This is a genomic window from Streptomyces sp. NPDC017056 (assembly GCF_044332485.1).
Lineage (GTDB): Bacteria > Actinomycetota > Actinomycetes > Streptomycetales > Streptomycetaceae > Streptomyces.
The window spans coordinates 1-113770 of the sequence record NZ_JBIRPD010000013.1; the positions used below are offsets into that span (position 1 = coordinate 1).

109 protein-coding genes, 1 tRNA gene and 1 pseudogene (1 of these 111 cut by a window edge) are annotated in these 113770 nt (G+C 68.6%); 26 read left to right on the forward strand and 85 right to left on the reverse strand.

Going from position 1 to position 113770, the window contains the following annotated elements:
* Positions 1-98 precede the first annotated feature (98 nt).
* Both ACH4OW_RS23765 and ACH4OW_RS23770 read right to left on the reverse strand, forming a co-directional pair.
* On the reverse strand, positions 99-1118 hold the full coding sequence (locus ACH4OW_RS23765; protein WP_398029935.1) for an LLM class flavin-dependent oxidoreductase: 1020 nt from the start codon (positions 1116-1118) through the stop codon (positions 99-101).
* 159 nt (positions 1119-1277) lie between these two features.
* Positions 1278-2729 carry an alkaline phosphatase PhoX gene (locus ACH4OW_RS23770; RefSeq protein WP_398029936.1) on the reverse strand — a complete coding sequence of 484 codons (1452 nt, stop codon included), beginning with the start codon at positions 2727-2729 and terminating at the stop codon, positions 1278-1280.
* Positions 2730-3198: 469 nt separating this feature from the next.
* On the opposite strand from ACH4OW_RS23770, the gene ACH4OW_RS23775 reads away from it, so the two are divergent.
* Both ACH4OW_RS23775 and ACH4OW_RS23780 read left to right on the forward strand, forming a co-directional pair.
* Entirely contained in the window at positions 3199-4359 is a 1161-nt protein-coding gene (locus tag ACH4OW_RS23775) for a hypothetical protein (protein WP_398029937.1), read from the forward strand.
* A gap of 23 nt (positions 4360-4382) precedes the next feature.
* On the forward strand, positions 4383-4823 hold the full coding sequence (locus ACH4OW_RS23780; RefSeq protein WP_360126494.1) for a hypothetical protein: 441 nt from the start codon (positions 4383-4385) through the stop codon (positions 4821-4823).
* A 127-nt stretch (positions 4824-4950) separates the two neighbouring features.
* Here ACH4OW_RS23780 and ACH4OW_RS23785 read toward each other — a convergent pair whose 3' ends face one another.
* Positions 4951-6441: a hypothetical protein gene (locus tag ACH4OW_RS23785; protein ID WP_398029938.1), complete on the reverse strand. Its 1491-nt coding sequence runs from the start codon at positions 6439-6441 to the stop codon at positions 4951-4953.
* A gap of 241 nt (positions 6442-6682) precedes the next feature.
* Between ACH4OW_RS23785 and ACH4OW_RS23790 the strand changes: the two genes are divergently transcribed.
* Positions 6683-8485, forward strand: a complete 1803-nt coding sequence (locus tag ACH4OW_RS23790; protein WP_398029939.1) for an endonuclease/exonuclease/phosphatase — start codon at positions 6683-6685, stop codon at positions 8483-8485.
* Here ACH4OW_RS23790 and ACH4OW_RS23795 read toward each other — a convergent pair.
* Positions 8401-8826 carry a DUF732 domain-containing protein gene (locus tag ACH4OW_RS23795; protein ID WP_398029940.1) on the reverse strand — a complete coding sequence of 142 codons (426 nt, stop codon included), beginning with the start codon at positions 8824-8826 and terminating at the stop codon, positions 8401-8403. The two genes, ACH4OW_RS23790 and ACH4OW_RS23795, sit on opposite strands and share 85 nt — an antisense overlap.
* A gap of 891 nt (positions 8827-9717) precedes the next feature.
* Between ACH4OW_RS23795 and ACH4OW_RS23800 the strand changes: the two genes are divergently transcribed.
* Positions 9718-10005, forward strand: a complete 288-nt coding sequence (locus tag ACH4OW_RS23800; RefSeq protein WP_398029941.1) for a GntR family transcriptional regulator — start codon at positions 9718-9720, stop codon at positions 10003-10005.
* A gap of 174 nt (positions 10006-10179) precedes the next feature.
* Here the strand turns inward: ACH4OW_RS23800 and ACH4OW_RS23805 are convergent, their stop codons facing one another.
* From ACH4OW_RS23805 to ACH4OW_RS23815, 3 genes are all read right to left on the reverse strand, one after another.
* Positions 10180-10641: a hypothetical protein gene (locus tag ACH4OW_RS23805; protein ID WP_398029942.1), complete on the reverse strand. Its 462-nt coding sequence runs from the start codon at positions 10639-10641 to the stop codon at positions 10180-10182.
* Between the two features lie 79 nt (positions 10642-10720).
* Positions 10721-10858, reverse strand: coding sequence for a hypothetical protein (locus tag ACH4OW_RS23810; RefSeq protein ID WP_398029943.1), 138 nt, complete (start codon positions 10856-10858; stop codon positions 10721-10723).
* 373 nt (positions 10859-11231) lie between these two features.
* Positions 11232-11636: a hypothetical protein gene (locus tag ACH4OW_RS23815; protein ID WP_398029944.1), complete on the reverse strand. Its 405-nt coding sequence runs from the start codon at positions 11634-11636 to the stop codon at positions 11232-11234.
* Between the two features lie 532 nt (positions 11637-12168).
* On the opposite strand from ACH4OW_RS23815, the gene ACH4OW_RS23820 reads away from it, so the two are divergent.
* Positions 12169-13359 carry a helix-turn-helix domain-containing protein gene (locus ACH4OW_RS23820; protein ID WP_398029945.1) on the forward strand — a complete coding sequence of 397 codons (1191 nt, stop codon included), beginning with the start codon at positions 12169-12171 and terminating at the stop codon, positions 13357-13359.
* A gap of 934 nt (positions 13360-14293) precedes the next feature.
* Here the strand turns inward: ACH4OW_RS23820 and ACH4OW_RS23825 are convergent.
* The 20 genes from ACH4OW_RS23825 to ACH4OW_RS23920 all read right to left on the reverse strand — a co-directional run bounded on the left by ACH4OW_RS23825 (position 14294) and on the right by ACH4OW_RS23920 (position 32976).
* Positions 14294-15106, reverse strand: coding sequence for a hypothetical protein (locus ACH4OW_RS23825; RefSeq protein ID WP_398029946.1), 813 nt, complete (start codon positions 15104-15106; stop codon positions 14294-14296).
* A gap of 471 nt (positions 15107-15577) precedes the next feature.
* A complete protein-coding gene (locus tag ACH4OW_RS23830) occupies positions 15578-17425 on the reverse strand; it encodes a DNA polymerase (RefSeq protein WP_398029947.1) in 1848 nt (615 codons plus the stop codon).
* 69 nt (positions 17426-17494) lie between these two features.
* The gene (locus ACH4OW_RS23835) at positions 17495-19930 is read right to left on the reverse strand and encodes a phage/plasmid primase, P4 family (protein WP_398029948.1); all 2436 of its coding nucleotides are present in this window, start codon (positions 19928-19930) and stop codon (positions 17495-17497) included.
* A complete protein-coding gene (locus tag ACH4OW_RS23840) occupies positions 19917-20435 on the reverse strand; it encodes a hypothetical protein (RefSeq protein WP_398029949.1) in 519 nt (172 codons plus the stop codon). Before ACH4OW_RS23840 ends, ACH4OW_RS23835 begins: the two co-directional genes overlap by 14 nt.
* Complete coding sequence (locus ACH4OW_RS23845) at positions 20428-20616, reverse strand: hypothetical protein (RefSeq protein WP_398029950.1); 189 nt, start codon at positions 20614-20616, stop codon at positions 20428-20430. Before ACH4OW_RS23845 ends, ACH4OW_RS23840 begins: the two co-directional genes overlap by 8 nt.
* 216 nt (positions 20617-20832) lie before the next feature.
* Entirely contained in the window at positions 20833-21117 is a 285-nt protein-coding gene (locus ACH4OW_RS23850) for a hypothetical protein (protein WP_030633396.1), read from the reverse strand.
* The gene (locus ACH4OW_RS23855) at positions 21110-21592 is read right to left on the reverse strand and encodes a DNA (cytosine-5-)-methyltransferase (protein ID WP_398029951.1); all 483 of its coding nucleotides are present in this window, start codon (positions 21590-21592) and stop codon (positions 21110-21112) included. Before ACH4OW_RS23855 ends, ACH4OW_RS23850 begins: the two co-directional genes overlap by 8 nt.
* Positions 21593-21653: 61 nt before the next feature.
* The gene (locus ACH4OW_RS23860) at positions 21654-22229 is read right to left on the reverse strand and encodes a DNA cytosine methyltransferase (RefSeq protein WP_398030077.1); all 576 of its coding nucleotides are present in this window, start codon (positions 22227-22229) and stop codon (positions 21654-21656) included.
* Positions 22222-22917: a hypothetical protein gene (locus tag ACH4OW_RS23865; RefSeq protein ID WP_398029952.1), complete on the reverse strand. Its 696-nt coding sequence runs from the start codon at positions 22915-22917 to the stop codon at positions 22222-22224. The genes ACH4OW_RS23860 and ACH4OW_RS23865 overlap by 8 nt, the downstream gene beginning before the upstream one ends.
* Before the next feature lie 80 nt (positions 22918-22997).
* Positions 22998-23834 carry a hypothetical protein gene (locus ACH4OW_RS23870; RefSeq protein WP_398029953.1) on the reverse strand — a complete coding sequence of 279 codons (837 nt, stop codon included), beginning with the start codon at positions 23832-23834 and terminating at the stop codon, positions 22998-23000.
* 136 nt (positions 23835-23970) lie between these two features.
* Positions 23971-24312 (reverse strand): hypothetical protein, encoded by a 342-nt coding sequence (locus ACH4OW_RS23875; protein WP_398029954.1) that lies wholly within the window; start codon positions 24310-24312, stop codon positions 23971-23973.
* 236 nt (positions 24313-24548) lie between these two features.
* Positions 24549-24782: a hypothetical protein gene (locus ACH4OW_RS23880; protein ID WP_398029955.1), complete on the reverse strand. Its 234-nt coding sequence runs from the start codon at positions 24780-24782 to the stop codon at positions 24549-24551.
* 155 nt (positions 24783-24937) lie between these two features.
* The gene (locus ACH4OW_RS23885; protein WP_398029956.1) at positions 24938-25894 is read right to left on the reverse strand and encodes a peptidoglycan-binding protein; all 957 of its coding nucleotides are present in this window, start codon (positions 25892-25894) and stop codon (positions 24938-24940) included.
* A gap of 76 nt (positions 25895-25970) precedes the next feature.
* The gene (locus ACH4OW_RS23890; RefSeq protein WP_398029957.1) at positions 25971-26225 is read right to left on the reverse strand and encodes a hypothetical protein; all 255 of its coding nucleotides are present in this window, start codon (positions 26223-26225) and stop codon (positions 25971-25973) included.
* Between the two features lie 19 nt (positions 26226-26244).
* Positions 26245-28488, reverse strand: coding sequence for a hypothetical protein (locus tag ACH4OW_RS23895; RefSeq protein WP_398029958.1), 2244 nt, complete (start codon positions 28486-28488; stop codon positions 26245-26247).
* A complete protein-coding gene (locus ACH4OW_RS23900; protein WP_398029959.1) occupies positions 28485-28862 on the reverse strand; it encodes a hypothetical protein in 378 nt (125 codons plus the stop codon). Before ACH4OW_RS23900 ends, ACH4OW_RS23895 begins: the two co-directional genes overlap by 4 nt.
* 459 nt (positions 28863-29321) lie before the next feature.
* Entirely contained in the window at positions 29322-31712 is a 2391-nt protein-coding gene (locus ACH4OW_RS23905; RefSeq protein ID WP_398029960.1) for a phage tail tape measure protein, read from the reverse strand.
* Positions 31713-31714: 2 nt separating this feature from the next.
* Positions 31715-31951 carry a DUF5361 domain-containing protein gene (locus ACH4OW_RS23910; RefSeq protein WP_398029961.1) on the reverse strand — a complete coding sequence of 79 codons (237 nt, stop codon included), beginning with the start codon at positions 31949-31951 and terminating at the stop codon, positions 31715-31717.
* A 149-nt stretch (positions 31952-32100) separates the two neighbouring features.
* Positions 32101-32412, reverse strand: a complete 312-nt coding sequence (locus ACH4OW_RS23915) for a hypothetical protein (RefSeq protein WP_398029962.1) — start codon at positions 32410-32412, stop codon at positions 32101-32103.
* Between the two features lie 33 nt (positions 32413-32445).
* Positions 32446-32976, reverse strand: a complete 531-nt coding sequence (locus ACH4OW_RS23920; protein WP_398029963.1) for a hypothetical protein — start codon at positions 32974-32976, stop codon at positions 32446-32448.
* A gap of 129 nt (positions 32977-33105) precedes the next feature.
* Between ACH4OW_RS23920 and ACH4OW_RS23925 the strand changes: the two genes are divergently transcribed.
* Entirely contained in the window at positions 33106-33696 is a 591-nt protein-coding gene (locus ACH4OW_RS23925) for a hypothetical protein (protein ID WP_398029964.1), read from the forward strand.
* Between the two features lie 397 nt (positions 33697-34093).
* Here the strand turns inward: ACH4OW_RS23925 and ACH4OW_RS23930 are convergent, their stop codons facing one another.
* The 9 genes from ACH4OW_RS23930 to ACH4OW_RS23970 form a co-directional block, all read right to left on the reverse strand.
* Complete coding sequence (locus ACH4OW_RS23930; RefSeq protein ID WP_398029965.1) at positions 34094-34360, reverse strand: hypothetical protein; 267 nt, start codon at positions 34358-34360, stop codon at positions 34094-34096.
* Positions 34357-34701, reverse strand: coding sequence for a hypothetical protein (locus ACH4OW_RS23935; protein ID WP_398029966.1), 345 nt, complete (start codon positions 34699-34701; stop codon positions 34357-34359). Before ACH4OW_RS23935 ends, ACH4OW_RS23930 begins: the two co-directional genes overlap by 4 nt.
* On the reverse strand, positions 34698-35252 hold the full coding sequence (locus tag ACH4OW_RS23940) for a hypothetical protein (protein WP_398029967.1): 555 nt from the start codon (positions 35250-35252) through the stop codon (positions 34698-34700). Before ACH4OW_RS23940 ends, ACH4OW_RS23935 begins: the two co-directional genes overlap by 4 nt.
* Before the next feature lie 192 nt (positions 35253-35444).
* On the reverse strand, positions 35445-36404 hold the full coding sequence (locus ACH4OW_RS23945; RefSeq protein WP_398029968.1) for a major capsid protein: 960 nt from the start codon (positions 36402-36404) through the stop codon (positions 35445-35447).
* 80 nt (positions 36405-36484) lie between these two features.
* Positions 36485-37042, reverse strand: coding sequence for a hypothetical protein (locus ACH4OW_RS23950; RefSeq protein WP_398029969.1), 558 nt, complete (start codon positions 37040-37042; stop codon positions 36485-36487).
* Between the two features lie 8 nt (positions 37043-37050).
* On the reverse strand, positions 37051-37965 hold the full coding sequence (locus ACH4OW_RS23955) for a hypothetical protein (RefSeq protein WP_398029970.1): 915 nt from the start codon (positions 37963-37965) through the stop codon (positions 37051-37053).
* A 66-nt stretch (positions 37966-38031) separates the two neighbouring features.
* Positions 38032-39453, reverse strand: a complete 1422-nt coding sequence (locus tag ACH4OW_RS23960; protein WP_398029971.1) for a phage portal protein — start codon at positions 39451-39453, stop codon at positions 38032-38034.
* Between the two features lie 11 nt (positions 39454-39464).
* Positions 39465-41168, reverse strand: a complete 1704-nt coding sequence (locus tag ACH4OW_RS23965; RefSeq protein ID WP_398029972.1) for a terminase large subunit — start codon at positions 41166-41168, stop codon at positions 39465-39467.
* Positions 41143-41625 carry a P27 family phage terminase small subunit gene (locus ACH4OW_RS23970; protein WP_398029973.1) on the reverse strand — a complete coding sequence of 161 codons (483 nt, stop codon included), beginning with the start codon at positions 41623-41625 and terminating at the stop codon, positions 41143-41145. The genes ACH4OW_RS23965 and ACH4OW_RS23970 overlap by 26 nt, the downstream gene beginning before the upstream one ends.
* A gap of 599 nt (positions 41626-42224) precedes the next feature.
* Here ACH4OW_RS23970 and ACH4OW_RS23975 point away from each other — a divergent pair.
* Positions 42225-42752, forward strand: coding sequence for a hypothetical protein (locus tag ACH4OW_RS23975; RefSeq protein WP_398029974.1), 528 nt, complete (start codon positions 42225-42227; stop codon positions 42750-42752).
* A gap of 550 nt (positions 42753-43302) precedes the next feature.
* Here ACH4OW_RS23975 and ACH4OW_RS23980 read toward each other — a convergent pair.
* Entirely contained in the window at positions 43303-43929 is a 627-nt protein-coding gene (locus ACH4OW_RS23980) for an HNH endonuclease (protein WP_398029975.1), read from the reverse strand.
* Here ACH4OW_RS23980 and ACH4OW_RS23985 point away from each other — a divergent pair.
* Entirely contained in the window at positions 43874-44188 is a 315-nt protein-coding gene (locus tag ACH4OW_RS23985) for a hypothetical protein (protein WP_398030085.1), read from the forward strand. The genes ACH4OW_RS23980 and ACH4OW_RS23985 overlap by 56 nt on opposite strands.
* Positions 44189-44203: 15 nt before the next feature.
* Here the strand turns inward: ACH4OW_RS23985 and ACH4OW_RS23990 are convergent.
* Together ACH4OW_RS23990 and ACH4OW_RS23995 are read right to left on the reverse strand one after the other, a co-directional pair.
* A tRNA-Leu gene (locus ACH4OW_RS23990) sits at positions 44204-44278 on the reverse strand.
* Between the two features lie 558 nt (positions 44279-44836).
* Positions 44837-46573, reverse strand: coding sequence for a recombinase family protein (locus tag ACH4OW_RS23995; protein WP_398029976.1), 1737 nt, complete (start codon positions 46571-46573; stop codon positions 44837-44839).
* 88 nt (positions 46574-46661) lie between these two features.
* Here ACH4OW_RS23995 and ACH4OW_RS24000 point away from each other — a divergent pair.
* Together ACH4OW_RS24000 and dapA are read left to right on the forward strand one after the other, a co-directional pair.
* Positions 46662-46922 (forward strand): annotated as a pseudogene (locus ACH4OW_RS24000) (endonuclease/exonuclease/phosphatase family protein); the annotation flags it as partial.
* Between the two features lie 69 nt (positions 46923-46991).
* Positions 46992-47906, forward strand: a complete 915-nt coding sequence (gene dapA / locus ACH4OW_RS24005) for a 4-hydroxy-tetrahydrodipicolinate synthase (RefSeq protein ID WP_398029977.1) — start codon at positions 46992-46994, stop codon at positions 47904-47906.
* Here the strand turns inward: dapA and ACH4OW_RS24010 are convergent.
* From ACH4OW_RS24010 to ACH4OW_RS24025, 4 genes are all read right to left on the reverse strand, one after another.
* Positions 47863-48681 (reverse strand): EI24 domain-containing protein, encoded by an 819-nt coding sequence (locus tag ACH4OW_RS24010; protein WP_398029978.1) that lies wholly within the window; start codon positions 48679-48681, stop codon positions 47863-47865. The genes dapA and ACH4OW_RS24010 overlap by 44 nt on opposite strands.
* Before the next feature lie 56 nt (positions 48682-48737).
* Positions 48738-49331 (reverse strand): hypothetical protein, encoded by a 594-nt coding sequence (locus ACH4OW_RS24015; RefSeq protein ID WP_360126506.1) that lies wholly within the window; start codon positions 49329-49331, stop codon positions 48738-48740.
* Positions 49328-49501: a hypothetical protein gene (locus tag ACH4OW_RS24020; RefSeq protein ID WP_360126509.1), complete on the reverse strand. Its 174-nt coding sequence runs from the start codon at positions 49499-49501 to the stop codon at positions 49328-49330. The genes ACH4OW_RS24015 and ACH4OW_RS24020 overlap by 4 nt, the downstream gene beginning before the upstream one ends.
* Before the next feature lie 622 nt (positions 49502-50123).
* Positions 50124-51443 carry a DUF6602 domain-containing protein gene (locus tag ACH4OW_RS24025; protein ID WP_398029979.1) on the reverse strand — a complete coding sequence of 440 codons (1320 nt, stop codon included), beginning with the start codon at positions 51441-51443 and terminating at the stop codon, positions 50124-50126.
* Between the two features lie 1474 nt (positions 51444-52917).
* Between ACH4OW_RS24025 and ACH4OW_RS24030 the strand changes: the two genes are divergently transcribed.
* Entirely contained in the window at positions 52918-53682 is a 765-nt protein-coding gene (locus ACH4OW_RS24030) for a GNAT family N-acetyltransferase (RefSeq protein ID WP_398030078.1), read from the forward strand.
* A 151-nt stretch (positions 53683-53833) separates the two neighbouring features.
* Here the strand turns inward: ACH4OW_RS24030 and ACH4OW_RS24035 are convergent, their stop codons facing one another.
* The 7 genes from ACH4OW_RS24035 to ACH4OW_RS24065 all read right to left on the reverse strand — a co-directional run bounded on the left by ACH4OW_RS24035 (position 53834) and on the right by ACH4OW_RS24065 (position 58179).
* The gene (locus ACH4OW_RS24035; protein WP_398029980.1) at positions 53834-54604 is read right to left on the reverse strand and encodes a transposase; all 771 of its coding nucleotides are present in this window, start codon (positions 54602-54604) and stop codon (positions 53834-53836) included.
* A gap of 206 nt (positions 54605-54810) precedes the next feature.
* A complete protein-coding gene (gene dapD / locus ACH4OW_RS24040) occupies positions 54811-55800 on the reverse strand; it encodes a 2,3,4,5-tetrahydropyridine-2,6-dicarboxylate N-succinyltransferase (protein ID WP_360126512.1) in 990 nt (329 codons plus the stop codon).
* Between the two features lie 71 nt (positions 55801-55871).
* A complete protein-coding gene (locus tag ACH4OW_RS24045; protein ID WP_360126515.1) occupies positions 55872-56411 on the reverse strand; it encodes a TetR family transcriptional regulator in 540 nt (179 codons plus the stop codon).
* A complete protein-coding gene (locus tag ACH4OW_RS24050) occupies positions 56411-56731 on the reverse strand; it encodes a multidrug efflux SMR transporter (RefSeq protein WP_360126518.1) in 321 nt (106 codons plus the stop codon). The genes ACH4OW_RS24045 and ACH4OW_RS24050 overlap by 1 nt, the downstream gene beginning before the upstream one ends.
* Before the next feature lie 66 nt (positions 56732-56797).
* The gene (locus tag ACH4OW_RS24055) at positions 56798-57163 is read right to left on the reverse strand and encodes a VOC family protein (protein WP_360126521.1); all 366 of its coding nucleotides are present in this window, start codon (positions 57161-57163) and stop codon (positions 56798-56800) included.
* Positions 57132-57368 carry a DUF397 domain-containing protein gene (locus ACH4OW_RS24060; protein WP_398029981.1) on the reverse strand — a complete coding sequence of 79 codons (237 nt, stop codon included), beginning with the start codon at positions 57366-57368 and terminating at the stop codon, positions 57132-57134. Before ACH4OW_RS24060 ends, ACH4OW_RS24055 begins: the two co-directional genes overlap by 32 nt.
* Positions 57352-58179, reverse strand: coding sequence for a Scr1 family TA system antitoxin-like transcriptional regulator (locus tag ACH4OW_RS24065; RefSeq protein WP_398029982.1), 828 nt, complete (start codon positions 58177-58179; stop codon positions 57352-57354). The genes ACH4OW_RS24060 and ACH4OW_RS24065 overlap by 17 nt, the downstream gene beginning before the upstream one ends.
* A 118-nt stretch (positions 58180-58297) precedes the next feature.
* Here ACH4OW_RS24065 and ACH4OW_RS24070 point away from each other — a divergent pair, with 118 nt between their 5' ends.
* The gene (locus ACH4OW_RS24070) at positions 58298-58522 is read left to right on the forward strand and encodes a hypothetical protein (RefSeq protein ID WP_360126530.1); all 225 of its coding nucleotides are present in this window, start codon (positions 58298-58300) and stop codon (positions 58520-58522) included.
* 70 nt (positions 58523-58592) lie between these two features.
* Here ACH4OW_RS24070 and ACH4OW_RS24075 read toward each other — a convergent pair whose 3' ends face one another.
* From ACH4OW_RS24075 to ACH4OW_RS24110, 8 genes are read right to left on the reverse strand one after another with little or no spacing between them, the layout of a single operon-like run.
* Positions 58593-58928, reverse strand: a complete 336-nt coding sequence (locus ACH4OW_RS24075) for a metal-sulfur cluster assembly factor (protein WP_030021265.1) — start codon at positions 58926-58928, stop codon at positions 58593-58595.
* Positions 58925-59383, reverse strand: coding sequence for a Fe-S cluster assembly sulfur transfer protein SufU (sufU, locus tag ACH4OW_RS24080; RefSeq protein WP_003983960.1), 459 nt, complete (start codon positions 59381-59383; stop codon positions 58925-58927). The genes ACH4OW_RS24075 and sufU overlap by 4 nt, the downstream gene beginning before the upstream one ends.
* Before the next feature lie 20 nt (positions 59384-59403).
* Complete coding sequence (locus ACH4OW_RS24085; RefSeq protein ID WP_360126536.1) at positions 59404-60660, reverse strand: cysteine desulfurase; 1257 nt, start codon at positions 60658-60660, stop codon at positions 59404-59406.
* Positions 60657-61421 carry a Fe-S cluster assembly ATPase SufC gene (sufC, locus tag ACH4OW_RS24090; RefSeq protein WP_003983958.1) on the reverse strand — a complete coding sequence of 255 codons (765 nt, stop codon included), beginning with the start codon at positions 61419-61421 and terminating at the stop codon, positions 60657-60659. The genes ACH4OW_RS24085 and sufC overlap by 4 nt, the downstream gene beginning before the upstream one ends.
* Positions 61422-61427: 6 nt before the next feature.
* On the reverse strand, positions 61428-61763 hold the full coding sequence (locus ACH4OW_RS24095) for a non-heme iron oxygenase ferredoxin subunit (protein WP_360126539.1): 336 nt from the start codon (positions 61761-61763) through the stop codon (positions 61428-61430).
* Positions 61760-62944, reverse strand: a complete 1185-nt coding sequence (gene sufD, locus ACH4OW_RS24100; protein WP_360126542.1) for a Fe-S cluster assembly protein SufD — start codon at positions 62942-62944, stop codon at positions 61760-61762. The genes ACH4OW_RS24095 and sufD overlap by 4 nt, the downstream gene beginning before the upstream one ends.
* 54 nt (positions 62945-62998) lie before the next feature.
* The gene (gene sufB / locus ACH4OW_RS24105; RefSeq protein WP_360126545.1) at positions 62999-64420 is read right to left on the reverse strand and encodes a Fe-S cluster assembly protein SufB; all 1422 of its coding nucleotides are present in this window, start codon (positions 64418-64420) and stop codon (positions 62999-63001) included.
* Positions 64417-65262 carry an ArsR family transcriptional regulator gene (locus ACH4OW_RS24110; RefSeq protein ID WP_360126548.1) on the reverse strand — a complete coding sequence of 282 codons (846 nt, stop codon included), beginning with the start codon at positions 65260-65262 and terminating at the stop codon, positions 64417-64419. Before ACH4OW_RS24110 ends, sufB begins: the two co-directional genes overlap by 4 nt.
* A gap of 314 nt (positions 65263-65576) precedes the next feature.
* Between ACH4OW_RS24110 and ACH4OW_RS24115 the strand changes: the two genes are divergently transcribed.
* The 3 genes from ACH4OW_RS24115 (at position 65577) to ACH4OW_RS24125 (ending at position 68440) form a co-directional block, all read left to right on the forward strand.
* The gene (locus ACH4OW_RS24115; RefSeq protein ID WP_398029983.1) at positions 65577-66539 is read left to right on the forward strand and encodes an ABC transporter ATP-binding protein; all 963 of its coding nucleotides are present in this window, start codon (positions 65577-65579) and stop codon (positions 66537-66539) included.
* Entirely contained in the window at positions 66536-67333 is a 798-nt protein-coding gene (locus ACH4OW_RS24120) for an ABC transporter permease (RefSeq protein ID WP_360126554.1), read from the forward strand. Before ACH4OW_RS24115 ends, ACH4OW_RS24120 begins: the two co-directional genes overlap by 4 nt.
* Positions 67334-67417: 84 nt before the next feature.
* Entirely contained in the window at positions 67418-68440 is a 1023-nt protein-coding gene (locus ACH4OW_RS24125; protein WP_398029984.1) for a heme A synthase, read from the forward strand.
* Here the strand turns inward: ACH4OW_RS24125 and ACH4OW_RS24130 are convergent.
* From ACH4OW_RS24130 to ACH4OW_RS24140, 3 genes are all read right to left on the reverse strand, one after another.
* Positions 68410-69459, reverse strand: a complete 1050-nt coding sequence (locus ACH4OW_RS24130; RefSeq protein ID WP_398029985.1) for an amidohydrolase — start codon at positions 69457-69459, stop codon at positions 68410-68412. The genes ACH4OW_RS24125 and ACH4OW_RS24130 overlap by 31 nt on opposite strands.
* Positions 69460-69613: 154 nt before the next feature.
* Positions 69614-69997: a hypothetical protein gene (locus ACH4OW_RS24135; protein ID WP_398029986.1), complete on the reverse strand. Its 384-nt coding sequence runs from the start codon at positions 69995-69997 to the stop codon at positions 69614-69616.
* A 135-nt stretch (positions 69998-70132) separates the two neighbouring features.
* The gene (locus ACH4OW_RS24140) at positions 70133-71083 is read right to left on the reverse strand and encodes a heme o synthase (RefSeq protein ID WP_360126566.1); all 951 of its coding nucleotides are present in this window, start codon (positions 71081-71083) and stop codon (positions 70133-70135) included.
* 497 nt (positions 71084-71580) lie between these two features.
* On the opposite strand from ACH4OW_RS24140, the gene tkt reads away from it, so the two are divergent.
* Genes tkt through pgl form a run of 5 tightly spaced genes read left to right on the forward strand, consistent with a single transcriptional unit; the run spans position 71581 to position 78215 of the window.
* Complete coding sequence (gene tkt, locus ACH4OW_RS24145; protein ID WP_360126568.1) at positions 71581-73659, forward strand: transketolase; 2079 nt, start codon at positions 71581-71583, stop codon at positions 73657-73659.
* A gap of 35 nt (positions 73660-73694) precedes the next feature.
* Positions 73695-74813, forward strand: coding sequence for a transaldolase (tal, locus tag ACH4OW_RS24150; RefSeq protein ID WP_398029987.1), 1119 nt, complete (start codon positions 73695-73697; stop codon positions 74811-74813).
* A gap of 5 nt (positions 74814-74818) precedes the next feature.
* Positions 74819-76342 carry a glucose-6-phosphate dehydrogenase gene (gene zwf, locus ACH4OW_RS24155; RefSeq protein ID WP_398029988.1) on the forward strand — a complete coding sequence of 508 codons (1524 nt, stop codon included), beginning with the start codon at positions 74819-74821 and terminating at the stop codon, positions 76340-76342.
* Entirely contained in the window at positions 76339-77436 is a 1098-nt protein-coding gene (gene opcA / locus ACH4OW_RS24160; protein WP_398029989.1) for a glucose-6-phosphate dehydrogenase assembly protein OpcA, read from the forward strand. The genes zwf and opcA overlap by 4 nt, the downstream gene beginning before the upstream one ends.
* On the forward strand, positions 77433-78215 hold the full coding sequence (pgl, locus tag ACH4OW_RS24165; RefSeq protein ID WP_360126577.1) for a 6-phosphogluconolactonase: 783 nt from the start codon (positions 77433-77435) through the stop codon (positions 78213-78215). Before opcA ends, pgl begins: the two co-directional genes overlap by 4 nt.
* A gap of 278 nt (positions 78216-78493) precedes the next feature.
* Here pgl and ACH4OW_RS24170 read toward each other — a convergent pair whose 3' ends face one another.
* The 15 genes from ACH4OW_RS24170 to ACH4OW_RS24240 form a co-directional block, all read right to left on the reverse strand.
* The gene (locus tag ACH4OW_RS24170) at positions 78494-78757 is read right to left on the reverse strand and encodes a hypothetical protein (RefSeq protein ID WP_360126580.1); all 264 of its coding nucleotides are present in this window, start codon (positions 78755-78757) and stop codon (positions 78494-78496) included.
* Positions 78757-80409, reverse strand: a complete 1653-nt coding sequence (pgi, locus tag ACH4OW_RS24175) for a glucose-6-phosphate isomerase (RefSeq protein WP_398030079.1) — start codon at positions 80407-80409, stop codon at positions 78757-78759. Before pgi ends, ACH4OW_RS24170 begins: the two co-directional genes overlap by 1 nt.
* Positions 80410-80624: 215 nt before the next feature.
* Positions 80625-80960, reverse strand: coding sequence for an RNA polymerase-binding protein RbpA (locus ACH4OW_RS24180; protein ID WP_003986538.1), 336 nt, complete (start codon positions 80958-80960; stop codon positions 80625-80627).
* A 161-nt stretch (positions 80961-81121) separates the two neighbouring features.
* Entirely contained in the window at positions 81122-81358 is a 237-nt protein-coding gene (secG, locus tag ACH4OW_RS24185; RefSeq protein ID WP_003986537.1) for a preprotein translocase subunit SecG, read from the reverse strand.
* A 131-nt stretch (positions 81359-81489) separates the two neighbouring features.
* Positions 81490-82266, reverse strand: coding sequence for a triose-phosphate isomerase (gene tpiA, locus ACH4OW_RS24190; protein WP_031007116.1), 777 nt, complete (start codon positions 82264-82266; stop codon positions 81490-81492).
* A gap of 6 nt (positions 82267-82272) precedes the next feature.
* Positions 82273-83484 (reverse strand): phosphoglycerate kinase, encoded by a 1212-nt coding sequence (locus ACH4OW_RS24195; RefSeq protein ID WP_398029990.1) that lies wholly within the window; start codon positions 83482-83484, stop codon positions 82273-82275.
* A gap of 114 nt (positions 83485-83598) precedes the next feature.
* Positions 83599-84603 (reverse strand): type I glyceraldehyde-3-phosphate dehydrogenase, encoded by a 1005-nt coding sequence (gene gap, locus ACH4OW_RS24200; RefSeq protein WP_398029991.1) that lies wholly within the window; start codon positions 84601-84603, stop codon positions 83599-83601.
* 171 nt (positions 84604-84774) lie between these two features.
* A complete protein-coding gene (locus ACH4OW_RS24205; RefSeq protein ID WP_398029992.1) occupies positions 84775-87738 on the reverse strand; it encodes a M14 family zinc carboxypeptidase in 2964 nt (987 codons plus the stop codon).
* A gap of 134 nt (positions 87739-87872) precedes the next feature.
* Entirely contained in the window at positions 87873-88769 is an 897-nt protein-coding gene (locus ACH4OW_RS24210; RefSeq protein WP_398029993.1) for a GNAT family N-acetyltransferase, read from the reverse strand.
* 400 nt (positions 88770-89169) lie between these two features.
* Positions 89170-90159 (reverse strand): DNA-binding protein WhiA, encoded by a 990-nt coding sequence (gene whiA, locus ACH4OW_RS24215; protein ID WP_003987139.1) that lies wholly within the window; start codon positions 90157-90159, stop codon positions 89170-89172.
* On the reverse strand, positions 90150-91214 hold the full coding sequence (yvcK, locus tag ACH4OW_RS24220; RefSeq protein WP_398029994.1) for a uridine diphosphate-N-acetylglucosamine-binding protein YvcK: 1065 nt from the start codon (positions 91212-91214) through the stop codon (positions 90150-90152). Before yvcK ends, whiA begins: the two co-directional genes overlap by 10 nt.
* Positions 91211-92173: an RNase adapter RapZ gene (rapZ, locus tag ACH4OW_RS24225; RefSeq protein ID WP_398030080.1), complete on the reverse strand. Its 963-nt coding sequence runs from the start codon at positions 92171-92173 to the stop codon at positions 91211-91213. The genes yvcK and rapZ overlap by 4 nt, the downstream gene beginning before the upstream one ends.
* 29 nt (positions 92174-92202) lie before the next feature.
* Positions 92203-94296, reverse strand: coding sequence for an excinuclease ABC subunit UvrC (uvrC, locus tag ACH4OW_RS24230; protein ID WP_360126602.1), 2094 nt, complete (start codon positions 94294-94296; stop codon positions 92203-92205).
* A gap of 83 nt (positions 94297-94379) precedes the next feature.
* A complete protein-coding gene (locus ACH4OW_RS24235; RefSeq protein ID WP_360126807.1) occupies positions 94380-95207 on the reverse strand; it encodes a hypothetical protein in 828 nt (275 codons plus the stop codon).
* A 46-nt stretch (positions 95208-95253) separates the two neighbouring features.
* Positions 95254-95898, reverse strand: a complete 645-nt coding sequence (locus ACH4OW_RS24240; RefSeq protein WP_398029995.1) for a papain-like cysteine protease family protein — start codon at positions 95896-95898, stop codon at positions 95254-95256.
* Positions 95899-96201: 303 nt separating this feature from the next.
* On the opposite strand from ACH4OW_RS24240, the gene ACH4OW_RS24245 reads away from it, so the two are divergent.
* The gene (locus tag ACH4OW_RS24245) at positions 96202-97173 is read left to right on the forward strand and encodes a hypothetical protein (RefSeq protein ID WP_398030081.1); all 972 of its coding nucleotides are present in this window, start codon (positions 96202-96204) and stop codon (positions 97171-97173) included.
* 22 nt (positions 97174-97195) lie between these two features.
* Here the strand turns inward: ACH4OW_RS24245 and ACH4OW_RS24250 are convergent, their stop codons facing one another.
* The 6 genes from ACH4OW_RS24250 to ACH4OW_RS24275 all read right to left on the reverse strand — a co-directional run bounded on the left by ACH4OW_RS24250 (position 97196) and on the right by ACH4OW_RS24275 (position 102516).
* Positions 97196-97579: an MTH1187 family thiamine-binding protein gene (locus tag ACH4OW_RS24250; protein ID WP_398029996.1), complete on the reverse strand. Its 384-nt coding sequence runs from the start codon at positions 97577-97579 to the stop codon at positions 97196-97198.
* A 33-nt stretch (positions 97580-97612) separates the two neighbouring features.
* On the reverse strand, positions 97613-98770 hold the full coding sequence (locus ACH4OW_RS24255; RefSeq protein ID WP_360126614.1) for an MAB_1171c family putative transporter: 1158 nt from the start codon (positions 98768-98770) through the stop codon (positions 97613-97615).
* Positions 98755-99252, reverse strand: a complete 498-nt coding sequence (locus tag ACH4OW_RS24260) for a hypothetical protein (protein WP_360126617.1) — start codon at positions 99250-99252, stop codon at positions 98755-98757. Before ACH4OW_RS24260 ends, ACH4OW_RS24255 begins: the two co-directional genes overlap by 16 nt.
* A gap of 329 nt (positions 99253-99581) precedes the next feature.
* Positions 99582-99992, reverse strand: coding sequence for a Rieske 2Fe-2S domain-containing protein (locus ACH4OW_RS24265; RefSeq protein ID WP_360126620.1), 411 nt, complete (start codon positions 99990-99992; stop codon positions 99582-99584).
* Between the two features lie 34 nt (positions 99993-100026).
* On the reverse strand, positions 100027-101475 hold the full coding sequence (locus ACH4OW_RS24270) for a sugar porter family MFS transporter (RefSeq protein ID WP_360126623.1): 1449 nt from the start codon (positions 101473-101475) through the stop codon (positions 100027-100029).
* Positions 101476-101481: 6 nt separating this feature from the next.
* Entirely contained in the window at positions 101482-102516 is a 1035-nt protein-coding gene (locus ACH4OW_RS24275) for a zinc-dependent alcohol dehydrogenase family protein (protein WP_398029997.1), read from the reverse strand.
* A 166-nt stretch (positions 102517-102682) separates the two neighbouring features.
* Between ACH4OW_RS24275 and ACH4OW_RS24280 the strand changes: the two genes are divergently transcribed.
* Both ACH4OW_RS24280 and ACH4OW_RS24285 read left to right on the forward strand, forming a co-directional pair.
* A complete protein-coding gene (locus tag ACH4OW_RS24280) occupies positions 102683-103690 on the forward strand; it encodes a LacI family DNA-binding transcriptional regulator (protein ID WP_398029998.1) in 1008 nt (335 codons plus the stop codon).
* Between the two features lie 37 nt (positions 103691-103727).
* Positions 103728-104672: a carbohydrate kinase gene (locus ACH4OW_RS24285; protein WP_398029999.1), complete on the forward strand. Its 945-nt coding sequence runs from the start codon at positions 103728-103730 to the stop codon at positions 104670-104672.
* Positions 104673-104742: 70 nt separating this feature from the next.
* On the opposite strand, the gene uvrA is transcribed toward ACH4OW_RS24285, so the two are convergent.
* Positions 104743-107811 carry an excinuclease ABC subunit UvrA gene (uvrA, locus tag ACH4OW_RS24290; protein ID WP_398030000.1) on the reverse strand — a complete coding sequence of 1023 codons (3069 nt, stop codon included), beginning with the start codon at positions 107809-107811 and terminating at the stop codon, positions 104743-104745.
* Between the two features lie 407 nt (positions 107812-108218).
* Here uvrA and ACH4OW_RS24295 point away from each other — a divergent pair, with 407 nt between their 5' ends.
* From ACH4OW_RS24295 to ACH4OW_RS24305, 3 genes are all read left to right on the forward strand, one after another.
* Entirely contained in the window at positions 108219-110018 is a 1800-nt protein-coding gene (locus tag ACH4OW_RS24295) for an FAD-dependent monooxygenase (RefSeq protein ID WP_398030001.1), read from the forward strand.
* 179 nt (positions 110019-110197) lie between these two features.
* Entirely contained in the window at positions 110198-110968 is a 771-nt protein-coding gene (locus tag ACH4OW_RS24300) for a maleylpyruvate isomerase family mycothiol-dependent enzyme (protein WP_360126640.1), read from the forward strand.
* Positions 110969-110977: 9 nt separating this feature from the next.
* Positions 110978-111634 (forward strand): MBL fold metallo-hydrolase, encoded by a 657-nt coding sequence (locus ACH4OW_RS24305; RefSeq protein WP_360126643.1) that lies wholly within the window; start codon positions 110978-110980, stop codon positions 111632-111634.
* Between the two features lie 96 nt (positions 111635-111730).
* Here ACH4OW_RS24305 and ACH4OW_RS24310 read toward each other — a convergent pair whose 3' ends face one another.
* Together ACH4OW_RS24310 and ACH4OW_RS24315 are read right to left on the reverse strand one after the other, a co-directional pair.
* Positions 111731-112729 (reverse strand): TerC family protein, encoded by a 999-nt coding sequence (locus tag ACH4OW_RS24310; protein ID WP_398030002.1) that lies wholly within the window; start codon positions 112727-112729, stop codon positions 111731-111733.
* A 302-nt stretch (positions 112730-113031) separates the two neighbouring features.
* On the reverse strand, positions 113032-113770 hold the 3' portion of the coding sequence (locus ACH4OW_RS24315) for a TerD family protein (protein ID WP_398030003.1). It continues 1319 nt past the right edge of the window; the window shows 739 of its 2058 coding nt (coding positions 1320-2058); its start codon lies off the right edge, out of view; it ends in the stop codon at positions 113032-113034.

The window sequence follows — 113770 nt, forward strand, 5'->3', positions numbered from 1 at the left end:
GGTCAGCACCAACTCGGCCTTCGGCCGCCCCGTCCTCGCCATCCGTCCAGAATGCCGAACCGACAGCAACATCCGCAGCGAAATCCCGACTCAGGACACTAGCCCTCCAGCCCCGCTACCCGTGCCAGTCGCTCGTACGACTCCAGCAGCGCCGTCCGGTCGTACGTGCTGGTCGTCACCAGGAATTCGTCGGCGGCGGTGGAGGTGAGCAGGGCGTCGAGTTCGGCGGCGACCTCTGTCTCCGTGCCGTAGATGTGGCCGCTGAGGGCGGACTCGTAGTAGGCGCGGGTCTTCGGGGGGAGGGAGGGCTCGCGGGCGGTGATCGTTTCGGCCGGCTCCAGGGGCGGGAAGACGCCGTGGGTGCGGGAGTAGGCCATCGACCAGGCTTCGGGGAGCAGGAGGTCGCGGGCCTGGGCGCGGGTTTCGGCCACGGCGACGGTGCCGGAGACGATGACGTACGGGCGGGGCCAGAGGGGGGAGGGTGTGAAGGCGGCGCGGTAGCGGTCGATGGCTTCCCGCATGGCTTCGCGGCCGCGCAGGTCGGCGATGACCAGGGCCAGGCCCGCGCGGGCGGCGATGTCCGCGCCCGCGCCGGTGGCCAGGACGAAGGCGGGGACGCGCAGGCCCTCTGCCGGGCGGGCGTGCACCTGGGGGTGGGGGCGTGGGCCGTCGGTGAAGTAGGCGGTGAGTTCGGCCAGTTGGGCGGCGAAGGAGTCGGCTGCTTCCTTGTCGGTGCCGAGGGCGCGGCGGATGCCGTCGGTGAAGCCGACGGACCGGCCGAGGCCCATGTCGATGCGGCCGGGGAAGAGGGATTCGAGGACGCCGAACTGTTCGGCGACGACCAGCGGGCGGTGGTTGGGCAGCATGACGCCGCCGGTGCCGACCCGGATGCGGGTGGTCGCGGCGGCCACCGCGGCGGCGAGCACGGTCGGTGCCGAGCCGGCGACGCCCGGCACGCTGTGGTGTTCGGACACCCAGAAGCGGTGGTAGCCGAGTGCTTCGGCGTGCCGGGCGAGGTCCACCGTGTCGCGGAGCGCCTCGGCCTCCGGGTGGCCCTGGCGGGTCCGGGAACGGTCGAGGAGGGAGAAGGGGGTGGTGTTGGTCGTCCGCGTGCTCACACCTGGTGCAACGGTGCGGGGAGGGGCGCGATTCCCCGCGGGGCGCGGGCGCGCACGCAGGCACGGGCGCGCACGCAAGCGCGGGCGCGCACGCAGGCGCGGGTGCATACGGCAGGCGCGGGCGCGTACGCAGGCGCCTGCGCCCCGGCTACCGCACGGTCACCGCTGGCGCCGCCACGGCCCCGTGATCGCGAGCATGATCCCGGGTTCCTGGATGTTGGCGAACAGCGTGCGGCCGTCGAGCGAGAAGACCGGGCCGGTGAACTCGCTGTACGCGGGTTCGCCGGGCGTGCCGATGTTGAGGTCGTTGCGGGCGATGGGGTACGTACGGCCGTCGTCCGTGGCGCCGAAGAGGTGCTGGACGCCCTCGCCGTCCTCGGCGATGATCAGGCCGCCGTACGGCGAGACGGTGATGTTGTCGGGGCCGTCGAAGGCGCCGTCCTTGCCGGGGTCGGTGTTGACGCCGAGCAGCACCTTGAGGGTGAGGGTGCGGCGGCGGGGGTCGTAGAACCAGACCTGGCCGTCGTGTTGGACCGGGCTCTCCTCGCGGGCGAAGGAGGCGACGATGTACGCGCCGCCGTCGGCCCACCACATGCCTTCCAGCTTGCGTGCCCGGGTGACCGCGCCGTCGTGGAACTGCTTGCGGACCGGGGTGGTACGGGCGTCGCGGTCCGGGACCTCGGTCCAGTCGACGCCGTAGACCGTGCCGGTCTTGGTGGCGCGGGACAGGTCGTCGACGAACCGGCCGCCGGAGTCGTAGCAGCGGGGCGCGGCGAGGACGCCCGCGTCGTCGGCGAGGGTGCGCAGCCGTCCGCGGCCGTGCTTGAAGCCGTGCGGCGGAGTCCAGCGGTAGAAGAGGCCGTTGGGGCGGTCGGCGTCCTCGGTGAGGTAGAGGTGGCCGCGCTTGGGGTCGACGACGACGGCTTCGTGCGCGTAGCGGCCCAGCGCCTTGATCGGACGCGGGTTGCGGGCGCCGCGGGCGTCGTGGGGGTCGACCTCGAAGACGTAGCCGTGGTCCTTGGTCATGCCGTTCTGGCCGGCCCTGTCCTCGGTCTCCTCGCAGGTCAGCCAGGTTCCCCAAGGGGTGCGCCCGCCGGCGCAGTTGGTGGAGGTGCCTGCGATGCCGACCCGTTCGGAGACGTGCGAGCCGTCGTGGGAGACCTCGACGACGGTGCAGCCGCCGGCTGCCGCCGGGTCGTAGACCAGGCCCTCGGCGAGCGGTACGGGGTGCGGCCACTTCGCGCGGGGGCCTTTCAGCTCGTGGTTGTTGACGAGCAGGGTGCTGCCGCGCGGGCCTTCGAAGGTGGCGGTGCCGTCGTGGTTGGAGGGGGTGGATTCGCCGCTCTCCAGCTTGGTGACGCCGGTCCGGGTGATGATCTTGTACGTGAATCCGGCGGGCAGGGCCAGGATGCCCGCCGGGTCCGGGACCAGCGGCCCGTACCCCGGCCCGCACTTGCGCGCGGCGGCGGCCGGGGCCGGCTCCTGCGCGTCGGGGACCCCCTGCCCGATGGCGCCGGGCGCGGTGGCGAGTACGCCCACGCTGCCGGTGAGCGCGACGCCCGCGCCGGCGGCGGCGGAGCGCACGGCGAAGTCTCTGCGGGTGAGCGGCATGTCGTCTCCAAGATGGCCGGTTCGTGCCCCAGTTCCTTGCGGGCACACCCTGGCGCGTCCCGCGGAACTGCGGTTGAACCCTCCACAACGCCGCGATGTCCGGGAAGCGATACCCTCCACCCCGGAAAACCATGGCAAACAAGGTCATCAGCGGCATCTGCGCAGTAAGCGCAAGATTTATCGCGTACCTCCTTGACCGCCGACCGGCCCGGCAATAGACAGTCCCTTACCTGCATCACCCGTTGGGAGAGCGGAGTGGCCCGCGGCCGCACGGGACTGCCCGGGGACCGTTCCGTGCCGGGTTCCCGCCCTCCCCTGAGAGCCCCGCCGTCGCGACGGCCAGGGCTCGTCAAGCGAACGCGGTCCCGCCCCGCAGCCGTCACCGCCGATGCGCCCGAGCTGTGCGCGCACCGCGCGGCGCACGGCTGAGAGCCGCGCGGGACGCCTACCGGGGAAGAGGTGGTCTGGTGTGAACCAGCCCGAGATGATGCGCGGACCCACCGGCGGTCAGGTCAGTGACACCTCCCGCCAACAGGCACTTTCCGACTTCATGCACCCGCAGAACCCGACCGCGAACGTGGTCGGCTTCGGACACGGCGTGAAGTGGACCAACGGCGAGCCCACCGGCGAGGAAGCCGTCCTGGTCTTCGTCACGCAGAAGGTCCCGGAGTCGATGCTGCCCGAACGGGACCTGATCCCCCGGGAGATGGACGACGGCACCCCGACCGACGTCCTGGCCGTCGGCCACATCTCCGCCCAGGCCCAGCAGCGCATGCCGCGCGGCCAGGGCCGGTCGCCGATGGGCGAGGAGCAGGCCCTCGCGAGCGACGGCGGCCGGCTCGGCTCGCTGTCCCAGCCGATGCTCGAAGAGCTGAGCCAGCTCGGCAGCGCCCTGGAGCCGCAGCTCCTCAAGCGCCGGATGCGGCCCTGCCCGGCCGGCTTCTCGGTCGGCAACGTGCAGGTCACCGCGGGCACGCTGGGCAGCGTGGTGTACGACTTCCTGCCGGGCGCCGCGACCAACCCGCCCGCGCCGGGACTCGGCGTACCGGGCAAGTTCTACATCCTCAGCAACAACCACGTGCTCGCGGACTCCAACCGCGCGCCGCTGGGCAGCTCCGTGCTGCAGCCGGGCAAGTTCGACGGCGGGACGGACCCCGCGGACCGGATCGGCACGCTGGACCGCTTCATCTCGATCCAGTTCGCCCCGCAGATCCCGCTGACCCAGCACAACAACGTGGTGGACGCGGCGCTCGCGAAGATCGAGTTCGAGGACGCGACGCGGCAGCAGTACTTCAGCGGCGCGCCGCGCGCGTGGCGCCGCAAGTCGTCGGTCGCGGTGGGCGACCTGGTGAAGAAGACCGGCCGGACCACCAACATCAGCTTCGGGCGGATCGTCTCCACCGACGCCACGGTCGACGTCAACTACGGCACGGCCGGCACGGCGCGCTTCAAGGACCAGATCATGACCACGAACATCTCGGCGGGCGGCGACTCCGGTTCGCTGGTCACCTCGCTCGACAACGTCGCGGTCGGACTGCTCTTCGCGGGCTCGTCGACGGTCACCATCGTCAACCACATCGAGACCGTCCGCACGCTGCTGCGCGTCGAGATCGCCGAGCAGCTGGCCTGACCCACCGAGCCCGAGGGAGAGCCATGACAAGCGCAGCGCAGAAGAGGAAGGGGCCGGGCCGCGAGCACCAGTTCGTCAACGCCCAGGGCTCCGAGGTCAAGACCCGCGACGAGGCGTTCGCCGTACAGCGTGACGTCTCGGCGGAGGCCCTCCAGGTCACCCAGAAGATGGCGCTCCACAACCAGGCGCTCACCTTCGACATGGAGGTCACCTACAACCCGAACACCAACGTCATCACGGGCGGCCGGATCACCACCGGCATTTGCGGTGCCCCGTGGGACATCACCGGCGGCTCGATCGGTTCGTCGCTGCGCATCGACGCCAAGCGGCCGGGCAGCGGCGGCAACTGTGCCGCGACCGTCACCATCATCGGCCAGTTCCAGGTTCCGCTGTCCTACCGCGGCACCTACGGCTTCAACGGCCAGTCCACGTCGTTCAACTGCGTGACCCAGCTGGTGTGCTGACGGCGCGTTGCCGCAGGACCAGGCCGGTGGGCGGCGGGAGCGCCACGGTGTTCCCGCCGCCCGCCGGCCGCGGCTCCCGGGGGCGCGGCGGTACGGCCGTACCCCCGGGAGTCTCGTACGTGCGTGCTCAACCCGACCGGCGGGAGCGCGCCTTGAAGGCGGCCTTGCGGGCTTCCTTGGCGGCCTTCTTGTCCGGGTGCAGCCGGCCCATGGCCTCCAGGACGTCGGCGGTCGCCGGGTGGTCCACCCGCCAGGCCGCGTCGAAGAACCCGTTGTGCTGCCCGACCAGCCCCTCGACGAGGCCGCGCAGTTCGGCGGCGCTCTCCTCGCCCGCCTCGGCCGCGTCGAGCTGGGCCGCGATGGTGTCCACGGTGAGCCAGAAGATCATGTCCTGGGACGGCTCGGGGATGTCCGCGGCGCCGCGCTCGGCGAGCCACACCCGGGCCAGCCCGCCCAGCTGCCGGTCGTCGAGCACCTCGCGCAGCGCGGGCTCGGCCTCGGGGCCGGCCAGCGACAGCGTCTGCTGGCAGGCGAGCCGGCGCAGCGGCGCGTTCTCGTCGTCGCCGCGGGCGGCCGCGAGCAGGTCGCGGGCGGCGTCGGCGGGCGCGCGGGCCGCGAGCCACTGCTCGGACTCGGCCTGCGCGAGGGTTTCCGGGTAGCCGGGCAGCGCGTCCAGCAGCACGTCGGCGCCCTTGTCGGTGAGGTCGCCGACGGCCGGTGCCTCGATGCCGGCGTCCAGCATCCGGGCGCGTACGGCGTAGACGCCCAGCGGGGTGAGGCGGACCATGCCGTAGCGGGAGACGTCCTCGTCCTCCAGGGGCTCGGCGGGCCGCGTGGTCACGCCGTCCTCGTCCAGCTCCTCGATGAGCGCCTCGTCCACCGGCCGGAAGTCGACCAGGCCGATCGGCTCCAGGACCCGGAACTGGTCGTCGAGCCGCATCATCGCCTCGGACACCTCTTCGAGGATGTCGTCGGTCGGCTCGTCCATGTCGTCCGGCACGATCATGGAGGCGGCGAGCGCGGGCAGCGGTACGGCCTGCTCGGGGTCCTCGTTCAGGGCGGTCAGCAGGTAGAGGTTGCCGAGGATGCCGTCCAGCAGCTCGGCCTCCTCCTCCGGGTTCCAGTCGATCGCGTCCAGGTCCAGTTCGCCGCCCTCGGCGATCTGGTCGGCGATGTCGGAGAGGTCGGGCGCCACGGCGTCGGCGAGCACGGTCTCCATGCCGCCGAGCCAGATGTCGAGGATGTCCTGCGGGCTGCCCGAGGTCAGCAGCGACAGCTCCTCGCCGGGGGTGGCGGTGCCGACGGCGGCGTCGCCGGGCCGGTCGTCGTCCTCCTCGGCGGTCTCCTCGATCTCCACCAGGCCGGTGTCGACCGCCAGCTGCCACGCCTCGGCGGCATACCCGGCGCCGTCCTCGTCGTCCTGGAGGCCGAGGTGGGCGACGGCTGCGGCCAGCTGCTCCTGGAGGATCTCGCCGCCCACGCCGACGGGCACCCCGGGTTCGGCCCAGCGGGCCAGCTTCGCGGCCCGGGCGAGCAGCGGTGCGCTCAGCGCGTCCCGCGCCAGCTCCGCGTCGGAGTGCAGCCGCACCGGCGGCAGGGTGGGGCGGTCTGCGGACATCTCGGGTTCAGCTCCTCGTGCGGACTACGGCTCGTGCGAAGCCCCAGCGTAGACGGAATTCCGCGCATCTCGGGCGGTTCACCTTGGTTTCCGTACCCGTACACCCGGCGAACCTTGACAACTGCCGGGAGCACACAAGAGATTGACGCGCGTAGAGACGGCCGGACCGTTTCCGCTCCGCCGCATCTCCGCCTTCTTCCACGCCGTACCCCACCCCTCACCCGCCTTCCGGAGGCCCGCCGTGTCCGCGCACATACCGCCGCACGAACCGTCCCGTCCGCCCTACCGCCGCACGCTGCGCAGATCGGCCGCGCTGACCGCGGTGACCGCCGCCGCGCTGACCGGCGGGCTGCTCGCCGTCCCCCAGTACGCGTCGGCCGCGGGCACCCGCATCCACGACATCCAGGGCACGACCCGCGTCTCGCCGTTCGCGGGCAAGCAGGTCGCCGACGTCCCCGGCACGGTCACGGCGGTACGGGCCTTCGGCTCGGCCCGCGGCTTCTGGGTCCAGGACCCGCAGCCGGACCGCGACGCGGCCACCAGCGAGGCGGTCTTCGTCTTCACCGGCAAGGAGACGCCCAAGGTCGCCGTCGGCGATTCCGTACGGGTCTCCGGCACGGTCAGCGAGTACTACCCGGGCGGCGAGCAGGCGGGCGGGCAGTCCGTCACCGAGATCACCGCCGCCGCCTGGACCGTGGCCTCCTCCGGCAACCCGCTGCCGACCGCCTTCAAGCTCAACGCCGCTTCCGTGCCGGACCGTTACGCCCCGTCGGCGGGTGGCAAGAGCATCGAGGGCCTGCCGCTGCGCCCGAACTCGTACGCGCTGGACCGCTACGAGTCGCTGGAAGGCATGCGGGTCTCGCTCACGGACGCGTCCGTCGTCGGCCCGACCAACTCGCACAACGAACTGTGGGCGACCGCCGAGCCCCGCCACAACCGCACCGTGCGCGGCGGCGTGCTCTACGGCTCGTACCAGGACCCCAACTCCGGCCGCATCAAGATCACGTCGCTCGTCCCCTTCGCCCAGCGCCCCTTCCCCGTCGCGGACACCGGCGACGAGCTGACCGGCACCACGGCGGGCCCGCTGGACTACGACAACTTCGGCGGGTACGGCATCGCGGCCACCGAGCTGGGCACGCTCACCGACCGCGGCCCGGCCCGCGAGACCACGCGCAAGCAGGCCGCCGACGAGCTGGCCGTGGCCACGTACAACGTCGAGAACCTCTCCCCGAAGACGCCGCCGGCCAAGTTCGCGCGGCTGGCCGAGGCGCTGGTGAAGAACCTCGCGTCGCCGGACATCGTGGCACTGGAGGAAGTGCAGGACGACAACGGCCCCACCAACGACGGCACCGTCTCGGCGAACGCGACGCTCAAGCAGCTCACCGAGGCCGTCAAGGCGGCCGGCGGCCCGTCCTACGAGTGGCGCCAGATCGACCCGGTCAACAACCAGGACGGCGGCCAGCCCGGCGGCAACATCCGCACCGCGTTCCTCTTCAACCCGGCGCGCGTCTCGTTCACGGACGTCGCAGGGGGCGACGCCACCACCCCGGTCAAGGTGACCGGCTCCCACGGCAAGCCGCGCCTGACCGCCTCCCCCGGCCGCATCGACCCCGGCAACGCCGCCTGGGCCAACAGCCGCAAGCCGCTGGCCGGCCAGTTCTGCTTCCGGGGCCGCCCGGTCTTCGTCGTCGCCAACCACTTCAACTCCAAGGGCGGCGACCAGGGCCTCGACAGCCGCTTCCAGCCCCCGGCCCGTACGTCGGAGACCCAGCGCGTCCAGCAGGCGCAAGCCGTCAACGCCTTCGTGAAAGACGTCCTCGCCGTGGACCCGAAGGCCGACGTGGTGGTGGTCGGCGACCCCAACACCTCTAACTACCAGTTCTACGATACCGCCCCACCAGGACCCGGAACAGCAGCGAGCCCCGTCCGAGGGTCCGGACGGGGCTTACTTGTTGCTGGTCAGCCGCAGAACGACGACTTCACCGCGGTCACGATGTCGGCGGCCTGGTCGTCCGTGAGGTTCGGGACACTGCCGCCCTCATAGCGGCTCTTGGTGTTGCGCTGCACGGTTGCGGCATCCTTGCCGCCCTTGATGTCTGCGCACACGTCGCGGGCTCGACTCACGGCCCGCTCTTCCTTGGCCACCAGACCGGGGTCGATGGTCCGAAGCGCCCGTGTCAGCGCCGCTTGCTGCCCCGCATCGGGCGAGGGGATGCCGCTTTCTGTAGCGGACTCTGCCGCTTCCGCGGCGGGCTTCGCTGGTGCTGTCGCGGATGGCTTCGGGGCTGCCGTAGCTGTGTCCTCCTGGTCGTCCTGAAAGAGGCTGAGCACCCCACCGAACGCGAGGATGCCCGCCCCCACTAAGACCCAAGTTTTCCGCTTCACTGCGGCCCCTCCCTGACGGCATAAAAAGATCACCAATGCCTACCACGGGACGTACGCCGTGATGACCACACTTGACACACGAAAAGCCCCGTCCGGCACGTGGCCGAACGGGGCTGTTGGATACCTACGGGCTTACTCGGGAAGCGGTCCCCAGACGGGGGGCGCCAACTCGTCCAGCGTCGGACCCGGGACGATGTATGGGGCGCAGGTCGGGCACGCGTACAGGATGTGATCGGGACCGCTGGTGCGGGGGATATGCCGGACCGGAATCCGGATGCACGTGTGGTGACCGCACTTGCAGCACTTGGCCGCGTGGGCTGCCGGAACGCGCGGGAAGTAGCGCGCTATGTTGCTGCTCATGCCGACACCGCCCCGGCGAGCGGCGCGCCCGGGTAGCTGTACGGGTAGTCATAGCCCGCAGCGGCGAACGCTGCTGCCCGACGACGCTCTAACTGCCACTCGGTTTCGGTCTGCGGTGCTCGAAAGCCTGCGTAGTAGGGGCGGACGAGTTGCACATCCTCACCCCGCAGTGGGGCGCACCGCTCGGCTACATGGGGCGGTGTCGGCGTGGTCCAGGGCTTGCCCCATGGGCTGGGCGCGCTGGGGGCGGGCTGGTCGGCGAGGTATGCCGCGCTGTGGCGTCCGGGATTGGGCCGGCGGGCGGACGGGATGAATAAGGCGAGCACCCATGTGAGGGCACGGGCGATAGAGTCGCGCATAAGTCGGTCAGCTCCTCGAAAGCTGTCTCGGCGAGCCCCGGCGGACCGCGTAGGACCGGTCCCCGGGGTGTTTTCGTTGCGCAAATGACGGTAGACCGGCACGTCTAACCTGTCTACCTGTCTAACTCGTCTGAGTCGCTGGAGATCAGTCGTCCTGTCTACGCTCTCCCTCATGCCTGAGACGCCGACTGACCCGCACCGCCCGCGCGCCCCGTACATGCGGGTACTGGAGGCGCTTACCGCTGCGATCACGGCAGGAACATACGGCCCCGGCGAGGCCATCCCGTCAGAGGCAGAGCTTTGCCGCGAGTACGGGGTAGCCCGCGAGACCGCCCGACGCGCAGTGCGGATGCTGCGGGAACGTGGGCTTGTCGAAACCGAATGGGGCAAGGGCAGCCGAGTTCGCACGGACGTGCAGCTTTCCGTGCGCGACCAGGACGAGCCCGCCGGCGAGCAGTAGGACGCCGAATAGCCCACCGCAGTCACTTAGGGTTGTCGGGCGGGTCTCGCTGCTCGCCCCGCTGCGGATCACATACGTGGTTATGGGGAGACGGAACGGGCGGTGAGGCCCGCGCCGAAGGCCCCGCCCGGCGCCACGGGGGGAAGCGCACGAACGGGGCCGCATGTGGGGCGGTCAACGCCGCCTTGCCTGTAGGGCTGCAAGGGCGTGTTTTGTGATCGCTTTGCCTTCATCGCCCAAAGACAAGATCCCCACATGCACGCCGTACCACCCGTAAACCGTCTCTCCGTACTGGTGAGGCTTGAAGCGATCAACGGTCCTCTGTAGATCAAGGTCCCACCTCTGGCCAGAGACCCGGATTGCGTCTGGGGGTGTGAGGAGTCGGAGGGCGGAAGCGCAGTTCAGAAGCCACCGCCCGTACTCCTCCGCTTCGGAGGTTGGCAGAATGTTTCGGGGCAGGTTCCGACCCGCCATGTCCCACAGGGAAGGTGTATCGCCCTTCTCATCTGGTAGCACTCCCACCACGCCGCGCAGCTCGTACGAGGAGTAGGCGAGTAGGCAGAATTCCGCTGGGTCGAACCTGTGTCGGAACGGCGAAATGATCAGTGGTGCAGTACCGCTGAGGGTCTTGGGCATGGGCAGCAGAGTATCCATCCGTGCGGCTGCCCCCAGCCGCAACACGGGGCCGACTGGGGGCAGTTCGCTCACTCACTGATCAGCAGACGTGACCGGGGGAGCCGCTGCCCCCCTGGCCGTCGCCTTCCTCGATGTCGGTGTTGTCTTCGCCGTGGCCGCCGGTGTCATCTTCACCGCCGCCGTTCCCGTTGGCTTGCAGTGCTTCCTTGAGTTCCACAGGCTTTCGCCTCCTCAAGATCCGGAATGGGGTCAGTCCCCATTGCCGTCGTGCACTTGCCGACCCGCCCGGCCGCCTGCCTTCTGCCGGAAGTTAAGCGACCGGACGGGCGCCTGTGGGATGGGGCACCGGTTGCCACCCGCTGGTCAACCGGCGCCCCGCCCCGGCCCGCCTACACGGACAGGAGTCCAGACGGGCGTTTGCGGCCCGCCCCCTGCCGACCACGGGTCAGGGGAACCGTGGCTGGACCGGAACGACAGGGGACGGGGGTCTGTTGCTTATCTGTCGCGGGTGATCGCGTAGAGGATGCACGCGGCCACACCGCTGATGACCAGTGCCGAGCAGGTGAGGGTCTGTAACACGTCGCGGCCTCTCACACCATCTCTTCAATGGGCCGGACTACTTGGAAGTCAGAATCCTCGTGCCGGACGAACTTCGTGTGCCCGGTCTTCACCGAGTGCCCGCGCGCCCAGTCCTGCGGGGGCACAATGCTCATCCACTTGCCGGACTTAGCGCCGCACGGCTTGCCATCCACCGGTGTCACGCATTCGGCGGTGACTGTTTTGGTGCCAGTGATCTGTACCGCCAAGCGTTCGGATTCGCGCAAAGGTACGGGCGTTGCCATGGGCTGGCCTTCGGGTCGGGGGATTTGGGGACGGTTGAGGGTGGCGTCACTGCCGCCACTGGTGCGCATACGGAGCACGCCATCGTGCCCGTGTGAGTGCATGAGTCGGGTGAGGATTTCCCGGCTGGGGCTGGGGTTGGGGGGCTTGGTCACTTGTGGTCACCGTTCTTGGGGGTGCGTCTGAACACGACCAGGCCGCGCATTCCGTCAACGGGGAGGCGAGGAGGCGCGAACTGAGTCGTGTCGTCGGCGGTCTTGTCTCGTTCGGCGGCACGGATGTACGGCCGGACAAGGGGGCCGTCCAGCTCCACGGGGTCCGGCAGCCGAGTCACGTTCCGCTCTGGTGCGGGTGGTCGCGGATGATCTGGTTGAACGAGTCGAGTGTTACTCCGCGCCCGTCCAGCCGGGCCAGCGCCCGCCCCCGTCCCGCCGCGCGGCACGTTCGGCACTCGGGGTACACAACAGGTTCCAGCTCCGGACGAGTCGGTGTGCGAGGCAACTGCGAATCATCTTTCGAGTGCCGCTTCTCTGCCGGGTGCGTCATCTAGCCGTTCCTCCCTTGCAGGCGTCTACTCTTTGAGTCAACCCCTCAGAACCAAGATCAGTTGACACAAAAGTGACTCAGGCGCCGTACGCCAGAGGCCAGTTGGGAGCGCCCGTGCGCCCCCGTGGGAAGGTTGGCTGTATGAGCACCACGACACCCAGCGCGGGCGCGAACATCGAAATCCTTCGGAAGGCTCGGGGCTGGTCACGCGACTACCTAGCCCGGCAGGCTCACATCTCTTCGTCGTTGCTGCGGCAGGTGGAGCACGGCACCCGAACCGCTACTCCCACCACTGTCGCAGCCGTCGCAAAGGCGCTCCGCGTCTCGACTGCACGTGTGTACGGCGACCCCTTCACCGATCCCTCAGAGCACACCGACTTGTTGGATGATCTTCGGGGGGCAGTGCGTCGGCACACGCTTCCACGCGAAGACATTCCGCCGCTTGACGGGTTGGCCGCCAACCTCAAGGAAGCGGCCCAGCTCCGGGCAGATACGAAGTACCTAGAGCTGTTGAGGGTGCTACCCCAGCTCCTGGGGCAGGCGACAGCAGTCGCCATTCAGGCAAGGGGCGACGCGACAGCGTGGGGGCAACTCGCCGATCTGTATGGGTGCGCGTACGCCGTCGCCCATCGGCTGGCCCAGCCGGACCTGGCGGACATGATCGTGAGTCGCCAGCAGTGGGCAGCCAACCAGACGTGGAACCCGAACGCGGAAGTCGCGGCCGCATGGAACGAAGCAGGGACGTACCAGTCCGCCGGGTACTACGGGGATGGGTTGACGATAATTGACCGGGCCATTGTCAAGTACGAATCAGCGCTCATTGACGACTCAGTGGAGTCGGCCGTCTCCCTTGGCTCCCTTCACCTGCGGGGGGTTGTTTTGGCGTCCCGCGCGAAGGACCGGAACGCGTGGGCTGCACACAACGAGAAGGCCAAAGAGCTTGCCGCACGCCTGCCGAAAGACTTGCTGCGGCACAACCTGACCTTTGGCCCCGGAAACCAAGCCCTGTACGAACTTGCCGCCCATGTTGAACTGGGGCGCCCCGACACTGCATCGGAGATTGCCCAACCGTTGATAGAAGCCCCACCACAAGGGTTGCGGCCGTCGAGGATCGGCCGTCTGTGCATTGACGCTGCCCGCGCACGGCTTGACCTGAACGAGTACGCGGGCGCAGAACAGGCGCTATCCCGTGCGTTCGCGGTAGCACCTCAGATGGCGGAAGTGCACCCAATGAGCCGCGAGGTGTTGCGGGTGCTCTTCAAAGTTCACCAACGGTCCCGACCCGGCCTCCTAGAGATGGCGAAACGGTCAGGGCTCATGCCTGAACTGTGAGTCCTCCGCCACCTTCGAGCGCCCAGCCGCACGGCCCCGCCGCTCCACCCACGGAGCGGCGGGGCTTTTTCATGTCTTACGCGGCCCGCTGATACCCGCATGAGGCGGGGCCGGCAGGCGCCCGCTTGTCCGTAAGGTTCCGCAGCGCCCCCCGACGCTGCCTCGGAATCGCGGGCGGGACGTGTTGCCCGTAGTCGCACGCACTCCAGGGCACATCATGCTGACGCCACAGCCCAAAGTGTGGGTCCCGTACCCATTCGACCGAGCCGGCGAGGGTGTGCGTCTCAGGCTCTCGGGCGACCAGCCGGAAACCGGGCACGTCGAGCCGTAGCCGCTCCATCAACTTCGCCACCACTCCCCCTTGCGACTGCACCACGAGCACCAGATCACGGCACGACCCGATCTGGTCCTCACCAAACACTCCCGGAACCTCCGGGCACTCCCCCCACGTCACGCGCTCGCCCCCCACAGGCACGGGCACGAGCACAGACGTGTGAACGCTGAACTCATTGCTGTGCGTAACCATGAGGACAGATTAGAACGCCTGTTCCCGCAAGGGAAGCACCTACGGAGCGTGTTGTTCCGGTCGCTGCAACTTAGGCAAGATCATCCACTGTGCCCAAGTTGGGGTCGCATGTCCAGGCTTTTTACCGCTCAACGCATCCTCGCGCAGCTCACCGCAGACCCGTTTTTCGCCAGGTGAAAAAGCCCCTGCCGAAGCAGGGGCCTTGTCACGGACAGTCACTGCGGAAGGGGTGGGGTCACTGTATGGCGCGAGGGCGCGTCTCCCCTCGTCCGACCCGCCAAGGGATCGCCTCGCCGGCGCGGCGGACGACGGTGGCAACGGTCCGTCCGGCCCGGTCCCGGACATGGATGTCCACCAGGGCGCCGCCCGGGGTGATCTCGACTGTCCCACCGTCGCGGGTCGGCAGCCTCACCATGCGCGTGCACCAGCTCGGTACAGCTCAGAGAAACGTTTCATTCCCTTGGTGCGCGCCTGTTGCACTTGATAGGGGGTCACGTCCAGCTCGTTGGCCAGCTCGGCGTCGTCCTCGCCGGCTCGGTAGTACGGAACGGGCGTGATGCCATGCGTAGCCTTGAGTACGTGACGCTGCCGATCGCTCAACAGCCCTAGCGTGCGGTGTACTTGCCCGCAGATCACGCGGCGGCGGTGGCTCGCAATATCCGTCGCTTCAATCAGGTCCGCGGGCATACCAGTCTCTTGCGCCACAACGTCCCCGAGCGTGATATGCGCACCAGTTATGTCGATATTGAACGGCCGGTCTAGCGAGTCGAGTCCGAGCCAAGACCAACGGGCAGCACGTGCGAGTTCGGGGGACAATCTCTCGTCACCCATTTCTTCCGACGCGGCGACTCGTTCGGCTTCGTACGGGTCGCCCGACGCAAGGCAGATTGCCTTTTCGAACCGCTTGGCGGTGTACGCGCTTATACCGGGGCGAGTTGCCTCGCGCCGCGCATCGGACATAGCTCGGGTAATGCTGCGATCAACGTGTGCGATGAACTGCGCGGGATCCTCGCCGGCGAACTCGCCGATTGCTTCCCAAACCGCTATTCGTCCCACCTGGGAAAGGTCTTCTACTAGGTCCGTGTCGGTGTGGCCGCCAGTGCATGCGAACTTGCGGGCTCTACCGGCTACGAGTTCTTCCGTTTCCCTGATTACCGATGACACCGCGTCAAGGTCGTTGTTTTTGGCATCGGAAATCTGGGCACGCGTGAGCTGAGTCAAGGGACACCGTTCCGGGTGGGAGTTGTTGCCCCCGGTAGGGACCGAGGGATTCCCGGAACGGCACAGAGAAGCCCTTATGGGCTTCTGTAGCACTCAACCGATGCGCATGGATAAGGGCACAAAAAAGGCCCCGCCCCGGGTTAGCAGGACGGGGCTTGCGCATTGCCTGATCTCTGCGTGATCCCAGAATTGGGCTCGGGCACGCAAGCGGCAATGTGGATGAACTGGACTATCTACTTGAAAGTATTGCTAACCCTCTGGAATGGCCTATAAGGCGAGACCTTCCGTCACGCTTGGCCATGTTGTTACCTGCGATCGCTACGCAGGGTTTGGAACTGGGCGGATGGTGGCCCGTTTCGTGGCCGTGCCGTGATGATTGAGGATGCAACCATTAGAAAACCAACGCATCCAGAGTTGGTTTATCCGGTGACTCTCCGATGCTGAAATGACAGCAGCACTAACGAGCTGTGACTAGTAGTCCGCGCCGTACAGCGAGCCCCACGAGCGTCCGCCGATCTCTGCTTCGGCCACGATGGGCACACCGTATAGGTCCATGGTCATGCATCGCTCAAATTCGCGGGCTATCTCGGCAGCATCCTCGCGGGGCACTGACGCCAACAGCTCGTCATGAATAGGCAGGCGGCAAAACTCCAACAGGCCGGCGCTCTCGGCATTCAGCATGGCTTGCCCGAGGAGATCCCGTGCCGCGGACTGGCACGCGTAGTTGACGACGCTGTATGTCCGATCCCGATCGAGCGGCAGTCGGCGACCGGTCGCGGAGATAAACACCATGCCGTTCTGGAAAGCCTGCCGCTGCCACCGCGACGACGCGCGTTTGATCTCCGGGAAAGCTCGGTCATAAGCGGCAACCGCGTGCGCGATCTCGGTCTCTGTCGCTCCGGTCTGTTTAGATATGGTGGTGATTCCGCCGCCGTAGACTTTCCCGAAACCCGCACCCTTGAAAACCTTGCGGTCCCTCACGGTAGCCTTGTCGCCCTTGATGAGCCACGCGGTATAGGCGTGGATATCGAACTCGTCTCCGCCGCTGGTGAAACCTTCCTTCATCCGTCTGACGTTCGCGAGGGCGGCCAACACTCGCATTTCCACGGCTTGGAAATCCGTGGACACCATGACGTGTCCCGGCTCGGCGAGGATTGCGCGGCGGATGACGTGATCGGAACTCGGCAACTGGTGCAACCCCGCCGTGACCGACATGCGGCCCGTCCGCGCGGCGAGCGGCGAAATCGTGGGGTGGATACGCCCCGCCACAGACGCGTTCGACAGGAAGGCTTGCGCGTAGGTCGTGCCCCACTTCGCGGCGCGCTTCGACCGGAGCACCGCATCCGCGAGGGGGTTCGGCTCTCGGGCTCCGATGCGTCGCCAGTCCCGGTCAAGGTCGGCGAGCGGGAGTAGGACTGTCTTGTCTGTCGAGAGCGCTCCACTTTTTGTCCGCTCGGTCAGCCGCTCGCCCATGCCCAACAGCGCTTCGGCCACCTGAATGGGGCTGCCAACCGACGTGACCCCGTATCGCGCTGCCACGGTGGCGAACTGGTCGGCTTCCTCGGCGAGCCGGCGGGCGAGCGGGGCCGCGTATTCCTGGTCCACCAAGAGCCCCCGGCGCTGCATGACCGCGCACATGCGGGCTATCTCATGCTCGTACGTCACCAGCTCGGCGCGCACGGACAGCCGTTCCAGCTCTCGCCGAAGCACGGGGTAGAGGCGGGCGGTCAGGATGACGTCAAGTCCCGCATAGAGCAGATACGTTGGGTGTGTAAGCGGGATGTTTGCCCACCCGGTTTCCTTGGTGAAACCCAAGCTGTTGAACACCTTGGTAAGCCCGTTTTGCGTGTCCGGGGCCGCGGGGTCAATCCAGCGGGCAGACAACGGCTTGAGCGCGGATCCGGCTCCGCCCTCGGACGGCTGCCGCGGGTCGATAAGGGCCGCTAGCACGCGGGTGTCTGTGGTCCACGGCGCGAGGACTTCCAGGGGCGTTTCCGCGTGCTCGTCCAAGACGAGCCAATCGAAAATGGCGTTGTGGATCAGCACTTGGCGGCAGCGGCGGAGCGCTTCACGGGCATACTGCGCGTGCCACCCGCCTCTCTCGTACAGGATCACCCACGCGTCATGCGTGTCGCCGAATTGCACAGTCCGGAGCCGATCCGAGTAGATATCGAGCCCGGTCGTTTCGGTGTCCAGCGCAATCGGTCCCCGCTCCCGCGCCCGGTACAGCCATTTCCAGAATTCCCCGAGATCGTCTGTGGTCTCGGGCACGTGCACCGTGACCGTCTCGCCGGCTATCTCATGCCGGTAAACCCTCATGAGCCCCCCTGAAAGCAAAAAGAGGGCCGCCCACCTGGTCTAGGTGAACGGCCCCGCGTGTGCTGCGTTCTACTTGCCGAAAATCCCCGGGCCGACCGCATCGGGGCTCTCGTCAGCGAGCCGGAGCCCGCCCAGCGCGATTCCCTTGTTCGTCCGCTTCTTTACGGCCCCTCGTTCTTCCATCGCTTCGTAAAAGGCGCGGCGGGTCCACTGTTCTTTAGCGGGCAGGTTCTCGGCCTCGCACCACTCGCGGTAATGGTTGAACGCATCGTTGCCGGTCATGACAATGGACTCGTCGGCCCACTCCAGGACGCCCGGGATGAAGCCGGCTAGCGGGTCGCTCGTCTCGCGGTACTCCCTGCTGGCACCCGTGATGAGCTGCGGGTCTTGTAGCCCGCTCCGGTACCACTCAACCGCTCCGCGCACCGCCCATGCGGCGATACCCTCGGACTCAGCGAGTAGCTTCCGGTCCAGATCAGGGTCGCGTTCGTCGGGAGCAAACCACCTCTTGAAAGGCAGTAGCTTGACCCGCCGCCAAAGCCCCTCATCCTGCGACCTGAATTTCGGCCGGTGGTTCGTGGCGAGCAGGATCAAAAACGTCGGCTTGAACTCGAAGAATTCCTGTCTCAGGAACCGCGCCGTGATCATGTCTTTGCCGGTCACCCGCTTGAGGATGGATTCCGACATGGCTTTGCCCGCTTCGCCCTCGGATGCCATGACGAGACGCGCGCCACGAAGCGCAGCAACATCATTCGGAATAGCGCCGCTCTTCCGCTCTTCGAACGTACTGAAAGCTGTGGTTCGGGCTATTGCGCGAAACACGGTTGTCAAGGTGTCAATGAGTACGGATTTGCCATTCGCACCATTTCCCCAAAGCACTCCGAAACTTTGCTCTGTGGTGTGCCCCGTGATCCCGTAGCCTACTAGGCGCTGAACGTACGCAGGCATCTCCGGGGCATTGGGGAAGATCTCATGTAGGAATGATTCCCACCGAGGGCATTGTGCATCGGGGTTGTAGTCGAGATCGAGCCCGTACGTCAATAGGTCTGTCTGGTCGTGCGGGCGGAGTCGGCCCGTGCGAAGATCTACCGTGCCATTCTTGAAGTTCAGCAGATCGGGCCGGTCGTCAAAGTCGGTCGCCGAGATACTGACGTTGGGAACGGAACACAATTCGGTCAGTAGCGCGTCAATACGACTCGTCATCGTGAACCCGCGCGCCAACTGGTTCTGCCCGGCGAGGACGAGAGCGGCCCCCATCCGGTGGATTTCCTGCCGGACCCGCATGTCACTGCGCACCCATATGCGTCCGTTCCACGTGTAGAAACCGAGCCCCGCGGCGTAACGGATCCGGCCGCCGCTCCACGCGACCAGAGCATGGGCATTCATCGCGTCGGACTCGCCGTACTGTGACACCAGCTTGGCCAGGATTTCGGCCGCTTCGGCGCCCTGGTCGCGAGACACGATGTCGGCCCCGGTACGGGTCGCCAACTCCGCTGTACGGGCAGCGTCTTGAACTTGAGCACTGCCCGGAGCGGGACGGGCTGACTTCACGGCGCGGTGCAGCTCGGCAGGAAACCTGTCTGGGTCGCGCTCGCGCCAGTCGGTCAGGTCGTCGCCCTGGTGCGGAATGTCGAGAACATGCGCGGTAACCCCGTGCTTGGCGAGCCCCGCGGCGAGTCGCTGCGTGAAACCCGAGCCCGCAGTGTCGTCATCCCCCGCGAGGATGACGAGCGAGCCTCGCAACCCCTCGACAAGTTCGGCAACCAGTTCAGGCGAGCCGGCGAGAGACGCACCGCGGACCGCTACGGCGTCATAGCCGCACGCAACGGCTGTGAGTGCGTCGCCCGGCCCCTCGCAGACCAGGACCGTCCCGTAACCGCCGGCACCGCGGAACACGCCATATGCTGACCACCGGAGTCCGCGGGGGTTGGCTAGGGACACCCATCGTGCGGAGCACTGCCCGCCGATATCGCGCCCCTGTAGTCCTCGGGCCACCCCGTCGAACCCGTACAGCGGCACCGTCAGCCGGGGGTGCTCGCGGTACAGGCGCGACAGGTAGGGGAACCCTTCGCCCTGGTCGCCCTGGTCCACGCCGATACGCAGTTCGGCGGCGGTGTCCACATCGAGGCCGAAGCGGCGGGCAAGGTAGCCCCGAGCCCGCTCGGGCCACTCGCCACCGTAGTTCCCGAGGGCGAGCCCGGTGCGGTCGATGTACGCGGCGAGTGCCGCTGTCTGCGCAACGGGCACCAGCTCGGGCCGACCGGCCGCAACCGTGGCACCGGGTCCGGACGCCTCGAACAGGTCCGTCCAGGACAACCGAGCCGCGCGGATCACGTCCGCGGTCTCACAGCCCGCGCGACACGTCAGCCGTACTTTCAGGTCCTCGCCCCGCCAGATACGCAGGCTCGGCCGGCTGTCGTCATGCGCGGGGCACAGAGCCGCGTAGCCCCCGTCCGGCTGGTCCGTGACCCCGGAGAACCGCCCGAGCAGATCAGCGAACAGCACGGGCCACCCCCGCCCGTATGTCGGACAGCAGCGTGGCGAACCCTGCAACATCGGTGGTCAGGTACCAACGGCCGGTGTCCAGCCCGCGCAGCGAAGCGGCGAACCCGTAACGCTCGAACATGGCTCGTGTGGACAGCCCGAGAGCGGTACGTGTCCGGGTCCACGTACGTACGTCAAAGTGCACACGTCCCGCGGCGACGCCATACCCCCGTCGCTTGTGCACGACCACGCCGTACGGAAAACCGGCGTTGACCGCTTCCACCCGTGCTTGCCGGAGCCACGTAGGGACCGCAGCGTTCCGCACGTCTTTGCATTCCAGAATGAACGGGGCCGCGTGCACGTCGCCAACGTCCGCGGAGCCTTCCTGAGCGGGTCGCCGGACGTTCATCCCGTCGAACGGGTTGCGGAACGCGCCGCGCTCGTCCACCAGCCCGAGGAACGCATTCAGGAAGTTCCGCACGGCGCTTTCCCATGCCGTCCCACGGGTCTTGTTCGGGTTAGCCACGGTCGCGCCACCGCCGCCCCAACAGCCAAACAACAAGGAAGATCAGGGCGCCCCAGCCAACCAGCATCGACGCCACCAGGGCGATAGCGAAAGGCTCGCCGGACATTACTCCACCTGCCATCAGCGCTACCGAAAGCGGCAGTTCATCAATCATCGTCATCCCCCCGTCGAACCACGGCACCGCGGGCCATTGCCTGAGCAACGGCCACGAGATACCGCGTCCAGTCCTCGCGGCGCTGCCATCCATCGCGGAGCCACACCACGTCACCACGGCCCATTTCGCGTACGTCCCCGAGCGCGGGTGCAGCGTCCGCGCTGATCTCTCGAATCACAGTCCCCCCATACGAAAGGGCCGGACAGCACATGCAGCGCTGCCCGGCCCTTTCGGTGTTGCGTCTTACAGGTCTCGTTCTCCGGTCACGTCCGGGATGATCAGCCGGACGTGCTCGGCGGAGATCCATTCCTTCCGGAGAGAGCGCCGCTTAGCGAACCCGGATTCGGTGCCCGTCGGCGCAATACGCAGCATGGCCCGTAGCCGGCCGTCTACGAGCCTTGTGGTCACCTTGTCGATAATGGCGTCCGCCATACGCACGCGGTTGCCTTGTCGTGCCGCATACGCCACCAGATCACCCCGATACAGCTCCTCGCCGCCGTAGTCGGCAACAACCCCCCGCTTACCCATGGTTGGGCTCCTCGTTGTAGTTCAGTAGATGCAGGTATGCCGTGAACGCCTGCTGCGACACGACCCCGTTACCGGCTGCCTTTAGTTGCCGCGCACGGTTGAGCCCCGGAATATGGGTGACCCAGCCCCGCGGCAGACCCATAAGCCACTCGGCGAAGACGGATGCAAGCCGACGACCACCGCGCGGACCGAACTCCACGGGAATCGGAGCCGGCGAGCCCATGAGCGTTTCCCAACGGCGCACAGCGGGCGCAAACTCAGCCCACCATTCCGGTGGAGAGTGGAACGCGCCCGGGGTCTCTTCCGCGGTGTCCGGGTCCACGGGCAACAGAAACGAAACCTCGTCGTCAAGGTTGGGTCCGTGCCTGCCCGCACGGCGCTTGTCCGGGTGCTGCGGAGCGCCGTTACTGCCCAGGTTCGCGGTCGGGGTTTTGAACAGCTTGTGCGCGCGTTCCTTGTCGAACAGCCGAGCCACCGCGGTAACGAGATCCTGCCCGCCGCTTCCCTGTCTTGCCTCTCGCGCGAAATCCGGGCCCTTAGACGCGTCGGATGCCAGCGGAGTTGGTAGCAGGGGTGGCGACGAGGAACCACCTATCTCGGTGGTGGGCGGCTCCAACTGCGGACGCTCGAAAGCAAGCCCATCGCGTGTCATACCCGCACGAGGCCAGCCCCGCGAGTACGTGCGCGAGGCCCCTGTTTCTGATGGCGGATACGTTCTCCAGGAAAATGATCCGTGGTCGAAGAATGCGAACGGCCCCGAGGACGCTTTCCCAGATGCCCGAACGCGCCCCATGAATACCTGCCCTCTTACCCGCATTGCTGATGTCTTGGCAGGGGAATCCCGCCGTGATGATGTCCACAACTCCCGCGAGGGTGGACCAATCGAATTCGGTAATGTCTCCGATGTTGCGCGCGTGGGGGTAGCGGGTTGCCAGAATCAGCGATGCGTACGGGTCGATCTCCGCCACGATCTTGATTCTGTCGCCGGTCAGAGCCTCGACAGCCCGACCGATCCCGCCGTACCCGGCGCACAGTTCCAGAATGGGTATGTGCGTAACTCCCCGATAGCGGGGCCCCGAAGTCGCCCCGGAGCCCCGGAGCCGGCTAGGCAGTCGGCTCGGCGATAGCGTCGTTCCAGGACTTCAGGACGCGGATTACGGGCTTGCGGTAGGACACGTCCCGGCCCTTCTTCGTGGTGAATTCGACCAGCTCTAGCGACAGTTCGGCCAGCGCCTCGCTGCCCACCCGGTCTAGAGCGTTCTCAACTTCGTGCAGAACTTCGGCGAGCTTCCAAGAGCCGGTCTGGAGTCGGAAAAGGCCAAGGTCGTAATCCTCAGCAAGGCGGAACGCTACTGCGATGGAAGGCGACGGGCCGCGCTTCGACTTAGCAGCATTCTTCCGGTCTTCCATGAGTTCCGGGCACCGGCACGGCTTGCCGCGGTCCTCATCCGGAGAAAGGAACTCCACGCCATCACAGTGGTGAATAAGCGCCGAGCCGTTCCACAGCTTGAGATCGGACGTGATGGCGTCCGGACCGGAAAGTACGATCTTGACCTTGTCCTGTTCCGTCAGAATCTCAATGAAGTTTTCGGAAGTGGAATCGGTCTCCTCGGGCGTACCGCCCATGAGCTGAGCAACAGCCGCGGCAACCTCCGGGTCGCCGGTCGTCACGCGCCAACGGTCAAGGGCAACAGGAATACCGTTCTCCTGCTTACCGCCGTGGAACCGCCCAACGGTGTCGTCAGAGAACGTAGCCTTGGGCTTGGCGTTCGGGTCGGTCTCGAAAATGCGCAGTGCCATACTGTGGTCCCCCTGTTTTTGGGCATGAAAAAAGGCGGGCCGTTTTCGGCTCGCCTGATGCTGGTGTGTGCGATCGGTGGCTAGCTTGCGCGGCGCTGCGTTCCCGTGATGAGCCGGCGGACGCTCTCCGCGATCGGCCGACCAAACACCGTCTTACTGATCTCGCGGTCCCACTGGAACACGTGCCGCAGCGTCAGAAACACGTTGAAAATCTCTTCATCGATCCGAACTGGCTTGAACACCCATCCCTCGGGCGTGATGTGCAGAACCGCCGCGCCGTCCACCTTCGGCATGGGCTCTGACGTCCCGTCGGGCGAAATGATCCGGTCCGCATGGGCGTACGCGGAGAGCTGTAGGGCCACGTCCGGGTACGCGCTCTTACTGGTCTTCCAGTCCACCACCAGCGTGTGCCACTCGCCGTTTTCGTGGTCGGGCGTTCCGTCCTCGCCGAGCCGCACGCGCACGATCGCGTCAAAGCTGCCCGCGTAACCGTGCTCGTCGCTCCATGCGACATCTTCGGCGCGAACGAGCTGCGGACGCACAGCGGTAAGGAACTCCGCGAACCCGAGTCGGTACGGCTCTAGGTCCGGGTGCACACGGCCGATCTCTTCCAGCCGGATCATGCGTTCAAAAAGGTCGTGCGCATCCGAGCCAACTCGGGCCCGCAGCTTGGTGTACCGAGTATGGGCGTTGCGGAGGTAGTCAACGGCTCCGGTCTCGTCCCGCTCGGCAATCGATGCCACGGCGGGAAGGTTGGACACGGCCGTTTCCGCGGTCATCCGGGCCGCCCAGAACGTCAGGTAGGGCTTAGGCAGCATCCCGACAATGGACGTGACTCCGGGCACCTTCTCGGCGGTCTCAGGGCTGATGTAGAAGCGCGAGCCGCCGCGCTTGATAGTCCGGACGGGTCCGGGCATAGGTGTCCCCTCGGGTTGATGGGTGGGCTGTAGAGGGGTGGCGGAGTGACGGTTCAGACCGGTTTTTTAGGAACGCAAGAAAAAAACCAAGAGAGAAAGGAAGTCGGGTCACTCTCGCCACCCCGTCACGCTGGAGTCAGCGCGGGACTGCGAGCCGATCAGCGAGCGTGTGCAGCTCGGCGACCGTTCCGCCGTTGGTCAGCACCGCATCCGGCTCGACGCCGTCCAGCTCGGTTTCGCTGATGTGCTCGCGCTGGTCGGCGCTCGCCGGCCCGTGCTCGCCTGGTCGCTCCACACGGACGAGCAGGAACCCGCGCGCTCGGAGTGCGTCCGCCTCATTGCGGTATCGCAGATCGGTGATCACTACGGGCACCGACCACCGGTCGGCCACGTCCACCTTCGCGAGGGCGAGCCGGAGCCATAGGCGCTCGTCCTGGTCGCGTACGGACTGCCCGAGTCGCTGTAGCGTCCGCCGCACCTCCGAACGCCGCTTCGCTCGGTCCCAGCCCTCGCGGCGCACCACGTCAGACAGACGGACAGGGAGCGTCCCGGCCCCCGTCGGCTCGTACGTGGTGATCGGGTCCAGACCGAGCGCGACATCCCGCAGCGGGTCAGCGAACGCTACGCGAACGAAAGAGTGGGCCCCAGTGAGCCGAGCCCCCACGGTGTCCTTACCAGAGCCCGCTCGGCCCATCAGTGCGATGTGCCGGTACGTCACGCGGACAGCTCGTCGCCGTCGGCCTGGTCCTGGTGCTCGTCGGTGTCGCCGGCCGCGAGGGTCTTACCGTCCTCGGTGCGCTGCACCGCCTCGCCGGTACCGAGCACCGCAGCGACCAGGCCGAGCACGAGCGCGGACGGCAGCGACGGAACGAAGTGTGCGACCAGGGCGAGCGCAGCGACCGCAACGGCGTAGATACGGGCGGGGTGCGTACGAATGAAGGTGATCAAAAGTCCCCCTATTGGTGACTGTCTGTTGATGAACTGAGCAGCTGCACGACCGGGCGAAAACCGCGCATGACGGGCACCCGTCGGCACGCTGCGTAATGGGGCGGACTCGTCGGCCCCGAGCTGGTCCCCGCGGAGCGCGAGGCCGTGACGGCCGGCTACGGCAGCTTGAGCGTCTGCCCCGGGACGATGCGGTTGGGGTTCGCGAGGCCGTTGATCTTCGCGAGCGTCTGCCACGTCGTCCCGTAACGGCGGGCAATGGCCGTCAGCGTCTCGCCGCGGGCAACGGTGTGCGTGCGACTATCTCCGAACTCCCGTAGCAGTCGCGCTAGTTGGAGGGGCCCGGGGATGCCGTCGCAGTTTTCGGGATAGTCGCCTAGCTTCTGCTGCCAGACCCGGAAACTCTCGGTGTCGGCGCTCGTCCACTCGGGACCAGGGCCGACCTTGTACCGACTGCACCCTGCCCGGACGAGCGCACGCCCCATGGCCGTGATGTGCGGGCCGGATGCCCCCGGACCGTATGCCTTGCCGTCGATGACCACGGCACCGCCGCTACCCGGATTCGGCTTCGGGTTGGGCATGGGCTTTCCACCGGCTGCCGCCACGATGCCGGGGAAAACCACGCGGCGGAACTGGTCGGCTCGCGCGTCACCGGGGCATCCGGTACCGCCGTCCGACCACGCCGCGAACATGCGGTGCACGCCGAAACCGGGGTCAGCGTGCGAGCGGCAGATACGCAGCGGGACGCCGTGGTGCTGGTGCATCCACACGCCAATCCGGATCAATGCGGCTACCTGCGCGTCGGTCCACGGGTCCGTGTGCTCCAAGTTGCTCGCGCTCTCGACGGACACCGCGCCGGTACCGTCGCCGCGCTTGTTCGCGTGCATGTTGGAGTCGGCGCGCGTCTCGGTACCGATGTACTGCGCAATGCTGCCGTCGAACCCCACCCCGAAATGCGATTCGAGATTGGTGCTGTCCCGCCAGTACTCGTACGTACGGCGCGGTGTCCACGGCGCGGCAATGCTGTGGAAGATCACCTGCGTGGGTCGGATAGCGGGCTGGGCGTCGCTCTCCGGCTGGAGTTCCATCTTCTGTGCGCCCGGAAACCAGGCCATAAAGTCCCCCTGTGAGCATAAGAAAACCCCGCCCAGGTACGCCCGGACGGGGAGGGTATTCGGTGTGTGGCGGGCTCTAGCCAGCCACCTTCGCCACGGTGAGCCCTGCGGCAACCACCGTGGCTACGGCGGTAATCAGCGCGACGGGCAGAACGAAGCGCCCTCGCTCACCCTCCAGGCTCCGTATGCGCGTCTCGTGATCCTCTAGCGTCTCGTCCACGGATTCCCCCTGCTGCCCGAGCCGCTGAACGTCGCCCCGGAGTCCCACCACTTCGTCATAGATTTCGCGGGCCCCGATGCGCACGCCGGGCGGCTCGTCGGTCTCGTCCATTCGTCCCCCTCGGTCAGTGTCACGGCGGCGGGGGTGCATTCGGGCGCGTCGGCGGATCGGGGGTCAGCCCCGCGTCGCTCGGGATCCCGTTGGGCTGTGTGCCGCGCAGCGTCAGTGTCTGTGTGACCTTTCCGCCGCTCGCCGACACCCTGTTTCCGATCACCCACGCAAGTGTGTCCAGTTTCGCGCCGGTCGTGTCCACCACCCGTACCAGGTCACCGAGTTCGATTCGCGGGTCCGGCAAGATTTCCACGGATTGCAGCAATGGGATAGGCCACGCACCCGCGTTCCGCAATGCTTCGGCGAGCAATTGCCCCGAGGCGTTGTCTTGCACCCAGCCACGTACGTCGTGCTCGTACGTCTGAACACCGTGATACTTCTGACTGTCCGTGTTCCATGCGTTCCATTGCGCTGGGACCGGCCGGGCGTATTCCGCTGGCTCCATGCACAGCAGTACAGCGCCGTGGTAATACACGGTGGAGTCTGAGTAGTTGGTGGCGGTCAGTGTCACGACGCCACCGCTGCGGGACACGCCGACCTCTACCACCCCCGCCGCCGGTGCCGACGAGCCAGCCGAGCCGACGCGGAGAGAGATGCGGTTCCACTGCTTTGCGTCGTCAAGGTCCGCGGTGCGCGGGGCTCGCGGATCCAGCATGGTTTCCGACACGGTGAAAGTCCGCTGCAACGTGGCCTTGGGCGCAATCGTGATGGGTGCCGGCTCGTCCCGCAGGTCGATCGGAACGGCTTTTACGGGCGCCCAGTCCTCCCATTTGACCGTGCAGTAATTACGGCACGCGTCGATTTCCTCGGTAACGGTCAGCTTGGCTATGTCGCGTGCTGTCGTAACTGTGATATCCGGGGCGCTCGCGGGCGTCGCCCATCTCGTGTAATTGCGCCACCGAAAATAGCCGTCGCTGTCGAATTCGGCCGTAGACAGGGTGGCTCGGGCTATTTCCGTGATGACACCCCATGCGGACCCGCTGACAGCCGGGATCGTGCGCAGTGGAAATTGCGGCATATCGAGCGACGCCGTGCGCTTCCAGGTCCCTTCCTGTGTCACCTCCGCAAGACTCGTCGGCCGCCTGCCTGGCTGACTTACTTGAAAAGCCTCGGCTAACAGGTTCTGGGCACTCAGAGACACGTTGACCATGGCGCCAGGCAGCACACGCGCCCGATTGAAAATGCCCGGAGTGAATACTTCGGGAACCATGCTCCGTGTCGTAACGATCGGAGTGAACGTTGCCGCGCCGTAATCGGATATCTCCAGCCACAGACCAATATGGAACTTTCCGGGAACCCGCAGCGCCGACCACGTCCACCCCACTGACGCGTTCTTCGTCGGGTCGGGATCCATGCCGTTATGGGCCGTGATGGCCCCCTTGAGGAAGTTGACTCGCAGTGTCAGGTAGTTTTTCGGAGCGGACGGGCTCACCTCCCAGACAGTTTGAAACTCCAGGAGGCTATCCCATTCGTTGAACGATTCAGAGGTATTGACCCAACACTCGAAATACAATCCTCTAACACTGTTCGTGACGGGCAGCCTTTTCGGCACGTAGGTACCCGTGGCGGGGGTGGGGTAATTGGCCCATAGCGCAGTATCGAAAGGCGCCGCACGTTTGCCCCAGAGAGACCATTTTCCGGTCATCCTCTCCAGGTAGCCGATTCCCGCAGCAGCACCGCCATGCAACGGCACGTACAGGATGCTGGTCGGCCGTGGGGGCGGCGCCGTATGGATGCCGGCTGTGCGTAGAAGATGGTCCACCACCCATTCCGGGGACGCTGCCCAGGGCGTCCACGACTCAGCGGGCGACGTGAACGACCCGTCCGGTCGGGGTAGTTCGGCCGGCTGCCGCAGACGTTCGGCCCCGTCCAGAGCAGTGATACGCACTAGGTCCGTTCCGGACTCCGCGGAGCGGGACCGGACCGAGCCGCGGAATGCATCCGCAGCCCGACCGGTCACCCCCCATTCGTGCGTCACGGACTGACCAGGGCGCGCGACATCCGCCGTCTCTCTTGGCGCCCACGGGCCGTACAGCGCGGGCGCAGACTGGCCCCCGGCTCCGGTCACCGACACGTCAAGTTGTGCGCTGGAGACGCCGGAGAATGCACGCATGGTGTCAGGCAGGTCGGATCCGTACGACCGGTCCAGCGACCAGGACTCAACCTGCGGGCTCATGTCCCGACCGCCAAGACGCGTCACGTGATGCGCTGATCTCTCACCGGCAGCCAAAGCATCGTCAAGTGGCCCGTTGCCAGTCTTCATGCGGTCACCTCCACCAGGTCCAGCCCGATATCCCGGTACGCGCCATCCCCGGTCATGGCAGCGTGCGAATACCCCGTGACGCTGTACGCGGGGCTGCCCTCGCCTACCGGCCGCTCGCCGGCCAGCAGAGCGGCAGACACGTCCCCGAGGGCGAGCACCGAGGAGCCGAGAGGCCACACGCCTTTCGCGGTGAACCCGACTGCGGGCGCGGCGAATGCCGCACGTGCGGGTGCCTTGGCGACCAGGGGGACCGCGGTAGTCGCCGAGCTGGAGACGGTCAGCGCCTTACCGGCCGCGTCGTACCAGCCGATGACGAGCTGCCCGAGGGCCGCGCCGCTGGCGACCAGGCCCGGAGCCCACCACGTCAGCGTCATACCAGGGGCGACCGGACACCCCGTCCAGTACGGGTGGCGCCACGCAAGCGCCGCCATGCCCCCACTCGGCACTGTCTCGACAGAGACCGAGTTCTCTACGTGAGCGCCGAACTGTCCGCCATACATCGCAAGTTCGGTGGGCTTCCACGCCCATTTGGCGGGGTCTCCGCGTCCCGCGGCCTGGTGCCCGCCGAGCACATTCCGCGTCAGCGGATCCAGCACCGCCACGGGCCCCGGGGCATCGATACGCCGCGCGAGGCGGTCAAGGTGTTCCACGTCGCCCCGCTGCATGGCCGACCATTTGAGTTTTAGCCGGCGGGGCTGCACCGGGGGCGCCCACGTGGTGACACCCCCAGCAAGCGACCGGAACTCGGTTACGCCGAGATCAGGCGACCGGTCGAACGAAGTAGCCCCGTCAACGATTTCCCGGAGATTCCCGGGCCGCCCTACCCACATACCTCACCTCCTAGCTAGCTGACGCTGTCCGTAGGCAGTGGCGCGGGCTATCTCTTGTTCGCCGACCCGCAAGACGATGTCCTGCCGCCGATCCTCGACTATCTGCCGCATGAGCGCAGCAATCTCCGGGTCCATCTGGTGCTGCGGGTTGGCGGCGACCACGGGCCCCGGAGCACGTGAGATTCCGATATCGGGCACAGTCACCATGGACCGTAGGCGCGCGTCTAGCGTGTGCTGCTCGGCGTCAATACCCTCGACAATTCCGGGCGGGATCCAACGACCTATCTCGTCTCGCATGAGACGCGAGGGCGAATGGATACCCAGCGCACTTGCAATCGGCCCAGGAATGATGCTCTTAGCCCAACCGACCAGCTTATTAGCCAGCCAACGGCCCATGCTCTGGAGCCCTTCCCAGATGCCACGCGCAAGATCCTTGCCTTTGTCTACGAGCAGTCGCCCGAAATCACCTAGCGCATTCTTGATCCGGCCCGGAAGCCCGCCTGCCCAATCTAGAAACTCGCGGAATTCCTCAATCGCCCCACGCGCAAAATCGGCGACAGACCGGCCCGCATCACGCAAACTGGTCGCAATGTCACCAAGCCACCCGATGAAATTCCCAAGCCAATCGATCGCAGTACCTAGCGCCGAGAACAGCCCCGTGAAAATGGGGCCAGCCAATTTGACGAGAATCGGTACGACAAACCCGACGATGTCGGCGACCAGGCGCGCGAACCACGACACGACGGATGACACAACGTCGATAACGGGGCGCGCTTTCTCAACCAGTGCGCTTAGCTTTTCCCCGATGGATTGCACTGCGGGCACGACACGTGTCGTCACAAAGTCAGCCACAGCCGCGAAGATCGGTTGCAGATTCTCGGTAATCCCCGACCAGATTTTCACCAGCGCGGGCCAAATGAAGTCGAGCAAAATGCGCGCAAGCCCCGTGAAGATCGGAGCCACAGCGCTCGACACGGTGGACCACAGCGACATGAAAGCGGGCGCGAGTTGCGTGGATACAACGCCCCAAAGCCCTTGCAGAGCGGGAAACAGCGTCGTCTGGCAGAGCGACACGAGCCCCGAAAAGCTCGGCCCAAGAGTGTCTCGCACAGTGCTGCCGATCGATACGAGCGACTGCCCGAAAGACGCGATAGCAGACCCGCCGGCTCCGCTGGAGAACGTCGAAAAGAAGCCCGTTACGAGGTTCTTACCGGCGCTAATCGCGGGGCCGAACGTGGTGGACAGAAAGCCGCCCATCCGCGTCAGCGCTGGAATCACGTAGTTGCCGACGGCATTCGACAGCCCGACTTCCAGCCCTCGTTTGAACTGCTCGATACGGGCACCCGCATTGTCGTGCAGCGCCGAGCCCATTTGTTCGGCGGCCCCCGCGGTATCTCCGAGAGCCTTAACGGCGGTCTCCGGATTCAAAGCCCAAAGGGCTTGACCCAAATCCTCCGCCTTGGTTCCGAATAGCCCGACAGCAGCCTGTGATCTTTCCGCGGGGTCCTGGACCGCCTTTAGTGCGTCGATAACCTGTTGGAGTCCCGCACGTGCGCCGGGGCCGCCCTTGGCTATTTGCGCTGTCATCTTCTCGGCATTGAGGCCGATAGCCTCGTATGCCTCCGTGCTCGCTTTACTGCCATCCGTCGCGCGAATCTGGAACTCTTTCAACGCGTCGGCGACGGTATCCGTGTCCCGCGCGCCCGCCTGCATTCCCTGGAACATCAGCCCCATGGCATCCGCGGCGGACAGCCCAAGGTCCCGGAATTTCGTGGAATACTCGTTCATGGTGTCCGCCATGTCGTCGGCACGCGGACCCATCTTTTGCATTCCGGCAGTCAGAATATCGAGCGCTTCTGTCCCATCCTTAGCCAGCCCATTCTTGAGCATCTGCCCAACGGCATTACTGGTCTGACCTAGGTCCAGCTCGAAGGTCTTACTTAGATCAGTGATCCTTCCGGCTATAGATTCGATCTGAGCGTTTGTCGCATCCGGTGGCAGGATGCCCGACCGCATGACACCGGAAATTGCATCTGCGGCTTCCTCTACGCTCTCCGTGACACCGCCTGCATAGAGCTGCCCTGCGGCGGTGCCGTAACGTTTCGCCTCTTCCGGAGTCGCGCCTAGTTGCGCTTGGATCTTGCCGTTAATGGCGGTCTGGTCCAGCGCGTCAGAAAACCCCTTGACGAGTAGAGCTGCCGCGGCGAGCCCGACCCCGACTAGAGTCCCCTTGAGGACCCCGCCCATTTTCGAACTGAATCCCTCGCCGGCCGCCTGCCCGCCGCTCTGTCCCGCCTGCTGTGACGGGCCGGTGATTTCCCGCTGTAGCTGACTGGCAAAACCTTGGACTTCGGGAACGATGGACACATAGCCCATGCCGACTTCCACGGCCACGCCTAATCACCTCCCCCCGTCGGCGCGAACTGGACGAGGTAACGCGCCACTTCGGCCGGCGCACGCCTCGTTCCTCCTACCCGACCACCACGGACACCAGGGCGAGGAATGGGTTTTGGTCTCGCGCGTGGGCTCTTTGAACCCGCGTTGCCCCGCTGCCAATTCGCCTCAGCTAGCCGGTCATGGATGCCCGCGAGCAGCTGCGCGTCCAGCGTCCACGCGGAATCCGGCCCAGCCATCGAGCGTCCTAGCGCGGACTCCGGCGGCAGGTTCACCACTAGAGCCCGCAAGCGGCGCCATGTCAGCCCTGACTCGGGCCGGAACAGGTCCCGAAGGTCGGTCCCGTAGTAGCGCTGTAGGTCCGCCTCTATCGCCTCTCCGTGCTCGCCTAGGAGCCGGCAGAGGCTCGCGATTCCCCCAGCGTCGCCCCCTCGTGTCGCTGCCACTGGCGGAACAGTTCACCCAACGCGGCGAGCGGGACGGGTATCTCGTCAAAGCGCTGCCACTGGTCGCCGAGCCCCGCACGGAGCAGGTTTTCAATATCCGTGGCTGACGGACTGTCGATATTCACAGTCTTGAGCACGGACTTATCCAGCTCGCCCGCAGCGGGCATTGTGAAGATGCCCCCGGCGAGAGTAAATCGGAAAGGTTCCTTGCGGGCTTCCTTGACCCAAACATCAAGATCAAAAGCGTTGCTCATGGTGCACCCTTACGGCGTAGGCGGGACGTTTCTTCAAACCTGCTTTTCGGGCTGTCCGGCAGGCGCGGCCCCCCATGCGGGGTCATTGCTGTACTTGTAGGCAACCGTGCCGTCCGGCCCCGGATACGCCGTAATGGTCAGCTCGTAGGCAATCGCCTCGTCACCCTTGTAGGTGATATCGCCGGTCTCGGTGACCTCACCGTCCGGCACCCAAATGCGGACGTGCGATTCCCCGTCAATCACGTCGAAACCGAACCACCTGCGGTCACTTCCCGGAGCCTTGACGGCAAGGACAGACGCGCCATTCTGCGTAACCACCTTCGAGCCCTTGTGGTACAGCTCTAGAACGGCCTTGCTGGTTTCGATGGCCGTAAACTTAAACGCCATCTCGCTAGAAGAGATGACCTTTCGAACGGTCTGGCCGCCCTGCCAGCCCTTGATTTCTGTGGTGTCCGCACTATTGGACTCGGTAATGCCGTCCTCGGAGATCCAGCCGATATCGGTAGCGGGCGGCGGCCACGGACTTACGGCATCCTTCGGGCCGTCCGTGCCCTTCGGTGCCACATAGGCAGCACCGCTTAGAGCCACGCGTACCGCATTTGCGTTTAGAGGCATAGGTGTCCCTTCGCTGGAATGGGTGTATGGGGCCACGGCTCTTGACCGTGGCGGGGAAGCGCGGAAGGATCACGCGCTATGGATGCAGGATTAGCGGCCGTGCTCGGAGCACTCGCAGGATCTGTGGCGACTATTGGGGCCGCGTTAGCAACAGGATGGTCACAGCGTGAGGCGGCACGTATCGCAGCACGTGCCGAACACCGGAGACAGCAACGCGACAAGCGTCATGACGTCTACCGCGAATTCATTACCGCGGCTGCCAAGTTCACGAGAGGGGAACCGACCTGCGGTCTCTGGTTTTACGACAATGCCGTAATAGTCTCTGATGGCCTGCTCATGGGTTCTGAATCTCGCGCCGAGTTCGAGGAATCTCTATCGCAACTCCGAGCACAATCCGTAGAGATTGCTCTAGTCGGGCCAAAAAAGACGCATGTGGCGGCCCGTGAGATGGTCCGCCTAGCTGCCACTATCGCTGAAAAAGTGGATGTTCTGAGGATGGATATCGAAGGCGTCGCTCGGTGGGCGATTCCTGAGCAGCAGGAGCGAGTCCCCAAGCGCTACAGTGCCTTGACGGACACTGTGATCAAATTCCATGAGGCCCGCAACGACTTTTTGCTGGTGGCTCAAACTGTGCTCGATGACGACGGCAGCGACACGGAAACCCTCTAGCTACAGGGCTACGCCTCGCATGTGGATTTCCACCGCGAGCGCATAGCGAGGCTGGCTCGATTCGGAGTCAGGTAGCCACTGCGGGCCGCCTACCTCGGTCACCCGGTAGACCGTCACCCCGCCGCGCACACCGGGCATTACGCCGAGCAGTGCCCGCGTGAGCGCCACCAGGTCATACGCTGCGGATTCGGTTTCGGCCCAGCAGTGGACATCGAGGCGGGGGCGGTCCGATACCGGGGTCTGCTGGAGTCCTCCAACGCGCTGCACCCGAACGAACCTTGCTGGGCGCGGGGTTGGGACGCGGGACACCGCGGGGACCGGTTCGCCGGCCCCCGCAAGCGCCTCCCAGAGGTACCCCGTCACGACTGCCACAGCGTCCGGCATGACGATCACGGGTCTACTCACCGTGGGCACCGTCCAGCCCCCGCAGCAAATCGCGACGTGCGCCCGCGTGCCCGCCCGATTTCGGGAAGTTGTAGTTGCCCATTACGGCGGCCCGCCACCGCATACGGCCCAGCGCCGAGTCCGTACGGAAATCCCCCTCGGTCCCCGCGGCAGCCGCAGCGATACGACCCGCGATGCGCTTCACTTCCTCGCCGACTTGCGGAGTCTTCATCAGGCTGTTGATGCCTGCCTTGTTCGGTCTGAACCGTCGAACCGTCACCCACTCACCTCCTTGAGACGTGCTTCGGTGTGGTGGATCTGACCCCCGACGGACCAGCGGGCAACGTCGCCATCCACGTCCAGGACCCGGCCCGCGTGCTCGATGCGGTCCCCGGCGGACAGCTCGATATCGACTCCGCGTCGCGTGATCAGGCGCCATCCGGAGATAACAACGGGCCGGTCGCCGGCGCCCTCGGTGCTGGTGTCGGGCTGAACGCTCACGCGGCGGACCGTGGTCCTGGTCGCGCGGGTCCAATCCCTCTCGGCCGTGGTGTTGCCGTACCGGTCGGTGACGTACGGAGCCCGCAGGATCACGACCGTCTGTCCGTAGAGCAGCGTCACCGGGGCCGCCCCTTGCCGAGCTGCACCACGGCAGCGCGAGGGCGGTACCGAGCCAGCTGGTCACGCTCGATCGGGGCGAGAGACGCACCGATCGTCTCGGCCGCGTAGGTCACCGACACGGAACCGACGCTTTCTTGTCTGATGTCCGCGGGGTTGTTCAGCACTCGGCTGGCGAGTGTCAGCACGATGGCGCGGACATCCGCCGGAACGGCGTCGTAGCCATGCGTGTACGTCACGACCACGGGCCCGGTCACAGCGGCCGGTAGCGTTAACTCGTCCCGCCATAGTTGGTACTCGTCCGGGCGGAGCACGCGCCCGCCCGCACGCACCAACTCAGCTGCCATTACCGGTCGTTGGGGCAGTGTCACCACGCGATCCCGCGGGCGGAGCGCCACGGTCGTTGTCCCCCTGGTGAAACGCTGCCGAGCCTCCGCCCGCACGATGGCGGACGCGGTATCGAGCACCAGCGGAGCCGACACGGGCAGCCCGGCCGGCTCGCGCTGCATCCACGCGGCTAGCTCTTCCACGGTGGCGAGGGCAGGCAATGCCATGGTGTCCCGCCCCCTTTACTTCACTGTCTGTGCGCCGCACGCCAGACACCGCGTCACCGTGCGCGCGGCCCCGTCCGAATCGAGAATTGGGAAACTCTCGATTCGGTCCGGGGCCGTGCACGCATCGGTATGCGGAATCTTCGGGGCGGACGACGCTGCGCGCTTACGCGGCGGCATTCCAATCCCCTCCGGTTACTTGGCGAGGACGCCGTTAAGGCGAGCGGCTGCCTTGCCGCCGAAGACCGCCACCCCGCAATAAAATTCGATGCGAGTCCTGTAGGCGGGCTTTTCCTGGAGCTGCCCGAGATCATCGACCATCACGCCACCATTGGTGAGACCAGTTACGGCCTGGTCATCCTCAGACTGGCCGAAACGCACTGCGTAAATGCTGGACGCATCCTTAGCCGTGCCGGCAGTCTCCGTCTGCGGAAGGATGTCCGCGCCCGTGGCGTTCTGGCCCGGATCCAGCAACGGAATACCCTGGTACGTAGAAATCAGCTTGCCGGTAAGGGCCTCGTTGACCATCTGGTACCCACCGATTCGGCGAGCCGCAGACTGGATCTTAGAGATAACCGCGCGGTTTGCGTAAATGGCGCCGTTAGATGCGTTGAGTCCACGCACCCGGGCAATCAGCGCGTCCAGCAGGTCGAAGAAGTCGTGCGATTCCTCGCCCTTGCCAGTGCCGACGATCGGGACGCCATTCGCCCCCGCGCTGATCACCTGAGCGCCAGTGAGTCGCTTACGAAGACCGTCGAAACCCTTCGGCTCCGTTTCTACGTCACCATTAAAAAAGGTGTCCTGAAACTTGTAAGCAGCGGCCTTAACCTTCATGCGGGTCTGAATAGCGCGCTGATCATTAAGGTTACCCCGGGTCTTAACGACAAAGTTATCAACGTCCGCGTCGCCACCGAGGATCACAAGCCCCTCGGACTTCTGGTTTACCGTACCGGTGGACTCGGTGTACGCCTCATTCACGCCACGGAACGCGACACCGGGGAGAGTGGCTTCCTCGTTGTAGGCATACGAATTGCCCTCAATGGGCATCAGCGGAATACGGTCCAGGATAGAAGACTCCTGAACGAAAGTCTCAACAACACCGCGCTGGAGATTGGTCGTGCTCAGCTTGGCAGACTCGGCGAGCGAAAGCGCCATGAATTACCCTCCATTTGTGCATGAAAAAAGGACGGCGCTCGGGTGAGCGCGTCCCTGAATTGGGTGATGAAACGTTTCCGCTAGTCGCCGTACGCCTGCCGCAGACGATCCAGCGGGGTAGCCGGCTCGGGCTCGCCCGCGTCCTCTCGCGGACCCGCGCCCACGTCGCCCCACGCGGGGGCGGCGCTCGTCTCCGCCGCTAGATACGGCTTGTCCTTGACGAGCTGGTCCACGGCAGCCACAACCGCCGCGGTGTCGATGTCGCCTCCCTTGCCGGCGAGGGCGGCAGCATCCACCAGGGCGAGCGCGTCCGCGGGATCACGGAGCCGACCAGCGGCAGCCGCTCGCAGTTCCGCGCGAACGAGCTGTGCCGTGAACTCGTCGCGGATTTCCGCCCGCAGCGCCTCTAGGTCATCGGGCTTCTGTGCAGCGTTCGACCGGCGGAGCCGCGCTACCTCCCGCTCGGCAGCCTCTCGGGCTGTCCGCTCCCGAGTCAGCTCGTCGGCCTGGTCGCCAGTCGTGGCGCCTTGATCCTGGTGCTGGCCGTCGCGGTTCGGCTCGCCCTGGTCCTGGTGCTCGTCCTGCTTCGCGTCCTGGTCATTCGGCTCGTCAGTCGTGCCGGTCGTGGTGTCAGCCACGGTTCCCCCTATGTGATGTAGCCGTGTTTCCGGAGCATCGCTATTTGGTGCTCGCGGTTGTCTCCGGCGAGTTTGAAAATGGTCTCGGGCATGAGCCGCGCTTCTTTGGCACGCTCGTACCGTTGCCCTGTGGTCTTCTGAAATCCCGCGTCCAGCGCCTTACCGCCGATCCCGCGCCGCGTGGTGCCCTCACTCGTAACCACCATCGGACCCCGCCCGGTCGTGGCCGTAGCCATGCCGCGGCGGGCATTGACGAGCTGCGACAAGTCGGCTCCGCGGTCAAAAGCCTTGACCCCCGCGGTACCAAGCCGCTGCGCCTGCTCAGCGGGGCTCATTTCCCCGAACAGTTCTTCCGGAGATTTGGTCGCCTTCCACTCCGCATCACCCATCGGTTGCATACCGCAGTCACAGCGCGGATGGCGTTTGAAACCCGTGCTGTGGCTGTACTGCCGACCGGACAGGATGATGCACCGGACGCACGCCGGTAGCCGCACCACACGGACGTACGCCACGCACGAAGGTTCGGCAGCCATAGCGACCGACGTAGCCGCACGCGCGGTGTCAGCGATTTGCGTGCCGACCATCATGGACATTTGATTGAGGCCGCGGAGCGCTGCCAGTTCGGCGCTCTCGCCGGCCGCAAGACTCTGCGCCGTGGTGACTGCGGGCAGTTGTAGAAGCGTCGCGAGCGGGCGAGCATCCGACGCCACACCTACGAATGCCGAAGCATCCACCATTCCGGCGGGCGCAACAGCCGCACCCTGGGCCAGCATTGAGGCCGTGACGAAAGTCTGCGCGCCTTGTGCTGCTGTGAGCTGTCCGGCCATCACCGCATTGAGGATCGCGCGCCCAGCCTCTCCCTGCATGGCCGACAGGATCCGGTCGGCGGGCACGTCGCGCCAAATGCCCTGTACGGCCTCCACAACGCCTCGCGATACGGACTGCACGTGTGTGTACCGATCGGCCGCTAGCTCGTCGCTACGGCCCATCTACGCGGCGTCCGGGCGGTCGTCGGCGGGCTCGTCCTCGGCCGGTTCAGGTTTGGGGCCGAAAAGGCTCGCCATGTCCCCGCCGAGAATCGCCCCCGCGGCATCCGTGCGCATCTGCTTCCAACGCTCGATCTCGTCCGGAGTGACACCCGGAATACGCTCCCAAAGGGCTTCATCCGGAATTCCGATTGACTTCAACTTAACCAGCGCATCGGAGTACTGGGAGTCCGAACGAAACTGGGGGTCTCGCCAGACTACAGACCCGAGCGCGAGCGATTCCGCCCGGCCCGCCTCGCCGTTCGCCAGAGCCTCAAGCCGCATGATCTCGCGGAGCCCCGCGCCGAAATGGCGCTGCATTTCGGTGACTTTGGCGACTAGCCCCAGCTCGGATGCGGCCATACCGTCGGGCGAGACGTTGACCAACTTGCCGTTTAGGTAGGTGGCCGGAGTGCGCGTCTGCGCGGCGATGTGTTCGACCACCTGATTAATCACGTCCAAGAATTGCCGCAAGTCCCCCGCGGAAAACTCGGCGATCGACGCCCCTTGACGCTCCAGCCACAGCAGACGGTCTTTCCGAAACGGGTCTAGCGGTAGGTCCTCTTCGCCAACCACTTCCCCCGTATCGTCCACAATTTCACGCACGGGCCGGTCCATGCCGAGCACCACGCGGGCAGGAAGCGCACGTTCATCGCTCGCGGTCATCAAGTGCGCCCACAAGGTGTTCGCCGCGTTCTGTAGCGGCACCACTGTCCGCAGCTCGGACCGGGGCGAGGAGTTGAGACGCGACCGGTTCGGCAGTTCCACCAGCGGCACAACGCCGAGCGGATTCGGAATGTGACTCGGCTCGCCACGGGACAGCCCCGCAGTGCGCCCGGTCCACTGCCCGCCCCCACGCTTCGGACGCTGCCACCGATAGACCGTGGTCGGAGTGAAAAGGATCGCGAACTCAAAGTCCCAGTCTCGCCATACCTTCAGACCAGCAGCACGAACACGGCGCCGCCCAGGTACATACTCGACCAGCGCGTTAGCCGTGTGCTCAAACGTGATCTCTGAGTTGACCCCATCGGGTTTCCACACGAGCGCGTACGAGCGTCCCGTGATCAACGCCTCTAGTAGGGCTAGCCCAATCTCTACGTCGCACTCGGAGCGCTCCCATGCTCGGCTGGCCGCTGTGTCTAGCGTCCCGTCCTCAAGGCGAAAACCCAATGGCCGGAGCCGTTCAACGGTGGCGTCCGGAACCGTCGCACACCAGTTGTCGGAGAAATCATCGAACAGCCCGCCCGCCTGAGTGCTGAACTCCGGCGAGGCAAACAACAACGGGTGCTCACCGTCGTAATACCGCGACCACTTTTTAGCCGCTGGTCGTCTGCGCTGTAGCTTGCGGTACAGGCGCTCTGTCATCTGTAGCGGAGTCTCCGCCATGCAATCCCCCCTTACGCGCTCGCCGCGCGAGGCCGTTTCAACGGCCGGCGGACATACCCATCAAGCGCCATCACCGCAGCGGCTATCCCGTCGATTCGAGCACTCGACTTTCCGCGGTCGGGCTTGACGGGCCTCAAGTTGTCGTTCCCGTCCCGGTATACCTCGACCACGCTTGCATTCCAGCGGAGAACCGGATTACCGCCGTGGTGAATGCGTCCCTCGCGGAGTAGGCGTTCCAGCTCCTTGCACCCGGGTGACATACCCAAATAAGTCTGCGCGACGGGCACCACGTCTACCCCGCGGGTTTTCTGTTCAACGCGCTGTACGAGCTGCCCCGCGAACATCCGGTCATACGAGACCCGTTGCACGTCCAGCCGGCGACAGTCTGCGATGATCTGACGCTCAATGGCGCCATAGTCGATGGCGTCACCCTCGGTCAGCGTCAGCAGACCGTCAGCCACCCACTGACGCAGCGGCACCTGTAGCTGTTGCTCCAGTTCGTCAACTCGTTCTTCCGGCAGCCAGAACCGCGCCACCAGTTCGAGTTCCACGCCCGGTTTCCGCGACTCGACAGCGAGCACCCACGCGGAAAGGTCCGACACCGCAGAAAGGTCCACACCGCCCCACGCGCGCCGGTAACGGAACGACCGGTCATTGACCGCCCCGTTGTTCTCGTCCCACAGTGTGAGCGGCAGCCAACGGCTAGAGGCACGCATACGGCGGTTGAGCGACAGACGGCAGAACGTAGGGAAGTAAGAAGGCGTGCTCTTGGCCTTGTTTGCCTCACGCCGCATGTAAGCGAGGGAGGGCGACACACCCAAGCCCGGATTCGCCTTGCGCCACGTCGCGGGGTCGAAAGGATCGTCCGCTTCCTCAGCGGCCCAGATGACACCGTAATGGCCCGGGTCGGAAACTACGTCGTCCGCACAGCGGCGGGTGTACGTGTGTTTCTCGTCGTAGATGCTGCCCTCGGTGCCCTCATCCGCCGTCGTGATGAATAGGCAAAGAGGCTGATCTCTGGCACCAGTCCCAGTCTCGATCGCGTCAATGAGGTCACGCCGTTTGTGAACGTGAACCTCATCAATAATCGCCGCGGAGACATTGAGCCCGTGGGCAGTCTCCGCAATTTTGGACAGCGCGCGGAAGACACCGCCGGTCCGGGGCACGCGGATCACGCCCCGCAGAACCTCCACACGGCCCCGTACGGCGCGCGACGTGAGGGCCATGCGTTTAGCGTCATCAAAAACCCGCTCGGCCTGCGGGAGCGAGCCAGCAGCCGCGTAGACCTCAGCGCCAATCTCGCGGTCGGCGAGTAGCAACACCAGCCCGACGCCACTGGACAGCGTAGACTTCCCGTTCTTCCGCGGGACTTCCACCCATGCCGACCGGACCACCCGAACCGCACGGCCTAGCTCGGCGTCATACACGAGCCATCCGAATATCGGCGCGATCACCCACACCACTTGCCACGGCGCGAGTCTGAGCCGAGCGTTACCCCACCGGCCCTTCGTGTGCTTGAAACTCTGGATCGCGTCCAACGCACGCCGCGCGGCCGCCACATCGAAATACGCGCCCGTCGCATCCTTGGCCTGCGCTGCCACCACCAGCGGACGCGACCGGCACGCGTCGGCTACCTCGTCCTCGGTGAGCCCAAGTTCGTACAGTGCGTCAAGCGGTACCGGCAGATCGTCAGTCGAATACGTCTCCATCATCATCCCCACCAAAATCAGGCGGGGTGATCCGGGTAGCCGACGCGGGCGACAGCCCGAGTTCTCCGACCAGCGACCGGAAATGCGACCGGTACTGACCAGCGATGGTCACCCAAGGGGATTTCACGTTCCCGCGTTCCGTCTCGACAACCAGACCGGTCCGAGATAGTTCACGCTCCGCCTGCCACAGACGAGCGACCGTCACGCAATACTCGATCGCGGTTTCCCGCTGCGAGTCGGTCAGGCCGGCTGCCACCACCAGAGCGGGAATCGTCCTCGCCCAAACGTCAGCAGCCTTGCCGCGCACGTCCTCGGCCGAGTCGCCCGGCAGGAGTTCCGCCCAATCAGGTTCGACCGGATCGGCAGGGGCGAAGCGCGCACCTTCGGAATTGCGATCAGGGCGGAAGGTCCCTTCCCTGACTGCCTGAATATGAGGCTTGGGCTTTTGCCCAGGGGTAGCCACGGAAAGTCACCTCCACAGAAACGGCCTAATCAGCCATGAGAGTTTTTTGCCTCCCTGCCGATCAGCGTGGGGAGGGGAGGGGAGTACCCCCCTGGTAAAGAGATCAAAAACGCTGCGAATTCGAGCGCTTTTCGGCAGCCCAACCACCAGGTTGCCTCTGTGCCGTCTCGCGGTTGTGACACTGCGTGCACAGCGGACGCAGACGCGACCACGCGTCAGGCTCGGCGACACCTTGAGCTACCAACTCCCGTCTCGACAACGGGAAATGGTCAGCAACCGTCGCGACGCGCGAGCACAGCACGCACCACGGATGGTGGTACAGGTAGCGGCGCCGGACCCGCTGCCACCAAGTCCCGTAGCCACGCTCCGCAGACGAGCCACGCAAACGATTCGCCTCACGCTCGTGAGCCTCACAGCGGCCACCACGGGTCAGCTCGGGGCACCCGGGGATCGGGCAGGGGGTACGGGGCTTTCGGGGCAGGGGGGATCACCTCCAGGGGTGGGGGTATGACGCGCACGACACGTCTTCTGGTCCTACGGCGCAGACGAGAGCGCGCGAGTCGGCAAGCCTGGGACCAAGCCGCAGGAGAGGGGCAGGAATGACAGCAGCGGACTACACGCCGTCAGATGTGACAGCGCTGGTGAAGCAATGGGTTAAGCAAGCCCGAGCGGACGCCAAGGCGGCCGGCGACCGCCCCATGTACTACTCGGGGCTGTCGGATACCAAGCGGAGCAAGCTGTACCGAGAATCGGAGTACTGGCACGCACTCGCGTCCGGCGGGCTCCTGGAACTGTGCGTCCAGCCCCGTCCCACGGCGGCGAACCTCGCGGCTATGCGCACGCACCTAGCGGAGAGCTGCGAGCGGCTGCACGCGATGATGAACACTCGCGGAGACATGCTTCCCGAGGGGACTCGCGATCAAGTCGCAGTGATTGAACAGCGCATCGGTATGAGCCTGGACGTGGTCGAGCGAGCCGGCGAGGGATGGGGCCGTGAAGCTGACGCGGCCTGGTTGGAACTCATGCGGTGGGCTACATGCATAAGCCCTGCCCGCTACGACCGTTTCCGGGGACCTCGCGGGGAGTGGGAGCCGGACGGGTGGCGCGCGTTCAGCAACCTCATCTAGCAGCAAGGAGACCGAGCCCATGAGCCCAAAACCCAACCCACACCCGCGGAACCTAACCCGCATCACCCACACGCCACGGCACACCGTCCGTCTGTATGGGCAGTCCGAGGACGGGGAGCCGTCCAACTTGGAGCTGACCGCAACCGACGTGGCAGACCTGATCACGTCACTAGAGCAGGTACGAGCCCGATGGCGCGGCACTGGCTCCGGGCCCGAATGGTGGGAGCGATGACCGCCCGCGGAGGTCCGTTCGTGCGATCAGCGGTGACCTACCGCGCCGACCATCGTTCGTAGGGCATGATCACCCGTAGGACTGTCACGGTGCTCGCCGTCACCGCAGCAGCGATCGGAACTGGGCTCGCCACTGCCACACCCGCGTCCGCTGGAGGGATCGGTGTCCTCTTGTCACCAGCATTCAGCACGCTGTGCGCTAACAAGACAGGCGCTCACGCGACCGGTGCCACCACGGCCGGAAGCGGTGCCGCCAGCAACAATCTTGGGAAGCTGCCGATCCTGGGAGCGATGAACCAGTGCGGCGGGGCTGACGACGCTATTCGGCGCAACCACCATCACAGCCGCCGTCACCGTCCGGTCCTCGACCTGGATACGGGTCTGGGTTCGCCCTGACGACCCCTACCCCAGGTCGCCCGGATGCCGACGCTCCGGCCTCCGCCGAGATGGGCGCCGCCGACGTGCCGCCCCGATCAAACTCCGTCTCCGTCTTGAGCTGGTGACAGCCGACGCACAAGACCTGAACGTTCCCGTCCGTGTCGGTCCCTCCCATCGCGAGGGGCCGCACGTGATCGATCTCCACCACGTCCGCGGGGAAGTCGTTCAGGCACCAGTCGCACCAGCCCGACCCGCGCTCATCCACCCGCCGGCGGAGCCTCGCAGCAGCGTCGTACCGGGCCGCTCGGCGCCTACCACGTGATCGGCGAGCACGGACACCCGTACGCCCCTCATACGCCCCGTGGTGAGTCCCGCAACGTCCCCGGTGGGTCGCTGGCTCCGGGCAGTCGATACAGCGCATGTGCGCCCCCTTGATGTGAGTTCTGGTCACTGCCCCGTGCGGGGCGGCAAGTGCGATGCGGGTGCTGCCCGCGGTCAGTAGCGTTGACGCCATGACCAGAGATGAACGGCCCACCGTCAGCGGGGGCATGGACCCGCTTGACGACATCGTGTTGACCGTGCGCGGCGACAAGAACAGCAACACTCCCGACTACGAGCTACCGCCCACGGTCCCCTTGGACATGGCAGCCCGAATCCTCGACATGGACCCCGCAGACGCGTTGGTCCAAGCCCGCGAGGGGCTGTTTCCGGAACGGATCATCGACGTTGGCGACGACCCCGGAAGGAAGTTCAGCGTTCCCGTTGCGCCGCTGATTCGGCGCGTCGGGCTAGATCGTGTGCGCGAGGTATTGCGCGTCCAGGGCTAGCCCCAGACGAGTACGTGCCCGCCCCCGGACTCGAACCGGGAACACCGCGGGTCTAAACCGCGTGCCTCTTGCCAATTGGGCTAGGCGGGCTCACCCCCGCGCAACCTGCGTAGAGCCGGTCCGGCGGGGTGGGGACTGCACGCGCTTACGACCCCTTTCGGCGCACCCCGGAGGGTGGGTTACTCGTGGGCGGTGCAGTCCCCGCAGCGTCGCCACACGACCCCAGCGGCCACCCCCGAGTAACGCGGGGGTGCGTGGTGCACGGGCAACGCCGTTTCCGAGAGAGCGGGCACTCAGACCGCCTGAGTCCCCCATGGGGTGGGTGCGCGGTAATCCCGCTCTCTGTGGGAGTAGTAGGGACCAGCGAATTCCTGCCCACCGTGGTGGACGAGGTGACGCGGAACCTCTCCCGGGATGAGTAGGGACCAGTAGATTCCCGCGCCCTACCCGCTCGCGCGGTGGGTCGTCCGGACTCGCTGTGTCCCTGGTTCGCGAGTAGTAGGGACCGACGGATTCCCGCACTCCAAGTGATGCGGTGCCGGACAAGACACCGTTCTCTCTTCTCTCTTATTTTTTCTACGTGTTCCTAAAAAGTGGTGTAAACCGTCACTCCATCACCTCTCGTCGCTGTCGGTCTGGCTGAGCCTGCTATGCGGCTTGCACCAGCTCGGGGGCGGGCTCAGCAAGCCGAGCCTTGCTGCCCGGTGCTGGGGGTGCATCGTTGCGGGCCTCAGCTTCGGCATCCGCAGCGGCAACGGCAACGGCTTCCGCGGCGGGGTCGAGTTCTCCGGTCATGGTGAAGTCCACGCGTCGCGTGTCCAGCTTCCGCCATCCGCCACGGGTACCGCGCCGTACGTCGAGCCGGACCCCTGCCTCAATGAGCATGGCGCGGCGGCCCGCGGTGTCCTTCTCCGCCCACTCGTCGGCGAACGTCTTGCCCGTCGGCGTGACGATGCGCTGGGGCTCGCGCTTCTCGCGGGTCTCCAGATCGGCAATGCGCGCGTCTAGTGCGTCTGCGCGTTCCTGCCATGCCCGAGCGGCGTGCTTGGACTTCTGCCGACCCTTCTGCTCTTGGTGTTCCTCGAACTCCGTGAGGGTGGCGCGTAGCTCGGGCTCGGGGTCGTATCCGGGGATCTCGACTACATGTGTCGTCTGGATGGAGCCGGCCCGCCGAAGGAACTCGGTTTCAACGTATTCGTCGGTCCAATCGCCCCTGATGTTCGCGGGCTTCTCGCACCTGTCACCCCGCGCATGTGCGTTGCACTTGTAGATGGGACGTTGCCCCTTCTTGCTGCTGGTCATCTTGTCTAGGTACATGCGTCCGCCGCAGTTTTCGCAGTGGATGACGCGCAACAGAAAGGCGTCGGTGTCCGACCGTTCCCGGTTTTCCACACCCCGCTCATCCAACAGAGCCCCAATTTGGTCGAACTCGGCGCGCTCCATCACAGGCTGTTCGGTAGTCATGACGGGGTTACCCTCTGCATCCCGAACCGGCTTACCCTTGTGCATCTTCCAGCCAATAAGTGTGGGATTCTTGAGCATTCGAGCAATGACAGAACCAGTCCAGTTGAACACATCCTTAACAAGTCCCTTTTCTCCGCCAGTCTTACCGCCCTTCTTGCGGCCGTTCTTCACAGCCCAGTGATCGCGCGGAGTCGGCACCTTGTCCTCATTGAGGCCAATCGCCACAACAGCGGCAGTCTTCCCTTCCAAGAGTTCCCGGACAACACGCTCAATGACCTTGACTGCGTCCGGGTCAGGGACCAACGTCCAGCCGATTCCGCCGTGCTCCTTGGGCATGGGGGCGGGCATGTAACCGTAGGGCGGGCGACCACCGCCACGCCACCGAAGCGGCATCTTGCGCATTGCCGCCATGGCGCCGGTAACCCGGTCACTGATGCTCTGTGACTCCACCTGAGCGGCGAAAGCGAGCATCATCATCATGAGTTCACTTATGGGGTTTTGGGGCTGGCGAAAGTCGAAGACGAGTTCACCCCCGCCAATTCCCTCAGCAAAGATGAGCATCTTCCGGTGTTGCTTCGCCCATTTCGCCAGATCGTGCATGTCGGCCATGGACCGAATAGCGCGGTCGAAACGCCACCAGACAAGTACGTCGAACTCGTCCGGCCGGGCGAGCCATCCGCCGAGTTCGGGGCGGTCGAATGGGGAAACCTTGCTCGCGGACACGTCTAGGTCTACGGCTTCCCGTAGTGCGTCGCCCTCGCCGAAGTCGATGTTGTGTGCTGCGGCGGCTTTGTCGTCCGCTTCGCGCTGCCGCTCGGGGCTGGTGGTCTCGTCAGTGAGTACGGACAGCCGGACGCACCGCACGCCCCGAAGAGTCTCGGTGAAGACCGTGCCGGCGAGGGGGTTGGGTGTGCTGGTCATGCCCTCCGTGGGGACCAGCGAATTCCCGTTACCAGGCTTGACCAGCGTGGATGCCACCACGGCAACACTCCAGAACGTCTAGTTCCGTGTGTTGGGAGACCTCAACGACTACCAGTTCTCCCCCGCGCTCAAGGCCCTGACCGCCGGCGGCGTCCTCACCGACCTCGTCGACCGGCTGCCGCGCGGCGAGCGGTACGGCTACGTCTACCAGGGCAACTCACAGGTGCTCGACCACATGCTCACCAGCCGCCACCTGCGCCGCGTGGACTACGACATCGTCCACATCAACGCGGAGTACGCCGACCAGTCGAGCGACCACGACCCGCAGGTGCTGCGCCTAAAGCCGTAGTGCCCCTTAAATATCGCCTCAGCACATCTAAGTAGACCTGAACAGTGCGGTGGGGACAGACTCCGCTCCATGACCACCACGGACACGGACAGCGCGACCCCACCGCCTTTCGGCCGCACGGCCGCCGCCATGATCACCCCGTTCACCGCCGACGGCGCCCTGGACCTCGACGGCGCGCAGCGCCTCGCCGTCCACCTCGTCGGCGAGGGCTGTGACGGCCTCGTCCTCAGCGGCACCACCGGCGAGTCGCCGACGACCACCGACGCCGAGAAGGAAGCCCTGGTCCGGGCCGTCGCCGAGGCGGTCGGCGACCGGGCGCTGATCACCGCCGGGGTCGGCACCAGCGACACCCGGCACAGCGTGGCCCTGGCCCGCGCCGCCGAACGCGCCGGCGCCCACGGCCTGCTCGTCGCCGCGCCCGCCTACTCCTGCCCCGGCCAGGGAGCCGTCGCCCACCACCTGCGTACGGTCGCCGACGCCACCGGCCTGCCGGTCATGCTCTACGACATCCCCGGGCGCACCGGCACCGGCACCGCGCTGGCCGCCGACACCCTCCTGCGCCTCGCGGAACACCCACGTATACGCGGCGTCAAGGACTGTGCATACGACCTCATGAAGACCGCGAAGGTGCTGGCCACGACCGGGCTCGCGTACTACGCGGGCTGCGACGAGCAGGCCCTCCCGCTGCGGGCCGCCGGCGCCGTCGGGTGCGTCAGCACGGTGGCCAACGCGGCGCCGCGCGAGGTACGGGCCGTCCTCGACGCGTACGACGCGGGCGACCCGGCCGGGGCCACGCGCCGCTACCTCCGCCTGGTACCGCTCATCGCGGCGATGATGGGAACGGAACACCCCGGCGCGGTCACCGCCAAGGCGCTCCTCACCATGCTCGGCCTGCCCGCCGGACCGGTCCGCGCACCGCTCCTGGCAGCAGGCCCCGAGGTCACCAGCGCGCTGGCGGCGGCCCTGAAGACTGCACAGCAGTAACTCCGTCCCTCTCGGCCCCTTCCTCGGCCGCTTCCTCGCCATCCGCCGTGAGGTCGCGGACGAGCAGCGTCGCGCCGGCCACCGCCCCCGGCATCAGGAACACCGCCACGAACGGCACGAGGAACAGCAGCACCAGCGGGGTACCGAAACCGACGGCGAGCCCCTTGCGGCCGCGCAGCATCCGCAGCCGCTCCCGCACGGGGATGCCGCGCCGCTGCATCGCCACCGACGTCAGCTCCACCGTCAGGAAGAAGCCCGAGACGCAGAAGCCGATCGCGGGCACCACGGTCTGTCCGACCACCGGGATGAACCCCAGCGCGAAGAAGAGCAGCCCAAAACCGGCCGCCCGCACCAGCACATGCACACTGTCCCTCAGCGAGACCCACAACTCCCGCCACAGCGGCAGTCCCGGACCCGGCGGGCAGCCGCCCTCGCTCTCCTCCACCTTCTCCGACAGCGACTCGTAGAAGGGGTCGCCGATCAGCAGCGTGACAGCGGTGAAGGTCAGTACGGACAGCAGCAGCCCGCCCGCGAAGAGCAGCGCGACGAACAGCCCGCGCAGCACCCCCTGCCAGGGCGATCCCCAGGTGTCCGCGAACGGCGTCGTCCAGGCCGCGAGGTCACCCGCGAAGAAGGCCAGCGCGACCAGCGCCCCCGCGTACAGCACGAGGGCGATGAGCGCGGGAATCATCCCGAACCCCCACCACCGGCCGTGCCGGGCAACCCATCGCTGCCCCTTCCCCAGATACCCCGTTCCCGCCACAAGATCGCGCATGCGGTCAGCGTAGCGGGCTCATGACATGCACCCGTCTCCGTACCGTACGGATACCGTTACGGGCCGCCGTCCGGTTCGCCGCCGTCCGGTTCGCCGCCCGCCACGATCCGCAGCGGCCCGCCCCCGCGCCGTACGAACTCCGCGAAGCCGACCGCCGTCCAGGAAGCGAACGCCGTCCGCCCGCGCAGCGCAGCGCACTGCGCGCAGACGGCGGTCAGCACCCGCCAGCCCGTACGCCCCCACCCCGCGTCCGCGAACGCGCACGGCTCCATGCCGCACGCGCACGCGCCGACCCGCGCCACCCGCACCCGCTGCCGCGCGTACCGCATCCCGCGCTCGAAGCGGATGTACGACCCGAGGACGGTCACCTCCAGCAACACCGCCCGGTGGTACTCGCTCGCACACGCCAGGGCCAGGGCCTGGTCGAACGTGTGCAGGCAGTAGAAGCCGCAGTCACAGCGCAGCGCCGGGCAGCGGTGGCGCCTCCCGTACACACAGCGGGCCTCATCCACGAATCCGTACGGCAGCGCGCCGCCGAGAGAGATCCCGGCGAACCCGACCCGGCTGCCGTCGTGGGAGATGACCGGATGCGCGAGCTTGTACCCCAGGGGCGGCGTCGCGGGACGCTCCTCGGGCAGCCGCAGTTTCATCGCCCGGTCAGCACGCGTTCCCGTCGCGTCTCATCGGCGCCCGACGCCTCCGCGCTTCCACCGGAAACCGGCACCCCGGCCTCCTCCGTCACCACCAGAGACCCTGCCGCCCTCTCCTCGACCTCCACGTCCTCCGCGATACCGACAGCGAGCGGTTTACCCAGCCTCATGACGCCTCCCGGTCCGGTCGGTCCGTTGGACACCGTCCCGCCATGGTGCCCAGGAACGGCCCTTTTGGCACCGTCCGATACCGGCCAGGACACGACGGCGGCCCGGCGGGGAGATCCCACCGGGCCGCCGTGCGTGCCGGGTGCGCCGCCCGTTGCGGGAGCGGCGCCGAGGCTCAGTTGTGGCTGTTCTGATGGCGCAGCAGGTCAAACACTCTCCCGCGCACTGCGCGGGCGCGGGCCGCCTCAGCGACCCGGCCTGCCTCCTGTCTGCGCCCCGACTGGCCGGGCCCGGCGGCCCGCTACGTGCATGCGGGCGAGGTCAGGAAACACCCTCTATGGCTGGGGCGGTCGGCTCCACGGCTGCAGGCAGCCACTCTAGGGCGAGCCTCTGAGATCATGGCCCAACGTTGTGCTTCAACGGGTAGTCCACAAACTGCCCGACTCGTCATCAGCTTAACGGCCATGATCGCTCGCCCCAAAGCAGCTCTAGCCCAAAGCCGCTCCTCCGACCTAGTGTATTTGCGCCGTGCCGCGCCACAAAGAAGCATGATTGCCCACGTCGGCCCGATTTATCGATTTCAGCTCGCCTGCCTGCAGGGCGGGGCCGGATTTTCGATATCATTCATACTAGCCCCTCACCCGAAACGCCATTGCGCTGTGCTGCAATCCGACGAGAGATCCAACGATCCAACCGCCCAGTGCTATTTTCTGCGGCAACATACTCCCCCGTTGGCAAAATCACCAACTGACATTTCTTCGTAATGAGCTTCAAACTTTTCCCAGCAGAGGCAACAAGACGGGTTTCCAGCAGACGGGCGCGCACGTCGTTAAATTCAACGCCATGGGACTCTAGCCATGAGATCATTTTGGGGTCATCACAACGAACCTCTTCCCCTTGGCAGAGGCGAGAGAGTAGAACGAACTCTACTTTTCCGAGGAACTCCGGGCTCCACTGCTCCACCACCGGAATCGCACTCAGCGCTTCATCGCCAGCTTCATGCGCTCGAACTTCCCAGCCTTTCCTTCCGTCGACACATGCAGCACGGAAGCTCAACAGAGCCCTCCCTACCTCAATATCAAGATCTTCCCCCCAAGCCGCGTGGCCAAATCCGTACATTTCATCTAGTCGCGTCCAAATGAACTCCAGTAGCAGCCTTAGTGGATTCTCGGGTGTCGAAAAATAGAAAGGCCACCACCCATCAAGCAGCGCCGCCATGAATGGTCGCCCATTGGCTTTCACGAGAGAGTAGCCACCAGAAATGATCAGTTGAGGGAAATACGTCGGGCCGAACCCATTGTCTCCGATATTTCGCTCAAGATAGTCGACCATTGCCGATCTAAACGCGCGCTCACTCTTGAATCCATGCATCCCAAGAATCACTCGAATCGCAGACACTTGCTCCAAGAGAAGCGCACCAAACAACGCCTCCTCTTCATATGGGAGCGCAACGGGGCCTTCCGCATTCCAAGCAACCCGACCCGTCATCTCGGCAAACGTCCTAGCTGACGGAGCCATGCTGCGATCAGGGTCGTCCAGCTCCTCGTCATCACCTTGATAATAAGAGTGCTCGATCACACTTACGCTCTTAAGCTGAGCGAACGCGTCACGAAGCTCGGCCGAGTGGAGATTTTTCTTGACTTCGACCACGGCAATAATGTCTTTGACATGCCATACATACGATTCAGCGTATGGCAGTTTTTCCCCCTCACCCCGAACCACCATGCAGTCCAGTTGACCGGATAGGCGCCCTTGACCATCGCGAGCAAATCCGGATACCACCCGCAGCCCCAAGCCATCAGGAAGAGCGCGATTCAGTAGGTCGGAAGACAACCCCTCATACATATCCCCAATGGTTGGGGCGTGCTTGACAGGAGCATTGTCGAGTTTCGGCAACTCGTCTCGGAGAATGCCTGAAATAAGCTCCGCAACCGTGCGAATCACTTGACCTCACTCACAATTTGACCTGCTTATCGCCAGCGGCGTGGTCTTGAGGAGTCATGATCACCGACTCTATTTCAGCTCCGAACAGGACCGCTCCCCCGACTTCTAACTTAGCCGCTTCACTTTGAAGTGATCAGCGACAGGGCATTTCCTCTCGCCCACTGCACGATCGCGACGGCCAAGTGAACCGCAGCTTGGGCCTCATCCAAGGTTGGTTTTCGATTTACCCCATTAGCATGTCGATCAGGATTTGGCCAGAGCGCATCAAGCATCGACACTAGGGGCTCAACGCTATGGTCCAATTTTGCGCCGGGGAGAATTAGCCTCCATCGGCTTCTTTGGCTGCGAAGGGAACCTACGACGTGGCCAAGTTGAGATTTTTCTTGCTTCGGAACCACCACTGGAATTAGCACAGCCTCGACAGCCTTGATGGCGTGGTCCCAAGCATCCGAAGCATCTGGCTCGCGAGAGAACGCACGACCCCATGCCTGCTTCAGCTCGTCACTGGCCTGGTCGGCGGGCGCCACTGCTGACTCGTAACTAGCTTGGGCGGTCCCGTCGATCCGACGTTGCAGGCTCCTGCAGTCCGCTGAAAGCATCCACGCAGATCCACCTACCGCAAGCGCGTCTTCCAAGCTAGAAGCCGTGGAGTCCCCACTCCCTGTGCTCAACAAGTAATCGACGAGATCAAGGAATTGATCCTCGTTCTGCGCAGCTTGAAGAATAAGGCTCTGCATCATTTATGTGTCGTAAGTATTTGGAATGGGAATGCGAATCGCCATCGCGGCACGCTGAATCAGAGGCGTATTCATGCCATGCCTGGATCGGTAGCCGAGAACACCTTGAATCCAGTATTCCAAGGAAGGTGCCAGGTGAGCAGGAACACCCTCTTCGATCTGGGGTGGCGCACTCAGCCCTCTACGTACAGACAACGGAACCCAGTTGGACATGGCGGGATCGTACAGCCGGACCAACGCGCCTTGTACTCGTTTTGAGTCACTGGGCTAGGACGAGAACTCTTCAGTTCGGCAAGCCACGGTTAGCTAGTGCCACCAGTGTCCGTCACACCTCAGTCTCAGTTCCCAGACTGGCGGGATGTCTAAGAGTTGTCCCGAAACCGTGCCCGGCATGTCAGAGCTGATCCGACGGGCAGCAGGGAACTGGCTGGGTGGCTGGAAAGAACGGGATGTCGCTGTCTGCCGTCCCTGCTCCCGGAACGGGTTGTGTGGTCACGGTGGCGTCCTGGGCGAGGGCTGCGTCCGAGGCGTGAGCCACGAGGCTCGCGCACTGACCGCGCGACCCGTCACACCGTGCCTTCGCTGCCAGAATCCCCTGATCCAGCGGACAGCTCCTGGACGGCCCGTTCACAGGTACGGAAAAAGGACCTGCGAGCACCCCAGACGGCATGCTGGGATGGGTCATCATGAGCCCCATGCACATCCCGTCCGTCAATGAATTGGACCTTCCGCTCGCGATGGAGCAGAATCTCGCCGAGCACGCCTGCCACCTGCACCGAACCCTAAAGGGCGCGTCCGTCACTGAGACCGGGGACCTGCTGATCGCCGACAGCGGTCTCGACGATGACACCTTCAACATCGTCGCGACGGCCCGCTTCACCCCGGGCACCGCCCCGGCGCGCGCCGCGGAGACGGCCCGGACCCTGGCCGCCACCGGCCGCCCCTTCTCCTGGTGGGTGGGTCCCGCCTCCACGCCGGACAATCTCGCCGAGCATCTTCAGTCCGCCGGCCTGGAGGCGTCGGAATCGGAGGCGGGCATGTGGAAGGACCTGCGCGACTCCCTCCCCGACGCGCACGTCGACGGCCTGGAGATCCGCCCGGCCACCACCCCGGAACAGCTCGCCGACTACGCCACGATCCTCGCCGCGAACTGGAACCCGCCCGCCGCCACGGTGCGCCAGTTCTTCGCCGACACCGCCGACTGGGCGCTCGCCGACGACTGCTCCGCCCGCTACCTGGTCGGCTACGTCGACGGCCGTCCCGTCTGCTCGGCCGAGGTCTTCCTGCACGCAGGCGTCGCCGGCATCTACAACATCGCCACACTCGCCGCCGACCGCCGCCGAGGTTACGGCGGCGCCATCACCGCGGCCACCCTGCACACCGCCCGGGACGCGGGCTACGAGACCGCGGTGCTGCAGGCATCCGCCGACGGAGAACCCGTCTACCGCCGCCTCGGTTTCACCGCCTGCGGCCACTTCACCGAGTACGCCCTCACCCCCTGACCTGTCACCACGACCGCTCCGCTCCTCACCAACGCCTGGTAGTCCATCGGCAACGCTTCACGCCCGGGGCATCGCCCCGATGGGCCTCCAGCTTCGACCTCATGTCTGACCAGCGAAAACCACACATGGGGATCGGAGAGAGAACGCCCTCTCAGCCCACAAGGGCCAGGTTGTGCAGGCGCGCGATGCCGAGCATCGCGTGGTGCACGCCGTCGCCCTTGAGGCGGCAGTCGCGCAGGATCTTCCACCCCTTCATGCGGGCGAAGGCGTGCTCGACACGGGCCCTGACCTGTTTGTGGGAGCGATTGTGCTCTTGCTTCCAGCCCGGCAGTTCGGCTTGGCCTTTCGCGCGGCGGTGGGGAATCACCAGGCCGGTACCCGGATAGCCGCCGTCTGCGATGGTCATCGTGGCACCGACGGCGCCCTTCGCTCCGGATTCTGCCCACGCTCGGCAGTCGTTGCGGTTGCCGGGCAGCGGTCGGCCGACCACCACGACGAGGCGGGTGTCGGCATCGATGACGACCTGGTGGTTGGTCGAGTAACGGTAGTTCTTCGACTGCTCGGCCACTGTGTAGTCGCGTGTGGGCACGAGCGTGCCGTCCACGATGAGCACAGTGGCCTGGCGGAACCGCCTACGCGGCTGGAAGGCGAGCTTGGGGCCGAGGTGGTCGATGATCCGGTCGGCCGCCGATTTGGAGACGCCGAAGAGCGGACCGAGCTGGCGCAGCGTCAAATTCGTGCGCCAGTACCCGGCAACCAGCAACACTCGATCCTCCAGAGGAAGGCTCCACGGCCGCCCACGCTGCGAGTCGCCCGCGGTCCCGCGGCGCACGTGGGTGACCAACTTGCCGAAGCAGCGTGGGCTCAGCCCGGTGAACGGGACTATCCAGGACGGCTCCGACGCCGTGATCACACCAGCCACATCAAGAGCATCCCACTGTGATCAGCAGTAACGGGACAGCCCTTAGTCCTGGCCAGCCGACCTCATGAACTAGAAGCGCCCTCCCGGGGCCGTCCTGGGGCCATGGAAGGGCGCTCGTTGGTGACCAGCGCTGAAAACTGGCGACGAGTGCCGCGCAGTTCAGGGCGTTGATCCAGTAGACGGCCGCAGGTCGCGGCCGCCGTTGATCAGTTGTGGCTGTGCAGCACGTCGTTCAGGCCGCCCCAGTTGGCCTTGTTGGGGCGGGCCTCGACGGTGCCGGTGGTGGAGTTGCGGCGGAAGAGGATGTTGTCGGCGCCGGAGAGTTCGGCGGCCTTGACGACCTGGCCGTCGGGCATGGTGACGCGGGTGCCCGCGGTCACGTACAGGCCGGCCTCGACCACGCACTCGTCGCCCAGCGCGATGCCGATGCCCGACTCCGCGCCGAGCAGGCAGCGCTCGCCGATCGAGATGATCTGCTTGCCGCCGCCGGACAGCGTGCCCATGGTGGAGGCGCCGCCGCCGATGTCCGAACCGTCGCCGATGACGACGCCCGCGGAGATGCGGCCCTCGACCATCGAGGTGCCGAGCGTGCCCGCGTTGAAGTTGACGAAGCCCTCGTGCATGACGGTGGTGCCGGCGGCGAGGTGCGCGCCGAGCCGCACCCGGTCGGCGTCGGCGATCCGTACGCCCGCCGGGGTGACGTAGTCCGTCATCCGGGGGAACTTGTCGACGCTGGTGACCTGGAGGTGCAGGCCCTCGGCGCGCGCGTTCAGGCGCGCGGTCTCCACCTGGTCGACGGGCACCGGGCCCAGCGAGGTCCAGGCGACGTTGGCCAGCAGGCCGAACATGCCCTCCAGGCTCTGGCCGTGCGGCTTGACCAGCCGGTGGCTGAGCAGGTGCAGGCGCAGGTACACGTCGTGCGCGTCCAGCGGCTTGTCGTCCAGCGACGAGATGACCGTACGGACGGCCACGACCTCGACGCCACGGCGCGCGTCGGTGCCGACCGCCTTCGGCGCGGCCTCGCCGAGCAGCTCGACGGCGCGCTCGTCGCTCAGCCGCTCGGTCCCGGCGGGACCGGGGTCGGCCACCAGCTCCGGCGCGGGAAACCAGGTGTCGAGGACGGTGCCGTCGGTGGTGACGGTGGCGAGGCCGGCGGCGACGGCGCCGGTCGTACGGGGAGAAGCAGCTTCGGTCATGTCGAAAACCTAACCGGAGGGGGGCCACGGAGGCGAACCGGTCCGGAGGCCGGGACGACCAGGCAACCGCCTCACCCCAGCACCCGCGCCACCGCGTCCCGCACCTCCGCCCGGTCGAACTCCCGCCCGGTCAGCAAATGTTGCAACGTCAGCCCGTCGATCAGCCCGACCAGCGCCCGCGCGGTCCCCGTATCGCCGGTCCGCCGCGCCAGCAGCCCGACCATCGCGTCCAGACACTCGGCCGCGAGCGGCCGCACCGCCGTATGCCGCAGCGCGGCGAGGTACAGCTCGTACTCCAGCTCCGCCCGCGCCCGGTCGCCGGTCAGCGACTCCTCGACCAGCCGCGTCAGCTCGTCCGCGAGGGGGACGGCGGCGTCCACCCCTCGCTCCCACTCCTCGATCCCGGCCAGCCACGCCCCGTTGACCTGCCGCAACGCCGCCACCAGCAGATCGTCCAACGAGGCGAAGTGGTACGTCGTGGACCCCAGCGGTACGTCCGCCTCGGCCGCCACCGCCCGGTGGCTGAGCCCGGCGATGCCCCGCTCGCCCACCACGCGGATCGCCGCGTCGATGATCCGCTGCGGCCGTTCCGGGTCGTAACGGCGCGGCATCAGTGCGCCCCGCCCAGATTCAGCACGACGACCCCCGCGATCACGAGCACCACCCCGATGATCCGCGCGGCGGTCGCCGCCTCCCCCAGGAACACCATCCCGATCGCCGCGACAACGGCCGTCCCGGCCCCCGACCAGATCGCGTACGCCGTACCGACGTCCATCGTCTTCAAGGTCTTCGCGAGCAGCACGAACGCGACGACATACCCCAGCACGGTCCCCAGCGAGGGCCACAGCTTGCTGAAACCGTCGCTGTACTTCATCGCGGTCGTCGCGAGGATCTCGGAGGCAATAGCTCCGGCAAGCGTCAGGTACACCATACGTACGAGCGTACACAACGTTGCGTACGCCCGTACGTAACGCTGCGCTCGGCGATCACCCCGACCTCAATCCAGCAACGACTTCTTCGGTCGCAGCACGCAGAACTCGTTCCCCTCGGGGTCCGCCAGCACCACCCACGACACGTCGTCCCCCTGACCCACATCCGCCCGACGCGCCCCGAGCCCGATGATCCGCTCGACCTCGGCGGCCTGATCGTCGGGCGAGAGCTCGATGTGCAGCCGGTTCTTCCCCGCCTTGGCCTCCGGTACGGCGAGGAAGCCGATGCCCGGCAGCGCGTGCTCGTCGACCGCGATGATCACCTCCTCCTCGTCCTCGTACACGATGCGCCAGTCCAGCACCTGGGCCCAGAAGGAGGCGAGCCCCTTCAAGTCGTGCGCATCAATGGACAGTTGATACAGAGAAACGGCCATGCCCACCAGTGTGCCGGACAGCCCCGACGAACGACGCGAAGGCCGCGTCGGAGAAGACGAGCGCCGGGCCGTCCGGGATCTTCGAGTCCCGCACCAGGACTATCCCTGTCGCGCCATCCGCCACTTCAAGGCAGTTGCCCCCAGCGCCTCCGCTGTAGCTGGACTTGCGCCACCCCGCTGAGGAGCCGTCACCGTGGCCGTTCATGTTCGTAGTCCTCCGCAACTGCCCTGAGCAGGCCCAGCGACTCCTCGTGCGACCGCGCGTCGCCCAAGGCCCGATAGTAGGCCGCCTGACTGTCCAGAACTACTGTCGGTTCGTCGTGCAGCGTGCCGGAGTGCAGACCCTCCACGTAGGCGATGGGGGGCGCGTCGTCGAACCACATGAGCGTCACGCTGCTCTCCAACAGCGAGTGAGCACCAGCCGAGAACGGAAGAACGTGGAGACGAATGCGCTCTCGCTCCGCCAATTCGACAATGTGCCGCAACTGCGCGGCCATGACTTCGGGACCGCCGACTGGCCGCCGCACCACTGCCTCATCGAGAAGCACCCACAGCACGGGGGACACCTGGTCAGCCAGAATGCTGGCCCGTTCCAGGCGCGTGACAAGAAAGCCGTCACATTCCTCGGCGCTCTTCGGAGGGTAGTACGCCCGGAACACCGCCCGCGCGTACGCCTCCGTCTGCAACAAGCCCGGCACCAACGTAGCCCCGTACTCACGGATCACCGTGGCCTGTTGCTCGAACTCTGCCACCTGCTCGAAATACTCAGCCAGAGACCGGGCGTCCAACGTGGGCAAGAACCGCCCAAATACGCCCCCGGTGTTTAGCACCCGATCGAGGCGCCGCGCATCGTCCGGAGCCGGTTTCCGCCTGCCCGCCTCGATATGGGCGATGTGGGTGCGCGACATCACGGCGAGTTCACTGAGCTGTTCCTGAGTGAGGCCCGCTGCCTCGCGGCGCTCTCTCAGCTCTTGCCCATAAGCCGTACGGGATTTCGAGATGCGCTTACCGGCCATACGGGCAACTCCTCTGTGTGACCCGCTTTTTGTCACTCCTTGCCTACTGGCGAGCGTACTCGCGCGACTCCACTCTGTAAGCGGAAAATCCACCCCACCCCCTACGGAGGTACAGCGCGTGAGCAGCCGCTTCGAGAACATGTCTCCCGCCGAAACCGCCCGCGAAATCATGTGCGATCTCGGCGAGGCCGCGCGGGCCGTCGGCGTTCAGTTCCCCAGCCTGCGGCTGGACCCGCATCCGGTTGCCGGGCTCGGTTCGCCTATGCATCTCATCGACACCGGCCGTATCAACCTCACTACCGCCATGCAGATGACCGAGGTGTTCCGCGCGGCGCGCAAGTAGACAAGAAAAACGGCTGCGCCCGCCGGGAGAACCCGGCGGGCGCAGCCGAAACAGACGGGGAGAGTCCCGATCAGACGTTGAACCCCAGTGCCCGGAGCTGCTCACGTCCGTCGTCCGTGATCTTGTCCGGGCCCCACGGCGGCATCCAGACCCAGTTGATCTTCAACTCGTTGACGATGCCGTCCGTGGCGGACTTCGCCTGGTCCTCGATGACGTCGGTCAGCGGGCAGGCCGCCGAGGTGAGCGTCATGTCGATGGTGGCGATGTTCGCGTCGTCCACGTGGATGCCGTAGATCAGGCCCAGGTTGACGACGTCGATGCCCAGCTCGGGGTCGACGACGTCGTAGAGGGCCTCGCGGACCTCTTCCTCCGAGGCCGGCTTGGTGGTCACTGCGTTGTCGGTCATGCGGTTTTCGCCTCCTCGGAGAGGGCCTTGGCGGTGGCGTCCTTCCAAGCCATCCAGCTCAGCAGGGCGCACTTGACGCGGGCCGGGTACTTCGAGACGCCGGCGAACGCGACCGCGTCCTCCAGCACCTCTTCCATCGCGTCGTCCGGCTCCAGCTGGCCGCGGGACTGCATCAGCTCCAGGAAGGTTTCCTGGATCTTCTGCGCCTCGCCCAGCTCCTTGCCGACCAGCAGGTCGTTGAGCACGGACGCGCTGGCCTGGCTGATGGAGCAGCCCTGGCCCTCGTACGACACGTCTTCCACGGTCGCACCGTTGAGCCGTACGCGCAGCGTGATCTCGTCACCGCAGGTCGGGTTGACGTGGTGCACCTCGGCGTCGCCGTCCCGAAGACCGCGCCCGTGGGGGTGCTTGTAGTGGTCCAGGATGACGTCCTGGTACATGGAATCCAGCTTCACGGCTCAGTCAGTCCTCGTCCTCATCCGAAGAAGTTGCGGACGTGCTCCAGCCCCTCGACGAGGGCGTCGACCTCGGCCGGAGTGGAGTACAGATAGAAAGACGCTCGCGTGGTCGCGGGAATTCCGTAGCGCAGGCAGACCGGCCGCGCGCAGTGGTGGCCGACCCGGACCGCGATGCCCTGCTCGTCGAGCACCTGGCCCACGTCGTGGGGGTGGATGTCGCCGAGCGTGAAGGAGATCGTCGCGCCGCGGTCCTCGGCCGTGGAGGGGCCGATGATGCGCAGGTCGGGGACCTCCAGCAGCCGCTTGACGGCGTACTCGGTCATCGCGTGCTCGTGCGCGGCGATGTTCTCCATGCCGATCGAGGTGAGGTAGTCCACGGCCGCGCCGAGGCCGACGGCCTGCGCGATCGGGGGCGTGCCCGCCTCGAACTTGTGCGGCGCGGGGGCGTAGGTCGAGGAGTGCATGGACACCGTCTCGATCATTTCGCCGCCGCCGAGGAACGGGGGCAGGTCCTCCAGGAGTTCCTGGCGGCCCCACAGGACGCCGATACCCGTCGGGCCGCACATCTTGTGGCCGGTGAAGGCCACGAAGTCCGCCTGGAGCGCCTGGACGTCCAGCGGCATGTGCGGGGCTGCCTGCGAGGCGTCGATGCAGACCAGCGCGCCGACCTCCTGGGCGCGGCGGATGATCGCCTCGACCGGGTTGACGGTGCCCATGAGGTTGGAGACGAGCGTGAAGGAGACGATCTTCGTGCGGTCGGTGATGACCTCGTCGATCGTGTCCAGGTCGAGCCGGCCGTCGTCGGTCAGCCCGAACCACTTGAGCTTCGCGCCGGTGCGCTGCGAGAGCAGCTGCCACGGGACGATGTTGGAGTGGTGCTCCATCTCCGTGATGACGATCTCGGTGTCCTGGTCGACGCGGTACGGCTCGTCGGCCCAGCCGAGCATGTTCGCCACGAGGTTGAGCGACTCGGAGGCGTTCTTGGTGAAGATCACCTCGTCGCGGCTCGGCGCGTTGACGAACGCGGCGACCTTGTCGCGCGCGCCCTCGTACAGCGCCGTGGCCTCCTCGGCGAGCACGTGCACGCCGCGGTGGACGTTGGCGTTGTAGCGCTCGTAGTACCCGTTCAGTGCGTCGAGCACCTGGCGGGGCTTCTGGGAGGTCGCCGCGTTGTCCAGATACACGACCTTCTTCCCGTCGTGGATCCGTCGGTCCAGGATGGGGAAGTCCTTGCGGATCGCCTCTGTGTCGAGGAGGCCCGGCAGCTTTGTCACGCGGTTGCGCCACCCTTCACGTACGCCTCGTAGCCCTCGGCCTCCAGCTTGTCCGCCAGCTCCGGGCCGCCGGACTCGGCGATCCGGCCGTTGGCGAAGACGTGCACGTGGTCGGGCTTGATGTAGCGGAGGATCCGGGTGTAGTGGGTGATCAGCAGGGTGCCCACGTCACCGGACTCGCGGACGCGGTTGACGCCCTCGGAGACGATCCGCAGCGCGTCGACGTCCAGGCCGGAGTCGGTCTCGTCGAGGATCGCGATCTTCGGCTTGAGCAGCTCCAGCTGGAGGATCTCGTGGCGCTTCTTCTCACCGCCGGAGAAGCCCTCGTTGACGTTGCGCTCGGCGAAGGCCGGGTCCATGGACAGCCGCTCCATGGCCTCCTTGACCTCCTTGACCCACGTACGCAGCTTGGGGGCCTCGCCGCGGATGGCGGTGGCCGAGGTGCGCAGGAAGTTGGAGACCGAGACGCCGGGGACCTCGACCGGGTACTGCATGGCGAGGAAGACGCCGGCGCGGGCGCGCTCGTCGACGGACATCTCCAGGACGTCCTCGCCGTCGAGGGTGACGGTGCCGCCGGTGATCGTGTACTTGGGGTGACCCGCCAGCGAGTAGGCGAGGGTGGACTTGCCGGAGCCGTTGGGGCCCATGATGGCGTGCGTCTCGCCCTGCTTCACGGTCAGGTCGACGCCCTTCAGGATCTCGCGCGAGCCGTTCTCGGCTTCGACGGAGACGTGCAGGTCGTGGATCTCAAGCGTTGCCATGGGGACTCAGGACTCCTGGGTGACGGAGACGAGCACGGAAGCGTCCGGGCCCTCTCCTTCGATCTTTACGGGGTATACGGGGACGGGCTGCGTCGCGGGGAGGCCGGACGGCTTGCCGGTGCGCAGGTCGAAGCTGGAGCCGTGCAGCCAGCACTCGATCGCACAGTCCTCCACCTCGCCCTCGGACAGGGAGACGTTCGCGTGCGAGCAGATGTCGTTGATCGCGAACACCTCGCCCTCGGTACGGACGAGCGAGACCGGTACGCCGTCGAGTTCGACCCGCTTGGGGCTGTCCTCCTCCAGCTCGGACAGCCCGCAGGCACGTACGTAGGCCGGGCTCATGCCACGGACGCTTCCAGCTCGGCCTCGATCTTGGTGATCAGGCGCTCTTCCACGTCCGGCAGGCCGATCTGCTGGACGAGCTCGGCGAAGAAGCCGCGGACGACCAGGCGGCGGGCCTCGTCGGCCGGGATGCCGCGGGCCATCAGGTAGAACAGCTGCTCGTCGTCGAAGCGGCCGGTCGCCGAGGCGTGGCCGGCGCCGACGATCTCGCCGGTCTCGATCTCCAGGTTGGGCACCGAGTCGACCCGCGCGCCGTCGGTCAGCACGAGGTTGCGGTTCAGCTCGTAGGTGTCCGTGCCGGTGGCGGCGGCGCGGATGAGGACGTCGCCGATCCAGACGGCGTGCGCGTCCTGGCCCTGGAGGGCGCCCTTGTAGACGACGTTGGAGCGGCAGTTTGCCGCCTCGTGGTCGACGAAGAGACGGTGCTCCTGGTGCTGGCCGTTGTCGGTGAAGTACAGGCCGTAGAACTCGGCCTCGCCGCCGGTGGCGGCGTACGTCACGCGCGGGTGCAGCCGGACCAGGTCGCCGCCGAAGGTGACGACCACGGACTTGAACGAGGCGTCCCGGCCGACCAGCGCGTTGTGCTGGCCGACGTGGACGGCGGTGTCGTCCCAGTCCTGCACCGAGACGACGGTCAGCTTGGCGCCGTCGCCGATCAGGTAGTCGACGTTGGCGGCGAGCGTGGCGTCACCGGTGTGGTCGATGACGACGACGGCCTCGGCGAACGCGCCCAGCTCGACGACCTGGTGGCCGAAGGCCGTACCGCCCTCGCCGTGCACGGCGATGCGGATCGGCTCGGTCAGCACCGTGTCCTTGGGCACCGAGACGACCGATGCCTTCTCGAAGGAGCTGTACGCCTGGGCGGCGACCCGGTCGACCGGCTTGCCGGCCTTGCCGACGCGGGGGTCGGCGCGGTCGACGAGCTCGTGGGTGACGCCCTCGGGCGCCTTGATGTCGATCTTCAAGTCGGCGCCGGACGCGACGGCGGTGCCGTCGTGCAGGCCCTTCAAGCGCGCGAGGGGCGTGAAGCGCCACTCCTCCTCGCGGCCGTGCGGTACCGGGAAGTCGGCCACGTCGTAGGACGGCGGGGCGCTCATCCGGGTGGCGACGGTGGACTCGGCGGCCACCGCGATCGAACCGGTGGTCGTGGACCCCGCCGGGATTGTCTGAGCCTCAGCCATGGCTGTCGTCGTGCTCTCTTCCTCGTGAGAATTCAGTCGCTGCGTGCGGTGGCGTCAGCCGACCGCGCCTTCCATCTGCAGCTCGATCAGCCGGTTCAGCTCCAGCGCGTACTCCATCGGCAGCTCGCGGGCGATCGGCTCGACGAAGCCGCGCACGATCATCGCCATGGCCTCGTCCTCGGACAGGCCGCGCGCCATCAGGTAGAAGAGCTGGTCGTCGCTGACCTTGGAGACGGTCGCCTCGTGGCCCATGGACACGTCGTCCTCGCGGACGTCCACGTAGGGGTAGGTGTCCGAGCGGGAGATGGTGTCCACCAGCAGGGCGTCGCAGAGCACGTTGGACTTGGCGCCCTCGGCGCCCTCGCCGATCTCGATGAGACCGCGGTAGGACGTCCGGCCGCCGGCCCGCGCCACCGACTTGGAGACGATGTTGGACGAGGTGTGCGGGGCCATGTGGACCATCTTGGCGCCCGCGTCCTGGTGCTGGCCCTCGCCCGCGAAGGCGATGGACAGGGTCTCGCCCTTGGCGTGCTCGCCCATCAGGTAGACGGCCGGGTACTTCATCGTCACCTTGGAGCCGATGTTGCCGTCGACCCACTCCATGGTCGCGCCCTCGTAGGCGACGGCGCGCTTGGTGACCAGGTTGTAGACGTTGTTCGACCAGTTCTGGATCGTCGTGTAGCGGCAGCGGCCGCCCTTCTTGACGACGATCTCGACGACCGCGGAGTGCAGCGAGTCGGACTTGTAGATCGGGGCGGTGCAGCCCTCGACGTAGTGGACGTAGGCGTCCTCGTCGACGATGATCAGCGTCCGCTCGAACTGGCCCATGTTCTCGGTGTTGATCCGGAAGTAGGCCTGCAGCGGGATGTCCACGTGGACGCCCTTGGGCACGTAGATGAACGAGCCGCCGGACCACACCGCGCTGTTCAGCGAGGCGAACTTGTTGTCGCCGACCGGGATGACCGTGCCGAAGTACTCCTGGAACAGCTCCGGGTGCTCCTTGAGCGCCGTGTCGGTGTCCAGGAAGATCACGCCCTGCGCCTCCAGGTCCTCGCGGATCTGGTGGTAGACGACCTCGGACTCGTACTGCGCGGCGACACCGGCGACCAGGCGCTGCTTCTCCGCCTCCGGGATGCCGAGCTTGTCGTACGTGTTCTTGATGTCCTCGGGCAGGTCCTCCCAGGAGGCGGCCTGCTGCTCCGTGGAGCGCACGAAGTACTTGATGTTGTCGAAGTCGATGCCCGACAGGTCCGAGCCCCAGTTCGGCATGGGCTTCTTGCCGAAGAGCTTGAGGCCCTTGAGGCGGAGCTTGAGCATCCACTCGGGCTCGTTCTTCTTCGCCGAGATGTCGCGGACGACGTCCTCGGACAGGCCGCGCTTGGCGGAAGCGCCGGCCACGTCGGAGTCGGCCCAGCCGTATTCGTACGTGCCCAGGCCCTCAAGCTCAGGGTGAGCAGTCTCCGTGGGGAGAGTCATGCGGGGTTCCTCCCGGCCGTGCTTGCAGAAGCGTTGGTGGTCTTGGTGGTGCTGTGGGCGGTCTTGCCGGCCTCGCGGCCCTTGGGGACGAAGGTCGTGCAGACACCGTCGCCGTGGGCGATGGTGGCAAGACGTTGCACGTGGGTCCCCAGCAGGCGGGAGAAGACCTCGGTCTCCGCCTCGCACAGCTGCGGGAACTGCTCGGCGACGTGGGCGACCGGGCAGTGGTGCTGGCAGAGCTGCTCACCTAGCTGATGACTGGGCGCGCTGCGCGCCGTAGCAGCGTACCCGTCCGCGGTCAATGCCTCGGCAAGCGCCTGTGTGCGGCCCTCGGGGCGGGCGGCCTGGACGGCCGCGCGGTAGCTCTCGGCCAGCGCCGCGAACCGGGCGCGGGCGAACGCCGCGACCGCCGCCTCGCCCAGCTCGCCGCCGCCGGCGCTCTCCGCGATCCAGCGCAGCGCGTCGGCGGCGAGCTGGTCGTAGGACTGGTCGAAGGCGTCCCGGCCGCAGTCGGTGAGCGCGAAGACCTTGGCCGGGCGGCCGCGGGTGCGCGCGCCGTAGACGCGCTTCTCGCGGGGCTCGACGACGTTCTCCGCGACGAGGGTGTCGAGGTGGCGGCGGACGGCCGCCTGGGTGAGCTCCAGCCGCAGGGCCAGCTCGGCCGCGGTGGACGGACCGTGGTCGAGGATGGAGCGCGCGACGCGGTTGCGCGTGCCCTGCTGCTCGTCGTGGGCCGGGGCGGCGCCGGAGACGGCCCGCGCGGCCCTCGCGGGCGCGGGGCGGTCCGGCCCGCCGGCCGGGCGGGCCGCGGTGCCTTCCTGGTCCTCGCTCGCGTATTTCACAACGCCATTGTTGCGTAATTCCTCAAGCCGAGACAACCCTCGACCGGATCACGGACTGGTGGCCTCGATCACTTAGGGTCACCTAATTGGTGCGCCGCCCAGGGGGCGCGGGAAAGCGGCCACACCCTAACCGACCTGCGGTTTTTGGGGCGGCTGGCGTGTCCGACCGGTCCGGCGTGCGCCCGAAGCCGGAGCGGCGGAGATCCACGTCCCGCACGGAATCCCCGGACCACCGCGGTCCCCCCAGCCGAGGGAGTCCGTCCCTTTTCGCCCCCGCGCCCGCCGTACCCCGCGCGCTTCGTAGACTGCCGGTCATGCGCAGCGCCTCCTCCGGGGACACCCCCCGGGCCCCCGGCCGTCCGCCTGCCGTCGAAGTCACCGGCCTGGTCAAGCGGTACGGGACCAAGACCGCGGTCGACGGCCTCGACCTCAGGGTCGCGGCGGGCTCGGTGACCGCCGTCCTCGGCCCCAACGGCGCCGGGAAGACCACCACCGTCGAGATCTGCGAGGGCTACCGCCGCCCCGACGCGGGCACCGTCCGCGTCCTGGGCCTGGACCCGGTGGCCGACGCGGCGGCGCTACGCCCCCGTATCGGCGTCATGCTCCAGTCAGGGGGCGTCTACGCGGGCGCCCGTGCGGAGGAGATGCTGCGGCACACCGCGAGCCTGCACGCGCACCCCGTGGACGTGGACCTGCTCATCGACCGGCTGGGCCTGGGCAGCTGCGGCCGGACGAGCTACCGGCGGCTGTCCGGCGGGCAGCAGCAGCGGCTCGCGCTCGCCATGGCCGTCGTGGGCCGCCCAGAGCTGGTCTTCCTGGACGAGCCGACGGCCGGTCTCGACCCGCAGGCCCGGCACGCCACCTGGGACCTCGTGAGGGAACTGCGCGCCGACGGCGTCAGCACCGTACTGACCACCCACTTCATGGACGAGGCCGAGCAGCTCGCCGACGACGTCGCGATCGTCGACGGCGGCCGGGTGATCGCCCAGGGCAGCCCCGAGGAGCTGTGCAAGGGCGGCGCCGAGAACACCCTGCGCTTCACCGGCCGCCCCGGCCTCGACCTAGGCGCGCTCCTCAAGGCGCTGCCGGCGGAGAGCGCCGCGGCCGAGCTGACGCCCGGCACGTACCGGGTGACCGGGAAGATCGACCCGCAGCTGCTGGCGACCGTCGCCTCCTGGTGCGCGCAGCACGGCGTACTGCCGGACGCCATCGCGGTCGAGCGGCACACCCTGGAGGACGTCTTCCTCGAACTGACCGGCAAGGAGCTGCGTTCATGACCGCCACCGGCACGACGGACCGGGCCGGCGCCGCCGGCACCTTCGCCCCGCGGCCCGGCGCGGCGCCGCTCCCCCGGATGATCCGCGCGCAGGCCCTCCTCGAAACCAAGATGCTGCTGCGCAACGGCGAGCAGCTGCTGCTGACCGTCGTCATCCCGACGCTGCTGCTGGTGCTGTTCTCCGCCGTCGACATCGTCGACACGGGCGCGGGCAAGGCGGTCGACTTCCTCACCCCGGGCATCCTGGCGCTCGCCGTGATGTCCACCGCCTTCACCGGGCAGGCCATCGCCACCGGCTTCGAACGCCGCTACGGGGTCCTCAAGCGGCTGGCCGCCTCCCCGCTGCCCCGCTGGGCGCTGATGACGGCCAAGACCTGTTCGGTGCTGGTCACCGAGGTCCTCCAGATCGTGCTGCTGACGGTGATCGCGTTCGTGCTGGGCTGGTCCCCGCACGGCAACCCGCTGTCGGTGGTGCTGCTGCTGGTCCTGGGTACGGCGGCGTTCTCGGGCCTCGGCCTGCTGATGGCGGGCACGCTCAAGGCGGAGGCGACGCTGGCGGGGGCCAACCTCGTCTTCCTGCTGCTGCTGGTGGGCGGCGGGGTGATCGTGCCGCTCGACAAGTTCCCGGACGCGGCGCAGTCGGTGCTCGGGCTGCTGCCGATCTCCGCGCTCTCGGACGGCCTGCGGGACGTCCTCCAGCACGGCGCCGGCATGCCCTGGGGCGACCTCGGCATCCTCGCCGTGTGGGCGGTGCTCGGGCTGGGCGCCGCTGCCAAGTTCTTCCGCTGGGAGTAGCCGTGACCTGCGGTGACGCAAACGGCCCGCGCGTTGCCCACCCCCTCGTGAAACTTTGCACAAGCCGCCGCCTACGATGGCTGCGTGCCGAACACGTGGAACCCCTTTGAGCTGATCGCGCGCCGCTGGCAGCCGACCGCCGCCTTCGTACGGCGGGCCGCGCTGGCCACCGTCGTGATGTCCGTCGTCATCGTCGTGACCGGCGGCGCCGTCCGGCTCACCCAGTCCGGCCTGGGCTGCTCGACCTGGCCCAAGTGCACCCCGGACAGCCTGACGCCGACCTCCGCGATGGGCATCAACGGCCTCATCGAGTTCGGCAACCGGCTGCTGACGTACGTGCTGTGCGCGTTCATCGGCGTGTTCATCATCGCGGCCCGGGCGCGCGCGCCCCGGCGCCGCTCGCTCACCCGCCTCGGCTGGGCGATGTTCTGGATCGTCATGGGCAACGCCGTCTGGGGCGGCATCGTCGTCCTGACCGGCCTGAACCCGTACCTGGTCGCCGCGCACTTCCTCCTCACCACCGCCCTGCTCACGGTCTCCGTGCTGGCCTGGCGGCGCGCCGCCGAGGGCGACGAGGAGCCGCGCGACCTGGTCGCCCGGCCGGTGCGCCAGCTCGCCGGGCTGCTGGTCCTGGCGACCGGCGTGCTCACCGTCATCGGCACGGTCGTCACCGGCGCCGGCCCGCACGCGGGCGACGCCAAGAAGGTCCACCGCATCCCGGTGGACTGGCACGAGATCACCCAGCTGCACGTCGACTTCGTCTACATCGTCGTCGGCCTGTCCGTCGCCCTGTGGTTCACGCTGCGCGCCGTCAAGGCTCCGGCCGCGCCGCGCCGCATGATGCTGGAGCTGTTCGGCTGCATCGTGCTCCAGGGCGTCATCGGCTACATCCAGTACTTCGCGGGCCTGCCGGAGATCGTCGTCGGCCTGCACATGCTGGTCTCGACGCTGGTGTGGATCTGCGTGCTGCGGATCTACCTGGCGCTGCGCGACCGGGGTCCCGCGCCGGCCGGTGCGGGCGAGACGCCCGCTCCCGGGGCCGAGGTGCCCGCCCCCGCCGCGGAAGCCGCCGAGTCTCAGCCGGCCGCCGGCGCCTCCAGCCGGTAGACGCGGCGCGCGGTCCCGGACGTGATCATCTCGGTGATCCGCCGCGCGTCCGCCGCCGTGCACAGGCCCTCCTCGGCCCACTCCCCCACGACCCGCCCCACGGCCCGTACGAAGAACCGCGCACCGGTCACGTACAGCTCGGGCAGCGCCCGCGCCCCCGTGGAGAACAGCAGCTTGCCGAAGGGGGCCTGGGCGAGCGTCTCCTCGGGGCACGGCCCGGCGTCCGTGTAGACGTGCGGGTGGACCGCGGCCAGCTGCGCCGCGCGCCGGTGGTGCGGTGACCCGGTCAGCAGCACCAGGTCCGTACCGATCCCGGTGGTGGCCCGCAGGAAGCCCGCCAGCGGCCGGGGGTCGGCGCAGTGCAGCTGTACGGGCACGCCGGTGGCCACCGCGCTCCACAGCAGATGCCGCAGCAGCGCCGGGTCCGCCAGCCGCTCCCCGGGCCTGCGGCCGCCGAGCCACCGGTCGGCCGCGCGCCGCACCTCGCCGGCCTCGGGGGCGCGCCCCTCGCAGAAGGGGGCGCCGGAGGCGAAGGCGGTGGCCTCCTGGGCGGCCGCGTACACGGCCTCGGCCGTGTAGCCGATGAAGGAGTCGACGCTGCCGGAGGTGTCGGCGATCTGTTCGGCGAGCGGTTCGAGCCGTACGACCTCGTGGGCCCGGCCCCCGGCGGCGGCGGCCAGTTCACCGGCCGACGTCAGCTCGCTGGGCGCGCCGGTGTCCAGCAGGAACGTGCCGATGCCGGTGCCGCGCAGCAGCAGGCGGCTCGCGCGGTAGGCGCCCAGCTCCCGCCTGCGGGCCAGGTAGCGGGCGGGCGGGCAGTGCGCTTCCAGGCCCAGGAGCGGCGGGCACCAGCGGCGTACGCCGAGGCCGGTCCAGCTGTCGAAGAAGGTGGTGCCGGCGGGCGCCGGGCCGTGTCCGCCGGAGGCGGCGGCGAGGTGGGCCTCGAAGGCGCCGAGGCCCAGGTCACCGTGGAGCGCGCCGTGGCTGTACTGGTCCACGAGCGGCGGCAGCCCGTCCATCCGCTCCTCCTCGCCCGGGCGCCCGCGACGCCGAAAGCCCACCCGGCGCGGCACGGACGCCGCCCCTGATGGGCTCAACGGATGACGGGGCCGTCAGGTAGCGGGCCCGGCCGGGCATCGCGGGCCGTTCGAACGGACCGCTCCGGCCGCGGCCTCAGGTGTTGGCCGGGCCACCCACCTGGATGCCCGCCATCCGCGACCATTCGTACGGACCGGTGCGCACCTTGGCCGCCAGGTCGCCGTCGAACTCGTCGTGCAGTGCGACGCCCGCCCGCTCGGCCGCGGCCCGCGCGATGTCCCGTGTCTCGGCGACGAGGTTGCCCCACTGGCCGTCGGCGCCGACCAGCGCGATCCGGATGCTGCCGCGGGCGATGTGGGCGAGCTGGCCCTCGGCGCTGCCGCCGTGCGATGCGGCGAAGGCCGCGATCTCCTTGGCCAGCCGGGCGGTGCGCCGCTCGGCCCGCTTGTCCGCGCGGCCCCGGCCGGCCTGCTCCTCGACCTGCTCGTCCGCCGCGTCCGCCTGCTGAGTGTCTGCCATGGACAGGATGCTACCCGCCGGTAATCAGCGGGGGAAGAGCCGCCCTGGCGAGCCGTACGGGACGCCGCACACACGCCGCGGGCCCGCCACGAACGGATCGTGACGGGCCCGGCGCAAGCCTCGGCGAACGCGCGCCTACCGCAGGAACGGGTCCACGGCGACGGCGACGAACAGCAGCGACACATAGGAGATCGACCAGTGGAACAGCCGCATCTCCTTGAGCTTGGGGCCGGTGATCCCGGCCTTGGCGCGGGCCTGGAGGCCGTGCGCCTCCTTGAGCCAGAAGGCGCCGCAGAGCACCGCCACCACTGTGTAGAACCAGCCGGTGTAGCCCAGCGGCTGGAGCAGCAGCGAGACCAGCACCATCACCCAGCTGTAGGCGACGATCTGCCGCGCGACCGCCTTGTTGCCCGCGATGACCGGCAGCATCGGCACGCCGACCCGCTCGTAGTCGTCCTTGGCCTTCATCGACAGCGGCCAGTAGTGCGGCGGCGTCCAGAAGAAGATGACGAGGAAGAGGACGGCCGAGGCCCAGGAGACGGTGTTGGTGACCGCGGACCAGCCGATGAAGACCGGCATGCAGCCCGCGATGCCGCCCCAGACGATGTTCTGGGCGGTGCGCCGCTTGAGGATCATCGTGTAGACGACGACGTAGAAGAGCAGCGCGCCGAGCGAGAGCATCGCCGAGAGCGGGTTGACCAGGAACCAGAACCACGCGGTGGAGCCGACGGCCAGCGCGGTCGCGAAGACCAGGCACTCGCGGGGCGAGACCATGCCGGTCACCAGCGGCCGCTGCGAGGTGCGGTCCATCAGGGCGTCGATGTCGCGGTCGATGTACATGTTGTAGGCGGCGGCGCCGCCCGCGGAGAGGTAACCGCCGACGCAGGTGGCCAGCACCAGCCAGAGGTCGGGGACACCGCCGGCCGCCAGGAACATCACCGGGATCGTCGTCATCAGCAGCAGCTCGATGACGCGCGGCTTGGTGAGCGCCACGAACGCCTTGACACGGGCCCCGAACGGACGGTGACCTGAACCCTGCGGGCTCGCAGGGAGCACCCCGGCAGGACGGGATTCGACGGCCGTCACGCACACCCCTGGAAGTAACATCAGCGGCTTGCGCCGCGAAGATAAGGCCAGCAAGCGTTCCCGGCCGTGAAGACCCGGTTAAGGCTTGCGCGTACCACGCCACTTTAGACGTTGGCCATACGACGGCCTTCGCGGGGGTGGGGTCGTGTTGAGGAGGACCCCGGGGCTCTTCGTACGGTCCGGGCGCGCGCCGCGCCCTCGTCTTCCCGCGCGTCGCACCCCCGCCTTCCCGCGCGTCGCTCCCGCCGCTCCGCGCGCCGTTCACGCCGTTCGAGAGGCGAAGGCGGGCACCGCCCGGCAGTCTGGAGAGGTGGCCGTCCCGTCCGGGGCGGAATACCCGGCGCCCGGATTTGGTTGCCTAAGGCGTCGAGTTTCATCCAGGCGAGCCGTCGACGCTCCGTCGAAAAGACGCACGTACTTGCAGGGGTAGGCTCGACAACGCCCGGCGGACATACCGTCCCCGGCATTCGACATGTGGAGAGGAGCCCTGACTCAGGGTGAGCACCAAGCCGACCACCACAGATTTCGAGTGGACTGATCTGGACCAGCGGGCCGTCGATACCGTTCGCGTTCTGGCCATGGATTCCGTGCAGAAGGTCGGTAACGGCCATCCGGGTACCGCCATGAGCCTCGCGCCGGCCGCGTACGTCCTCTTCCAGAAGCTGATGCGGCACGACCCCGCCGACGCGAAGTGGACCGGCCGCGACCGGTTCGTCCTTTCCGCGGGCCACTCCAGCCTGACCCTCTACATCCAGCTCTACCTGGCCGGCTACGGCCTGGAGCTGGACGACCTCAAGTCCTTCCGCACCTGGGGCTCCAAGACCCCCGGCCACCCGGAGTACGGGCACACGGTCGGCGTGGAGACCACCACGGGACCGCTCGGCCAGGGTGTCGCCAACGCCGTGGGCATGGCCATGGCCGCCCGCTACGAGCGCGGCCTGTTCGACCCGGACGCGGCACCCGGCACCTCGCCGTTCGACCACACCATCTGGGTCATCGCCGGCGACGGCTGCCTCCAGGAGGGCGTGTCGGCCGAGGCGTCCTCGCTCGCCGGCCACCAGAAGCTCGGCAACCTCGTGATGCTGTGGGACGACAACCACATCTCCATCGAGGGCGACACCGAGACCGCGATCTCCGAAGACACCATCAAGCGCTACGAGGCGTACGGCTGGCACGTCCAGCGCGTCGAGCAGCTGCCCAGCGGCGACCTCGACCCGGTCGGCCTGGCCAAGGCCCTCAAGGCCGCCCAGGAGGAGACCGAGCGCCCCTCCTTCATCGCGGCCCGCTCGATCATCGCCTGGCCCGCCCCGAACGCCCAGAACACCGAGGCCGCGCACGGCTCCGCGCTGGGCGACGAAGAGGTCGCGGCCACCAAGAAGGTGCTGGGCTTCGACCCGGAGAAGTCCTTCGAGGTCTCCGACGAGGTGCTCGCGCACACCCGCGCCGCCTGGGAGCGCGGCAGCCAGGAGCACGCGAAGTGGGAGAAGTCCTTCGCCGCCTGGCGCTCCGCCAACCCCGAGCGCGCCGCCGACTTCGACCGCATCCAGGCGGGCGAGCTGCCGGACGGCTGGGAGAAGGCGCTGCCCGCCTTCGAGACCGGCAAGGGCGTCGCCACCCGCGCCGCCTCCGGCAAGATCCTCCAGGCGCTGGGCGCGGTCGTGCCCGAGCTGTGGGGCGGCTCCGCCGACCTCGCCGGCTCGAACAACACCACGATCGACAAGACCTCGTCGTTCCTGCCCGAGGGCAACCCGCTGCCCGAGGCCAGCCCGTACGGCCGCACGGTCCACTACGGCATCCGCGAGCACGCCATGGGCTCGACCATGAACGGCATCGCGCTGCACGGCAACACCCGCATCTACGGCGGCACCTTCCTGGTGTTCTCCGACTACATGCGCCCCGCCGTCCGCCTCGCCGCGCTCATGCAGCTGCCGGTGACCTACGTGTGGACGCACGACTCCATCGGCCTCGGCGAGGACGGCCCGACCCACCAGCCGGTCGAGCACCTGTCCGCGCTGCGCGCCATCCCGGGCCTGAACATCGTGCGCCCGGCCGACGCCAACGAGACCGCCACCGCCTGGGCCGAGATCCTGCGCCGCCACCAGAGCAAGCCGGCGCCGCACGGCCTCGCGCTCACCCGCCAGGGCGTGCCGACGTACGAGGCGAACCCGGCCGCGGCCAAGGGCGGCTACGTGCTGTTCGAGGCCGAGGGCGGCGAGCCCCAGGTCATCCTGATCGGCACTGGCTCCGAGGTGCAGCTCGCCGTGGAGGCCCGCGAGGCGCTCCAGGCCGAGGGCATCCCGACGCGCGTCGTCTCGATGCCGTCCGTCGAGTGGTTCGAAGAGCAGGACCAGGGGTACCGCGACAGCGTGCTGCTGCCGACGGTCAAGGCCCGGGTCGCGGTCGAGGCCGGCATCGGCCTGACCTGGCACCGCTACGTGGGCACGCAGGGCCGGATCGTCTCGCTGGAGCACTTCGGCGCCTCGGCGGACGCCAAGGTCCTCTTCCACGAGTTCGGCTTCACCGCCGACGCGGTCGCCACGGCGGCCAGGGAATCCCTCGCAGCGGCCACGCGCTGACGCCCGTACACCATCTAGTAGGAGATGCAATCCCCATGACAGACGCACTCAAGCGCCTCTCCGACGAAGGCGTCGCGATCTGGCTGGACGACCTGTCCCGCAAGCGGATCACGTCCGGCAACCTGGCCGAGCTGATCGACCAGCAGCACGTCGTCGGCGTCACCACCAACCCGTCGATCTTCCAGAAGGCGATCTCGCAGGGTGACGGTTACGACACCCAGCTCGCCGACCTGGCGGCCCGCGGGGTCACCGTCGAGGAAGCCATCCGCATGATCACGACGGCGGACGTCCGCGACGCCGCCGACATCCTGCGCCCGGTCTTCGACGCCACCGAAGGGCAGGACGGCCGGGTCTCCATCGAGGTCGACCCGCGCCTGGCGCACAACACCCGCGCCACCGTGGCCGAGGCCAAGCAGCTGGCCTGGCTGGTGGACCGCCCCAACGCGCTGATCAAGATCCCGGCCTCCAAGGCGGGCCTGCCGGCGATCACCGAGACGATCGCCCGCGGCATCAGCGTCAACGTCACGCTGATCTTCTCGCTGGAGCGCTACCGCGAGGTGATGGCCGCCTACCTGGAGGGCCTGGAGAAGGCCAAGGCCGCCGGCCTGGACCTGTCCAAGATCCACTCGGTGGCGTCCTTCTTCGTGTCCCGCGTGGACACCGAGATCGACAAGCGCCTGGACGGCATCGGCACCGACGAGGCCAAGGCCCTCAAGGGCAAGGCCGCGCTCGCCAACGCCCGGCTGGCCTACCAGGCGTACGAGGAGGTCTTCTCCTCGGACCGCTGGGCCGCCCTGGAGAAGGCGCACGCCAACAAGCAGCGCCCGCTGTGGGCCTCCACCGGCGTCAAGGACCCGGCGTACAAGGACACCCTGTACGTCGACGAGCTGGTCGCGCCGAACACGGTCAACACCATGCCGGAGGCCACCCTGGAGGCCACCGCCGACCACGGTGAGATCACCGGCGACACGGTGCGCGGCACCTACGAGCAGGCGCAGGCCGACATGGACGCGCTCGCCAAGATCGGGATCTCGTACGACGACGTCGTGCAGCTCCTGGAGGACGAGGGCGTCGAGAAGTTCGAGGCGTCCTGGAACGACCTGCTCAAGTCCACTGAGGCGGAGCTCAAGCGCCTCGCTCCTTCGGAGGGCTGACCAACTTGTCCAGCAGCAATCCGCTGCGTGACGCTGCAGACCGACGGCTCCCGCGTATCGCGGGGCCGTCGGGCCTGGTCATCTTCGGCGTCACGGGCGATTTGTCCCGTAAAAAGCTGATGCCCGCCGTTTACGACCTGGCCAACCGCGGCCTGCTGCCGCCGGGCTTCTCCCTCATCGGCTTCGCCCGCCGCGAGTGGGAACACCAGGACTTCGCACAGGAGGTGTACGAGGCAGTCAAGCAGCACTCCCGTACGCCGTTCCGCGAGGAGGTCTGGCAGCAGCTCGTGCAGGGCTGCCGGTTCGTCCAGGGCAACTTCGACGACGACGAAGCCTTCGAGACCCTCAAGACCACCATCGAGGAACTCGACAAGGCACAGGGCACCGGAGGCAACTTCGCCTTCTACCTGTCCGTACCGCCCAAGTTCTTCCCCAAGGTCGTCCAGCAGCTCAAGAAGCACGGGCTGGCCGACCAGAGCAAGGAATCCTGGCGCCGCGCGGTCATCGAGAAGCCCTTCGGCCACGACCTGGCGAGCGCCCAAGAGCTCAACCGGATCGTCCACGAGGTCTTCCCGCCGGAAGAGGTCTTCCGGATCGACCACTACCTCGGCAAGGAGACAGTCCAGAACATCCTGGCACTGCGCTTCGCCAACACCCTCTTCGAGCCGCTCTGGAACCGGTCCTACGTCGACCACATCCAGATCACCATGGCCGAGGACATCGGCATCGGCGGCCGCGCCGGCTACTACGACGGCATCGGCGCCGCCCGCGACGTCATCCAGAACCACCTGCTCCAGCTGCTCGCGCTGACCGCCATGGAGGAGCCCGCCTCCTTCGACGCGGACGCCCTGGTCGCCGAGAAGACCAAGGTGCTGGGCGCCGTACGGCTCCCCGCCGACCTCGGCAAGGAGACGGTCCGCGCCCAGTACACCGCCGGCTGGCAGGGCGGCGAGAAGGCCGTCGGCTACCTCGACGAAGAGGGCATCGACCCCCAGTCGAAGACCGACACCTACGCCGCGATCAAGCTGGAGGTGGACAACCGCCGCTGGGCGGGCGTCCCCTTCTACCTGCGGACCGGCAAGCGCCTGGGCCGCCGCGTCACGGAGATCGCGGTCGTCTTCCAGCGCGCGCCGCACTCCCCCTTCGACCACACCGCAACCGAGGAACTGGGGCAGAACGCCCTGGTCATCCGCGTCCAGCCGGACGAGGGCGTCACCATGCGGTTCGGCTCGAAGGTGCCCGGCACCTCCATGGAGGTCCGGGACGTCTCGATGGACTTCGCGTACGGCGAGTCCTTCACCGAGTCCAGCCCGGAGGCGTACGAGCGCCTGATCCTGGACGTACTGCTCGGTGACGCCAACCTCTTCCCGCGCGTCGAGGAGGTCGAGCAGTCCTGGCGGATCCTCGACCCGATCGAGGAGTACTGGGACAAGCACGGCAAGCCCGCGCAGTACCCGGCCGGGACCTGGGGGCCGGTCGAGGCGGACGAAATGCTCGCACGAGACGGACGGAGCTGGCGTCGGCCATGAAGATCGATCTGACGGAGACCACGGCCAGCAAGATCAACAAGGCGCTGGTCCAGGGCCGTCGTACCATCGGCACCCCCGCCATCGGCATGGTGCTCACCCTCGTCATCGTCACCGACGAGGAAAACGCCTACGACGCCCTCAAGGCCGCCAACGAAGCGTCCCGCGAACACCCCTCGCGCACCCTCGTCGTCATCAAGCGCGTCAGCCGGTCGCCCCGCGACCGCGCCAAGGCCCGCCTGGACGCCGAGGTCCGCGTCGGCGCGGACGCCGGCACCGGCGAGACCGTCGTCCTGCGGCTCTACGGCGAAGCCATCAACCACGCCCAGTCCGTGGTACTGCCGCTGCTGCTGCCGGACGCCCCGGTCGTCGTGTGGTGGCCGGTGAACGCCCCCTTGGACGCGGCCGGCGACCCACTCGGCGCGCTCGCCCAGCGGCGCGTCACCGACATGTACACCGCCGAGAACCCCATCAGGGAACTCGCCGAGCGCGCCGACGCGTACTCGCCCGGCGACACCGACCTCTCCTGGGCCCGCATCACGCCCTGGCGCTCCATGCTGGCCGCGGCACTGGACCAGCTCCCGTGCAAGGTCGCCGAGGTCGAGGTCGAGGGCGAGGAGTTCAACCCCAGCGTCGAACTCCTCGGCATGTGGCTCGCCGACCGGCTGAACGTACCGGTCCGGCGCCTGCTCTCGGCCGGCCCCGGCCTCACCGCCGTCCGCATGGAAACGGACTGCGGCCCCGTCGCACTGGACCGCGCGGACGGCTCGCTGGCCACGCTCTCCATGCAGGGCCAGCCCGACCGCAACGTCGCGCTCAAGCGGCGCGAGACCGCCGAACTGCTCGCCGAGGAACTGCGCCGGCTCGACCCGGACGACATCTACGCCTCCGCGCTCAAGTACGGCGTGGACCGGCTCGGCGAGCCGGAACGGGCACAGACGCCGCTGGCCGCGAAGGCGGCCGAGTCCTCCGACGAACCGGTGGCCGCGGAAGCGGGTGCCGCTGACGCGGCGGAGGCCAAGTCCGACGCCAAGCCCAAGGCCCCCGCCAAGAAGTCCGCCTCCAAGAAGGCGGCCTCGAAGGCGGCCTCCGAATGAGCGCGCCGCAGGTCGTCGTCCACCGCGACAAGGACCTGATGGCCAAGGCCGCGGCAGCCCGGCTGATCACGAAGATCGTGGACGCCCAGGCCGCCCGCGGCTCCGCCTCCGTCGTCCTGACGGGCGGCCGCAACGGCAACGGGCTGCTCGCGGCCCTCGCCGAGGCGCCCGCCCGGGACGCGGTGGACTGGGGCCGTCTGGACCTGTGGTGGGGCGACGAACGGTTCCTGCCGGACGGCGACCCGGAACGCAACTACACGCAGGCCCGCGAGGCCCTGCTCGACAGCGTTCCGGTGGACCCGGCCCGGGTACACGCGATGGCCCCGTCCAACGGCCCGTACGGCAACGACGCGGACGCCGCGGCGGAAGCGTACGCGGTCGAACTGGCCGCGGCCGCGGGACCCGAGGACCACGCTCCCGTCCCGTCCTTCGACGTCCTCCTGCTGGGTGTCGGCCCGGACACGCATGTCGCGTCGCTCTTCCCCGAGCTGCCGGCCGTCCGCGAGACGGAACGCCCGGTCGTCGCCGTCCACGGCGCGCCCAAGCCCCCGCCCACCCGCATCTCCCTGACCCTCCCCGCGATCCGCGCGGCACGGGAGGTCTGGCTGCTCGCGGCGGGCGAGGACAAGGCGAAGGCCGCGGCGATGGCGCTCTCCGGCGCCGGCGAGATCCAGGCCCCGGCAGCGGGCGCGTACGGCCGCAGCCGCACGCTGTGGCTGTTGGACGAGGCGGCTGCGTCGCAGCTGCCGCGGGGGTTGTATCCCCCGGCGTCGGCCTGACGCCGCCGTACAACGATCGGCCCCGTTCCCTACTGGGAGCGGGGCCGCTGTCGTATCTCATCCAGCCGCCGGAGCCCTTCCGCCGCCGGGTACGGGCCCGGCCCTACGGACTCCGTCCTACGGCCCGCCCCCTCCCGCCGGAATGACAGCCGACGGTCGGTGGGGCAGATGTCCCCCGCCACCGGCGCGACAGCCGAACACGTACGGGAAGGGCCGGGACCGTAGGACGGAGTCCGTAGGGCCCGGCCCTGCACCGACCACCACCGGGCCTCAGCCGGTCACGGCCTCCGCTCGCGCTCCTGGCGGACCATCGCGTTGGCGAGGTGGCCTGGGTCCTGGAGGTCGCCCACTGCCACACCCGACACGTCGGTGTCGTGCGTGTCGTACGTACCCAGGCCGTGTTCCTTGTCGCCCTGTACGACGGCAAGGTGACGGGCTGCCACCTCTCGCTGCTCGGCCTCCGGCCGGGCCTGGAGCCACTGGCGGTTGTCCGGGGTCAGCAGGTCCAGGAAGGCCCCGAGAGCGCCTTCCTCCGTCGCCATCAGCGGCCTCGCAGCGAACGGTACGTGGCGACCAGGGACCGCGTCGAGGCGTCCAGGCCCTCGACCTCCGAGCCCGCGGTCAGCGCGGGCTCGACCCGCTTGGCCAGGACCTTGCCCAGTTCCACGCCCCACTGGTCGAAGGAGTCGATGTTCCAGATCGCGCCCTGGACGAACACCTTGTGCTCGTACAGCGCGATCAGCTGGCCCAGTACGGACGGGCTCAGTTCCTTGGCCAGGATGGTGGTGCTGGGGCGGTTGCCCTTGAAGGTCTTGTGGGGGACCAGGTCCTCGGAGACGCCTTCGGCGCGTACCTCGTCGGGGGTCTTGCCGAAGGCCAGGGCCTGGCCCTGGGCGAAGAGGTTGGCCATGAGCAGGTCGTGCTGGGCCACCAGGCCGGGCTGGAGGTCTTCCACCGGGTTGGCGAAGCCGATGAAGTCCGCCGGGATCATCTTCGTGCCCTGGTGGAGCAGCTGGTAGTACGCGTGCTGGCCGTTCGTGCCGGGGGTGCCCCAGACGACGGGGCCGGTCTGCCAGTGGACCGGGTCGCCGTCGCGGGTCACGGACTTGCCGTTGGACTCCATGTCGAGCTGCTGGAGGTACGCCGTGAACTTGGACAGGTAGTGGCTGTACGGGAGCACCGCGTGCGACTGGGCGTCCCAGAAGTTGCCGTACCAGATGCCGAGCAGGCCGAGCAGGAGCGGGACGTTCTCTTCGGCGGGCGCGCAGCGGAAGTGCTCGTCGACGAGGTGGAAGCCGGCCAGCATCTCGCGGAACCGCTCCGGGCCGATCGCGATCATGAGCGAGAGGCCGATCGCGGAGTCGTAGGAGTAGCGGCCGCCGACCCAGTCCCAGAACTCGAACATGTTGTCGGTGTCGATGCCGAAGTCGGCGACCTTCTCGGCGTTGGTCGACAGTGCGACGAAGTGCTTGGCCACGGCCTCTTCGCCGGCGCGCAGGCCGGTCAGGAGCCAGTTGCGGGCGGAGGTGGCGTTGGTGATCGTCTCGATGGTGGTGAAGGTCTTCGAGGCGACGATGAAGAGGGTTTCCGCGGGGTCGAGGTCGCGGACGGCCTCGTGCAGGTCCGCGCCGTCCACGTTGGAGACGAAGCGGAACTGCATGTCGCGGTCGGTGTAGGCGCGCAGCGCCTCGTACGCCATCGCCGGGCCGAGGTCGGAGCCGCCGATACCGATGTTGACGACCGTTTTGATGCGCTTTCCGGTGTGGCCCTTCCACTCGCCCGAGCGCACCCGGTCGGTGAAGATCTGCATCTTGCGCAGTACGGAGTGCACGGCGGGGGCGACGTTCTCGCCGTCGACCTCGATGGTGGCGGATTCGGGGGCGCGCAGCGCGGTGTGCAGCACGGCCCGGTTCTCGGTGACGTTGATCTTTTCGCCGCGGAACATCGCGTCCCGCAGTTCCGCCACGCCGGTCGCCGCGGCGAGGTCGCGCAGCAGGCGCAGTGTCTCGTCGGTGACCAGGTGCTTGGAGTAGTCCAGGTGCAGGTCGCCGACCTGGAGGGTGTAGCGGTCGGCGCGGCCCGGGTCCTGGTCGAACAGTTCGCGCAGGTGCACCTCCCCGAGCTGCTCCCGGTGCTTGTTCAGCGCGGTCCACTCAGGCATCTGGTCGAGCCTGCTGCGGCCTTCTGCGTTCATCTCGGACATCAGCCTTCTTCTTCTCGTACCGGCCCCGCCATCCTCCAACCTAATTGATCAGGGTGCGGGATGAGGTGTCCCCCCGCTGTCGGCCGCCCCGGCGAACCGTTTCAGCACCTCTCGCCGGTACCCGGCCGGCAGGCCGGATACGCGGACGGCCCGGCCGGGAGGGCGGTTTCCCTCCGGCCGGGCCGGTCGTCACATGTGCTGGTCCGTCAGATCTCTCCGCGCAGCTTGGCGAGCGCCTCCGCGAGGATCGCCTCGCCGTCGGCGTCGCTGCGGCGCTCCCGGACGTACGCGAGGTGTGTCTTGTACGGTTCGGTGCGCGGCGGGTCCGGCGGGTTGTCCCGGTCCTTGCCTGCCGGGAAGCCGCAGCGCGGGCAGTCCCAGGTGTCCGGAATCTGCGCGTCGCCGGCGAAGCTGGGCTGAGTCTCGTGCCCGTTCGAGCACCAGAAGGAGATGCGGATGCGCGGCGCGGACTCGCCTCGCTCGGCCTCCCCCATCGGCCCCGCCCCGACCCGACTTCCTCGGATCGCGTTGCCACTTGCCACGGTTGTAACTCCCTGCGTAATGGTGCTGCGAAGCATCGAACAGCAGCTGCGCTGCGAGGCGCCCCAGTCTACGTAAGGCCCAACGCGCGTCCAGTGACAGGAGTTACTACACCCCCGCCGAGGACGCCGCCCTCATGATAGGCCGCGTCCTCGACAGTGCGTCAGCTGTCCAGCTTCATCAGGACGCCGAGTACGACGATGCAGGCGAACCAGAGCAGGGCGATCACGATGGTGATGCGGTCCAGGTTCCGCTCGGCGACGGAGGATCCGCCGACCGAGGACTGCATGCCGCCACCGAACATGTCGGACAGGCCGCCGCCCTTCCCCTTGTGCATGAGCACCAGCATCATCAGCAGCAGGCTGAACACGATGAGGGCTACCGAGAACCCGATGACCACGGCTGGACCAACTCTCTAGGACTGGCGGACGGGACGTACCGAAGAAGATCGAATGGTACGGGGCCGGGCGGTGCGCGGCACCGGGCCCGGCCCCGACAGGGTACGACGGGCCGGGCCCGTCGTCATAGCTGCTACTGGTCGCGGAAGCGGACGATCTTGACGAACTCGTCCACGTCCAGCGCCGCACCGCCGACCAGGGCGCCGTCCACGTCCGGCTGCGCCATGATCGCGGCGACGTTGCCGGACTTGACCGAGCCGCCGTACTGGATGCGGACCTTGTCGGCCAGCTCCTGGCTGTACAGCTCGGCGAGGCGGCCGCGGATCGCGCCGCAGACCTCCTGCGCGTCCTCGGGCGTGGCGACCTCGCCGGTGCCGATGGCCCACACCGGCTCGTAGGCGATGACGATCGTCTCGGCCTGCTCGGCCGGTACGTCCTTGAGGCCGCCGTCGACCTGGGCGAGGGTGTGCGCGACCTGGTTGCCGGCCTTGCGGACGTCCAGGCCCTCGCCGACGCACAGGATCGGCGTGATGCCGTGCTTGAAGGCGGCCTTGACCTTGGCGTTGCAGATCTCTTCGTTCTCGCCGTGGTACTGGCGGCGCTCGCTGTGGCCGACGGCCACGTAGCTGCACTTGAGCTTGGCGAGCATGCCGCCGGAGATCTCGCCGGTGTACGCGCCGGAGTCGTGCGCCGAGAGGTCCTGGGCGCCGTACTTGATCTTGAGCTTGTCGCCGTCGACCAGCGTCTGCACCGAGCGGAGGTCGGTGAAGGGCGGCAGGACCGCGACCTCGGTGGCCTCGTAGTCCTTGTCGGCGAGCGCGAAGGCGAGCTTCTGGACGTGCGCGATGGCCTCAAGGTGGTTGAGGTTCATCTTCCAGTTGCCCGCCATCAGCGGGGTACGGTCAGTCACGGTTCTTCAGTCCTCCAGAGCGGCGAGGCCGGGGAGCGTCTTGCCTTCGAGGTATTCGAGGCTGGCGCCGCCACCGGTCGAAATGTGGCCGAAAGCATTCTCGTCGAAGCCGAGCGAGCGCACGGCGGCGGCCGAGTCGCCGCCGCCGACGACGGTGAAGCCGTCGCAGTTCAGCAGGGCCCGCGCGATGGCGGTGGTGCCACCGGCGAAGTCCGGGTGCTCGGCGACGCCGACCGGGCCGTTCCAGAAGACGGTCTCGGCGTCGGCGATCTTCGAGGCGAACAGCTCGCGGGTCTTCGGGCCGATGTCCAGACCCTCCTTGTCGGAGGGGATGCTGTCGGCGTCGACCGTGACGAAGTCGGCCGGGGCCTTCGTCTTGAGGTCGGGGAAGTCGGCCGAGGCCAGGATGTCGACCGGCAGGACCAGCTCGACGCCGTTCTTCTCGGCCCGCTCCATGTACTCGGTGACGGTCGGGATCTGGTCCTCCTGGAGGAGGGAGATGCCGACCTCGTAGCCCTTGGCCTTCAAGAAGGTGTACGCCATACCGCCACCGATCAGCAGACGGTCGGCCTTGCCGAGCAGCTCGTCGATGACGGCGAGCTTGTCGGAGACCTTGGCGCCGCCGAGCACCACCACGTAGGGGCGCTTGACGTCCTCGGTGAGCTTCTTGAGGACGGTGACCTCGGCGGCGATCAGGTCGCCAGCGGCGTGCGGCAGGCGGGCCGGCAGGTCGTAGACGGAGGCGTGCTTGCGGTGCACGGCGCCGAAGCCGTCGCCGACGTACACGTCCGCCAGGGCCGCGAGCCGGTCCGCGAAGGCGCCGCGCTCGGCGTCGTCCTTGCTGGTCTCGCCCGGGTTGAAGCGCAGGTTCTCCAGGACGGCGACCTCGCCCTCGCCGAGCCCGTCGACCACCGAGCGGGCGGACTCGCCGACCGTGTCGGTGGCGAACGCGACGTCGCGGCCGATCAGCTCACCCAGCCGCTCGGCGGCGGGGCGCAGCGAGAAGGCCGGGTCCGGGGCGCCCTTGGGGCGGCCCAGGTGGGAGGCGACGATCACCTTGGCGCCGAGCTGGGCCAGCTTGGCGATCGTCGGCTGGACGGCGCGGATGCGGCCGTCGTCGGTGATGGTGGTGCCGTCCAGCGGCACATTGAGGTCGGCGCGGACGAAGACCCGCTTGCCGGACAGCCCGTCCCGGGCGAGATCGTCGATCGTCTTCATGCGAAGTGACTCCGTTGCGTAGGTCGGTCATGGGAGGGGGCCCGTACGGCGCTTCGGTGCGCCCTACGAGCCCCTTCCGCACATCTACGTGCCCTGGCCTTGGTGAGGCAGGTGTCAGAGCTGGCCACCGACGAAGGTGGTCAGGTCAACCAGACGGTTGGAGTAGCCCCACTCGTTGTCGTACCAGCCGATGACCTTGACGCTCTTGCCCTGCGCCATCGTCAGGGAGGAGTCGAAGGTGCAGGAGGCCGGCCAGTTGACGATGTCCGAGGAGACGATCGGGTCCTCGGTGTACTCCAGGATGCCCTTGAGCTGGCCCTCGGACGCCTTCTGGAACGCGGCGTTGATCTCGTCCTTGGTGACCTCGCGCTCCAGCTCGATGACCAGGTCGGTCACGGAGCCGGTGGGGACCGGGACGCGCATGGCGATGCCGTCCAGCTTGCCCTCCAGCTGCGGGAGGACCAGCGCGGTGGCCTTGGCGGCACCGGTCGTGGTCGGGATGATGTTCTCCGCGGCGGCGCGGGCACGGCGCAGGTCCGAGTGCGGGAAGTCCAGGATGCGCTGGTCGTTGGTGTACGCGTGCACCGTGGTCATCAGGCCCTTGACGATGCCGAAGTTCTCGTCGAGAACCTTGGCCATCGGCGCCACGCAGTTGGTGGTGCAGGAGGCGTTGGAGATGACGTGGTGGTTGGCCGCGTCGTACTTGTCCTGGTTGACGCCCATCACGATGGTGATGTCCTCGCCCTTGGCGGGCGCGGAGATCAGGACCTTCTTGGCACCGGCCTGGATGTGCTTCTCGGCGTCGGCCTTCTTGGTGAAGATGCCGGTCGACTCGATGACGATGTCGGCGCCCAGCTCGCCCCAGGGGAGGGCCGCCGGGTCGCGCTCGGCCATCGTCTTGAAGGTCTGGTTACCGACCGTGATGGTGTCGTCGGTGTGGCTGACGTCGTGCTTCAGGCGACCCAGGATGGTGTCGTACTTCAGCAGGTGAACCAGGGTGGCGTTGTCGGTCAGGTCGTTGACACCGACGATCTCGATGTCCGCGCCCTGCTCCAGGAGCGCGCGGAAGTAGTTGCGACCAATGCGGCCGAATCCGTTGATGCCTACGCGGATCGTCACGAACCGATCTCCTCGTTGGTGCGCCGGTGCAGTACCGGCGAGCTGTATGGGATGTCCCCGACCGCCTCCGACCCTACCCCCAATACGAGACGTACGTGACATTGACAGGGGCGCCCCACGCCCACTCGCGGGGGCATGGGACGCCTGTTCGCCGAGAGAGGACGCGGTGGATCAGCCGTCGAGGGCGCGGAGCGCCGCCCCGGCCAGTTCGGACCGTTGTGCGGCGTTCTGTACGTGCTCCAGGCCGAAGCCCAGCAGGACGGTGTTACGGGTGGTCACCGCGGCCGCGGCCCGGAACAGCTCCTTGGAGCGGGCCCAGTCGGCGGTGGCGGCGGGGCTGCCGGCGGGCGGTCCGGGGACCGCCCAGGGGCCGAGGGAGGTCTCGAAGCCCTCCACGGGCTCGCCGCCGGTGGCGGTGGCGAGCCGGGCGTTGTCCACGAAGACGCCGCGGCCGCCGGTGCTCGGGTCGGTGACGTAGGAGAGGGCCAGCTCGACCCGCTGCCCGGCGTAGGCGGACAGGTCGACGGAGACGGCACGCCACCCGTCCGAGGAGCCCGTGAAGCGGTTCCAGGAACCCGTGGTGCCGGTGTTGCGGCACTCGGTGCCGGTGCGGGTCAGGTAGTGCCGGAGGAAGGGGTGGGCCGTCATGTAGTAGCCCTGGCCGCACTCGGCGGGTACGTCGGTGCCGGTGCCGCCGTTGGCGTCGGGCAGCGTCGTCCAGTCGTCCTTGCCCACGGTGTGCGCCTCGATGACGGCGTTGTCGAAGCCCGCCTCGGTGTCGTGGCTGAGCATGAACTGCAGGGCGGGCCTGTCACCCGCCGTCACGCCGGTCAGGTCGATGGTGCGGGCCAGCCGCATCCAGGAGTTGTCCTGGTGCTTGGCGGCGGCGAACCAGTCGCCCTCGTACGGCTGGAAGGGGGTCCGCGCGCCCGGGTACTCGCCGGCCGCGGCGCTGGCGAACTGGGGGAAGGTGGCCGGCGGCAGTTCGTCCGAGGTGACCGTGTGGACGCCGGCGGCGTTCAGCGGGTTGCCCGCCGCGTCACCCAGCTTGGCTTCCGTGTCGGCCAGCTTGCCGGCGCCCTTGAAGGCGGGCGGGGACTTGAGGGAGATCCGGCTGCCGGCGCCCAGGTAGTACTGGCTGAAGTCGTCGGTCAGGGCGCGGCCGACCACGGAGCTGCCGCCCGCCTGCTCACCGGCGGTGAGCAGCTTGCCGCCCTCGTTGAGGTAGTCGCGTACGGCCAGCAGGGTGGCGCCGCCCGGCCGGCCCGCCCCGGTGTACCAGACGACGTTCTCGAAGTGGCTCAGCACGCCGAGCGCGTCCGGGGCACCCAGCTTGGCGACGTCCCAGACCGCGGCGCGGTGGCCGTTGTCGGCGAGCGCCTCGGTGTACGCGGCGGTGTGCTGCGCGGGCGCGGTGCCGCCCTCCTCGGCGAGCACGAGGGTGTCGGCGCGCGGCCGCTCGGCGACGGTGTAGGTGAAGGGTTCGCTGCGGGTGGCCTTGCCGTCGCGGGTGCGGCCGGAGAACCAGACCTCGACCTTGTCGCCCGGATCGGCGCCCTCGACGGAGGCGCGGTACTGGTCGAAGTGGATGTTGTCCTCGCCGCCGTACGTCTCGCCGCCCTTCCAGGCCGCCAGTTCCTCGGTGTGCCTGCGGCCGCCGTTGACGCGGTAGTTGAGCTCCTTGTCGCGTACGGACTTGCGTGCGGTGACGGCGACTTCCTGGTCCTCGCCGCGGGCGTAGGAGGTGGCGAAGGCGTGCGGGGTGAAGTCGGGCGCCTTCAAACCCACGGCCGAGACGGGCTGGTCGGGGCGCTTGGCGCTCTCGGCGACGGAGAGCGCGAAGGGGATGTTCTTCTCGAACTCCGCCTGGATCAGCTTCTCGGAGTCGGGGAAGGTGAAGATGGACTGGCAGTCGGCGGCGTTCCACTCGTCGTTCGGGTCGGCGTTGGAGGCCGTCTGACAGGTCGACATCTCCGGGGTGAACATGGGGATGCCGTTGACGTTGCCCGCGTGGCCGTCCGCCTCGCCGTTGGTCGTGTACAGCTCGGAGGAGACCTGCGGGCGGTAGCCGGGGACCGCCGGCTTCTCGGGCGTGCCGGCCAGCGCCCGGTAGAGGACGTCGTCCGGGGTGGGCGTGGCCACCTGCCAGCCGACGCCGTACAGGATCAACTCGGCGGCGGAGTGGTAGTTGATGGCGTACCGGAAGCCGATGCGCTTCTCGAAGGCGTCCAGCGCCTTGGTCTCCGGTTCGGAGGCGGCGGACGGGCCGCGGTAGGTCTCGCTCGCCGGGCTGGGGGACGAACCCTCGTTGTCGTAGCCCCACTTGTAGGGGAAGTTGCGGTTGAGGTCGACGCCGTCGCCGGGAGTGATCTTGCCGTCGCCGTTGTTGTCGCGCAGGTTCTTGCGCCACAGCCGGTTCTTCGGGTCCTCGAAGGTGTAGTCGTAGCCGTCCGGGTTGGCGGAGAGCACGAACCACAGCTCGGTGGTGTCGAGGATCTTGGTCAGGCGCGGGTCCTTGCCGTACCCCGCCAGGTAGTACTGCATCAGCCGGCGGGTCATCTCCGGAGTGATCCACTCCCGCGCGTGCTGGTTGGACAGGTACAGCACCGCGGGCTTGGCGCCGTCCTCGGTGGTGTCGGCGTTCTTGGTGAGTTTCAGGGCCATGATGTCGCGGCCCTTGACGGTCTTGCCGATGCTGACGACCTTCGCGAGGTTCCGGTGGAACCGCGCGGTGTCGATCATCTCCTTCATCAGCCCGTTGGCACCCAGGTACGGGCGGAACACCCGGTCGCCCTGGGCCTTGAGCTTGCGCTGCGTCTCCGCCGAGACCGTCTTGCGGGCCAGCTCGACCCCCTGCTTGCGCAGCCCGGCCGCCTGCTCGCCGGAGAGGTACAGCTCGACCTCCGCCTTGCCGGTCTTCGGCACCTGCGCGCTCAGCTCGTGGCCGTCCGCTCCCGCTTTGAGCAGCAGCGGCACCTGCGCCTGGGTGACCTCGGCGGTCCAGGTCCCGATGGCGTCCCGCCCGCCGCCGTCGTCCGCCTGGGCCTGTGCCTGTGCCTGTGCGGCGGGCACCGCGGCCAGCCCTCCCAGCAGCAACGATGCCGCCGCGAGTAAGGATCTTGCCTTGCGTCTCATGAGCCCCCCTTGCCGTCGTCCATCTCGTGAATGGGCAGACGCCAGACTCGTCACGCTGCATGATCATGTCAATACAGACTGTGGCCAAAAGCGGGTGCGGGTGGGACGCGAGTGCGGGCGGGCTTGCGTACGGCTCACAGGAAGTGGCCGTTCGCCAGGTACGGCGCCGGGGCCGGCATCCCGCGGACGGCGATGTAACCCTCCTGGCCGATGGCGAGCCCGGCGGCGAGGCCGACGTCGATCGCCCATTCGTTGGGTGTGGTGATGCAGTTGACGCGGGTGTCCCCGTACGACGCGGCCAGGGCTTCCCACAACAGCCGCTTCGCGGTGTCGGCCCGCCCGGCGGCCAGCAGCACGGCGCGCCCCCGGTCGTCGATGTACACGTACCCCGGCCGGAACCGGTCGCGGGTGACGACCAGCCGGTGGCCGCCGAGCAGGAAACCGTGGTCGGGGCCGTGTCCGGCGCCGCGCAGGTCCCGGTCCAGCCGGTCCATCCACGCGAAATCGTCCGCCCCGCCCTCCCGCAGGCCGTCCACCGCGGGGAGGGCGGAGCGGTCCACGGTGCCCACCATCTGCATCTGCGGGTGGAGCGAGAAGCCGGCGAGGCGGTACCGGCGGGTGGCGCCGGGGTGGACGCTGGAGGAGAAGATGCCGGGACGCCCGTCGGCGTGCGCGAGGACGGCGTCCAGCAGGCGCTTGCCGATGCCCCGGCCCTGGTGGCCGGGCAGCACGCCGTACGTGGCGAGGTACCAGAGGCTGTCGCGGTTCTGGGAGACCGCGAAGCCCGCCACCCGGTCCGCGCCCGTCTCCGTATCGGCATCCACCGCGACCCAGCAGCCGCCCGGATCGACGTCCCGGTAGTAGCGCATCCGCTCGATCCAGCGCTCGGCGTCGGCGGCGGGCCGCAGCTCGGGCTCCGGGTCGCAGGCCCTGCGGGCGAGCTGATCCGCGTCGAGGAACGTCAGCGCCGAGGCCCGCTCCGCCGACGCGAGATCGTCCGCCCCCATCGGTCTGATCCGCAATGCGTCCATTTGCCAGAGGCTAGGGGGCGGCCGGGGTGGGCCGCACATGGCTTTCCGGCCCCTGGACGCCTGGTCCCCTCGGGGCGTCCGGTACTGGGCGCGGGTGGGGGGACGCCTGCCCCACCGGCCGTCGAAACCCCCGGTACGGCGATGGCGCGGGACCGGCCCCTACGGACTTCGTCCTACGGTCCCGATCCCTCCCGTACGTGTTCGGCTTGCGCGGCGCGGGCGGGAAGGCGCCTACCCCCATCGGCCGTACGTCGCCGTACGGCGGGAGGGGGTGGGCCGCAGGACGGAGTCCGGAGTTCCGGCCCCGTGTGCGGGTACAGCGAGCGCCGCCCGCACGGGCAGTAAGTCGGCCACGGCGGACGGCCCACCACCGGCCGCCGAAACCCCGCGGCGCGAGCCTTTAGCCGACCATCCCGTCCGCCATCTCCTCCGACAGGTTCGACTCCGTGCCGGGGATGCCCAGGTCCTGGGCGCGCTTGTCGGCCATGGCCAGCAGGCGGCGGATGCGGCCGGCGACCGCGTCCTTGGTCAGGGGCGGGTCGGCGAGGGCGCCCAGCTCTTCGAGGGACGCCTGCTTGTGGTCCATGCGCAGGCGGCCCGCGGCCGCCAGGTGCTCGGGGACCTCCTCGCCGAGGATCTCCAAGGCGCGCTGGACCCGGGCGCCCGCGGCGACCGCGGCACGCGCCGAGCGGCGCAGGTTGGCGTCGTCGAAGTTGGCGAGGCGGTTGGCCGTGGCGCGGACCTCGCGGCGCATCCGCCGCTCCTCCCAGGCCAGTACGGATTCGTGGGCACCCAGGCGCGTCAACAGCGCGCCGATCGCATCACCGTCACGGACGACGACGCGGTCCACACCGCGCACCTCGCGGGCCTTGGCGCCGATGCCGAGCCGGCGGGCGGCGCCCACCAGCGCGAGGGCCGCCTCGGGCCCCGGGCAGGTGACCTCCAGGGAAGAGGAGCGGCCGGGCTCGGTGAGCGAGCCGTGGGCGAGGAAGGCCCCGCGCCAGGCCGCCTCGGCGTCGCAGGTGGCCCCGGAGACGACCTGCGGGGGCAGGCCGCGGATGGGCCGGCCGCGGCCGTCGACCAGGCCGGTCTGGCGGGCGAGCTGGTCGCCGCCGGCGACGACCCGTACGACGTAGCGGCTGCCGCGCCGCAGCCCGCCGGGGGCCATCACCACCAGGTCCGAGGAGTGGCCGAAAATCTCCAGGATGTCCTTGCGCAGCCGCCGGGCCGCGATGCCCGTGTCCAGCTCCGCCTCGATCACGATGCGTCCGCTGACCAGGTGCAGACCACCCGCGAACCGCAGGATCGACGAGACCTCCGACTTCCGGCAGCAGGTCCGGGTGACGGGGAGCCGGGAGATTTCGTCCTTCACCGCTGCCGTCATCGCCATGGGCCGATCCTTCCATGCATCCGAAAAATACGGTCGTACGCGGCGGCCAGCAGCTCCGGGTCGTGCCGGGCGGCACCCTTGTGGGGCTCCGCCATGCCGCAGGGGCTGCCGGGCGCGGCGACCGCCGCCAGCTCGACCTCGCTGCCGACGAGCTGCTTGGCAGCGACGGTCAGGCTTTCGGTGTCGGGCACGGCGGCCTTGTCGGCCAGCACCACGTCGAAGGCGAGTTTAGGGGCGTGTCGGGCCAAAACCTCCAAATGACGCTGCGGGGAAAAGCCGTCGGTTTCCCCCGGCTGGGGTGCCAGGTTCAGCGAGAGGACCTTGCGGGCCTTGGTCTCCTCCAGCGCCTCGCGCAGCTCGGGCACGAGCAGGTGCGGGATGACGGAGGAGAACCAGGAGCCGGGTCCGAGCACCACCCAGTCGGCGTCGCGCACCGCGGCGACGACCTCGGGCACCGCGGGCGGGTCCTCCGGGACGACGTGCACGGACTGCACCTCGCCGGGGGTGAGCGCGACCGTGGCCTGGCCGCGGACCGTGGAGATCTCGTCGGGGCGGCTCTCGTCGTGGCCCTTGACCAGGGCCTGGAGCTCCAGCGGCACGGCGGACATGGGCAGCACCCGGCCGTGTGCGCCGAGCAGCTTGCCGACCAGGTCCAGGGCCTTCACGTGGTCGCCGAGCTGTTCCCACAGGGCGACGATGAGGAGGTTGCCGACGGCGTGGTCGTGCAGTTCGCCCTCGCTGGTGAAGCGGTGCTGGATGACCCGGGACCAGGTCTGGCCCCAGTCGTCGTCCCCGCACAGCGCGGCGAGCGCCTTGCGCAGGTCGCCGGGCGGCAGGACGCCCAGCTCGTCGCGCAGCCGCCCGCTGGAGCCGCCGTCGTCGGCGACCGTGACCACGGCGGTCAGGTCGCCGGTGATCCGGCGCAGCGCGGCCAGCGAGGCGGACAGGCCCATGCCGCCGCCGAGCGCCACGACCTTGGGCGTGGCGCCCCTGCCGGAGCGGCTGCCCGGGACCAGCTTGCGGACCCGGCGCAGCCGCAGGGGACGGGCGGTCATTCGCGCCCCATGTCCCGGTGGACGACGACGGTCTCGACACCTTCGGAGACCAGGCGGTGGGCGAGCTTCTCGGACATGGCGACGCTGCGGTGCTTGCCGCCGGTACAGCCGACCGCGATGGTGACGTACCGCTTGCCCTCGCGGCGGTAGCCCTCGGCGACGATGCGCAGCAGCTCCGCGTAGCCGTCCAGGAACTCCTTGGCGCCGGGCTGGCCGAAGACGTAGCCGGAGACCTCGTCGTTCAGGCCGGTGTAGGGGCGCAGCTCCGGGACCCAGTGCGGGTTGGGGATGAAGCGGCAGTCGACGACCATGTCGGCGTCGACGGGCAGGCCGTACTTGAAGCCGAAGGACATGACCGTGGCGCGCAGCTCGGGCACCTCTTCGCCGGCGAACTGGGCGTCCATCTTGGCGCGCAGCTCGTGGACGTTCAGGCTGGAGGTGTCGATGACCAGGTCGGCGTCGCCGCGCAGCTCGCGCAGCAGGTCGCGTTCGGCGGCGATGCCGTCGACGATGCGGCCGTCGCCCTGGAGGGGGTGCGGGCGGCGCACGGACTCGAAGCGGCGCACCAGGGCCTCGTCGGAGGACTCCAGGAAGACGATGCGGCGCTTGACGTTCTGTGCGTCGAGCGTGGCCAGGGATTCCTTGAGGTTGTCGAAGAAGCGCCGGCCGCGGACGTCCACGACGACCGCGATGCGCGCGACGTTGCCCTGCGAGCGGGCGCCCAGCTCGACCATGGGCGGGATCAGCTCGGGCGGGATGTTGTCGACGACGAACCAGCCGAGGTCCTCCAGGCACTTGGCCGCGGTGCTGCGGCCGGCTCCCGACATGCCGGAGATGATGACCAGCTCGGGGATGGCGGCGCTCTCGCCCGTGTCGGCTTCGCGCATCGTGCCCGTACTCACCTGTGCACCGTCTCTCTCGGTCGCGCGGGAGCGCTGTGTGTCCTGGGCTTCCCGCATGTCGTGCTTGTCCTGCGCTGTGCTGCTGCTCATCGTTCCTGCCCCCGTTCTGACGACAACACGGCCGGTGGGGTCGCGTCATCCTCAATGATCTCTCCTGTGGCGGTGTTCACCGCCGGGGCGGCCGGGGCCGTGCCGGCCAGGGCCGCCGCGATGGTCTCGGCCGTCTTGCGGCCGATGCCCGGGACCTCGCAGATGTCCTCGATCCGCGCGGCCCGCAGCTTCTTCACCGAGCCGAAGTGCTTCAGCAGGGCTTGGCGGCGACTCTCGCCGAGGCCCGGGACGCTGTCCAGGGGCCCGGCCTTGAGGCGCTTGCCGCGCTTGTTGCGCTGGTAGGCGATGGCAAAGCGGTGGGCTTCGTCACGGACGCGCTGGAGCAGGTAGAGGCCCTCGCTGCTGCGGGGCAGCACGATGGGGTCGTCCTCGTCCGGCACCCAGACCTCTTCGAGGCGCTTGGCGAGGCCGCAGACGGCGACGTCGTCGACGCCCAGCTCGGCCAGGGCGCGCTGCGCGGCGGCGACCTGCGGCTGCCCGCCGTCGACGACCACCAGCTGCGGCGGGTACGCGAAGCGCTTGGGGCGCCCCTCCTCGTCGGTGGGGCCGGTGGCCACGGGCCCGTCCTCGTCGGCGGGCGGCGCGCCGGCGCCGGGCAGGGGGCCCGCGACGGCACCCGCCGGGTCGCCGTCGCCGGCCGGCGTCTGTTCGTCCCACTCCCCCGTCTGCTGCTTCTCCTGGAGGTAGCGCTTGAAGCGGCGCCCGACGACCTCGTGCATGGAGCGGACGTCGTCCTGGCCCTCGAAGGTCTTGATCTGGAAGCGGCGGTACTCGCTCTTGCGGGCCAGGCCGTCCTCGAAGACGACCATCGAGGCCACCACGTCGTCGCCCTGGAGGTGGGAGATGTCGAAGCACTCGATGCGCAGCGGCACCGAGTCCAGGCCGAGGGCCTGGGCGATCTCCTCCAGGGCGCGGGAGCGGGTGGTCAGGTCGGAGGCGCGCTTGGTCTTGTGCAGGGCCAGGGCCTGCTGGGCGTTGCGCTGGACCGTGGCCATCAGGTCCTTCTTGTCGCCGCGCTGCGGGATGCGCAGCGAGACGCCGGCGCCGCGGCGCTCCGCGAGCCACTGCTGGACCGGCTCGACCGGGTCGGGCAGGGCGGGGACCAGCACTTCCTTCGGTACGGCGTCGCCGCTCTCCTCGCCGTACAGCTGCTGGAGTGCGTGCTCGACGAGGGCGGCGCTGTCCACGTTCTCGACCTTGTCGGTGACCCAGCCGCGCTGGCCGCGCACCCGGCCGCCGCGGACGTGGAAGATCTGCACGGCCGCTTCGAGCTCGTCCTCGGCGAGCGCGATCAGGTCGGCGTCGGTGGCGTCGGCGAGCACCACGGCGCTCTTCTCCATCGCCTTCCTGAGCGCCTCTATGTCGTCGCGCAGCCGGGCGGCCCGTTCGTACTCCATCTCCTCGGCGGCCTCCTGCATGCCCTTCTCCAGGCGGCGGAGGTAGGCGCCGGTGCGCCCGGCCATGAAGTCGCAGAACTCCTCGGCCAGTTCGCGGTGCTCCTCGGCGGAGACGCGGCCGACGCAGGGGGCCGAGCACTTGCCGATGTAGCCGAGCAGGCAGGGGCGGCCGATCTGGGCGGAGCGCTTGAAGACCCCGGCGGAGCAGGTGCGCACGGGGAAGACGCGCAGCATCAGGTCGACGGTCTCGCGGATGGCCCATGCCTGGCCGTACGGGCCGAAGTAGCGCACGCCCTTCTTCTTGGCGCCGCGCATGACCCGGACCCGGGGGAATTCCTCGTTGAGGGTGACGGCCAGGTACGGGTAGCTCTTGTCGTCGCGGTACTTGACGTTGAACCGCGGGTCGTACTCCTTGATCCAGGTGTATTCGAGCTGGAGCGCCTCGACCTCGGTGCTGACCACCGTCCACTCGACGGAGGCCGCGGTGGTGACCATCGTGCGGGTGCGGGGGTGGAGGTTGGCCAGGTCCTGGAAGTAGCTGGACAGGCGCTGGCGCAGGCTCTTGGCCTTGCCGACGTAGATGACGCGGCGGTACTCGTCACGGAATCTGTAGACCCCGGGCGAGTCGGGGATCTGTCCCGGCTTGGGTCGGTAACTGCTGGGGTCTGCCATGCCGCCCACCCTACTTGGGGGTGGTGACAGCGGGCGGACCGCGCCCGGGCGGGTGTGGGGCCCGCCCGGGCGCGGTCCGGGTCTCAGCGGCCGCGGCGGCGGCGCAGCGCGGCGGCGCCGGAGAGGCCGAGGGCGAACAGGGCCGCGGTGCCCGCCACGGCCGAGGCGGCGGTCACCGGGCCGCTGCCGCCCGCCGTCGGGCCGGCCGCCGCCGCGACGGGCCGCGCGGGCGGGCCCGCCTGCGGCCCGTACCCGCCCGCTGCGCCGCGCCGGTCGTAGGCGGAGCCGGGCAGCTTGTCGCCGTACGCCTCCGCCACCCGCTTCCGGTACGCGGCGACGGTGGTGCCGCCCGCGCCGACGGCCTTGCGCGCCGCCGCGTCCAGCGGCCGGACGCGGTCGCCGCGCTGTTCGTACCAGGCGTCGATCTGCGGTTCGTGGAAGACCGTGCCGCCGTCCGCCGCCGCGCTGTAGCGGGCCTCGTCGTCGCCGGTGGCGATGTTGACGACCTTCCAGGCGCCGCGGGTCCGGGCGGTCCACACGGACGCCTTCTGCCCGTCGGCGGAGACCGCCGTGCTGGCCAGGAACTCCAGCCGGGAGACCGGCGCCCCTGCCGTACCGCGTACGAAGTCGGGCGAGAGCACGTACACGGGCACGGTCCGCCCTTCGATGCGCGGCCGCGCCGTCGCCGCGGCGACCGCGCCGTCGCGGGCGAAGAACCGGGAGAGCGTCGCGAGGGTGCCCGGTGCGGCGGCGGCCGCGCGGGCGGCGGCGACGGCCGACGCGGCGGGCGCGGGCGGCGGTGCCGGGGCGGCGGCCAGCGCGCTCTGCGGCGCGAGGCCGAGGAGGGCGGCGGCGAGCGTCCCGGTGGCGGCGGTCCGTGCGGCGGTGCGCCGGGCCGGGGCGCGACGCATGCGCCCGGTGGCGGATGCGGCCTGAGTACTGCGCTGCGTCATGGCCTCAGGCTCCGATCCGGTAGAGGGAGTGGGTCCAGGAGAAGGAGTTGCCGTTGACGTAGTAGTCGTAGTCGCCCCAGTTGTAGCGGCTGTTGGAGCCCCACGGGTCACCCCAGTACACCCAGTTGTCGGCGGTGTCGAAACCGTAGATCACGTGCATGTGGCCGCCGCCCGAGGACCACTGGATGCGGGTCTCGACGGGGCGGCTCGCGTTGATCTCGGTCTGTACGGTGCCGTAGCGCAGATAGCCCGTGACGTACGAGCCGGGGTTGATGCCGATCCGGTCGAGCGCGTTCTGGACGTTGCCGAGGGTTGCCTGGTTGTTGGGGCAGGTGGTGTTCTGCTGGCGGTTGAAGGCCGCGTTGCAGAACTGGTTCTGGCTGTACCTCGCTCCGTAGAACGTCGCGATGGTGTTGCCGGATGCGGCCCAGCACCAATTGGTCTTCTCCTGGGCCTGCATGGAGATGTCGAGCCGGTTGGCGGCGAGCGCGGCGCGCGGGGCGTCCGCCGCCGGTGCGGTGGGGGCGGCCGTGCCGGTGGGGGCGGCGGCGGCCGGTGCTGCGGGTACGGCGGTCAGCGCGGCGGCCGACAGGGCCGCGGCCGACAGCCATCTGCGGCGCGTACCGCGGGTGCGCGGTGCACGGGTCATGGCGTTCCTCCCGAACGAGGGGGTGGGTACGGAGGAGCGCATCCGGATGCTGTCCAGGAGCATCGGGTGTTGTCCTGAGCAGGTCAACAGGCTTCAATGCGGGGTGACATGGGGGTGTGGACGTCCGGTGCCGGGTGTGAACGGCCCGCGCCCGGCGTACTGCAGCGGACAGGCAGGGGCAGCGCACGGTGTGAGGTCCGGTTGTGAACGTTCACCGCGCGCGCCGGAGGGTTGGCGATGACACAGCACATGGCACAACAGGCGTCTCTTGCACCTCGTGAACACCAAGGAACCCACCGACAAATTCCGCACCAAGAGCCCCGGGAACACCCGGAAGGCGCCCCGGACTCCCCCGGATCGGCCGAGCTGACGCGGATCTTGCGGACCGGGCCGTTCCACTTGGCTCTGCGGGCCGCCCTGGCCGCCCGCGGCCTCGCCCTGCACCGCGTCCAGCACAAACTGGCGCAGCGCGGCATCAAGGTCGGGGTGACGAGCCTGAGTTACTGGCAGCAGGGGGCCCGGCGCCCGCAGCGCCCCGAATCACTGCGCGCCGTACGGGCCCTGGAGGAAGTCCTCGACCTGCCCGCGCAGTCCCTGCACCGCCTGCTGGTCCCCGAGGGCGGCCGGCGGACGGACACCGAGCGCCCCGCCGCCCGCTCCTACCGCGCGCTCGTCGACCCCTCCGACGCCCTGCACCGGCTCCTCGCCGACCTCCAGGCCCCCACGGACGGCGGGCTGCACACGGTCGGCCACCACGAATGGGTACGCATCGGCCCCCGCCGCGAGCTGAGCGGGCGCCGGTCGCTGCACGTCGTGCGCGCCCACCGGGACGGCGTCGACCGTTACGTCGCCATCCACCAGGGCGACGCGGGCTGCGATCCGTCCCGGGTGACGGTCACGGCCGGCGAGAACTGCCGCCTGGGGCGGGTGCGCTGGGACGGGGCCACCGCCGTGGTGGTCGCCGAGCTGCTCTTCGACACCCGGCTGCGCGCGGGCGACACGCACGTCTTCGGCTACGGCTTCGAGGACGGCAGCGGCGGCCAGAGCGCGGAGTACGTACGCGGCTTCCGCTTCGCCGGCGGCCAGTACGTCCTCCAGGTGCGCTTCGACGAGGCGGCGCTGCCGGTGGGCTGCCGCAGCTTCACCCAGGCGAAGGCGGGCGCGCCGCGCACCGGCCGGCAGGAACTGACGCTCGGCGGCCGGCACCGGACCGTACACCTGGTGGAGCAGGGCGTACGGCCCGGGATCGTGGGGATCGGGTGGGACTGGGGGTGAGAGCCCGTGCCGCCGCGCCTGCCTAGGGGGTGTCCGGCGCCGTCGCCGGCACGCCCGACGCGTCGGCCTCCGCGGCCGCGGCGCTGCCCTCCAGGGCGCCCGCGGCCGCCGCGTTGTCCGCGACGCGCTGCTCCAACATGGCGATCTTCCCGTCGAGCGGGCGGTCCATCCCCGGCCACACGTCGGCCCTGATGCTGACCTGGACGCGCGGCACCCGTGCCGCGACGGCCTCGGTCGCGCGCTTGACGACGTCCATGACCTCGTCCCAGTCCCCCTCGATCATCGTGTACATGGAGTCCGAGCGGCTGGGCAGCCCGGACTCCCGGATGATTTTGATGGCGTCGGCGACGTACGCCGCGCCGTTCTCCTCCACGCCCATGGGCGTCAGGGCGAAGGCGATGAGCACGGTTCTCCTCTCGTCGTACGGAAAGCGGCGGCGTCACACCGTGTCGACGTGCGCCACCCGGTAGGCGCGTACCACGGGTGACCGGTAGGCATCCGCGATCCGCAGCAAATGGCGGACCTCCTCGCCGAGATCGCCCGCGCCGGGCCCGGCCAGGTTCGCCGTCTGCGCCTGCGGCTGCTGCCCGTTGCGCCGGGCGTGCAGGGCGGCGGCGAGCCAGCAGGCGGTGACGTGCGCGTCGGCCAGGTGGCCGGGGACGGACTGCTCCCCGACGTGCCGGCGGACCCGGTCGAGCGTGTCCGGGGTGACGTAGTCGCGCAGCACGATCATCGCGTCGCGGATCTCGATGACCCGGCGGTACAGGCGCAGCTGGAGCGGGAGCGCGGCGTCGCGCAGCCGGCTGCCGGGGCCGAGGACCACGTCGGGGGTGACCGCGGTCAGCTCCCGCCACAACGCGGCCAGTCCCCGGTAGGACGCGCGGTCGAGCCACAGCTGCCGGATCCCGGCCAGTACGGGCAGCGCCACGCCCGCCGCGATGAACAGCGCCTCGACGCCGGTGACCGGCGAGAACAGTGGCCCGAAGACCGGCGAACGGGTCCCCAGGTAACAGAGCTTGAGCACCCACAGCAGGGACGCCAGCAGGATGCCGGTGCCGAACAGCCGCAGCCCGTACCGCAGCAGCCGGGGCGCGCCGGTACGGCCCTGGGACCAGCAGACGAACCCGCAGGTGGTGTCGGCCGTCAGGTGGAAGGCGAAGAAGACCCACCAGTAGGCGTCCGGCACGCTCGGGATGTCGGGCGACGGGGTGATCTGGTTGCGCGCGTGCGGCGGCCCGGTCAGGTCCAGTACGACGAGCGCCGCCATGACGGCGAGGGCCGCGCCGAACACCAGGGCCGTACGCCGCTGCCGCCCGGCGGCCTGGAAGATGAACCAGAGCACCGCGGCGGCGTCCACGATGCTGAACAGGTGCGTACTCAGGTCGACCCAGTGCGCGCCGGGCACCAGCCGCGCCAGGACGGCGGTGACGGGTTCCAGGTGCATCGACATGGCCAGCGCGATCATCAGGATCGCGAACCACAGGGGCCGCTGGGCCCGGTCCGTCAGCCCGCGCGGCGCCCGGGCGATCACCACGGCCCACAGGGCGACGATCCCGGCGTCCTCCAGCCAGGCGAGATCGGCTAGCGAGGCGAGCACGGCGCTCCCGGGTGCCGGGCGTCCCGCAGGCCCATGCCGGACTCCAGACCGCCGAGCATGCCGGACAGCAGCGTCGGCGCGGGCACCCGCCCGACGTCCTCCAGGATCATGCCCGCGATCATCTCCGCCTCCTGTTCCTGGCGGTCGGAGTAGCGGGTGCGGCCCAGGGCCCGCCGGATGGAGTGCGGGTCCTCGATGTCGATGTGCCGGAAGAGCCCCTGGTCCTCGACGGACATCCGGTGGTCGCAGACCAGGTGGCCGATCTCGTGGAGGATGATGTGCTCCTGGTGGAGCGGGCTGGTCTGCGCGTCGTAGAAGACGTAGTCGCCTTCCCCGGTCGCCAGCCACATGCCCGTCGGCATGCCCAGTCCGGTCGGCGTGGGCAGGGTCATCAGCCGCAGCGGGCGGTTCCGGTCGGCGGCGAGCCGGGCGCACAGCGCCTGGGCGGAGAACGGCTGGGGCAGGGGTATCCCGTCGATCACGCGCCGACAGCGGCGGCGTAGTCGCCTCCAGTGCATCGCGGGTGCTTCTCCATGGCTTGTGGGGACAGGAGGGCAGACGACCCGGTAGCGGCGCTCGGTCATGCTGCCGCCACGGGGGTGTGACACGAGGAATCCGGCACGACGAGTCCCCCTCGCGCGCTATCCGTGCATCGCGTCGTGCGATCGTAGATCGTCACCCGGGCCCCTGTCAGGCCCCTGTCACCAAGCAGTCCGTTTCCGGCCAATCGCGCTGCGTTACGGCCACCCGCGGCGGTGCGTAACGGTACCGGTGTCCCCACCCGAAGCCCTCCGTCCCCCGTCTGCCCTTCTCAGCCCGCGACCAGCTTGCCGCCCTCGGCCTTGACCGGGACCTCCGGCAGCGGCTTGGCCGCAGGACCCTGGATGACCTTGCCGGTCGTCACGTCGAACCGGCTGCCGTGGCAGGGGCAGTTGCCCTGGTTGCGCTCGACCTTGTCCAGCACGCACCCCGCGTGGGTGCACTTGGCGCTGAAGCACTTGAACTGGCCCTGCTCCGGCTGCGAGACCACGAGCCGGCTCTCGCGGTAGAGCTTGGCGCCGCCCACCGGCACCTCGCTCGCGGCACCCAGGGAGACGGGCTCCGCGGGCGTCGCCGACGCGCCGTCCGAGCCCCCGGAGGAGCAGGCCGCGACGCCGAAGCCCGCGGCGCCCACGAGCGCGGCCCCTCGCAGCACGGTACGGCGGGCGGGGGGCTGGCTCATGTCGTACTCCCAGGAACTCGGTCCGGTGGCGGCGTCACCGCGCGGCGTCGGCTCCCGACGATACCGGTAGTGATCCGTCCGTTTCGGGGTGCCCCGGCCGGCCCTCCCCGCCGCCCTGCGGATGGCCCTCCCGGCCCTTGAGCAGGTCCCGTTCGATCTCCTCCAGGCTGCGGCCCTTGGTCTCCGGCAGCAGCTTCCGTACGAAGACGAAGGCGGCGAACGTCGTCACCGCGAAGAACAGGAAGTTGACGCCCGCTCCCCAGGCGCCGAGCAGGGTCGGGAAGACCAGCGCGACGACCATGTTGAACAGCCAGTTGAACAGCACGCACAGGCTCACCGCGGCGGCCCTGATCCGCATGGGGAACAGCTCGGGCAGCATCACCCACTGCACCGGCCCCCAGGAGACCGCGAAGGACGCGATGTACAGGGCGATGCCGAAGAGGGTGAGGGCGGACAGCAGCGGCCCGTACCCGAGGCCCGAGAGGTTGGTGACGGCCAGGACGAGCATGGCCGCGCACATGCCGAGCGCGCCGAAGAGGAGCAGCGGCTTGCGGCCCTTGCGGTCGATGAGCCGCATGGCGGGCAGCGTCATCAGCATGTTCAGCAGCCCTATGCCGACGTTGGCGAGGATGGCGCCGTCGGAGCCGAAGCCGATGTCGGTGAGCAGCGTCGGCGCGTAGTAGATGATCGTGTTGATGCCGACGAAGTTCTGGAAGAACACCAGGAGCATCCCGGCGAGGAAGACCGGCCGCAGCCGCGGCGCCGTGAGGTCCTTGAGCGTCAGCGACCGGCGCTGCGTCCGTTCGACGCGCTCGGTCTCCTCGATCTCGGCCAGTTCCGCCGCGGCCGCGCCGTCCGCGCCGCGCAGCCGCGTCAGCACGTGCCGCGCCTCGTCGTTGCGGCCCTTGCCCACCAGCCAGCGGGGGCTCTCGGGCTGGGTGACGATGCCGAGCGCCAGGATCGCGGCGGGGACCACGCCCAGGCCGATCATCCAGCGCCACGCCTCGGCGCCGGCGAGCAGGTAGTCGGTGACGTACGCCAGGAAGATGCCGACCGTGACGAGCAGCTGCATCAGGGAGGTGAGCCCGCCGCGCAGGTGCTTGGGGGCCAGCTCCGTCAGGTACAGCGGTACGACGACGGAGGCGATGCCCACGCCGATGCCGATCACGAAGCGGAAGGCGATCAGCGTCCAGGGCCCGGTGGCGAGGGCGGCGCCGAGGGTGCCGAGGATGAAGACGGCGGAGGCGGCGAGGATCAGGCGGCGCCGGCCCCAGGAGTCGGACAGCCGCCCGGACAGGCCGGCGCCGAGCATCGCGCCGACCAGCAGCCCGGAGACGACCATGCCCTCCAGGAGCGGCGTCAGCTCGATGTCGTTCTTGATGAAGAGCATCGCGCCGGAGATGACGCCGGTGTCATAGCCCCACAGGATGCCGCCGAGGGCGCCGAAGACCCAGATCAGGGCGTTTTTGATGCGTGCGGACACGGCGCGTCACCCCTTCCGCGCGCGCTGCGGGCCCGCCGTACGGGAGCCCGGCTGCGGCGCGATGTGGATCTTTCGGCCGGTGCCGGCCCGGAAGCGAGCCACCGCCTCGTCGAAGTCCTCCAGCCCGTACACGTCGCTGACCAGCGGATCGAGGTCGAGTCCCGCTTCGAGCACGTCGATGGCGGGCTGGAAGCTGTTGTGGACCGCCATCGAGCCGATGATGTCGATCTCGTGGTGGTAGACGAGGTACGGGGAGAACTTCGCGGTACGGGCCGGGTCGGTGACGCCGAACTGGAGGAACGTTCCGCCCTTGCGTACCCGTCCGAGGCCGTCCTCGATGGCCGGCACGGCGCCGGTCGCGTCGATCACCACCTCGAAGCCGGGCTTGCGGCCGAGCCGGTCGGCGCTGGTGACGGCGGCGTCCAGGCCGAAGCTCTCGGCGAAGGCCAGCCGGTCCTCGTTGAGGTCCACGACGGACACGGAGGCGGCGCCCGCGGTACGCACCAGCGCGGCCATCATCAGGCCCATCGTGCCGGCGCCGTAGATCAGGTAGTGCTCGCCGGGGCGGCGGGGCAGCCGGTTCAGGCCGTGCACCGCGCAGGACAGCGGCTCGATCAGGCCCGCCGCGGCCTCGGAGAACGACTCGGGTACGAGGTGGCAGCAGCGCGCGGGCACCGCGACCAGCTCGGCGAAACCACCCGCCTGGGTGACGCCGATCGCGCGGTAGTCCTCGCAGAGGTTGGCGCGGCCGATGCGGCAGTAGTGGCAGGCGCCGCACGGCATGTTGGGGTTGACCGCGACGCGGTCGCCGACGGCCGGGCTGGTGACGCCCTCGCCCACGGCCACCACCTCGCCGGTCAGCTCGTGCCCGGGGATCAGCGGGTAGGTCACGGCGGGCAGCTCCCCGCCGAGGATGTGCATGTCGGTCCCGCACAGCCCGCACGAGGAGACGCGCACGACGACTTCCGCGGGTTCCGGCCGGGGATCGGGGACTTCGGTCAGGGCGGTACGGCCCGGCTCGGTGACCACGACAGCGCGCATGGGCGCCTCCTCACGTCTTCGTGCGGTGTTGCAGTGGGGCGGCGTGAACGTAACCCGGGCGTAAACGTTTGCGCAAGCGTTTACGTCTAGGCTGTGATGGACTACGTACCGGCAGCGGGCCCCCTGCCGGCCGACTGGGGGCCACGGACTCGGGAGACGGACCGGAATGACGACGATGGTCGATGTGGCGCGGCAGGCGGGAGTCTCCGTCGCCACGGTCTCGCATGTGCTCAACGAGACCCGGCCGGTGCGCCCCGACACCCGCGCCGCCGTCCTCGCGGCCATCGACGAGCTGGGCTACACCCACAACACGCTGGCCCGCTCCCTGGTCACCTCGCGCACCCGCTCCATAGGTCTCGCGGTCTCCGCGATCAGCAACCCGTACTTCACCGAGATCCTCCAGGGCGTCGAAGCCGGCGCCCTGGAGGCCGGCTACAGCCTGCTGATCGCCGACCCGCACGACGACCCCGCGCACGAGCAGAAGGTCGTCCGGTTGCTGCACGAGCGCCGGGTGGACGGCATGATCGTCGCGCCGTCCGCCGAACCCGCCGGCATGGCCGGCTACCTGACCCGCCGCAAGGTTCCGGCCGTCTTCCTCGACCGGCTCGTCGGCGACGCGTACGACCAGGTCTGCGCCGAGAACACCGCCCCCGTACGGCAGCTCGTCGAGCACCTCGCCGACCTGGGCCACACCCGCATCGGGCTGGTCGCCGGGCTGCCGGGGCTGAGCACCACCACCGAGCGCGTCCAGGGCTACCGCGAGGGCCTGCGCGCCCGCGGCCTGCCCTTCGCCCCCGAACTGCTGGCCGGCGGCAACTCCGAGGCCGAGGGCGCCCACGACGCCACCCGCCACCTGCTCGCCGCCCCCGAACCGCCCACCGCGATCATCACCGCCAACAACGCGATGACGATCGGCACCCTGCGCGCGCTGCGCGACCTCGGCCTCGACGTCCCCCGCGACATCGCGCTGGCCTGCTTCGACGACTTCTCCTGGGCCGACCTCTTCGCACCGCGCCTGACGGCGATCTCCCAGCCCAGCAAGGAGATCGGGGCCGCGGCGGTCCGGCTGCTCCTGGAGCGGCTGGAGGAGCCGGACCGCCCGCCGCGCACCCTCCGGCTGCCCTGTACGTACGTGCACCGCGAATCCTGCGGCTGCACCGGCACCGACCGCTGACCCGCCCCCTCCTCCCCCAGAAAGGCCAGGCTCTCTCGTGATCGTCGTCGCCGGCGAGGCACTGATCGACCTCGTTCCCAGCTCGCAAGCCCCCTCGGGGGACGGGCCGCTGCCCGCGCTGCTGCCGCGCCGGGGCGGCGGCCCGTACAACACCGCCCTGGCCCTCGGGCGGCTCGGCTCGCCCGCCGCGTTCTGCTCGCGGGTCTCCACCGACACGTTCGGCGAGGAACTGCTGCGCGGGCTGCGGGCGGACGGCGTGGACACCTCGCTGGTGCAGCGCGGCACCGAGCCCACCACCCTGGCCGTCGCCGACATCAGCGCGGACGGCTCGGCCGGGTACGGCTTCTACGCCGACGGCACCGCCGACCGCCTGTTCACCCTGCCGCCCGAACTGCCCGCCGGGGCGCGGGCGTTCTCGTTCGGCACCTGCTCGCTGGTACTGGAGCCGGGCGCGAGCGCGTACGAGTCCCTGATGCGCCGGGCCGCCCGGGCGGGCGTCTTCACGGCACTGGACCCCAACATCCGCGCCGGGCTGATCACCGACCCGGACGCCTACCGCGCCCGCTTCCGCGCCTGGCTGCCGCACGTCACGCTGCTGAAGCTCTCCGAGGAGGACGCGGCGTGGCTGGCCGGCCCCGAGGGCGTCGCGGCCGCGGTCAAGGAATGGCTGACGGCCGGTCCCGCGGCGGTCGTGCTGACGCGCGGCGGCGACGGGCTGTCCGTCCTGACGCCGGGCGGGGAGGAGATCACGGTGCCCGGCGAGCGGGTCGCGGTCGCCGACACGATCGGCGCCGGCGACACGGTCAACGCGGCACTGCTGCACCGCCTCGACGCGCACGGCGCCCTGTCCCCCGCCGCGCTCGCCGCCCTGTCCCTCGGGGCCTGGCGCGACATCCTCGGCTTCGCGGCCCGCGCCGCGGCGGTGACCTGCTCACGGGCGGGGGCACAGCCTCCGTACGCGGCGGAGCTGGCGGACGCCTGACCTTACGCGAACGGGCCGCCACCCACTCGCGGGAGTGGGTGGCGGCCCGTTCTGCGTACAGGCGCGGCCGTCAGACCTTGCGGGTCCGCGTCGCCTTCTTCGCGACCGTCTTCTTGGCGGCCGTCTTCTTCGCGGCCGCGGGCTTTGCGGCGGCCTTCTTGGCCGTCGTCTTGGCAGCGGTCGCCTTGGTGGCCGTCTTCGCCGAGACGGTCTTCTTGGCCGGAGCCTTGGCCGCGGCGACCGTCTTACGGGCCGCGCGCTTCTTCGTCCCGGCCGCGACCGGCTCCGCGTCGCTCACCCGGTCGCCCAGGATGTCGCGCAGGAACTTGCCGGTGTGGCTGGCGGGAACCGCCGCGACCTGCTCGGGCGTGCCCTCGGCGACCACCAGACCGCCGCCGTTGCCGCCCTCGGGGCCCATGTCCACGACCCAGTCGGCGGTCTTGATCACGTCGAGGTTGTGCTCGATGACGATGACCGAGTTGCCCTTGTCGACCAGCCCGGACAGCACCTTGATCAGCTTGCTGATGTCGTCGAAGTGCAGACCGGTGGTCGGCTCGTCGAGGACGTAGACCGTACGGCCCGTGGAACGCTTCTGCAGCTCGGAGGCGAGCTTGACGCGCTGCGCCTCGCCGCCGGACAGCGTCGGCGCGGACTGCCCGAGCCGTACGTACCCGAGACCGACCTCGTAGAGGGTCTTGAGGTGCCGGGCGATGGTCGGCACGGCCTCGAAGAAGCTCAGCGCCTCCTCGATCGGCATGTCCAGCACCTCGGCGATGGACTTGCCCTTGTAGTGGACCTCCAGGGTCTCCCGGTTGTAGCGCGCGCCGTGGCAGACCTCGCACGGCACGTACACGTCCGGCAGGAAGTTCATCTCGATCTTGATGGTGCCGTCGCCCGCGCAGTTCTCGCAGCGGCCGCCCTTGACGTTGAAGGAGAAGCGCCCCGGCAGGTAGCCGCGGACCTTCGCCTCCATCGTCTCCGCGAACAGCTTGCGGATGTTGTCGAAGACGCCGGTGTACGTCGCCGGGTTGGAGCGCGGCGTACGGCCGATGGGCGACTGGTCGACGTGCACGACCTTGTCCACCAGGTCGTCGCCCTCGACGCGCACATGGCGGCCCGGCACCGACTTGGCGCCGTTCAGCTCGCGCGCCAGGTGGGTGTAGAGGATGTCGTTGACGAGCGTGGACTTGCCGGACCCGGAGACGCCGGTGACGGCGGTGAGCACGCCGAGCGGGAAGGAGACGTCGATGTCGCGGAGGTTGTTCTCCTTCGCGCCGTGCACCGTCAGCTGCCGCTTCGGGTCGGCGGGCCGGCGCACGTCGGGCGTCGGGATGGCCTTCTTGCCCGCCAGGTACTGCCCGGTGACCGACTCCTTGTTGGCCAGCAACTCCTTCATCGGGCCGCTGTGCACGACCTTGCCGCCGTGCTCGCCGGCGCCCGGGCCGATGTCCACGACCCAGTCGGCGACCTTGATCGTGTCCTCGTCGTGCTCGACGACGATGAGCGTGTTGCCCATGTCGCGCAGGCGCACCAGCGTCTCGATGAGGCGGTGGTTGTCGCGCTGGTGCAGGCCGATGGACGGCTCGTCGAGCACGTACAGGACGCCCACCAGGCCGGAGCCGATCTGGGTGGCGAGGCGGATGCGCTGGGCCTCGCCGCCGGAGAGGGTGCCCGCCGCGCGGTTGAGCGAGAGGTAGTCCAGGCCGACGTCGACGAGGAACTTCAGCCGCTCGTTGACCTCCTTGAGGACCCGCTCGGCGATCTTCTTCTCGCGGGCGTTGAGCTTCATGTCCCGCAGGAAGTCGGCACAGTCGCTGATCGACATGGCCGAGACCTCGGCGATCGAACGGCCCTGGACCGTGACGGCGAGGACGATCGGCTTGAGCCGGGTGCCCTCACAGGTCGGGCAGGGCACCTCGCGCATGTAGCCCTCGAAGCGCTCGCGGCTGCTGTCGCTCTCCGCCTCCTGGTGGCGCCGCTTGACGAACGGCACGGCGCCCTCGAACGCGGTGGTGTACGAGCGCTCGCGGCCGTAGCGGTTGCGGTAGCGCACGTCGATCTGGGTGCGGTGGCCGTTGAGGATGGCCTTCTTGGCGCGCTGCGGCAGCCCGGCCCAGGGGATGTCCGTACGGAATCCGAGGGCGTCGGCGAGCGCGCCGACCAGGCGGCCGAAGTACTCCTTGGTGTGGCCGTGCGACCAGGGGTGGACGGCGCCCTCGTCGAGGGACTTCTCCTCGTCCGGGACGATCAGGTCGGGGTCGACCTCCATGCGCGTACCGATGCCGGTGCAGTCGGGGCAGGCGCCGAAGGGCGAGTTGAAGGAGAAGGAGCGGGGCTCCAGCTCCTCGAACGACAGGTCGTCGCGCGGGCAGTACAGGTGCTCGGAATACATCCGCTCGCGCTGCGGGTCGTCCTCGTCGAGGTCGACGAAGTCGAGGATGACCATGCCGCCGGAGAGACCGAGCGCGGTCTCGACGGAGTCGGTCAGCCGCCGCTTGGCGCTGTCCTTGACGGTCAGGCGGTCGACGACCACCTCGATCGTGTGCTTCTCCTGCTTCTTGAGCTTCGGCGGGTCGGAGAGCTGGATCGTCCGGCCGTCGACGCGGGCACGGCTGTAACCCTTGGTCTGGAGGTCGGAGAAGAGGTCCACGAACTCGCCCTTGCGCTCGCGCGCGAGCGGGGCCAGCACCTGGAAGCGGCTGCCCTCGGGCAGCTCCAGGACCTTGTCGACGATGGCCTGCGGCGACTGCCGGGCGATCGGGTCGCCGCACTCGGGGCAGTGCGGCTTGCCGATGCGGGCGAACAGCAGGCGGAGGTAGTCGTAGACCTCGGTGATCGTGCCGACCGTCGAGCGCGGGTTGCGCGAGGTCGACTTCTGGTCGATCGAGACCGCGGGGGACAAACCTTCGATGAAGTCCACATCGGGCTTGTCCATCTGCCCGAGGAACTGCCGGGCATAGGAGGAGAGCGACTCGACATAGCGGCGCTGCCCCTCGGCGAAGATCGTGTCGAAGGCGAGCGAGGACTTGCCCGAGCCGGAGAGCCCCGTGAAGACGATGAGGGAGTCTCGGGGCAGGTCGAGCGAGACGTTCCGGAGGTTGTGCTCGCGAGCGCCACGAACGATGAGACGGTCGGCCACGCCGGTCGGCACCTTTCTGGAGAGGGGCGGGAGGCCGCGGCTCAGCTTGCACGGCCCGGTTGACGACGGCTGAGCGATTCGGTCGCTGAGCTGCGTACGGCACAGGAGCTGAGCGGGAGCCCCCGCCCCAGGGTATGGGGGCCTCCGCGGCGATGTCTTATTGATGCCACACACGAGCCTATAGCACGCGCATTCGAATTACGGTCGCCTTCGACCTGCTTCACCCGAACGTGTGGCCGCCTCTTGTCAACGCGCGACAGCCCGGCTCTCTTCCTCGCGATCATCGGCAGCCGACGCACGAGTGCCCCACATCACAGCAGAGAACCCCCGTCCACCCAGCCCGCCACGCTCGCGACCATGACCATAACTTTACCCGGCTAATTTTTTTACCGCGTACACTAATCGCCATGGACAAGGACACCATCGCGGGAACGGACCCGGACACCGGCACGGACGTGGTGATCGCGGGCGCCGGCCCCGTAGGACTGCTGCTCGCCTGCGAGCTGGCCCTGCGCGGAGTGCGCGTCGTCGTGCTGGAGCGGCGCGCCGAAGTGGACGAGACGGTCAAGGCGGGAGCCGTCAACACGCCCAGCGCCGAAGCCTTTTACCGCCGCGGGTTACTGCCCGCGCTCGCCGAGGTGCAGCAGGCCGCCCTCGGCCGGTTCGACTCCTTCGTGCGGCAGCGGCGGGCGGCCGGCGCCGGCACCATACGGCCCGCGCCGAAGTTCGCCGGGCACTTCGCGGGCATCATGCTGCACGCCGGGAACATGGACGCGGCCGACTCCGACTTCCACCGCGCCGGGCCGGCGGACGACGTGGGCATGGTCCCGCAGCAGGCGCTGGAGCGGCTGCTCGCCGAGCGCGCCGCCGGACTCGGCGTCGTCCTGCGCCGCGGCGTGGAGCTGACCGGTTTCGACGCCTCCGGGGACGGCGTGACGGTGTACGTCCGCGACGCAGCGGGGACCGGTGGCGCGGAGGGTGGCGGCTCGGGCGGCGGCGGCATGGAGGACGTCGGCTCGGGGGGCGGTGGCGCGGAGGGCGTCGGCTCGGAGGGCGGTGGGGCGCTGCACGCCGCCTGGCTCGTCGGGTGCGACGGCGGCCGCAGTACGGTCCGCAAGCTGGCCGGATTCCCCTTCCCCGGCACGGCCCCGGAGATCACCGGCCACCAGGCGATGGTGGAGATGACCGGCTCCGAGGCCCTCGGCACGGGCTGGACCGAGACGGAGACCGGCATCTACTGCCACGGTCCGGTGCCCGGCCGCATCCTCACCGTCGAGTTCGGCGGACCGCCCGCCGACCGCGACGCGCCCGTCACCGCCGGGGAGCTGCAGGCCGCGTTGCGCCGCACCTCCGGGACCGACGTCACGATCACCGAGGTGCACACCGCCACCCGGTTCACGGACAACGCCCGCCAGGTCCCCGAGTACCGCCGCGGCCGCGTCCTGCTGGCCGGTGACGCGGCGCACGTGCACTCGCCGTTCGGCGGCCAGGGGCTGAACCTGGGCATCGGCGACGCGATGAACCTGGGCTGGAAGCTGGCCGCGACGGTCCTCGGCCACGCGCCGGACGGCCTGCTGGACACCTACACCGCCGAGCGGCACCCGATCGGCGCGTGGGTACTGGAGTGGACCAGGGCCCAGATCGCGCTGATGCGGCCGGAACCGCACGCCCGCGCGCTGCGCAAGGTGGTCGCCGAGCTGACGGACACGGTCGCCGGCACCACGTTCTTCGCCAAGAAGATATCCGGCGTGTGGCAGCGGTACGACCTGCCCGGCGGCCACCCGCTGACCGGCCGCAGCGCCCCCGACCTGGTCTTCGCCGACGGCACCCGGCTCGGCGCGCACCTGGAGGACGGGCGCGGGCTGCTGCTCGTCCTCACCGACGACCCCGGCCTGGCCGGGCGGGCCGCCGGATACGCGGGACGGCTGCGCGTGGTGACCGCCTACTGCCCGGGCCGTCCGGAGCTGGCCGGTCTTCTGGTGCGGCCGGACGGCGTGGTGGCGTGGGGCACGGACGCGGACGCCTTGCGGGGCATGCCGCGCGGCGAAGAGGGCGCGGACGGGGACATATCCCCTGCCCGTACGGCCGGTGCGACGACGGCCACCCGTACGGTTCCCGCGGTCACCTGCACGGCGGACGACGAACTGGCCGCTCTTGAGGACGCGTTGCGCAGGTGGTTCGGCGCTCCCGGCGGAACGGCTGCCTGACGGTTGCGGAACGGCTGCCCGGCAGCCGCGGACCCGGCCGGTCCGCTTCCCGATGTCCCGGCCGGTCCGCTTCCCGCGACCCCGGCCGGGGCCGTCCCGCGCCGCGTGCGCCGCCCGCGCACGCCCGGATCCGTGCAGGCCGACTCCCGAAGACGGCAGCGCGGCGCTAGCTTCGGACCATGACCGACAACGTGCCCGCGTCCGCGCCGGATTTCGTGCAGGATGCCGCCTCTGTCCGCGAAGCGACCGACCGACTGCTCGTCTCCGTGGGCAAGTTGGACGACGAGGCAATCGGAGAACCGTCACTGCTGCCCAACTGGACCCGCGGCCACCTCCTCGCCCATGTGTCACGCAACGCCGACGCCCTGGTCAACCTGCTGACCTGGGCACGTACGGGCGTTCGTACCCCGATGTACGAGAGTGCCGCGGCCCGCGACGCCGACATCACAGCGGGCGCCGACCGCCCGCTCGCCGTCCACCTGGACGACCTGCGCTCCAGCGCCGACCGCTTCGACGCGGCCGCGGCGGCGCTGCCGCCCGCGCGTCGGCAGTTCGAGCTGGAGATGCGCAACGGCGTCCTCGAACGCGCCGCCCGGCTGCCCTTCCGCCGGCTGGCCGAGGTCGAGCTGCACCGCATCGACCTCGGCATCGGCTACGGGATCGACCAGCTGCCGGCCGCCTTCCTCGACGCCGAGCTGGCCTTCCTGACGGGGGTGAAGTTCGCGGGCCACGTGGACGTGCCCGCCGTGGAACTGCGCACCCCCGACGGACGGCGGTGGCGCACCGGCCGTACGGAGCACACGGGAGCGGTCACGGAGGGCTCGGGGGACGTCCCGTACCTGGTGGTGTCGGGCTCCCCCGCCGAGCTGGTCGGCTGGCTCACCGGCCGCGCGAAAGGCGCCGCGCTGGACACCCGGGGCGGCCCCCTTCCGGCCGTTCCCCCGCTTTAGGCTGGGCCCATGAGCTACACCGGAGCAGTGAAGGTCGGCGGACCGGCCGACGTGCACGAGTTGGCCGACCTGATGATCTCCAAGGTCGCGGTCGGCCCCATGGACAACAACGCCTACCTGCTGCGCTGCCGTGCCACCGGCGAGCAGTTGCTGATCGACGCCGCCGCCGAGCCGCGCACCCTTCTCAACCTGATCGGTGACAGCGGCATCACCAGCGTGGTGACCACCCATCAGCACGGGGACCACTGGGGCGCGCTGCGCGAGGTCGTCGACGCGACGGGCGCCCGTACGTACGCGGGCCGGTACGACGCCGAGGGCATCCCCGTACCGACCGACGTGCCCGTCGAGGACGGTGACACGATCTCCTTCGGCGAGGTCCGGCTGACCGCCCGCCACCTGGTCGGCCACACGCCGGGCAGCATCGCGCTGATCTACGACGACCCGCACGGGCACCCGCACGTCTTCACCGGCGACTGCCTCTTCCCGGGCGGCGTCGGCAACACCTGGAACGACCCGGAGCAGTTCGCCAGCCTCCTCGACGACGTCTCGGCCAAGCTCTTCGACCGGCTGCCGGACGAGACCTGGGTCTACCCGGGCCACGGCTCGGACACCACCCTCGGCGCCGAGCGCCCGCACCTCGCCGAGTGGCGCGAACGCGGCTGGTGACGTGACGTACGGCGGAGAGGCCCGGCGGTGGTTCCGCCGGACCTCTCCGTAGCGCAGCCCCGGGACGCCGCACGGGCCGTCATGCGGCCGCGGCGATCACACGTCCACGGCGTCCTTGGAGCCCTCCTCCGCGGCCTCCGCCTCGGCCCGCGCCTGCTTCCTGGAAACCCGCAGGCTCGTGATCGTCGTGACGACGAGGACGGCGCAGATCACGCCGAGCGAGACCGGGATGCTGATCTCCGGAACGCTCACCCCCGACTCGTGCAGGGCGTGCAGCACCAGCTTCACGCCGATGAACCCGAGGATGATCGACAGGCCGTAGGACAGGTGCACCAGCTTCTTCAGCAGGCCGCCGATGAGGAAGTAGAGCTGCCGCAGACCCATCAGGGCGAAGGCGTTGGCGGTGAAGACGATGTACGGGTCCTGGGTGAGGCCGAAGATCGCGGGGATCGAGTCCAGCGCGAACAGGACGTCGGTGGTGCCGATCGCCAGCATGACGATCAGCATCGGCGTCATCAGGCGCCTGCCGTTCTCCACGACGAACAGCTTGGTGCCGTGGTACCTGTCGGTCGAGGGGAACCGCTTCTCGACCATCTTCAGGAAGCGGTTCTCCTCGAACTCCTCGTCCTGCTCCTCGGCCCGCGCCTCCTTGATCAGCTTCCAGGCCGTCCAGATGAGGAACGCGCCGAAGATGTAGAAGACCCACGAGAAGTTGGCGATGATCGCCGCGCCCGCGCCGATGAACCCGGCGCGCAGTACGAGCGCTATCAGGACGCCGACCATCAGCACCCGCTGCTGGTAGATCGTCGGCACCGCGAACTTCGCCATGATCAGGACGAAGACGAAGAGGTTGTCGACGCTCAGCGACTTCTCGGTGATGAAGCCCGCGAAGAACTCGCCGGCCGGCGCTCCGCCGCCGAAGACGAGCAGGCCCAGCCCGAACAGCCCGGCGAGGGCGATCCAGACGGCGGTCCAGATTCCGGCCTCCTTGAGGGAGACCTCGTGCGGTTTGCGGCCGCCGATGAAGAAATCGGCGGCGATCAGGGCGCACAGACCGAGAATGGTCAGCACCCACAGGTTCAGGGAAACGTCCACTGCTCCTCCGGCAGAGTCGTACGGCACTCACAGCGTCGTCGCTGCCGGAGGTCTCTTCCACCCGAGAGCGCGGGTGCCGCGCTCCCCGAGACGGGCCGACGCCCCGGGATCTCGTCAGTCGTGCGATCCGTGATGACGGGTACGTCGCGCAGGAGTACTCCCCTCCGCACCAAAAGAGTAAAGGAAAGGCAATAGATAGTAAAGACTTAGGTAAATGCGGTGGTCAGCGGCTTGGGAACGCCCAGAAGGGCCCGCCACTCAGCCCAGAAGCCTTTGCCATCCAGCGCAGACGCCCCCGCCCCTCAGCGCTCCCTGGTCCGTGAGTGCCCCTGGGCCCGGCGGGCCTCGGCCAGGCCGCCCAGGACCTGGCGCAGCACCCGGCTGCCCTCCGGCACGCGCGACGGCTCGTACGTCCAGGCGTGCCCGACCCAGGGGTCGGCGAGATAGGCGTCCGGCACCGGCGTGATCCGCAGAAGCGACCGCCACAGCGGGTCCAGCACCGGCCCGTACTCCCGCGCCTCGGCCCGGTCGGCGACCATCATCAGGTGCACGCCGACCGACGGGCCCTCGTCCGCCAGGTAGCGCAGCTGGTTGACGGCCCGGTCGTCGAAGCCGTGCGGGAAGTCGTGGACGATCAGCAGCTGTTCGGCGGTGTCCAGGTCCGGCGGCAGGTCCTCCGCGGCCTGGTTGCGTATCGCCATCTGCACGAGGTCGACACGCCGGGTCAGCTCGCCGAGCACCGCGGTCACGCCCTGCGCGCCGGCGGCCGGGGGCTCGCGGAGCGCCCCCGTCTCCCGCAGCGGTGCGAGCGCGGAAGCCGCCGCGCCGGCCGGGTCGATGACCTGGACGGTCAGTTCGCCCGCCGGGTGGGCGGCGAGCAGGCGGGCGGCGAGGCCGACGGCGGTGTCCACCGCCCGGCGCCGCATCTCGGCCGCGTCGGGGAGCCCGTCGGCGTCCTGGACGCCGTCAAGGCCGTCCAGCCCGAAAGCGCTCGCGAACCCGTCGTCGTGGGCGCCCGCGCTCCCGGAGGGCTCGGGCTGC

Coding starts and splice junctions, on each gene's coding strand:
- sufD (WP_360126542.1), bottom strand. CDS start 62,944: ATGGCTGAGGCTCAGACAATCCCGGCGGGGTCCACGACCACCGGTTCG.
- ACH4OW_RS23800 (WP_398029941.1), top strand. CDS start 9,718: ATGCCTGAGACGCCGACTGACCCGCACCGCCCGCGCGCCCCGTACATG.
- sufC (WP_003983958.1), bottom strand. CDS start 61,421: ATGGCAACGCTTGAGATCCACGACCTGCACGTCTCCGTCGAAGCCGAG.
- ACH4OW_RS24060 (WP_398029981.1), bottom strand. CDS start 57,368: ATGAACGGCCACGGTGACGGCTCCTCAGCGGGGTGGCGCAAGTCCAGC.
- sufB (WP_360126545.1), bottom strand. CDS start 64,420: ATGACTCTCCCCACGGAGACTGCTCACCCTGAGCTTGAGGGCCTGGGC.
- ACH4OW_RS24010 (WP_398029978.1), bottom strand. CDS start 48,681: ATGCGCGATCTTGTGGCGGGAACGGGGTATCTGGGGAAGGGGCAGCGA.
- ACH4OW_RS24020 (WP_360126509.1), bottom strand. CDS start 49,501: ATGAGGCTGGGTAAACCGCTCGCTGTCGGTATCGCGGAGGACGTGGAG.
- ACH4OW_RS23895 (WP_398029958.1), bottom strand. CDS start 28,488: ATGAAGACTGGCAACGGGCCACTTGACGATGCTTTGGCTGCCGGTGAG.
- pgi (WP_398030079.1), bottom strand. CDS start 80,409: ATGAACGCAGAAGGCCGCAGCAGGCTCGACCAGATGCCTGAGTGGACC.
- ACH4OW_RS23890 (WP_398029957.1), bottom strand. CDS start 26,225: ATGGACGAGACCGACGAGCCGCCCGGCGTGCGCATCGGGGCCCGCGAA.
- ACH4OW_RS24235 (WP_360126807.1), bottom strand. CDS start 95,207: ATGCGTCGCGCCCCGGCCCGGCGCACCGCCGCACGGACCGCCGCCACC.
- ACH4OW_RS24095 (WP_360126539.1), bottom strand. CDS start 61,763: ATGAGCCCGGCCTACGTACGTGCCTGCGGGCTGTCCGAGCTGGAGGAG.
- ACH4OW_RS23785 (WP_398029938.1), bottom strand. CDS start 6,441: ATGTCCGCAGACCGCCCCACCCTGCCGCCGGTGCGGCTGCACTCCGAC.
- ACH4OW_RS23780 (WP_360126494.1), top strand. CDS start 4,383: ATGACAAGCGCAGCGCAGAAGAGGAAGGGGCCGGGCCGCGAGCACCAG.
- ACH4OW_RS24300 (WP_360126640.1), top strand. CDS start 110,198: ATGACCGACAACGTGCCCGCGTCCGCGCCGGATTTCGTGCAGGATGCC.
- ACH4OW_RS23865 (WP_398029952.1), bottom strand. CDS start 22,917: ATGGCACTGCGCATTTTCGAGACCGACCCGAACGCCAAGCCCAAGGCT.
- ACH4OW_RS23915 (WP_398029962.1), bottom strand. CDS start 32,412: ATGAGCAACGCTTTTGATCTTGATGTTTGGGTCAAGGAAGCCCGCAAG.
- ACH4OW_RS23975 (WP_398029974.1), top strand. CDS start 42,225: ATGACAGCAGCGGACTACACGCCGTCAGATGTGACAGCGCTGGTGAAG.
- ACH4OW_RS24120 (WP_360126554.1), top strand. CDS start 66,536: ATGACCGCCACCGGCACGACGGACCGGGCCGGCGCCGCCGGCACCTTC.
- ACH4OW_RS24115 (WP_398029983.1), top strand. CDS start 65,577: ATGCGCAGCGCCTCCTCCGGGGACACCCCCCGGGCCCCCGGCCGTCCG.
- ACH4OW_RS23820 (WP_398029945.1), top strand. CDS start 12,169: ATGAGCACCACGACACCCAGCGCGGGCGCGAACATCGAAATCCTTCGG.
- ACH4OW_RS23925 (WP_398029964.1), top strand. CDS start 33,106: ATGGATGCAGGATTAGCGGCCGTGCTCGGAGCACTCGCAGGATCTGTG.
- ACH4OW_RS24195 (WP_398029990.1), bottom strand. CDS start 83,484: ATGAAGACGATCGACGATCTCGCCCGGGACGGGCTGTCCGGCAAGCGG.
- ACH4OW_RS23985 (WP_398030085.1), top strand. CDS start 43,874: ATGACCAGAGATGAACGGCCCACCGTCAGCGGGGGCATGGACCCGCTT.
- ACH4OW_RS24045 (WP_360126515.1), bottom strand. CDS start 56,411: ATGCCGCGCCGTTACGACCCGGAACGGCCGCAGCGGATCATCGACGCG.
- ACH4OW_RS23995 (WP_398029976.1), bottom strand. CDS start 46,573: ATGACCAGCACACCCAACCCCCTCGCCGGCACGGTCTTCACCGAGACT.
- ACH4OW_RS23885 (WP_398029956.1), bottom strand. CDS start 25,894: ATGGCCTGGTTTCCGGGCGCACAGAAGATGGAACTCCAGCCGGAGAGC.
- ACH4OW_RS24205 (WP_398029992.1), bottom strand. CDS start 87,738: ATGAGACGCAAGGCAAGATCCTTACTCGCGGCGGCATCGTTGCTGCTG.
- ACH4OW_RS23960 (WP_398029971.1), bottom strand. CDS start 39,453: ATGGCGGAGACTCCGCTACAGATGACAGAGCGCCTGTACCGCAAGCTA.
- tal (WP_398029987.1), top strand. CDS start 73,695: ATGACAGACGCACTCAAGCGCCTCTCCGACGAAGGCGTCGCGATCTGG.
- ACH4OW_RS24065 (WP_398029982.1), bottom strand. CDS start 58,179: ATGGCCGGTAAGCGCATCTCGAAATCCCGTACGGCTTATGGGCAAGAG.
- ACH4OW_RS24050 (WP_360126518.1), bottom strand. CDS start 56,731: ATGGTGTACCTGACGCTTGCCGGAGCTATTGCCTCCGAGATCCTCGCG.
- ACH4OW_RS24275 (WP_398029997.1), bottom strand. CDS start 102,516: ATGCGCGCTGTCGTGGTCACCGAGCCGGGCCGTACCGCCCTGACCGAA.
- pgl (WP_360126577.1), top strand. CDS start 77,433: ATGAGCGCGCCGCAGGTCGTCGTCCACCGCGACAAGGACCTGATGGCC.
- ACH4OW_RS24130 (WP_398029985.1), bottom strand. CDS start 69,459: ATGGACGGGCTGCCGCCGCTCGTGGACCAGTACAGCCACGGCGCGCTC.
- whiA (WP_003987139.1), bottom strand. CDS start 90,159: ATGGCGATGACGGCAGCGGTGAAGGACGAAATCTCCCGGCTCCCCGTC.
- ACH4OW_RS24295 (WP_398030001.1), top strand. CDS start 108,219: ATGGACAAGGACACCATCGCGGGAACGGACCCGGACACCGGCACGGAC.
- ACH4OW_RS24015 (WP_360126506.1), bottom strand. CDS start 49,331: ATGAAACTGCGGCTGCCCGAGGAGCGTCCCGCGACGCCGCCCCTGGGG.
- ACH4OW_RS23805 (WP_398029942.1), bottom strand. CDS start 10,641: ATGCCCAAGACCCTCAGCGGTACTGCACCACTGATCATTTCGCCGTTC.
- ACH4OW_RS23945 (WP_398029968.1), bottom strand. CDS start 36,404: ATGGCGCTTTCGCTCGCCGAGTCTGCCAAGCTGAGCACGACCAATCTC.
- ACH4OW_RS24075 (WP_030021265.1), bottom strand. CDS start 58,928: ATGACCGACAACGCAGTGACCACCAAGCCGGCCTCGGAGGAAGAGGTC.
- ACH4OW_RS24055 (WP_360126521.1), bottom strand. CDS start 57,163: ATGGCCGTTTCTCTGTATCAACTGTCCATTGATGCGCACGACTTGAAG.
- ACH4OW_RS24240 (WP_398029995.1), bottom strand. CDS start 95,898: ATGACCCGTGCACCGCGCACCCGCGGTACGCGCCGCAGATGGCTGTCG.
- ACH4OW_RS24305 (WP_360126643.1), top strand. CDS start 110,978: ATGAGCTACACCGGAGCAGTGAAGGTCGGCGGACCGGCCGACGTGCAC.
- ACH4OW_RS23980 (WP_398029975.1), bottom strand. CDS start 43,929: ATGTCGTCAAGCGGGTCCATGCCCCCGCTGACGGTGGGCCGTTCATCT.
- ACH4OW_RS24280 (WP_398029998.1), top strand. CDS start 102,683: ATGACGACGATGGTCGATGTGGCGCGGCAGGCGGGAGTCTCCGTCGCC.
- ACH4OW_RS23910 (WP_398029961.1), bottom strand. CDS start 31,951: ATGGCTGGGCCGGATTCCGCGTGGACGCTGGACGCGCAGCTGCTCGCG.
- ACH4OW_RS23770 (WP_398029936.1), bottom strand. CDS start 2,729: ATGCCGCTCACCCGCAGAGACTTCGCCGTGCGCTCCGCCGCCGCCGGC.
- ACH4OW_RS23870 (WP_398029953.1), bottom strand. CDS start 23,834: ATGCCCGGACCCGTCCGGACTATCAAGCGCGGCGGCTCGCGCTTCTAC.
- ACH4OW_RS24135 (WP_398029986.1), bottom strand. CDS start 69,997: ATGGCAGACACTCAGCAGGCGGACGCGGCGGACGAGCAGGTCGAGGAG.
- ACH4OW_RS23965 (WP_398029972.1), bottom strand. CDS start 41,168: ATGATGATGGAGACGTATTCGACTGACGATCTGCCGGTACCGCTTGAC.
- ACH4OW_RS23830 (WP_398029947.1), bottom strand. CDS start 17,425: ATGAGGGTTTACCGGCATGAGATAGCCGGCGAGACGGTCACGGTGCAC.
- ACH4OW_RS23940 (WP_398029967.1), bottom strand. CDS start 35,252: ATGGCATTGCCTGCCCTCGCCACCGTGGAAGAGCTAGCCGCGTGGATG.
- opcA (WP_398029989.1), top strand. CDS start 76,339: ATGAAGATCGATCTGACGGAGACCACGGCCAGCAAGATCAACAAGGCG.
- ACH4OW_RS24265 (WP_360126620.1), bottom strand. CDS start 99,992: ATGAGCCAGCCCCCCGCCCGCCGTACCGTGCTGCGAGGGGCCGCGCTC.
- dapA (WP_398029977.1), top strand. CDS start 46,992: ATGACCACCACGGACACGGACAGCGCGACCCCACCGCCTTTCGGCCGC.
- ACH4OW_RS23900 (WP_398029959.1), bottom strand. CDS start 28,862: ATGACGCTGACGTGGTGGGCTCCGGGCCTGGTCGCCAGCGGCGCGGCC.
- yvcK (WP_398029994.1), bottom strand. CDS start 91,214: ATGACCGCCCGTCCCCTGCGGCTGCGCCGGGTCCGCAAGCTGGTCCCG.
- rapZ (WP_398030080.1), bottom strand. CDS start 92,173: ATGCGGGAAGCCCAGGACACACAGCGCTCCCGCGCGACCGAGAGAGAC.
- ACH4OW_RS24030 (WP_398030078.1), top strand. CDS start 52,918: ATGGAGCAGAATCTCGCCGAGCACGCCTGCCACCTGCACCGAACCCTA.
- ACH4OW_RS24210 (WP_398029993.1), bottom strand. CDS start 88,769: ATGGACGCATTGCGGATCAGACCGATGGGGGCGGACGATCTCGCGTCG.
- ACH4OW_RS23850 (WP_030633396.1), bottom strand. CDS start 21,117: ATGGGTAAGCGGGGGGTTGTTGCCGACTACGGCGGCGAGGAGCTGTAT.
- ACH4OW_RS24170 (WP_360126580.1), bottom strand. CDS start 78,757: ATGGCGACGGAGGAAGGCGCTCTCGGGGCCTTCCTGGACCTGCTGACC.
- dapD (WP_360126512.1), bottom strand. CDS start 55,800: ATGACCGAAGCTGCTTCTCCCCGTACGACCGGCGCCGTCGCCGCCGGC.
- uvrC (WP_360126602.1), bottom strand. CDS start 94,296: ATGGCAGACCCCAGCAGTTACCGACCCAAGCCGGGACAGATCCCCGAC.